Origin of the sequence: Saccharopolyspora elongata (assembly GCF_004348985.1) — a bacterium.
Classification (GTDB): Bacteria; Actinomycetota; Actinomycetes; order Mycobacteriales; family Pseudonocardiaceae; genus Saccharopolyspora; species Saccharopolyspora elongata.
Map to the genome: position 1 here is coordinate 1 of NZ_SMKW01000011.1, position 113,322 is coordinate 113,322.

103 protein-coding genes and 2 pseudogenes (1 of these 105 only partly in view) are annotated in these 113,322 nt (G+C 71.1%); 62 read left to right on the forward strand and 43 right to left on the reverse strand.

The annotated features are described in order from the left end of the window. Together E1288_RS48710 and E1288_RS10790 are read left to right on the forward strand one after the other, a co-directional pair. A pseudogene (locus E1288_RS48710) lies at positions 1-124 on the forward strand (ArsR family transcriptional regulator); the annotation flags it as partial. A 70-nt stretch (positions 125-194) separates the two neighbouring features. Next, the gene (locus tag E1288_RS10790) at positions 195-1,286 is read left to right on the forward strand and encodes a flavin-containing monooxygenase (RefSeq protein WP_132483874.1); all 1,092 of its coding nucleotides are present in this window, start codon (positions 195-197) and stop codon (positions 1,284-1,286) included. Positions 1,287-1,344: 58 nt separating this feature from the next. On the opposite strand, the gene E1288_RS10795 is transcribed toward E1288_RS10790, so the two are convergent. Both E1288_RS10795 and E1288_RS10800 read right to left on the reverse strand, forming a co-directional pair. After that, positions 1,345-1,548: a transposase gene (locus tag E1288_RS10795; RefSeq protein WP_132483876.1), complete on the reverse strand. Its 204-nt coding sequence runs from the start codon at positions 1,546-1,548 to the stop codon at positions 1,345-1,347. Between the two features lie 376 nt (positions 1,549-1,924). Beyond that, positions 1,925-3,418: an MFS transporter gene (locus tag E1288_RS10800; RefSeq protein WP_132483878.1), complete on the reverse strand. Its 1,494-nt coding sequence runs from the start codon at positions 3,416-3,418 to the stop codon at positions 1,925-1,927. Positions 3,419-3,484: 66 nt separating this feature from the next. Here E1288_RS10800 and E1288_RS10805 point away from each other — a divergent pair, with 66 nt between their 5' ends. From E1288_RS10805 to E1288_RS10820, 4 genes are all read left to right on the forward strand, one after another. Beyond that, the gene (locus E1288_RS10805; protein WP_132483880.1) at positions 3,485-4,033 is read left to right on the forward strand and encodes a TetR/AcrR family transcriptional regulator; all 549 of its coding nucleotides are present in this window, start codon (positions 3,485-3,487) and stop codon (positions 4,031-4,033) included. Between the two features lie 148 nt (positions 4,034-4,181). After that, the gene (eccB, locus tag E1288_RS10810) at positions 4,182-5,564 is read left to right on the forward strand and encodes a type VII secretion protein EccB (RefSeq protein ID WP_132483882.1); all 1,383 of its coding nucleotides are present in this window, start codon (positions 4,182-4,184) and stop codon (positions 5,562-5,564) included. Further along, positions 5,564-7,801 (forward strand): sensor histidine kinase, encoded by a 2,238-nt coding sequence (locus E1288_RS10815; protein WP_132483884.1) that lies wholly within the window; start codon positions 5,564-5,566, stop codon positions 7,799-7,801. Before eccB ends, E1288_RS10815 begins: the two co-directional genes overlap by 1 nt. A gap of 70 nt (positions 7,802-7,871) precedes the next feature. Next, entirely contained in the window at positions 7,872-8,510 is a 639-nt protein-coding gene (locus E1288_RS10820; RefSeq protein WP_132484124.1) for a DNA-binding response regulator, read from the forward strand. A gap of 140 nt (positions 8,511-8,650) precedes the next feature. Here the strand turns inward: E1288_RS10820 and E1288_RS10825 are convergent, their stop codons facing one another. Then, positions 8,651-9,814, reverse strand: a complete 1,164-nt coding sequence (locus E1288_RS10825) for a winged helix DNA-binding domain-containing protein (RefSeq protein WP_132483886.1) — start codon at positions 9,812-9,814, stop codon at positions 8,651-8,653. Between the two features lie 274 nt (positions 9,815-10,088). Here E1288_RS10825 and E1288_RS10830 point away from each other — a divergent pair, with 274 nt between their 5' ends. The 3 genes from E1288_RS10830 (at position 10,089) to E1288_RS10840 (ending at position 12,697) form a co-directional block, all read left to right on the forward strand. Continuing rightward, entirely contained in the window at positions 10,089-10,748 is a 660-nt protein-coding gene (locus E1288_RS10830; RefSeq protein WP_235883476.1) for a response regulator transcription factor, read from the forward strand. Between the two features lie 126 nt (positions 10,749-10,874). Beyond that, on the forward strand, positions 10,875-11,534 hold the full coding sequence (locus tag E1288_RS10835) for a sensor histidine kinase (RefSeq protein WP_132483888.1): 660 nt from the start codon (positions 10,875-10,877) through the stop codon (positions 11,532-11,534). Then, the gene (locus E1288_RS10840) at positions 11,531-12,697 is read left to right on the forward strand and encodes a S8 family serine peptidase (protein ID WP_132483890.1); all 1,167 of its coding nucleotides are present in this window, start codon (positions 11,531-11,533) and stop codon (positions 12,695-12,697) included. The genes E1288_RS10835 and E1288_RS10840 overlap by 4 nt, the downstream gene beginning before the upstream one ends. A gap of 213 nt (positions 12,698-12,910) precedes the next feature. On the opposite strand, the gene E1288_RS10845 is transcribed toward E1288_RS10840, so the two are convergent. Beyond that, on the reverse strand, positions 12,911-13,153 hold the full coding sequence (locus E1288_RS10845; protein ID WP_132483892.1) for a hypothetical protein: 243 nt from the start codon (positions 13,151-13,153) through the stop codon (positions 12,911-12,913). Positions 13,154-13,349: 196 nt separating this feature from the next. On the opposite strand from E1288_RS10845, the gene E1288_RS10850 reads away from it, so the two are divergent. Continuing rightward, positions 13,350-13,724, forward strand: coding sequence for a VOC family protein (locus E1288_RS10850; protein WP_132483894.1), 375 nt, complete (start codon positions 13,350-13,352; stop codon positions 13,722-13,724). Positions 13,725-13,852: 128 nt separating this feature from the next. On the opposite strand, the gene E1288_RS10855 is transcribed toward E1288_RS10850, so the two are convergent. The 8 genes from E1288_RS10855 to eccCa all read right to left on the reverse strand — a co-directional run bounded on the left by E1288_RS10855 (position 13,853) and on the right by eccCa (position 24,376). Then, positions 13,853-15,103 carry an alpha/beta hydrolase gene (locus E1288_RS10855; RefSeq protein WP_132483896.1) on the reverse strand — a complete coding sequence of 417 codons (1,251 nt, stop codon included), beginning with the start codon at positions 15,101-15,103 and terminating at the stop codon, positions 13,853-13,855. A gap of 35 nt (positions 15,104-15,138) precedes the next feature. Further along, a complete protein-coding gene (locus E1288_RS10860; protein WP_132483898.1) occupies positions 15,139-15,906 on the reverse strand; it encodes a transglycosylase SLT domain-containing protein in 768 nt (255 codons plus the stop codon). A 142-nt stretch (positions 15,907-16,048) separates the two neighbouring features. Beyond that, positions 16,049-17,272: a WXG100 family type VII secretion target gene (locus E1288_RS10865; protein ID WP_132483900.1), complete on the reverse strand. Its 1,224-nt coding sequence runs from the start codon at positions 17,270-17,272 to the stop codon at positions 16,049-16,051. A 5-nt stretch (positions 17,273-17,277) separates the two neighbouring features. Beyond that, positions 17,278-17,637: a hypothetical protein gene (locus E1288_RS10870; RefSeq protein ID WP_132483902.1), complete on the reverse strand. Its 360-nt coding sequence runs from the start codon at positions 17,635-17,637 to the stop codon at positions 17,278-17,280. A 421-nt stretch (positions 17,638-18,058) separates the two neighbouring features. Further along, the gene (locus tag E1288_RS10875) at positions 18,059-18,388 is read right to left on the reverse strand and encodes a hypothetical protein (protein WP_132483904.1); all 330 of its coding nucleotides are present in this window, start codon (positions 18,386-18,388) and stop codon (positions 18,059-18,061) included. 339 nt (positions 18,389-18,727) lie between these two features. Further along, positions 18,728-19,084 (reverse strand): WXG100 family type VII secretion target, encoded by a 357-nt coding sequence (locus E1288_RS10880; RefSeq protein ID WP_132484128.1) that lies wholly within the window; start codon positions 19,082-19,084, stop codon positions 18,728-18,730. Positions 19,085-19,124: 40 nt separating this feature from the next. Next, a complete protein-coding gene (locus E1288_RS10885) occupies positions 19,125-20,216 on the reverse strand; it encodes a zinc ribbon domain-containing protein (protein ID WP_207954292.1) in 1,092 nt (363 codons plus the stop codon). A 167-nt stretch (positions 20,217-20,383) separates the two neighbouring features. Next, complete coding sequence (gene eccCa / locus E1288_RS10890) at positions 20,384-24,376, reverse strand: type VII secretion protein EccCa (RefSeq protein WP_132483906.1); 3,993 nt, start codon at positions 24,374-24,376, stop codon at positions 20,384-20,386. Positions 24,377-24,508: 132 nt separating this feature from the next. On the opposite strand from eccCa, the gene E1288_RS10895 reads away from it, so the two are divergent. Genes E1288_RS10895 through eccD form a run of 3 tightly spaced genes read left to right on the forward strand, consistent with a single transcriptional unit; the run spans position 24,509 to position 26,824 of the window. Continuing rightward, positions 24,509-25,099: a hypothetical protein gene (locus E1288_RS10895; RefSeq protein ID WP_132483908.1), complete on the forward strand. Its 591-nt coding sequence runs from the start codon at positions 24,509-24,511 to the stop codon at positions 25,097-25,099. A 19-nt stretch (positions 25,100-25,118) separates the two neighbouring features. After that, the gene (locus E1288_RS10900) at positions 25,119-25,460 is read left to right on the forward strand and encodes a YbaB/EbfC family nucleoid-associated protein (protein WP_132483910.1); all 342 of its coding nucleotides are present in this window, start codon (positions 25,119-25,121) and stop codon (positions 25,458-25,460) included. Then, complete coding sequence (eccD, locus tag E1288_RS10905; RefSeq protein WP_132483912.1) at positions 25,460-26,824, forward strand: type VII secretion integral membrane protein EccD; 1,365 nt, start codon at positions 25,460-25,462, stop codon at positions 26,822-26,824. Before E1288_RS10900 ends, eccD begins: the two co-directional genes overlap by 1 nt. A gap of 198 nt (positions 26,825-27,022) precedes the next feature. Here eccD and E1288_RS10910 read toward each other — a convergent pair whose 3' ends face one another. Continuing rightward, positions 27,023-27,712: a response regulator gene (locus E1288_RS10910; protein WP_235883477.1), complete on the reverse strand. Its 690-nt coding sequence runs from the start codon at positions 27,710-27,712 to the stop codon at positions 27,023-27,025. Further along, positions 27,700-28,863, reverse strand: a complete 1,164-nt coding sequence (locus E1288_RS10915) for a sensor histidine kinase (protein WP_132483916.1) — start codon at positions 28,861-28,863, stop codon at positions 27,700-27,702. Before E1288_RS10915 ends, E1288_RS10910 begins: the two co-directional genes overlap by 13 nt. 318 nt (positions 28,864-29,181) lie before the next feature. On the opposite strand from E1288_RS10915, the gene E1288_RS10920 reads away from it, so the two are divergent. Further along, a complete protein-coding gene (locus tag E1288_RS10920; RefSeq protein ID WP_207954293.1) occupies positions 29,182-30,744 on the forward strand; it encodes an alpha/beta hydrolase in 1,563 nt (520 codons plus the stop codon). Positions 30,745-30,948: 204 nt separating this feature from the next. Then, positions 30,949-31,593: a hypothetical protein gene (locus E1288_RS10925; protein ID WP_132483918.1), complete on the forward strand. Its 645-nt coding sequence runs from the start codon at positions 30,949-30,951 to the stop codon at positions 31,591-31,593. A gap of 120 nt (positions 31,594-31,713) precedes the next feature. Here the strand turns inward: E1288_RS10925 and E1288_RS10930 are convergent, their stop codons facing one another. After that, positions 31,714-32,220: a DUF1579 family protein gene (locus E1288_RS10930; RefSeq protein ID WP_165968067.1), complete on the reverse strand. Its 507-nt coding sequence runs from the start codon at positions 32,218-32,220 to the stop codon at positions 31,714-31,716. 163 nt (positions 32,221-32,383) lie between these two features. Here E1288_RS10930 and E1288_RS10935 point away from each other — a divergent pair, with 163 nt between their 5' ends. Beyond that, positions 32,384-33,124, forward strand: a complete 741-nt coding sequence (locus E1288_RS10935; protein ID WP_235883478.1) for an SAM-dependent methyltransferase — start codon at positions 32,384-32,386, stop codon at positions 33,122-33,124. 16 nt (positions 33,125-33,140) lie between these two features. Here the strand turns inward: E1288_RS10935 and E1288_RS10940 are convergent, their stop codons facing one another. Further along, positions 33,141-34,277: a serine hydrolase domain-containing protein gene (locus E1288_RS10940; protein WP_132483924.1), complete on the reverse strand. Its 1,137-nt coding sequence runs from the start codon at positions 34,275-34,277 to the stop codon at positions 33,141-33,143. A 232-nt stretch (positions 34,278-34,509) separates the two neighbouring features. Between E1288_RS10940 and E1288_RS10945 the strand changes: the two genes are divergently transcribed. After that, on the forward strand, positions 34,510-35,730 hold the full coding sequence (locus E1288_RS10945; RefSeq protein ID WP_132483926.1) for an erythromycin esterase family protein: 1,221 nt from the start codon (positions 34,510-34,512) through the stop codon (positions 35,728-35,730). Positions 35,731-35,859: 129 nt separating this feature from the next. Next, complete coding sequence (locus tag E1288_RS10950; protein WP_132483928.1) at positions 35,860-36,414, forward strand: dihydrofolate reductase family protein; 555 nt, start codon at positions 35,860-35,862, stop codon at positions 36,412-36,414. 332 nt (positions 36,415-36,746) lie between these two features. Here E1288_RS10950 and E1288_RS10955 read toward each other — a convergent pair whose 3' ends face one another. The 3 genes from E1288_RS10955 to E1288_RS10965 form a co-directional block, all read right to left on the reverse strand. Beyond that, positions 36,747-37,868, reverse strand: coding sequence for an ROK family transcriptional regulator (locus tag E1288_RS10955; RefSeq protein WP_165968068.1), 1,122 nt, complete (start codon positions 37,866-37,868; stop codon positions 36,747-36,749). Between the two features lie 117 nt (positions 37,869-37,985). Beyond that, positions 37,986-40,670 (reverse strand): sugar-binding protein, encoded by a 2,685-nt coding sequence (locus E1288_RS10960; RefSeq protein ID WP_132483932.1) that lies wholly within the window; start codon positions 40,668-40,670, stop codon positions 37,986-37,988. Between the two features lie 440 nt (positions 40,671-41,110). Next, the gene (locus tag E1288_RS10965) at positions 41,111-42,541 is read right to left on the reverse strand and encodes a serine hydrolase domain-containing protein (RefSeq protein ID WP_132483934.1); all 1,431 of its coding nucleotides are present in this window, start codon (positions 42,539-42,541) and stop codon (positions 41,111-41,113) included. A 111-nt stretch (positions 42,542-42,652) separates the two neighbouring features. Here E1288_RS10965 and E1288_RS10970 point away from each other — a divergent pair, with 111 nt between their 5' ends. Then, the gene (locus tag E1288_RS10970) at positions 42,653-43,789 is read left to right on the forward strand and encodes a sensor histidine kinase (protein ID WP_132483936.1); all 1,137 of its coding nucleotides are present in this window, start codon (positions 42,653-42,655) and stop codon (positions 43,787-43,789) included. Next, positions 43,782-44,465, forward strand: coding sequence for a response regulator (locus E1288_RS10975; RefSeq protein ID WP_132483938.1), 684 nt, complete (start codon positions 43,782-43,784; stop codon positions 44,463-44,465). The genes E1288_RS10970 and E1288_RS10975 overlap by 8 nt, the downstream gene beginning before the upstream one ends. A 268-nt stretch (positions 44,466-44,733) precedes the next feature. Here the strand turns inward: E1288_RS10975 and E1288_RS10980 are convergent, their stop codons facing one another. The 4 genes from E1288_RS10980 to E1288_RS10995 form a co-directional block, all read right to left on the reverse strand. Next, positions 44,734-45,936: an MFS transporter gene (locus E1288_RS10980; protein WP_165968069.1), complete on the reverse strand. Its 1,203-nt coding sequence runs from the start codon at positions 45,934-45,936 to the stop codon at positions 44,734-44,736. A 202-nt stretch (positions 45,937-46,138) separates the two neighbouring features. Further along, complete coding sequence (locus E1288_RS10985; protein ID WP_132483942.1) at positions 46,139-47,725, reverse strand: alpha/beta hydrolase; 1,587 nt, start codon at positions 47,723-47,725, stop codon at positions 46,139-46,141. Continuing rightward, entirely contained in the window at positions 47,722-48,036 is a 315-nt protein-coding gene (locus tag E1288_RS10990; RefSeq protein ID WP_165968070.1) for a type VII secretion target, read from the reverse strand. The genes E1288_RS10985 and E1288_RS10990 overlap by 4 nt, the downstream gene beginning before the upstream one ends. A gap of 108 nt (positions 48,037-48,144) precedes the next feature. Continuing rightward, positions 48,145-49,164: a DNA-binding response regulator gene (locus tag E1288_RS10995; protein ID WP_132483946.1), complete on the reverse strand. Its 1,020-nt coding sequence runs from the start codon at positions 49,162-49,164 to the stop codon at positions 48,145-48,147. A 219-nt stretch (positions 49,165-49,383) separates the two neighbouring features. Here E1288_RS10995 and E1288_RS11000 point away from each other — a divergent pair, with 219 nt between their 5' ends. From E1288_RS11000 to E1288_RS11020, 5 genes are all read left to right on the forward strand, one after another. Next, a complete protein-coding gene (locus tag E1288_RS11000) occupies positions 49,384-49,980 on the forward strand; it encodes a TetR/AcrR family transcriptional regulator (protein ID WP_207954294.1) in 597 nt (198 codons plus the stop codon). Positions 49,981-50,018: 38 nt separating this feature from the next. Further along, the gene (locus tag E1288_RS11005; protein ID WP_132483948.1) at positions 50,019-50,474 is read left to right on the forward strand and encodes a PaaI family thioesterase; all 456 of its coding nucleotides are present in this window, start codon (positions 50,019-50,021) and stop codon (positions 50,472-50,474) included. 486 nt (positions 50,475-50,960) lie between these two features. Beyond that, positions 50,961-52,835 (forward strand): HSP90 family protein, encoded by a 1,875-nt coding sequence (locus E1288_RS11010; protein ID WP_132483950.1) that lies wholly within the window; start codon positions 50,961-50,963, stop codon positions 52,833-52,835. Next, positions 52,832-55,627, forward strand: a complete 2,796-nt coding sequence (locus E1288_RS11015) for a hypothetical protein (protein ID WP_132483952.1) — start codon at positions 52,832-52,834, stop codon at positions 55,625-55,627. Before E1288_RS11010 ends, E1288_RS11015 begins: the two co-directional genes overlap by 4 nt. 164 nt (positions 55,628-55,791) lie before the next feature. After that, positions 55,792-55,992, forward strand: a complete 201-nt coding sequence (locus E1288_RS11020) for a hypothetical protein (protein ID WP_132483954.1) — start codon at positions 55,792-55,794, stop codon at positions 55,990-55,992. 394 nt (positions 55,993-56,386) lie between these two features. Here E1288_RS11020 and E1288_RS11025 read toward each other — a convergent pair whose 3' ends face one another. Further along, entirely contained in the window at positions 56,387-56,968 is a 582-nt protein-coding gene (locus tag E1288_RS11025; protein ID WP_132483956.1) for a quercetin 2,3-dioxygenase, read from the reverse strand. Positions 56,969-57,149: 181 nt separating this feature from the next. On the opposite strand from E1288_RS11025, the gene E1288_RS11030 reads away from it, so the two are divergent. Beyond that, positions 57,150-57,515, forward strand: coding sequence for a MarR family winged helix-turn-helix transcriptional regulator (locus E1288_RS11030; RefSeq protein ID WP_235883494.1), 366 nt, complete (start codon positions 57,150-57,152; stop codon positions 57,513-57,515). A 485-nt stretch (positions 57,516-58,000) separates the two neighbouring features. On the opposite strand, the pseudogene E1288_RS11035 reads toward E1288_RS11030, so the two are convergent. Then, positions 58,001-58,708: pseudogene (locus E1288_RS11035) on the reverse strand (amidohydrolase family protein); the annotation flags it as partial. Between the two features lie 217 nt (positions 58,709-58,925). Continuing rightward, positions 58,926-59,741, reverse strand: a complete 816-nt coding sequence (locus E1288_RS11040; RefSeq protein ID WP_132483958.1) for a lipase family protein — start codon at positions 59,739-59,741, stop codon at positions 58,926-58,928. A 270-nt stretch (positions 59,742-60,011) separates the two neighbouring features. Here E1288_RS11040 and E1288_RS11045 point away from each other — a divergent pair, with 270 nt between their 5' ends. Then, complete coding sequence (locus tag E1288_RS11045) at positions 60,012-61,394, forward strand: DHA2 family efflux MFS transporter permease subunit (RefSeq protein WP_132483960.1); 1,383 nt, start codon at positions 60,012-60,014, stop codon at positions 61,392-61,394. Here the strand turns inward: E1288_RS11045 and E1288_RS11050 are convergent, their stop codons facing one another. Both E1288_RS11050 and E1288_RS11055 read right to left on the reverse strand, forming a co-directional pair. Further along, on the reverse strand, positions 61,395-61,775 hold the full coding sequence (locus E1288_RS11050) for a MerR family transcriptional regulator (protein WP_132483962.1): 381 nt from the start codon (positions 61,773-61,775) through the stop codon (positions 61,395-61,397). A gap of 96 nt (positions 61,776-61,871) precedes the next feature. Beyond that, complete coding sequence (locus tag E1288_RS11055) at positions 61,872-62,894, reverse strand: alpha/beta fold hydrolase (protein ID WP_132483964.1); 1,023 nt, start codon at positions 62,892-62,894, stop codon at positions 61,872-61,874. Between the two features lie 216 nt (positions 62,895-63,110). Between E1288_RS11055 and E1288_RS11060 the strand changes: the two genes are divergently transcribed. Next, a complete protein-coding gene (locus E1288_RS11060) occupies positions 63,111-63,467 on the forward strand; it encodes a hypothetical protein (RefSeq protein WP_132483966.1) in 357 nt (118 codons plus the stop codon). 13 nt (positions 63,468-63,480) lie between these two features. On the opposite strand, the gene E1288_RS11065 is transcribed toward E1288_RS11060, so the two are convergent. Continuing rightward, positions 63,481-63,789, reverse strand: coding sequence for a hypothetical protein (locus E1288_RS11065; RefSeq protein WP_132483968.1), 309 nt, complete (start codon positions 63,787-63,789; stop codon positions 63,481-63,483). 355 nt (positions 63,790-64,144) lie between these two features. Here E1288_RS11065 and E1288_RS49815 point away from each other — a divergent pair, with 355 nt between their 5' ends. Both E1288_RS49815 and E1288_RS11075 read left to right on the forward strand, forming a co-directional pair. Beyond that, positions 64,145-64,270 carry a hypothetical protein gene (locus E1288_RS49815; RefSeq protein ID WP_268951825.1) on the forward strand — a complete coding sequence of 42 codons (126 nt, stop codon included), beginning with the start codon at positions 64,145-64,147 and terminating at the stop codon, positions 64,268-64,270. Positions 64,271-64,437: 167 nt separating this feature from the next. After that, positions 64,438-65,979 (forward strand): PstS family phosphate ABC transporter substrate-binding protein, encoded by a 1,542-nt coding sequence (locus tag E1288_RS11075; protein ID WP_132483972.1) that lies wholly within the window; start codon positions 64,438-64,440, stop codon positions 65,977-65,979. 805 nt (positions 65,980-66,784) lie between these two features. Here the strand turns inward: E1288_RS11075 and E1288_RS11080 are convergent. Then, positions 66,785-68,059, reverse strand: a complete 1,275-nt coding sequence (locus tag E1288_RS11080) for a COG1470 family protein (protein ID WP_132483974.1) — start codon at positions 68,057-68,059, stop codon at positions 66,785-66,787. A 221-nt stretch (positions 68,060-68,280) separates the two neighbouring features. Here E1288_RS11080 and E1288_RS11085 point away from each other — a divergent pair, with 221 nt between their 5' ends. The 4 genes from E1288_RS11085 to E1288_RS11100 all read left to right on the forward strand — a co-directional run bounded on the left by E1288_RS11085 (position 68,281) and on the right by E1288_RS11100 (position 74,845). Continuing rightward, positions 68,281-68,904 (forward strand): helix-turn-helix transcriptional regulator, encoded by a 624-nt coding sequence (locus E1288_RS11085; RefSeq protein ID WP_132483976.1) that lies wholly within the window; start codon positions 68,281-68,283, stop codon positions 68,902-68,904. A gap of 133 nt (positions 68,905-69,037) precedes the next feature. Further along, entirely contained in the window at positions 69,038-72,100 is a 3,063-nt protein-coding gene (locus tag E1288_RS11090; protein ID WP_235883479.1) for a hypothetical protein, read from the forward strand. Positions 72,101-72,104: 4 nt separating this feature from the next. Next, positions 72,105-72,800: a DUF4255 domain-containing protein gene (locus E1288_RS11095; RefSeq protein ID WP_132483978.1), complete on the forward strand. Its 696-nt coding sequence runs from the start codon at positions 72,105-72,107 to the stop codon at positions 72,798-72,800. Beyond that, positions 72,797-74,845 (forward strand): ATP-binding protein, encoded by a 2,049-nt coding sequence (locus tag E1288_RS11100; RefSeq protein WP_132483980.1) that lies wholly within the window; start codon positions 72,797-72,799, stop codon positions 74,843-74,845. The genes E1288_RS11095 and E1288_RS11100 overlap by 4 nt, the downstream gene beginning before the upstream one ends. Before the next feature lie 10 nt (positions 74,846-74,855). On the opposite strand, the gene E1288_RS11105 is transcribed toward E1288_RS11100, so the two are convergent. Beyond that, complete coding sequence (locus E1288_RS11105; protein ID WP_132483982.1) at positions 74,856-75,230, reverse strand: hypothetical protein; 375 nt, start codon at positions 75,228-75,230, stop codon at positions 74,856-74,858. On the opposite strand from E1288_RS11105, the gene E1288_RS11110 reads away from it, so the two are divergent. The 13 genes from E1288_RS11110 to E1288_RS11165 all read left to right on the forward strand — a co-directional run bounded on the left by E1288_RS11110 (position 75,229) and on the right by E1288_RS11165 (position 87,642). Then, positions 75,229-76,743, forward strand: coding sequence for a phage tail sheath family protein (locus E1288_RS11110; protein WP_132483984.1), 1,515 nt, complete (start codon positions 75,229-75,231; stop codon positions 76,741-76,743). The two genes, E1288_RS11105 and E1288_RS11110, sit on opposite strands and share 2 nt — an antisense overlap. Before the next feature lie 30 nt (positions 76,744-76,773). Next, positions 76,774-77,214: a phage tail protein gene (locus E1288_RS11115; protein WP_132483986.1), complete on the forward strand. Its 441-nt coding sequence runs from the start codon at positions 76,774-76,776 to the stop codon at positions 77,212-77,214. Next, complete coding sequence (locus tag E1288_RS11120) at positions 77,211-77,675, forward strand: hypothetical protein (protein WP_132483988.1); 465 nt, start codon at positions 77,211-77,213, stop codon at positions 77,673-77,675. Before E1288_RS11115 ends, E1288_RS11120 begins: the two co-directional genes overlap by 4 nt. Then, a complete protein-coding gene (locus tag E1288_RS46855) occupies positions 77,672-77,830 on the forward strand; it encodes a DUF6760 family protein (protein WP_165968071.1) in 159 nt (52 codons plus the stop codon). Before E1288_RS11120 ends, E1288_RS46855 begins: the two co-directional genes overlap by 4 nt. Before the next feature lie 1,981 nt (positions 77,831-79,811). Further along, positions 79,812-80,381, forward strand: a complete 570-nt coding sequence (locus tag E1288_RS11125) for a hypothetical protein (protein WP_132483990.1) — start codon at positions 79,812-79,814, stop codon at positions 80,379-80,381. Positions 80,382-80,404: 23 nt separating this feature from the next. Next, positions 80,405-80,830, forward strand: coding sequence for a phage tail protein (locus E1288_RS11130; protein WP_132483992.1), 426 nt, complete (start codon positions 80,405-80,407; stop codon positions 80,828-80,830). Between the two features lie 13 nt (positions 80,831-80,843). Beyond that, a complete protein-coding gene (locus E1288_RS11135; protein WP_132483994.1) occupies positions 80,844-81,560 on the forward strand; it encodes a CIS tube protein in 717 nt (238 codons plus the stop codon). Continuing rightward, the gene (locus E1288_RS11140) at positions 81,560-83,359 is read left to right on the forward strand and encodes a VgrG-related protein (RefSeq protein WP_132483996.1); all 1,800 of its coding nucleotides are present in this window, start codon (positions 81,560-81,562) and stop codon (positions 83,357-83,359) included. Before E1288_RS11135 ends, E1288_RS11140 begins: the two co-directional genes overlap by 1 nt. Before the next feature lie 37 nt (positions 83,360-83,396). Continuing rightward, entirely contained in the window at positions 83,397-83,711 is a 315-nt protein-coding gene (locus E1288_RS11145) for a PAAR domain-containing protein (protein ID WP_132483998.1), read from the forward strand. Further along, the gene (locus E1288_RS11150) at positions 83,708-84,124 is read left to right on the forward strand and encodes a GPW/gp25 family protein (RefSeq protein WP_132484000.1); all 417 of its coding nucleotides are present in this window, start codon (positions 83,708-83,710) and stop codon (positions 84,122-84,124) included. The genes E1288_RS11145 and E1288_RS11150 overlap by 4 nt, the downstream gene beginning before the upstream one ends. Next, positions 84,124-86,097: a putative baseplate assembly protein gene (locus E1288_RS11155; protein ID WP_132484002.1), complete on the forward strand. Its 1,974-nt coding sequence runs from the start codon at positions 84,124-84,126 to the stop codon at positions 86,095-86,097. The genes E1288_RS11150 and E1288_RS11155 overlap by 1 nt, the downstream gene beginning before the upstream one ends. Beyond that, the gene (locus tag E1288_RS11160) at positions 86,094-86,654 is read left to right on the forward strand and encodes a phage tail protein (protein WP_132484004.1); all 561 of its coding nucleotides are present in this window, start codon (positions 86,094-86,096) and stop codon (positions 86,652-86,654) included. Before E1288_RS11155 ends, E1288_RS11160 begins: the two co-directional genes overlap by 4 nt. 4 nt (positions 86,655-86,658) lie before the next feature. Next, positions 86,659-87,642, forward strand: coding sequence for an NADase-type glycan-binding domain-containing protein (locus E1288_RS11165; protein WP_132484006.1), 984 nt, complete (start codon positions 86,659-86,661; stop codon positions 87,640-87,642). Between the two features lie 7 nt (positions 87,643-87,649). On the opposite strand, the gene E1288_RS11170 is transcribed toward E1288_RS11165, so the two are convergent. From E1288_RS11170 to E1288_RS11195, 6 genes are all read right to left on the reverse strand, one after another. Further along, positions 87,650-88,447, reverse strand: a complete 798-nt coding sequence (locus tag E1288_RS11170) for a thioesterase family protein (RefSeq protein WP_132484008.1) — start codon at positions 88,445-88,447, stop codon at positions 87,650-87,652. Between the two features lie 108 nt (positions 88,448-88,555). Beyond that, the gene (locus tag E1288_RS11175) at positions 88,556-89,071 is read right to left on the reverse strand and encodes a VOC family protein (protein WP_132484010.1); all 516 of its coding nucleotides are present in this window, start codon (positions 89,069-89,071) and stop codon (positions 88,556-88,558) included. Positions 89,072-89,170: 99 nt separating this feature from the next. Further along, complete coding sequence (locus E1288_RS11180) at positions 89,171-90,517, reverse strand: MFS transporter (RefSeq protein ID WP_132484012.1); 1,347 nt, start codon at positions 90,515-90,517, stop codon at positions 89,171-89,173. 102 nt (positions 90,518-90,619) lie between these two features. Beyond that, complete coding sequence (locus E1288_RS11185; RefSeq protein ID WP_132484014.1) at positions 90,620-91,357, reverse strand: SDR family NAD(P)-dependent oxidoreductase; 738 nt, start codon at positions 91,355-91,357, stop codon at positions 90,620-90,622. Next, positions 91,350-92,024 carry a GntR family transcriptional regulator gene (locus E1288_RS11190; RefSeq protein WP_132484016.1) on the reverse strand — a complete coding sequence of 225 codons (675 nt, stop codon included), beginning with the start codon at positions 92,022-92,024 and terminating at the stop codon, positions 91,350-91,352. The genes E1288_RS11185 and E1288_RS11190 overlap by 8 nt, the downstream gene beginning before the upstream one ends. 16 nt (positions 92,025-92,040) lie before the next feature. After that, on the reverse strand, positions 92,041-92,622 hold the full coding sequence (locus E1288_RS11195; RefSeq protein ID WP_235883480.1) for a VOC family protein: 582 nt from the start codon (positions 92,620-92,622) through the stop codon (positions 92,041-92,043). 377 nt (positions 92,623-92,999) lie between these two features. On the opposite strand from E1288_RS11195, the gene E1288_RS11200 reads away from it, so the two are divergent. The 5 genes from E1288_RS11200 (at position 93,000) to E1288_RS11220 (ending at position 100,138) form a co-directional block, all read left to right on the forward strand. Continuing rightward, the gene (locus E1288_RS11200; RefSeq protein ID WP_132484018.1) at positions 93,000-95,177 is read left to right on the forward strand and encodes an alpha-ketoacid dehydrogenase subunit alpha/beta; all 2,178 of its coding nucleotides are present in this window, start codon (positions 93,000-93,002) and stop codon (positions 95,175-95,177) included. 24 nt (positions 95,178-95,201) lie between these two features. Beyond that, positions 95,202-96,449, forward strand: coding sequence for a 2-oxo acid dehydrogenase subunit E2 (locus E1288_RS11205; protein WP_132484020.1), 1,248 nt, complete (start codon positions 95,202-95,204; stop codon positions 96,447-96,449). Positions 96,450-96,560: 111 nt separating this feature from the next. Then, positions 96,561-97,412 (forward strand): M20/M25/M40 family metallo-hydrolase, encoded by an 852-nt coding sequence (locus E1288_RS11210; protein WP_132484022.1) that lies wholly within the window; start codon positions 96,561-96,563, stop codon positions 97,410-97,412. Further along, positions 97,405-98,790: a M1 family metallopeptidase gene (locus E1288_RS11215; RefSeq protein WP_132484024.1), complete on the forward strand. Its 1,386-nt coding sequence runs from the start codon at positions 97,405-97,407 to the stop codon at positions 98,788-98,790. The genes E1288_RS11210 and E1288_RS11215 overlap by 8 nt, the downstream gene beginning before the upstream one ends. Positions 98,791-98,944: 154 nt before the next feature. Beyond that, positions 98,945-100,138, forward strand: a complete 1,194-nt coding sequence (locus tag E1288_RS11220; RefSeq protein WP_132484026.1) for an MFS transporter — start codon at positions 98,945-98,947, stop codon at positions 100,136-100,138. A 158-nt stretch (positions 100,139-100,296) separates the two neighbouring features. Here E1288_RS11220 and E1288_RS11225 read toward each other — a convergent pair whose 3' ends face one another. Then, a complete protein-coding gene (locus E1288_RS11225; RefSeq protein WP_132484028.1) occupies positions 100,297-100,578 on the reverse strand; it encodes a hypothetical protein in 282 nt (93 codons plus the stop codon). Positions 100,579-100,718: 140 nt separating this feature from the next. Here E1288_RS11225 and E1288_RS11230 point away from each other — a divergent pair, with 140 nt between their 5' ends. The 5 genes from E1288_RS11230 (at position 100,719) to E1288_RS11250 (ending at position 105,699) form a co-directional block, all read left to right on the forward strand. Further along, positions 100,719-101,585, forward strand: a complete 867-nt coding sequence (locus E1288_RS11230; protein ID WP_235883481.1) for a helix-turn-helix domain-containing protein — start codon at positions 100,719-100,721, stop codon at positions 101,583-101,585. An 18-nt stretch (positions 101,586-101,603) separates the two neighbouring features. Then, positions 101,604-101,795, forward strand: coding sequence for a DUF397 domain-containing protein (locus tag E1288_RS11235; protein WP_132484030.1), 192 nt, complete (start codon positions 101,604-101,606; stop codon positions 101,793-101,795). A gap of 214 nt (positions 101,796-102,009) precedes the next feature. Continuing rightward, positions 102,010-104,382 (forward strand): xanthine dehydrogenase family protein molybdopterin-binding subunit, encoded by a 2,373-nt coding sequence (locus E1288_RS11240; RefSeq protein WP_132484032.1) that lies wholly within the window; start codon positions 102,010-102,012, stop codon positions 104,380-104,382. Then, entirely contained in the window at positions 104,379-105,227 is an 849-nt protein-coding gene (locus E1288_RS11245; RefSeq protein ID WP_132484034.1) for an FAD binding domain-containing protein, read from the forward strand. Before E1288_RS11240 ends, E1288_RS11245 begins: the two co-directional genes overlap by 4 nt. Next, positions 105,220-105,699 (forward strand): (2Fe-2S)-binding protein, encoded by a 480-nt coding sequence (locus E1288_RS11250; RefSeq protein ID WP_132484036.1) that lies wholly within the window; start codon positions 105,220-105,222, stop codon positions 105,697-105,699. The genes E1288_RS11245 and E1288_RS11250 overlap by 8 nt, the downstream gene beginning before the upstream one ends. A 277-nt stretch (positions 105,700-105,976) precedes the next feature. On the opposite strand, the gene E1288_RS11255 is transcribed toward E1288_RS11250, so the two are convergent. Continuing rightward, on the reverse strand, positions 105,977-106,546 hold the full coding sequence (locus E1288_RS11255; protein ID WP_132484038.1) for a dienelactone hydrolase family protein: 570 nt from the start codon (positions 106,544-106,546) through the stop codon (positions 105,977-105,979). Positions 106,547-106,721: 175 nt separating this feature from the next. On the opposite strand from E1288_RS11255, the gene E1288_RS11260 reads away from it, so the two are divergent. The 3 genes from E1288_RS11260 to E1288_RS11270 all read left to right on the forward strand — a co-directional run bounded on the left by E1288_RS11260 (position 106,722) and on the right by E1288_RS11270 (position 109,891). Then, the gene (locus E1288_RS11260) at positions 106,722-107,639 is read left to right on the forward strand and encodes an AurF N-oxygenase family protein (RefSeq protein ID WP_132484040.1); all 918 of its coding nucleotides are present in this window, start codon (positions 106,722-106,724) and stop codon (positions 107,637-107,639) included. 4 nt (positions 107,640-107,643) lie between these two features. Next, positions 107,644-109,113: an FAD-dependent oxidoreductase gene (locus E1288_RS11265; RefSeq protein WP_132484042.1), complete on the forward strand. Its 1,470-nt coding sequence runs from the start codon at positions 107,644-107,646 to the stop codon at positions 109,111-109,113. A 112-nt stretch (positions 109,114-109,225) separates the two neighbouring features. Then, positions 109,226-109,891 carry a class I SAM-dependent methyltransferase gene (locus E1288_RS11270; protein ID WP_132484044.1) on the forward strand — a complete coding sequence of 222 codons (666 nt, stop codon included), beginning with the start codon at positions 109,226-109,228 and terminating at the stop codon, positions 109,889-109,891. Between the two features lie 13 nt (positions 109,892-109,904). Here the strand turns inward: E1288_RS11270 and E1288_RS11275 are convergent, their stop codons facing one another. Further along, positions 109,905-110,651: a LysR family transcriptional regulator substrate-binding protein gene (locus E1288_RS11275; RefSeq protein ID WP_132484046.1), complete on the reverse strand. Its 747-nt coding sequence runs from the start codon at positions 110,649-110,651 to the stop codon at positions 109,905-109,907. A 60-nt stretch (positions 110,652-110,711) separates the two neighbouring features. Here E1288_RS11275 and E1288_RS11280 point away from each other — a divergent pair, with 60 nt between their 5' ends. After that, on the forward strand, positions 110,712-111,104 hold the full coding sequence (locus E1288_RS11280) for a DUF5997 family protein (protein ID WP_132484048.1): 393 nt from the start codon (positions 110,712-110,714) through the stop codon (positions 111,102-111,104). A gap of 48 nt (positions 111,105-111,152) precedes the next feature. Here the strand turns inward: E1288_RS11280 and E1288_RS11285 are convergent, their stop codons facing one another. Further along, a complete protein-coding gene (locus tag E1288_RS11285; RefSeq protein WP_165968072.1) occupies positions 111,153-111,674 on the reverse strand; it encodes a DinB family protein in 522 nt (173 codons plus the stop codon). 207 nt (positions 111,675-111,881) lie between these two features. Here E1288_RS11285 and E1288_RS11290 point away from each other — a divergent pair, with 207 nt between their 5' ends. Then, positions 111,882-112,346 (forward strand): Lrp/AsnC family transcriptional regulator, encoded by a 465-nt coding sequence (locus tag E1288_RS11290; protein ID WP_235883482.1) that lies wholly within the window; start codon positions 111,882-111,884, stop codon positions 112,344-112,346. 50 nt (positions 112,347-112,396) lie between these two features. Here E1288_RS11290 and E1288_RS11295 read toward each other — a convergent pair whose 3' ends face one another. Both E1288_RS11295 and cynS read right to left on the reverse strand, forming a co-directional pair. Then, positions 112,397-112,894 (reverse strand): nucleoside deaminase, encoded by a 498-nt coding sequence (locus E1288_RS11295; protein WP_132484054.1) that lies wholly within the window; start codon positions 112,892-112,894, stop codon positions 112,397-112,399. A gap of 290 nt (positions 112,895-113,184) precedes the next feature. Beyond that, positions 113,185-113,322, reverse strand: the 3' portion of a protein-coding gene (gene cynS / locus E1288_RS11300; protein WP_132484056.1) for a cyanase. The gene runs 333 nt beyond the window's last position; the window shows 138 of its 471 coding nt (coding positions 334-471); the start codon falls outside the window, past its right edge — the gene reads right to left on this strand; the stop codon is at positions 113,185-113,187.

Below are 113,322 nucleotides of genomic sequence, written 5' to 3' on the forward strand. Positions count from 1 at the left end.
CCTCGCCCTGCACTACTCCGCCGGGTTCCGCACCGTCGGCATCCGCGAACGCATCGCCCAACACCACGGCGCCTGGCGCGACACCGTCTTCCTGGAACGCCGCCGCGCCTGCGACGACAACTAACCCGACACATCCCACACTCCCCTGACCCGTCACCCCGCACTGGGTGATGGGGCGTTGAAAGGTGCCCGACTTGAGTGACCACGACGTCATCGTCATCGGCGGCGGCCAGTCCGGCCTCGCCGCTGCCCACGCCCTCCGCTCCCGCGGCCTCCGCCCCGTTGTGCTGGAAGCCGGGCCCGAACCGGTCGGTTCCTGGCCGCACTACTACGACAGCCTCACCCTGTTCTCACCCGCGCGCTTCAGTGCGTTCCCAGGAGTGCCCTTCCCCGGTGATCCCGACCGCTACCCGCACCGCGACGAGGTCATCGACTACCTCCGCCGCTACGCCGCCACCCTCGACGCCGACATCCGCACCCACCACCACGTCCAGTCCGTGACCGCGATCGACGGCACCTACACCGTCCACACCGGACACAGCACGCACACCGCGCCTATCGTGATCGCCGCCAGCGGCGGATTCAGCCTCCCTCACCACCCGAACCTGCCCGGCCTCGACCGCTTCACCGGCACCGTCGTGCACACCGCCGACTACCGCGACCCCACCGCCTACACCGGCCAGCGCGTCGTCATCGTCGGCGGCGGCAACTCCGCGATCCAGATCGCCGTCGAACTCGCCGACCACGCCCATACGACCATCGCCAGCCGCACGCCCCTGCGCTTCGCCAACCCCACCCTGCTCGGCAAAGACCTGCACTGGTGGACCGCCACCACCCGACTCGACATCCTCCCGATCGGCCCCTGGCTACGCACCCCGCCCACCACACCGATCTCCGACAAAGGCGCCTACAAAGCGGCGATCGCCGCCGGCCGCCCCGACCGGCGCGAGATGTTCACCAGCCTCGACGACACCACCGTCACCTGGGCCGACGGCACCCGCGAAACCATCGACACCCTCATCCTCGCCACCGGCTACCACCCCGACGTCACCTACCTCCAAGACCTCGGCGCCCTCGACGCCACCGGCGCACCACGCCAGCGCCGCGGGATCTCCCACACCTGCCCCGGCCTCGGCTACGTCGGCCTGGAATGGCAAACCAGCTTCTCCTCCGCCACCCTCCGCGGCGTCACACGCGACGCCCACTACGTCGCCGACCACCTGATCAAACAAGCCCAGGGCGCGAAAACCCCGGCATCGTGCTGCTCAGCGCGTGCGCGGGCGTAGCAGGGCAATGGCGTGGCGTTGACGAAGGACACCGTTCGCCATCTCAGGCTCAGGCTGGTCATCGGTCATCGACCTTTTCTCCTTGCCGGAAGGCGGAATCGAGGGCAGCCGCGGCGGCCGGATTGACAGTTCCACGCCCCAGGTAGTGGTCCTGGGTCATCGACGGCCGGGCATGGCCCAGGACGTCGTCGAGCAGCGTGGCAGCCGTGCGGCGGAACGCGTGCGGCGTGACCCACCCGAGACCGATCTCTTCTCGGGTCACTCGCACGCAACCCGAGCTGCTGCCCGGCCTGCTGGCTGCCGAGGAGCTGCCCGAGGAGGTCAAGGCCCGCGCCATCGCCCGCTGCGTTCGAGCTGTACTAGGGCCGTTTCAGAACTGTGTGCAGGCACGTGTGGGATGCGGCCGTCTGGAACGCTGGGCGACGTTTTCGCGCGAAACCGGCGTTCCGCCCTCACGCGAGCGCCGGTTTCGCGCGAAAACGCCACCCGTGTCAGGCACCGGCGCGCCTTTGGGAGGAGCTTGCGCGGAGCCCTTTTTGGAGCGCCGCTTTGAGGCCGTGAGTGTTTTGTGTTGTTGTGGCAACACAAAACACTCACGGGCCCCGTCGTCGGCGGAACCGTTGAACTTTCGGTCGTCCTCAGCGGCGGGTGAGGACCCACCACGCTTGGACCGCCGCGTAGGCGAGGATCACCGCGCCGACCGCGCTGGTGATGTGCACGCCGAAGGTGAAGGCGTGCGCCGCCGACTCTCGCAGCGCGATGCCCTGCTCCACCGGCAGCTCTGCAGCCGCCGACAGCGCGCCGCCCAGCGTGTCCCGGACTGTGTCCACTATGGATTCCGGGACGCCCGCGACGTCGACGCGACCGCGGTAGGCCGCGGTCAGGACGCTGCCGAGGATCGCCGTGCCCATCGCGGCGCCCAGCTCGTAGCCGGTCTCCGAGATCGCCGAGGCCGCGCCCGCGTTCTCGGGGGCGACGCTGTCCATGATGGTGTCGTTGGTCGCCGTCTCGGTGATGCCTGCACCGAGGCCGACCACCATGAACGCCACGACCACCAGCCAGGTGCCGCCCTCCGCGGGCAGCAGCACCATCAGCAGGTAGCCGAGCGCGGTCGCCAGTATCGCCGCGCCCAGCAGCTCGGCCAGCCGGACCCGGCGGATCAGCCGGACCGCCACCAGCGACCCGAGGACCGACAGCGCGATGCCCGGCAGCAGCGCGAGGCCCGCGCGCAGCGGGCTCATGCCCAGCACGAGTTGCAGGTACTGGGTCATGAAGAACAGCCCGCCGACCATCACGAACACCGCCAGCAGGTTGCTGGTGACCGCGACGCTGAACCGCGGGTTGCGGAACAGGGCCAGGTCCAGCATCGGGGCGTCCAGCCTGCGCTGCCTGCGCACGAACGCGTACCCGGCGATCACCGCGACCGCCACCGCGGGCAGCGCCAGGGCGCCGCCGCCGGCGAACTCCTTGATGCCGAGGACCAGCGCCAGCATCGCCAGCAGCGACAGGCCCGCGCTGGCCAGGTCGTAGCGGCCGGGCGCCGGGTTGCGCGACTCCGGGATCACCAGCGGGCCGACGATCAGCAGCAGGACCATCACCGGCAGGTTGATCAGGAACACCGAGCCCCACCAGAAGTGCTCCAGCAGCAGCCCGCCGAGCAGCGGGCCGAAGGCGGAGCCGCCGGCGAAGGTCGCGGTCCAGGCCGCGATCGCGGTGGTCCGGGCGCGCGGGTCGGTGAAGATGTTGCGGATCAGCGACAGCGTCGAGGGCATCAGCGTCGCGCCTGCGATGCCGAGCAGCGCGCGGGCCGCGATGAGCAGCTCGGCGGTGGGCGCGAAGGCCGCCAGCGCGGAGGCGAGGCCGAAGCCGGTCGCGCCGATCAGCAGCAGCCTGCGGCGGCCGATCCGGTCGCCGAGCGTGCCCATCGTCACCAGCAGGCCGGCCAGCATCAGCGAGTAGATGTCGACGATCCACAGCAGTTGTCCGCCGGTGGGCCGCAGCTCCTCGCTGATGTGCGGGAGGGCGAAGCTCAACACCGTGTTGTCGACCGAGATCAACAAAACGGGGAGGAGGAGGGCGGCCAGCGCCGTCCACTGCTTGCGGGAAATCTGAGGCGAATTCAGCTTTAACATTCTCTACTCGTTTCGACTGTACCGTCTGGACGGTATAGTAACCGTCCGGACGGTACAGTGCCACCCATGGCAGCCACCAGCACCCGAGACCGCATCCTCGACGCGCTCCAGCGGATCCTGATCCGCCAGGGCACCGCGGCGGTGACCCTCGAATCGGTCGCCGCCGAGGCGGGCGTGTCCAAGGGCGGCCTGCTCTACCACTTCCGCTCCAAGCAGGCGATGCTCCAGGGGCTGACGCGGCGGATCGACGAGGACGCCGAGGCCGAATTCGCCCAGGCCACCCGAGAAGGCGTGGACGTCGTCCGGTACTTCCTGCAGACCTCGCTGCCCGAGTCGGACGAGGAGGCGGCGCTCTACTGGTCGGTCATCGCGGCCCTGCGCAGCGGCGAAGGTCTCACCGACGACGGCACCGAGGTGCTGGCCAACGTCTTCAACCGGTGGTCCGAACTGCTCACCGACTACATCGGCGACCCGGTGCTGGCCGAGACCGTCCGCCTGGTCGGCGACGGCCTCTACCTGAGCGCGCTGTCCGGCCTGCCGCGCCCCGACCCGGACCTGCTGCGCCGGGTCTTCGACCGGATCCTCGAACAGGTCGCGGCGACGCGCGGGGCCTGATCGCCGCCATTTCCGGGAAGAAACCTTTTCGGTATGTCGCCCGGAACTTGGCGAGTGTTACCCAGTTCGTATACAAAAGATCGTACCGCTGAGTAAGATCCACCCCGACAAATTTGGCTCGTCGGGAATTCCATGCGGGGGTCGCACGGTGTGGACGCAGCGGGATCAGATCCAGGCATACCGGTTCCTCCGCCGACGACTGGTATCCGCGCTCGTCTCCGCCGACGCCAACCATCCGGTCGCGCCCGCCAAGCGGGTCGTCCTCGGCACGGCGCTCGGCCTGGCGGTCGCGCTGCTGGTGGGTGCCGTGTTCGGCGTCATCGGCCTGCTCGCCCCGACGCGCGCGGAGGCGTGGCGCCAGGGCGGCCAGGTGATCATCGAGAAGGAGACCGGAACGCGGTTCGTCCTCGGGCAGGACGGCCTGCTGCACCCGGCGCTCAACTACGCCTCGGCGCGGCTGCTCGCGGGCGGCGACGGCGGCAAAACCGTGACGGTGTCCGCAAAATCGCTGACCGGCGCGCCCCGCGGCGCCGCGGTCGGCATCGCGGGCGCGCCGGATTCGCTGCCAGGCGGCGATCGCCTGCTGACCGGCGCCTGGACTGCCTGCACCCGCGTCGCACCCGGCCGGCCGAGCGGCGAGGCCCCGATCACCACCGTCCTGTTAGGACCGAGCGGCGCGGGCGCGGAACTCCGCGAGGGGCAGGCGCTGCTGGCCCGCCTGCCCTCCGGCGAACGCTTCCTGGTGACCGGCGGGCACCGGTACCGGCTGGGCGGTGAGCGTGCCGTGGTCGCGCTCGGCTACGCGGCGGCCGAGGAGGTCCCGGTGGCGCCCGCGTGGCTGAACACCCTTCCGGCGGGCCGGGATCTGGCCACCATCGCGGTGCCGGACGCGGGCAAGCCCGGCATCCGGGTCGGGTCCGAGACCCGACCGGTCGGGCAGGTGCTGGTGTCCGAGGTCGGTGAGTACTACCTGGTGCGGCGCGACGGCCTCGCCGTGATCACCGAGACCGAGGCGGACCTGCTGCTCGGCGCGCCGGAGAACACCGCCGCCTACCCCGGCGGGCGCCCGCACCGGGTGGAGGTCGCCACCGCCGACATCGGCGGCGTGCCGCGATCACCGGAACGCCAGGACGGCTACCCCGACCGGCGCCCGGAGCCCGTCAAGCCAGGCCGCGCGCCGACGGTGTGCGCCACCGGCGAGCGCGTCACGATCGGCCAGGCGCTTCCCCTGCGGGGCGGGGAAAAAGTCGTCCCCGTCACCGCGCCCACCCCGGACACCGCCGCGGAGGTGTACGTGCCGGGCGGGTCCGGCGCGGTCGTCGCCGAGGAACCGGCCCCGGGCGTGCCCGCCGGGGCGGTGTACCTGATCACCGACACGGGGATGAAGTACCCGATCCCGGGCGACGAGGCGGTTTCCGCGCTCGGCTACGGAAACCGGCCGACGCACGGCGTGCCCGCGTCGGTGCTCGCGCTGTTCCCGACCGGCGCCGTGCTCGACCCGGCACTGGCCGGGCAGGTGTTCCCGGGCTGATGGGATCGGCGGAACGCGGGCTCGTCCGGCTGGGACTCCGCTACGCCGTGTGGCTGCGCTTCGTCGTGATCGCCGTGGCGAGCGGGGCCTCGCTGGTGCTGGAGAACGAGCGGAAACCCGGCTGGGCCATCTTCATCGTCCTGGCGCTCAACGCGTGGAACGCGTGGTACGCCGCCCGGATGTCCCGCTCTGCCGCGCGCTGTCCGGTCGCCGTCGACGTGCTGGTGATGTGCGCGATCTGCCTCACCCAGGTCTGGACGACGCCCACCGCGCCCAGCCCGGAGGGCACCAGCTGGGTCCGGGTCGCCGCGGCGATCACCGTGGTCGCCTACCCCTGGCAGCTCGGCGCGGGGGCGCTGGGCGCGGCGACCGCCGTGATCACCGCCGCGCACCTGGCCGGGACGGCGCTCTCGCTGCCCGAGCACTGGCTGACGGCCGCGCCGATCCACCTGTGGATGTTCATGGAAGCCGGCCTGTCCTGGGGGCTCTACCTGCTGGTCCGGCGCGGCGCCCGGACCGCCGACCAGATCGTCGCCCGCGGCGAGCGGGTGCGCCGCCGGTCGGCGGTCGCCGAGGCGCGGCGCACCGACGAGCGCGAGCACCTCGCGGCCCTGCACGACACCGCGTCGGCCACGCTGCTGATGGTCGGCGCCGGGGTGGTGGCCGAACGGCAGATCTGGCTTGCGGAGCAGGCGAAACGGGACCTGGAGGTGCTCCGCGGCCGGTCCGAGGTGTCCGACGGCGAGGTCGATCTCGTCGGCATGCTGCGGGAAACCATCACCAGGACGCCGCTGCGGGTCCGGCTGACCGCGCCCGACGAGCTGGTGGTGCCCGCGGTGGAAGCGGCCGCCCTCTGCCACGGCACGCGGGAAGCGCTGACCAACGTCGTCCGGCACGCCGGGGTCGACCGGGCCGACGTGGCCGTCGCCCAGCACGGCGACAGCGTCGTCGTGGAGGTCGTGGACTCCGGACGCGGATTCGACCCGGGCCGGATCTCCGGCCACCGCTACGGCGTGACCGGCTCGCTCGTGGAGCGGATGCGCCGGACGGGCGGGAGCGCGCAGGTGATCAGCAGTCCCGGCGACGGAACCCGGGTGCGGATGACGTGCCCGCTCCGGGCCGCGGAGGACGCCGGGGGCGACGCCGAGATCATCGCCACGAAGTTCCAGCAGGGCATGCAGTGGGCCGTGGTGGTGATGAACCTCGTCATCCTGTGCCTGCTCGACCTGCCGAAGCTGCTGGCGAACCTGGACGGCTACCGCTTCGCGCCCACCCAGTTCCTCGCCTTCGCCGGGTTCCTCGCGGTGACCCTGGTCGTGCTGGTCAGCCTGCGCAGGCAGCGGCCGATCGGCCGATGGCGCTGGCCACTGCTGGCGCTGGTGTTCGCGTTGTCCGCGGCCGGGACCGCGTCGGTGCAGCCCGAGCACCTGCTCGGCTTCGCGCACTGGTCCGAAGGGGACGCCGGCTGGACGGTGGCGCTGCTCCTGCTCGACTGCCGGATCCCGACCTTCACCCTGACCCTCGTCGCCCAGTACGTGATGACCTTCGTGCAGGTCGGGCTCGCCGGGAACGCCGCGACCTCGTTCTCCGACGCGGTGAACGCGACCGTGCTGATCCTCAGCTACCAGACCGCGATGGGTTTGATCGCCGCGGTGCTGCGCGCGCTCGCGGTGTCCTCGGCCCGGGCAGCCAGGGAGGAGGAGCAGCTGCGGACCGCCGAAGAAGTGGCGCGGCAGCTGCACCAGGACCGCAAGAACCGCTACGCCGACCTGGAAGGCACGACCGTTCCGCTGCTCGACGGCCTCGGCGCGGGCGCCCTCGACCCGGGCGACGTGTCGGTCCGCCGGCGGTGCTCGGTGGAGGCGGCGAAGATGCGCCGCCTGTTCGCCGAGGACGCCTCCACCCCGGATCCGCTGCTGCACGAGCTCCGGGCCTGCATAGAACTGGCCGAGCGGCAAGGGGTTTCGGTGCGCTTCGCCGAGTACGGCAAGCGCCCGGCGATCCCCAAGGACGTGCGGCGCAAGCTCACCGAGCCCGCGGTCACCGCCCTGGCCACCGCCACCGGCACGGTGCGGGTGACGGTGGCCGGCTCCGGCGACGCCGTCACGGTCAGCCTCGTGGCCGCGGCCGTCGAACCGGTGCTCGCCGAACCCCGGTCCGACGGCGACGTGGTCACCACGACGGTGGTGGACGGCGGCCGGATCTGGATCGAGGCGAAGTGGAGCCTCCCGACATGACGTCCTCCCCCGCCCGCCGAGGCGGGATTCCCCGGAATGACACGACATCGAGCAGCGGAGGTTGGAGTTGATCACGGTCGTGGTGGTAGACGATCATCCCGCGGTGGTCGCCGGCGTGCGGGCCTGGTGCTCGTTGGCCGACCCGCCGATCAAGGTGCTCGATTCGGGCCCGGCGGTGTCGGTCGCGTGGCTGGATCCCGGTGCCACCGCCGACGTGGTGATCTTCGACCTGCAGCTGGACATCACCGGCCCCGCCTACGGCGACCTCAAGCGGCTGGTGGACGCCGGCCGCCCGGTGGTGATCTACAGCATGCGGGCCGACCGGGAAACCGTGTTGACCTGCCTGGACATCGGCGCCTTCACGTACCTGACGAAGGCGGAGGGCGAGGACCACCTGGTCGCCGCCGTGCAGGCCGCGGCGTCCAACACGCCGTACCTGCCGCCGTCGCTGTCCGGCGCGTTCGGCACCGACGACCGGCCGAACCGGCCCCGGCTGTCGCCCCGGGAGACCGAGGTGCTGCTGGAGTGGTTCCACTGCGAGTCGAAGGAAATGGTGGCGCGGCGGCTCAACCTGACGGTGCACCGGGTCAACTCCTGCCTGGAGCGGGTGCGCATCAAATACGCGAACGTCGGACGGGAGGCCCCGACCAAGGCCGCGCTGGTCGCCCGCGCGATCCAGGACGGCCTGGTGCGCGCCGACGAACTCTGATCCCCGTTGCGCTCCTGACGCCGGCAGGCCCGCGACCGGCGATTCCTGTCGGCATGCCCGGCCACCTTCCCCGATCGTGACCCGACCGGCGACGCGACCCGCTCATCACCAGCGAACTCACCGACCACGCCTGTCCCGGATTACGCCGTGCGGAGTTCCTTCTCCAGCGGTGTCGGGAAGGACGGGACCACAGGAGTGCCGTCCAGCCGGGGCTGCAGCCTGTCGGCGGCGTCCTGCACCGCACGGGCTGCCGCCGCCCCTCGGTCGACCAGCAGCCTGGTAACGATCTCCCCGTCCGGCCGCACAGCCCAGCCGCCGACGACCTCGCCACCCCACCAGATCGTCGGCCCGATGTTGCCGTTCCGGTCGAACAGGGGCCGGGAGTCCGCAGGCAGGTACCAGTCGCGTTCCTTCCAGCCCATCGGAGTCGGGTCGAGGGCGGGCAGCAGCGCAGCGGACGGGGCGGCAGGCTCGTCGGCCACGGCGTCGTCGGCCAGGACCAGCCCACAGCCGACGTCCACAGTGTCCAACGCGGCGAGGGCCTTCCTGGTGGCACCGAGCGTCCAGCCGGTCCACCACTGGACGTCGGCGACGGTGGCCGGGCCGAACCGCCGCAGGTACTGCTCGACCAGTCGGGCCTTGGCATCCGGCAGCCCGGGGATCCCCTGCGGCCACCAGTTCGACGCCGGTTCCCAGGTGTGCGCCCGGGACGTCCACGATCCGCGCGGCTCGCAGCGGACCATCCGTCCTTCGGCCGCCATCAACACCAGCACGTTCGTGGTGATGTTTCGTTTCACGTCCCACTTATTGCCAGACGTCGGCAGCAGCGCGGTCCGTAGCCGAGGCTCGTCGGCCGACAGCTGGGCTGCGGTAGCCGTACCGCGTTTCGCCAGCGCCCGTTCGACGGACGACTCCACCGACCGCAGCCACCCGTCTACATCGGCGGGCAGTTCCGGCTCGGTGGAAATGGTGGTGAGCTGCCGGACCAGCCGTTTGCGTTGCTGGCCGGCGATGTCCAGCGACGCGGCATGGTGCACGACCGAAACCAGATCGGCAGGCACCACGAACAGCGTCCGGCGCATCGCCAGCATCCGGACCAGCTTGCGGTCGCCGTACATCACCCTGGCGACGTCCTTGACCGACGCCGACGGGCAGCGGGCGAGCACCGACAGGAAGACGGTCGCTGGGTCGGTCGCGTGCAGAACCACGACGTCGGCCGCCGCCTGCTCCGGATCGCTCGCCGTCCCGCCGAGGTGATGGCGGGCGACCAACCGGGCCCGCCGCCCTTCGATGCCAAACCGCATGAGCCCATCGCTACCAGCCGACACCGACAACCACCGGACGCACCGCCATGAAACCTCCCGGTCGGATGCACTCATCATCTGGCCGCTTGCTGCATGACAGCGAGGTAGGCACCGACTCGTCCAGGTCGCACCCGACGTCTGGGTCGCCGACATGATCGGCCAGCACTGCATCAGGACCAGCCGCGGCCGCCCGGAAATGGGGTACGAACGGCCCCCACCGCGCGCGAGCGGACCTCGCTAACGTCCTCCGCGGAGATCCAATCGGGAGGAATCGGTGGAGACCAAGCGGATTCGAGTCGGGGTGGTGGAGGACCACCCGCTGTACCGCGCGGCGGTGGCCCGGATGCTCGCCGACGCGCCGGACATCGAAGTGGACGCGGTCGCCGAATCGGTCGCGCAGTTCGCGGCCCGCAGCCGGTGCGCCGGGAGCATCGTCGTGCTGGACCTCGGGTTGCCCGGGGTGCGGGGCGCGGCGGCCGTCATGGAACTCGTGCGCCGCGGCCACCCGGTGCTGGTCGTCTCGGCGATGGCCGACCGCACCGAGGTGGTCGGCGCGATGCTGGCCGGGGCCCGGGGCTTCCTCGGCAAGGACGCCGAGGGCGAGGAGATCCTGGCCGCGATCCGGGAGATCGCGGCCGGGCGCAGCCACGTCGCCCCGAAGCTGGCGGCGGTCGTGCTGGACACCTCGCGGGAGCGCAACGCCGGCGCGCGCATCGAGCTCTCGCACCGCGAGGCCGAGGTGCTCAGCAGGCTCGCCGCCGGCGAACGCGACCAGGACATCGCGATGGGCCTGCGCATCAGCATCCGCACGGTCCGTTCCTACTTGGACCGGATCAGGGACAAGACGGGACTGCGGCGGCGTCCCGCGCTCACCGCTTACGCGATCGAGAACGGCTTTGTGACCTGCCCGGCGCCCGACCGGATGCCGGCCTGAGAACTCGTCCGGAACGTGGTGGCGCGGCGACTTCGAAGCGGCGCAGCCGCACGGCCCGCCTGCGCAACTCGCACCGCCACGCAAGGTGAGCCTGGAAACAGGCCCTGACGTCGGGAGAAGCGCGTGATGATCCTCGCGTCCACGATCTGCTTGATGGCGATGCTGACCGTCAGCGTCCGCCTCGCGCACCACGCCGGGTACCGGCGCGGGCGAAGGCGGGAGCGGGCCGTCATGAACCGGTACCTGCACGACACCGTCCTGCCGACGCTGGAGGCGCTGGCGCTGGCCGCCCCGTCGGATGCGGCCGCCGCGCCGGCCAGGCTCGCCGAGCTGCGCCAGGCCGCCAAGGAGCAGGCCGCGTTGGTGCGGCGGGACATGATGGCCCGCACCGAGGCTGGGCGCGCGCGGCTGGAAACCGATCTGGTGGCGCTGGCGGCGGATCTGGCGCGCCACCGGCTGCACACCGAACTGATCCGGGAGGACGTGGACGACACGCTCCCGGCCCATCGGCGCACCGCGATGCGCGACGCCGTCCGGGAAGCGCTGCGGAACACGCAGAAGCACAGCGGAACCGATCGCGCCGTCGTGCGCGTCGAGGAGCGCGACCGCGGAATCGCGGTGGTCGTCCGCGATCACGGGTCCGGCTTCGACACGGCGGGCAGGGACGCCGGATTCGGCATCAGGGAGTCGATTTCCGCCAGGATGGCGGAGGTCGGCGGCTCCGCCCGCGTCGAATCACGCCCCGGCTGGGGAACCCAGGTCACGCTGTGGGTTCCGCAGTCATGACGCGGGGGGCATCGCTGGCCGCGGCGGTCTGCGCGGCGCTCGGGGCCGACCTGCTCATCGGCGCGCCGCCCGCCTCCGCGCAGTGCGCCGCTCCCGCCGGTGTGTACCGGGAGGCGATGGGGTGGGCGCAGCGGCTCACCGACGCATCGGGGACCTGGCCGATCGCCGACGGAACCGGGCAGCTGCTCGCGGTCGTCGGCACCGGGATCGACGCGGACAACGACCAGTTCGGGCCGGGACAGGTGGTGCCGGGCTCCGATCTCGGGGACTGCGACGGGCGCGGCACCTTCGCCGCGGGCATCGTCGGGGCGCGGCCCGACCCGGCGACGGCCTTCGCGGGCATGGCGCCGGGCGCCCGCCTGCTCGGGATCCGGTACACCGAAACCCGCTCCGGCGGCGGCGATCCCGCCCCGGACGCGCTGGCCGGCGCGATCCGGCGGGCCGTGGACGCGGGCGCCACGGTGATCCTGGTCGCCGTGCCGGCGCCGCGCACGAGCCCGGCGCTGGAGGACGCGGTGCGGGATGCCCTGGCCGGCAACGCGCTGGTCGTGTCGCCTGCGGTGGGCAACGAGCCCGGGACGCGGTCCTACCCGACCGGCCTGCCCGGCGTCGTGGCGGTCGGCGCGCTCGACCCGTCCGGCGCGGCGGTGCAGGACGAATCGGGTCCGCACCTCTCGATCGCCGCCCCGGGCGCGGACCTGTCCGGCCTCTCGGCCGGGGCCCGCGGCGGGCTCGGGCACCGCTGGGGCGTGGACGGTCCGGCGTTCTCGGCGGCGTACGTCGCGGGCGCGGCGGTGCTGGTGCGCTCCTACCGGCCGGGACTGAGCCCCGAGCAGGTCTCCGAGCGGCTCGCCCGGACCGCCAGCCACCCGCCGAACGGGCACGACCCCCGGCTGGGGTGGGGCGTGCTGAACGTCGGGGCCGCCGTGGCCGCGGAGCTGCCCGAGGATCCTTCCGCGCTTCAGCTCCCGAACGCCCCGGCGCCGCCGGTGGCGACCGTGCGTCCGGCCGCGGGCCCGGCGCCGCTGCCCGACCACGAGCCGCTACCGGGTTGGCTCGCGCTGCTGGGCGTCGCCGCCGCCGCTCTCGCCGTCGTCGCGCGCGCGACCATCCGGCTCGGCAAGGCCCGCGGCTGGCGCCCGGGCTCCCGACGCTCCCCCTGAGCGGAGTTCCGCCGACTTGGCCGCCAGAAACCGATCGGCTCGATGTTTTCGCTGGTCACGGGCCGTGAGTCTTTTTGGCTGCGATAGCGACCTGAAAGACTCACGGGCGTTGACCTGCCCAAACGAACCTTCGGTGCCATGGCGAAGACCCATTTGTCGCCCTACGACCTAGGGGGCGGCAAGCGCCCCGGGCGCTCGTGATCGAGCGGGGGCTCACTCGTCTTGGTCTTGGTGTGCCTCTTCGCGGGGTAAGGGCCACCCGTGGAACGGCGGCTCCGCAGTCCCATCGAGCAAGGCCGCGAGGTCGCGGCGCAGTTCCTTCTCGGTGTCGTACGCGACGATCACCTCGTCATGCCCCGGCACGCGGAAGGTGACTCGCCAGGTGCCGGTGGGGGCCCGTTCGATCCGCATCAGAAGTTCGCGCCCCGCCCCCCAGCGGATGACTGTCCCGTTCACGGCGTGCCGCTCCCCTGCTCGTACGGGCTTCACGGTATGCGTCGTGACGGTCGCGCAGTAGAGTCCTTCGCCTGGGGAGGGCCGGGCGAACGCCCGTTCCAGGGCCGGAGTGATGCTCCCTCCAGCCCGACCACGTCGTGCACGGCTGTCGAGCGCTCGAGGCGCGATGTCGTTGCCCCGGGGCACAATGCGGGGCATGTCCCAGTCATCTCCGCACCGGCACCACGCCATCGACTACGTGGAGCTCACGGTCACCGATCTCGAAGCCGCCAAGCGCTTCTACTCCGAAGCGTTCGGCTGGCGGTTCAACGACTACGGCCCGGCTTACGCCGGCATCCGGGCCTCGCAGGACGAATCCGCACCCGAGGTCGGCGGCCTGCGCACCGACCAGGAGGTGCGAGCGGGCGGGCCGCTGGTGCTGCTCTACTCGACCGACCTGGACCGGTCCGCGGAGGCGGTGCGCAACGCCGGCGGCCGGGTGGTGAACGGGCCGTACGAGTTCCCCGGCGGGCGCCGGTTCCACTTCACCGACCCGAGCGGGAACGAACTCGGCGTCTGGGCGGAGGCGTAGCCGGGGTCGTGAGCGGCAGTGGTCGCTCGAACGACGACGAGCGCGATGGGAAGTGGAACGGCCGCTGAGCGACGGGGGGGTTGCGCTCAGCGGCCGGGTTCGTGGGCCGGTCCACAGTGGTCAGGCGATCACAGCGCGGACTGCCTTTCCCTGATGGCGCCGTGGACGACGTCGTTCATGTCCCGCCAGGACGGCGAGCCCGGGTCCAGGACGCTGCTGTGCGAGGACACGTCCGGGACGAACCAGCCGTCCGAGTCGTGGCTGGACGGCAGCGGCGTGACGCCGGGGAAGTCGTCCGGGTCGGGCCCGTGGGCGCGGCCCTGCGCCCACTGGATCGGGTCGTGCTCCAGCGTGACCGAGTACCGGGCCGTCGGGTACGGGTTGGTCAGCTCCGTCACGCCCTCGCCCATCCCCGCCGAGGCCACGTGGATCACGTTGTCCGCGCGCATGCCCGCCGCGTCGGCCAAGCCGACGATCGCCCCGCCGTAGCTGTGCCCGATCACGGTGACCTGGGCGCCCTCCCCCAGCCTCGGGCGCAGGTCGTTGTTGACGAACTCCGCCAGCCGCGGCGCCATCTCCCGCGACGGGCCCGCGGAGCTCGCCTCGGGCAGGCCCTGCGGGAAGTCGCCGTTCATCCACAGCACCGATGCCGTCCGGCCGGTCGGGTCGGCGCCGGCGAAGCTGCCCACCCGGTCCGCGTAGCGCGGGAAGTCCTCCAGCCCGGTGTTCATACCGGGCACCAGGACGGCCACCGACTGGGTGTCGGAGTCGAGCCGGCCGATCAGGCCCACGATCCGCCCGTCCCCCGCCGGGTCGAACTCGATGATCTGCGTGTTGCTGTTGAGGATCTCGTCGTACGCCGCGATCTTCTCGCGGAGGTGCCGGATCTCCGCCTCGCGGTCCCCCGGGCCCGGCCTGGCCTCCAACTCCTTCAGTTCCGCGCCGGCCACCGTCCGCGCGGCCTCGATCTGGGCCCGGTTGGCGGCGTTCAGGTCGGCGACCGAGCCACCGGAGGGACCGTCGGCCAGCTCCGGGACGACCAGGTCCGGGTTCAGCCGCCGGATCTTGGCGGCCTGCTCGGCGTCCCAGCGGCGCACCGCGACGTTCGACGCCGTGATCCCGTCGATGATCCCGGTCAGCCTGCTGGACGCGGCTTGCAGGCCGCGCTCGTTCAGCTGGATGTTGCCGGAATGGCCGGCCTGGGCCGCCTGCGAGCCCGACACGTTCGCGAACGCGGACGTCACCAGCGTGCGCGCGGTGAGGTTGCGGCGGGCTTCACCGAGCACCGCCACCTGGTCGGGCAACGCCTGCGCAGCGGTGTCGAGCGCGGCGTGGTTCACCGCGAACCGCGCCACCGAGGTCTGCTCGGAACGGTCCATTCTCCTGGCTCCTCACGGGAAATCCGGACGACCGCTCAGGTCCTGAGGGTCGGCGGGGTGATGTCGTCGAGCAGGGCGTGCTGCGCCTGCTGGGCGCGGGTGGCGCGCTCGTCGTGCTGCCGGATCAGCCGCGCCGCCCAATCGAGGTCGTCGCGGAACTTCTGGTCGCGGTCCAGGGCCTTGCTGGTGGCCTCGGAGCTGCTGGTGATGTTCGACCGGTGCGCGCCCGCCGCCGCGGCCGATGCCTGCACCCGGCCGAAGGCGTCCTGCGACGCGGCGCCGTGCCGCAGCGCCTGCGAGGTGTTCAGCAGCGGATTCCTGGTCCCCTCGACGAGTTTCGCCACCGCGTCGAAGAACTTCGGGACCTCGGCGCGGAAACCTTCCGGGTTGCTGGCGGACGAGCCGGTGCTCGCCGAGTTCTGCGCGCCGCGCTGCCGGACCGCATCCCGCGCCCGGCCGAGGAACTCCCGGTACTGGCCGCCGGTGTAGGTCGACCACTGGTCCCACCCGTGCGCCTGGAAGATCGCGTGGGCGTTGCGCGCGTTCGTCGCCGGGTCGGCGTTCGCCGCCTCGTTGCGGTGCCGCTGGTCGAATGCGTTGCCGTGACCGGGATTCACCGACCGGATCTGCCACAGCCCGACCGACGGGCCGTACACCTCGTTCTGCAGGGACACATCGCCGATCGCCCCGGGGTTCCCGCGCGACTCCGCGAGCGCGACGGCGACCGCGATCCGCAGGTCCTCGCCGGTGAAGCCGGCGTTCGCGGCGTGCTCCGCGATCTGCTGGTCGGTGAGCGTTGGCATTGCCCTCTCCTCTTGCGGTGGTTCGGGTTCGCAGGCTCTCGGCCAACGAGGCCAGCACGGAGCCGTGTATCGGCCGGGAATCCCGCGGTCCGGACGGCGTCCGAGAGACCGCCACCCGCAAGCGCGTTGAAGAAACTCCCCGTCAGAACGAGCGCTGGTCCGGTGGTTCGGCGCCGAGGACGGAGGGGGTGATGACCGAGGACTCGCCCCAGACCTCCTCGGTTTCCACCAGCCACGGCGGGATGCGGCGCGCCCCGGACATGTCCTGTCCTCCCGGCGCGAACGGCATCATCGGCATCATCGGCATGCCGCCGGCGCCGCTGCCCGCCGCGTTGACCGCTCCCGCCGCGGCGCCCAGCACCCCCGCGGCTCCCATCGCGTTCGGCGCCGCAGCGACGCCGCTCAGCCCGGCCGCCGCCGTCGGGGCGGGCACGGCCGCTCCGCCGCCGAGCGACGCCCCTCCGCCGAGTCCGGGCATCGCGCCGCGCGGCATGCCGATCGGCTTGGCTTCGTCCTTCTCCTCGTTCGCGGGGTCTTTCGGCTTCCCCCACTCCGGCACCTTCGGCGGCCGGAAGCCGCCGAGCCGTCCCATGCCCGCGGCCGACGCCGCGGCCAGCCCAGCGGTGAACATGTTGCCGAACAGCGGCGTGCGCGGTTCCGCGCCGGGCTCGGGCTGCTGCCCGGGCTCGGGTTCCCCTGCCCCGCCGCCGGATCCGTCGTGGCCACCGGTGCCGCCGTCCGCCCCGCCGCCTTCCCCTTCGCCGGGCACCGGCGCGCCCGGCACCTCGGTCTGGTCCGCCAGCGGCATCCCCTGGTCCGCCGCGCGGTACTGGCCGCCGAGCTCGGTCATCACGGCGATCGCCTTGGCGTGCGCGGCATCCGCGGCCGCCGTCGCCTGCTGGTGCTCCTGCACCGCCTTCGCCGCATCGGCCTGCCGCTGCCGCAGCTGGGCCACGGCCGCCGGCGAGGCCGACTGGTCGACCTCCAGCGGAGTGGTGGCCAGCTGCGCGGTCTCCGCGGGCAGCGCCGCGACCTCGACCGCGGGCGGCATCTCGGTGCGGGCCTTCGCCAGCGCGTCGGCCGAGTCGTGCACCCGGTCGCGGATGGCGAACGCCGCGTCGCCGATCCGGCGGAGCCCGCCGGAAAGGTCGTTGATCATCACCCGGTACTGCTCGGAAGCGCCGCCCCGCCACTGGTCCTGGAACTTCGCGAGCTTGGCCTCCAGGTTGCCGGCCTGCTCGTGCAGCGCGGCGCCGACACTGTCCCAGGAGTCCGCGGCCGGACGCACCGATGAGTCGTCGCCTCGTTGCAGCATCGCGAAGAGCTGCGCATGGCTGTAGGCCGAGAAGTTCGTCGGTTCCCGCATCCCGCTCACGCCTTCCCCACGCCGGGCAGGCCGACCGACTGCACGGCCGCGCCGAGCCCGGACAGCGATGCGGTGACCTGGTCGTCGTGCTGCTCGTACGCGGAGAGCACGGTGCCGGTGATCTTCTCGGCGAAGTCGATCGCCTCCCGGGCCCGGCTCACCAGGCTGCGCATCTCCGCCATCGCCAGGAAGTGGTTCTCCCACAGCGAATGGGCCTCGCCGAACTCGCCGAGCCGCAGCTCGCGCTCGGTGAGCGAGTCGAGCTGCCCGGCCGGCCGGTCCATCCCGGACAGCTGGGTGGCGAGTTCACCGGCGAACTCCACCAGCGACCGCAGGTGGACCGCGAACGACTCGTTGCTGGACATGGACATCCCTTTCCGCACATCGATGCGACCGCGCACTGCCGACGTCGCCCCGCTCCGGGATCGCGCACTCGCCTCTCCCACGACCCCGGAGCGGGGCCCTGCCCGCCCGAAAGCTGTTCTCCAAGCGGCGTAGCCGCTTGCGGTGCGGGACTCAGCTCGCACCGCCGCCGGGTTCTCCGGCTGAGCGCGCCCTTCTGGGCGACTCGGCGAGGCCAGTCCCCGACGCCGCGCAACTCAGGGGTCGTTTCAGAACGGCTTCGCCTGGCTCGTCCCGGAGGTGCCCGGTGTCTGACAGGCGGTGGCGGTTTCGCGCGAAACCGCCACCGAGCCCCACGCGGACGCCGGTTTCGCGCGAAACCGGCGCCCTGCAACACAGACGGCCACGTCCCGCACATGCCCGCGCGCCAATCTGGAACGACCCTCAAGCGCCCTGCTGGAACTTGCCGGCCAGGGCCGAGTCCAGGGCCGCGCCGTCCATCGCCGAACGGCTCAGCAGCGAGCCGAGGTTGTTGATGATCTGCGTCATCTCGCCCAGCGCACCGCGGAGGTTGGCCTCGGCGGTCCGCGCGTCGGAACCCGACTGGCTGCCGGACTGGTACCACGTTTCCCGCACCGGGCCCAGCGCGGTGTCCAGCTCCCCGAGCGCGTTGCCGATCGCACCGGAGTACCGCACCAGCGCGCCGCCCGCGTTGTCCACCGCGCCGAAGTTCATCGCGACGGTGTCACTCGACGGTCCACCTGCGTAGATCATGTCTGCTGCTTCCTACTCGTTGTCGATAGCTGTTCGAGTAGGATGTCTCGCTCTCCGCCGTGCCAACGGCACGGCTGGAGTCCAGGCTGGGCAGTCTCAGCCGATCGGCCACCATTCCGCAACCTGCGGCGATGGCTACGCTTCGCTCCTTCTCCAGGGAACCCCGCACGAACGGTGACGCACCGGCCGAGGCCGATACGTGTGATCCCTGAGTCTGAAACGGACCGCTACCGGGAACCTCCCGACACCTGACATCCTAGTCGGTCTTTTCAGCCTTGATCAAATGCGGTCAAGAAAACCGCAACTAGTCTAAAATTTCCCCGGACTGGTCCGTGCGCGTCAGCCGTTGAGGCCGGCGATGATGCCGCCCGAGTGCACGGCCGCGGTCGTCTGGTTGATCTGCGCGCTCTGCTGCTCGGAGAAGCCCGCGTGCTGGTTCATGACCTCGTTGAACTTCGTCGCGATGACCGTCAACGCGTTCTGCGCCCGCTGGATCTTGTCGTTGAGCAGCATCTTGTTCTGGTCGAAGGCCAGCCGGGCCGCGCCGTTGAAGTTCTGCGTCGCGCCGACCAGACCCTCCACCTCCGCGTTGAGCTTGGCCATCATCTCGCGGATCCGCGTAGCCGTGTCGTCGAAGTCGCCGGCCGCCTTGGTCATGATCGCCCGATCGACGACGACACCCTGGGGTGTGCTCATGTCTGTAGCCTGCTTCCTTCCTATTGATCGAAATTGGTCTTCAGTTGGATATTTCGCTCTCCGCCCACAACGTAAGCTGGAGTCCTGGATCGGCAGTCTGATCCGGTCGGCGATCAGTCCGTTGCTGCACGATGCGTTTCACCCTTTGGTATGGGGTGCGCGGGGTGATGTCGGGATCACCCACTCGATGTAGAACGTTGATCGCTGCCGCGTGGTCTGCCTGCCACACCACCCCGCACCGTGTGCAGTGAAGCCGCTCCCCTTTGCGTTGCCCGAGAACGCCGCAGCAGGGGGCGACTTGTGCGGTGTAGGCCGCGTTGACCAGCGTGAGCGCAGAACCTCTGCGCTCCGACACGCTCGCGAGCGCCTCGGCGGTGACTCCCTTGGTCCACGCCGCCAAGCGCCGGTTGACGTTCCGGCCACGCCGAACGCGGCCGGTGAACGTTCTAGTGAGGTCTTCAGCCGCGATCAACGCTGCCTTGTCGACAACAGCATGCACCGCACGAAACGTCGTGGTACGCACTGTCTGTTGCCATCGGGACGAACGCCGATCCCGTTTGACGGTCCCTAGGTTGTTGCCGACGATCCGGTCTGCTTTGGCGTGATCACCGGCTTCGCGGGCTTTCTCCGCGACCGACCGGATCTTCGCCCGCCGCGCGTTCTTGACCTTCCGGTAGTCCGACTCGCAGGTCAGCAGCGCACCGAGTTCGGTGCCGTGGTGCTGACCGTCGGAGTCGGTGAGGACTTTGAGTGCGGTGTACATCCGCTTCCGCTCTGCCTGATCCAAGGTCCGCTGGTGGATGGCCTTGCGTACGGCTACTTTCGCCGCAGCCCGGTTCGCGGCGATATCCGCGACCGCATCCCGAACCGTCTCCTTCCACGCATTGGCCAACACACCGAAGGCCTCAGCGGTGCCGTCGGCCATCCACTGGTCGCGAATCGCGCGATCGGAGACGCCTGCTCCATTGACCGAACCGTAGCGCTGCCACACCTCACCACGGACCCGCCCCAACCGGCGAGCCTGCTCGGCCAACTGCGCGAACTTCCCTGCGTTAAGGCCCTGCGAGTACGCAATTCTGGTCACCTTCACAAGGCCACCCAGGAGGAGTATTGCGGCCTCGATCGACCACACTGGACAGTGACATCCCTCTCTAGTCCCGATCGCCGCACAGTGCTGACCGAACGGCCTATCTTCTGCGTGAGGTCGTCTTTGCCGAGCACGCCGACCATTATGGCCAACCGCGATCAAAGGTGAACGAGAGACATGCACTAGATCCCACCTCCTTTCGCCACCAGACATTAGCGACGTTCGGCGCGGTCGCCCACGGCAGAACTCACGTCGTCGCCGACGGCACTTTTGCCCGCATCGAACGGAGTCCAGGCCACCTGGACCAGTTCGTGCCCGGCGCGGCGGCGCACCAGGACCCCGCGCCCGGGCGGTTGCTTGCGCGGCCGGACGTCGCCGAGCAGGGCGCCTTCGTCCCGGCTGCCCGACATCACCAGGCCCGGCGAGCCGAGCTCCCTGATGCGCTGGATCACCGGGTCGAACATGGCGCGCGCCGCGCCGCCGCTGCCGCGCGCGAGCACCAGGTGCAGGCCGATGTCACGGGCGTGCGGCAGGAGGTCCAGCAGCGGCAGCAGCGGGTGCGAGACCTTGCCCGGCGAGGCGACGAGCTCGTAGTCGTCGATGAGCAGGAACAGTTCGCGGCCCTGCCACCAGTCGCGGCGGCGGAGCTGTTCGGGCGTGATGTCCGGTCCCGGCAGGCGTTCTCGCATGGCCTGGGAGACCTGGGCGACGACGTCGTCGAGGACCGGCTCGGAACCGGCGTAGCTGAGCAGGTGCTCCTCGGCGACCGCGCCGAGGAGGCCGCGCCGGTAGTCCACCGCGATGATCCGCGCCTCGGCCGGCGTGTAGCGGTCGGCGATTCCGTGCGCGATGGTGCGCAGCAGCGCGGTTTTCCCGCTCTCCACGTCGGCGAACGCGATGAAGTGCGGTTCCTTGCCGAAGTCGAGGAACACCGGCCGGAGGTCGGATTCCGCCACGCCCAGCGGGATCGCGCGGCCGGGCGGCGCGCCGAGCCGGTCGACGGTGATCTCGCGTGGCAGCAGTCGCACGCGCGGTGCGGGTGGGCCCGGCCAGGCCCGGGAGACTCGGGCGACGAGATCGGCGGTGCCCGTGCCGAGTGTCTCGGCGCGCTGGTCACCGTCCACTCTGGGCAGTGCACCCAGCATGTGGAGGCGTTCCGGGGTGATGCCCCGGCCGGGCGCTCCGGCGGGCACGTTCTGCGCGGCGCGGCGATCGATCATCGAGTCGCTCGGGTCGCCGAGCCGCAGTTCGACGCGGGTGCCCATGCTGTCGCGCAATGGCGTCGGCATGCTCAGCCACCAGGTGGTGGAGATGATCACGTGGATGCCGAAGCCGAGCCCGCGGGTGGCGAGCTTGACCAGCGAGTCTTCCAGGGAGGAGAACTCCTGGCGCACCGTCGCCCAGTCGTCGACGACGACGAAGACGTCGCCGAATTCGCGTTGTCCGCCGGTGCTTTCGGTGAATTCAGCGCGGCGCTGCCGGAAGGTCTGGATGGAATCGATGCCGTTCTCGGCGAAGAACGCCTCCCGCTGCTCCAGCAGGGTCGTGGCCTCCGCGACGATGCGCCGGCAGCGCTCCTCGTCCCGCCGCAGGGCGTGGCCGCTGACGTGCGGCAGCCCGGCGATCGAGCCGAGCGCGCCGCCGCCCATGTCCAGCAGGAAGAACTGCACCTCCTCCGGGGTGTGGGTGAGGGCGAGCGAGGCGATGACGCCGCGCAGGAAGGTGCTCTTGCCGCTCTGCGGCGCGCCGATGAGCAGGAGGTTGCCCGCCGCGCCGGAGAAGTCCACCCACAGCTGGTCGCGGCGCTGTTCGAAGGGTTTGTCCACTGTGGCCACCGGGACGGCCAGGTTCGCGTTCCAGCCCCGGGGGCGCAGGCCGCGCTCCGGGTCGAGCTCCAGCGGCGGCAGGAGCTGGTCGAGGGTCGGCGGCTCGTCCAGCGGCGGGAGCCAGATCGGGTGCGCGGCCGGGCCCTTGCCGATGAGCCTGGACACCATCGCGCCCATGATCGTCTCGCCGGTGCTCTCCCCCTGCTCCGGCGCCGCGGGTGGCTCGGGCACCGGTTCCGGATCCACGATCTTGTTCAGCCCGAACGGGATCACCCGTCGTCCCGGAGCCAGCGCCGGGGCCGAACCTGCCGCCCGGGGCGCGAGTTCCCCGGAGACGTAGGCCGCCTTGAGCCGCCGCAGCGTGTCGGTGTCGCTCTTCAGGTAGGCCGAGCCCGGCACGGCGGGCAGGTGGTAGGCGTCGGGCACGCCGAGCACGGTCCGGCTCTCCGACGCTGAGAACGTGCGCAGCCCGATCCGGTAGGACAGGTGCGCGTCCAGCCCGCGCAGACGGCCCTCCTCCAGCCGCTGCGACGCCAGCAGCAGGTGCACCGACAGGCTCCGGCCGAGCCTGCCGATCATCACGAACAGGTCGATGAACTCCGGCCTGCTGGACAGCAGTTCGCTGAACTCGTCGATGATCACCAGCAGCGCGGGCAGCGGCGCGAGGTCGGCGCCGGATTCGCGGGCCTGCTCGTAATCCCGCACCGACGCGTAATTGCCCGCGGCGCGCAGCAACTCCTGGCGGCGCACCAGTTCCCCGTTGATCGCGTCGGCCATCCGGTCGACGAGGGCCAGGTCGTCGGAGAGGTTGGTGATCACCGCGCAGGTGTGCGGCAGTTCGCTCATCCCGGCGAACGTCGCCCCGCCCTTGAAGTCGATCAGCGCCAGGTTCACCGCCTCCGACGAGTGCGTCACGGCGAGCCCGGTGACCAGGGTGCGCAGCAGCTCGCTCTTGCCGGAGCCGGTCGCGCCGATCACCAGCCCGTGCGGGCCCATCCCGCCCTCGGCGGACTCCTTGATGTCCAGTTCCACCGGCAGCCCGTCGGGATCGAGCCCGAGCGGGACGCGCAGCCGCTCGCGGGTGGTGCGGGTGCGCCAGGTGACCGCCGGGTCGGTGTCGCGCGGATCGCCGATGCCGAGCAGGTCGGCGAGCCCGAAGGTGGTGGACATCGGCGTCTCGGCGCCGGCGGTGCCCGGTGAGTGCCACGGGGCCATCGACCTGGCCAGCGTCTCGGCGGCGGTGGCGCTCAACCGGTCCGGCTCGCCGATGTAGCGGAAGCCGACCTCGTCGTCGCGGCCGACCAGCATGCCCACGAAACCGTCGGAGACGTGCAGGAACAGGGCGTTCGCCCGCGATTCGGCGGGCGGCAGCTCGGACAGCTCGATCACGGTGACGCCCTGCCGCTCGGCATCTGGCGGCACCCGGCCGCCGTCGGCGATCACCACGACGTGCGGCCGGTCGGCGTCGCCCTGCCTGCCGAACGCCGCGCGCTCGCCGAAGTCGTCGCCGAGCAGCTCCGCGAGCGCGCCCATGTCACCGGCCGCCAGCCGGGCCGGTCCCGCCGCGTCGGGATCGCTGTCGTCTTGGGCGTGCGGCAGCCACTTCACCCAGTCCCAGTCGGCCCACCGCCGCGGCCCCAGGCACAGGCCGATCCGCAGGTCGTTCGGGGACTGGAAGGTGACGGCCTGGGCGAGCACCGCGCGCACCAGCTCGATGACCTCGTCGCGCTGCCCGCTGACGCCGATCCGGGCGTAGCCGCGCAGCGCGATGGCCACCGGCAGGTCGGCCACCGTCGAGTAGGTGCGGATGAAATGCCGCAGCGCGGTGGAGGAAACCGGGTCGAGGTCCTCCAGCGGCGCGGTCTGCGGGGCGCGCAGCGGGGTGGCCAGCTGCTGGGGCCCGCGGCCGATGCGCACCTGCCCGAAGTGCGGGTCGCGCCTGCGCCGCTCCCAGCGCCGCGTGGTCGGCACGAGGGTCCACAGGTCCTCCGGTTCGGGCTGGGCGAACAGCAGCGCGGCGCGCTGCGCCTCGGCGGTTTCGCGCACCTGCTTGCGCAGCCCGGCGAGGTAGCGCTGGTAGTCGCGGCGCTCCTCGTTGATCTTCGCCTTGGTGGACTGCCGCCCGCCGGCCAGCGACATCGTGATCATGCCGATCATCACGACCAGGAACAGGCCGCCGAAGAGGTAGGTCATCGGGCCGCCGGATCGTCCGATGTAGACGAACGACATGGCGCCCATGCCCAGCATCATCGGCACCATGAACAGCAGCTGCATCCAGGACTGGCCGCCCTTGACCAGGCTGGGCGGCGCCTGCAGCACGATCTCGCCGGTGTGCTGCTCCGGCGCGCGCCCCGGGCGCAGCGCTGGTTGGGTCCGCATCGGTTCTACTCCCCGGGCTCGGAACGCGTGCCGGTCCCGAGTGTGGTCATCTCCGCCGCTGCGCAGGTGGGTACTTTTGCCGTCCACCTGAGATCCCGGCGGACCTACGCTCGCGGGGAATGGAGGTGCGGGATGGACACCAGTCAGGTCACCGCGATCATCAGGGCGGGGCTGTCGTTGCTGGCCCAGACGATCAGCGACGTCACCGGCGACCCGGGAGAGCTGCGGTCCAAGGCGCGGGACTGCGCGGTGTGCGCCGAGCAGGTGGGGGCCGCCGCGTCGGCGACCGGGCGGATCGTGACCCAGCTGGGCGAGACCTGGAACGGCCGGGGCTACGACGCCTGCCGGCAGACGTCCGACAACTTCGTCGACCAGCTCAACAACGCCCTGAAAGTGGCGCTGGAGAAGGAAAGCCAGCGGCTCACCGCCGCCTCGGACGCGCTGGTGAAGGCGCGCAACACCGCGCAGGCGCAGAAGAAGGGCTTCTTCGAGACGGCGATGGACATCGTGCAGCGGATGATGGATGCCATCAGGGCGGCGCACTCGATGTCCTCGCCGTGGCGCGAGGCGGCCATCGCGCTGGCCATCATGAACGCGGTCGTGCAGGCGCTCCAGGCGAAGTCCCAGGCCGAGGCGGACGCCGAGCAGACCAGGAACGAGCTCAGCCAGACACTGTCCACCTTGTTCGCCGACAGCGGCGCACCCGCCGCGGTGGCCGCCTGAACCGAACGGGACATCGCCGATGAACGCGCTGCACGCCCACCAGGGCCAGGACGACCCGCCGGAGCTCGCCGAGCTGATGCGCCGGTTGCAGGACCAGCAGGCGGAGATCGACCGGGCCCGGCAGGACGTCGACGCCACCCTCGTCTCCGGCTGCTCCCGGGACAACGAGGTGACCGTCACCGTGCGGGGAACCGGCCGGTTCACCGAGGTCTCGATCGACCCCGAGGCGCTGCGCCGGTACGACGCCCGCGATATCGGTGCGATCGTGGTGGAAGCCGCCAACGACGCGCTGGACCGGCTGGCGCAGCACGCGGCGCAGCGGCTCGCGCCGGCGCTCGACGCCGCCGACGAGTGGCCGTGATGTCCACTCCGCGCCGGGTGACCGTGGTGGCCCCGGGCTCCAGGATCGATGTCGCGCTGCCGTTGGAGTGCACGGTGGCGGAGCTGATCCCGCAGCTCGTCCGGCTCACCGGGGTGCCGAGCCGCCCGGAGCAGCACCCCGGCTGGGTGCTCGCCCGCATCGGCGGCTCGGCGCTGGCGCCCGGCCTCACGGTGTCGGCGACCCTGGTGCAGGACGGCGAGATCCTCTGCCTGAATCCCCGCCCGAGGCAGGAAATCCCGCTGGTCTTCGATGACACCGTCGACGCGATCGCCGGTGCCGCGCAGACCCGTTCCGGGCCGTGGCGGCCGAGGGCCGGGCGGATCCTGAGCCTCTTCGCCGCCGTGGCGTTGTTCGTCGGTGCCACCGTTTTCGCGGCCGCGGCGCTGGCCGGCGGCCCGGCGGCGCCGATCGGGTGCGCGGTGATCGCCGTGGCGCTGGCGGTCGCGGGCGGCGCCCTGTCCCGGGCCCGGGGCGACCTGGATTCCGGCAGCGCGACCGCGGGTGCCGGCGTGGTCGCGGCGCTGCTGGCGGGGATCACGGCCCTGCCGCCGCACCTGCCCTGGCCGTTCGAGGTGGGATCGTTCGCCGCGGGCCTGGGCGCGGTGGCGCTGTACGCGACGGCGGCGGCGATGCTGGTCCACCGGTTCACCGTGTTCGCGCCGATCGTCGCGGCCTCGGCGCTAGGCGCGCTGATTACCGCGAGCGTGCCGCTGTTCGACCTGCCGGGCACCTCGGTCGCGGCGGTCTCGGTGGCGTTGACGGCCGCGCTCACCGCCGCCGCACCGATGATCGCGCTGCGCCTGGCCAAGCTGCCGATGCCCAGGGTGCCCGCGGACATGGACTCGTTCCGCGCCGACGAACAACCCACGCTCGACTCGTCCGTGCTCGGCCCTACGACGACCGCGACCGACGTCCTCACCGGCCTGGTCACGGCGCTCGGCCTGGTGACGGCCGGAGGCTGCCTCGTGCTGCTCGGCGACCCGTCGCCGTGGGCGGCGGTGCTGGTGGCGCTCGCGGCCACCGCATGGCTGCTGCGCTCGCGCTCCTACGCGGGCACCGCTCAGCGAGTCGCGGTGATCGTCATCGGCCTGTTCCTGCTGATCGGCCTGAGCGCGCGCCTGCTGTCCACACTGGACTACTACTGGACGCTCGCGGTCGCCGCGTTCGCCGTCGTGGCGGGAGCGGGCTGCCTGCACTACGCCGCGCGGAACCCGGCGAGCCTGCCGTCCCCGCTCCGCGCCCGCTGGCTGGACATCCTCGAATACCTGGTGCTGATCGCGCTGATCCCCACGGCGGCAGCGGTCCTGGACCTCTACAACACGATCCGCGACGCGGTCGGCTGAACCGCCTGGCCAACCACGTTCCGGCGGCCGTCCGCCGTAGTCCCGCAATTTCAATGGAAATCGAAGGTCCGATTTCCATTGAAATTGCGGGACGGCGGTTGAACGCATGGTGAGCATGTCGTAAGAGGGGGATTGCTCCTCCTCCACGGGCCTGCCGGGTGCAGTGTCGCCGGTCCCCCGGCCGAAGCCGGACCACGCTCACCGACCTTGCGGGTCGAGGTCGGCGTCGTGCACGAGCAGGGCGACCTGCACGCGGTTGTTGAGGTCCAGCTTGGTGAAGATGGCCGATACGTGGGTCTTGACCGTCGCCAGGCCGAGGTGGTGGCGCGCGGCGATCTCGGAGTTCGACCGCCCGGCGCCGATCTCGATCGCGACGGTGCGTTCCCGGTCGGCGAGCAGGTCGAGCCGCCGGCGTGCCGCGTCGCGACGGGTGTCCTGTTCGGACCCGGCGACGCGGTCGATGAGCCGTCGGGTCACTTCCGGTGAGAGCACCGGACGTCCTTGTGCCGCGTGCCGGATCGCGACGACGAGCTCGTCCGGCGGGGTGTCCTTGAGCAGGAATCCGGCTGCCCCGGCCCGCAGGGCGCGCAGCACGTGCGCGTCGGCGTCGAACGTGGTGAGCACGACGACCTGCGGAGCCTGCGGGCGGCGGCGGAGCGTCTCGGTCGCGGCGAGCCCGTCCGTGCCGGGCATCCGGATGTCCATCAGCACGACGTCCGGTGCGTGGCGGTCGGCCAGCTCCACCGCCTCCGCGCCGTCGCCCGCCTCGGCGACCACCCGCAGGTCGGGGGCGCCGCGCAGCATCATGGTCAGCCCGAAGCGGACGATCGGGTCGTCGTCCACGACCAGCACGTCGACGGTCGGTGCGGGATCAGTCACGCCGGCCACGGTAGCCGCATCCCGACCCGCCATCCGCCGGAACCGGTCGGCCCGTGGTCGAGCCGGCCGCCGACGAGCGCGGCCCGCTCGGCCAGCCCGCGCAGCCCTTCCCCGGAGCCGGCGGGTTGCGCGGAGGGCGTGGACTGCCGCTCGTTGACGATCTCGGCCGCCAGGTGGTCGCCGGGCTCACCGGTGATCCGGACGACGACCGGCGCGCCGGGCGCGTGCTTGCGGGCGTTGATCAGGCCTTCCTGCACGAGCCGGTAGAGCGTGCGGCCCACCGTCGCGGGGACGGCCCGCCCGCCGGTCGTCACCGCGGAGTCGTCCCGCAGCTCGACCGGAGTACCGGCACGCTCGGCCTCGTCGATCAGCTCGACGACGTCCTCGACGCCCGGCAGCGGGAGTTCGCCCACCGGGGCGCGCAGCACGCCGATCACCTCGCGCAGGTCCTGCAGGGCACGATGCGCGTTCTCCCGGACCACCTCCGAGGCACGGGCGACCTCCTCGGGCGAGGCACCGCGGTGGTAGGCCAGCGCGCCCGCGTGGACGCTGAGAATCGACAGCCGGTGGCCGAGAACGTCGTGCATCTCCCGCGCGAGCGTCTCCCGTGCCTCGTGCTGGGAGCGCTCTGCCCGCAACCGGGCCTCGACCTCGGCCGCGGCGGCCCGTTCGCGCAACGATGCGATGAGCTGCCGCCGACTGCGGACCAGCAGGCCCCATGCGACGACCGCGACGTGCACGGTGACGATGAAGGCGAGGATGACCGACAGCGGCGTCGCCGGCTCCGGCCGCAGCACCAGGTAGACCCCGATCGAGAGCACGCTGCCCATGGCCAGCACCGCAGTGGCCCTCGCCGAGCGGTGGACGGCCACGGTGAACAGCGCGATGAGCGCGGCAGCGGAAATCGACTCGGAGAACGTGACCGGCACGATCAGGGCGACGGCGAGCACCACCGGGTAGCGGCGCCGCCACCACAGCGCGAGGCATCCGAGCACACCGGCGACGTGGTCCAGGTGCAGCACCCACAGCGGCACCGTTCCCGGGTCCTCCCACCGGTACGCAGCCACGTAGAACCCGGCCAAGGCCGCGATCACGATGAACCCGCCGTCCGCGATCCGGTCCCGGACCGCCCCTCGCCGCGTGCCTGCTGTGTCGTCCATCGCGGCCAGCCTAGGCAAGCCTGCACGTCACCACCTCCTCCCGAAGGACGAGGCCCGCTCCGACTTCGGTCAGGCGATCCGAGCCCTTCGATCGATCCGCACCTCCGGGCGGCCGCCCTACCGTCCACGGCATGTCCCGAATGCCGCCGTCGCCTACCGGATCCCACCGCTGCTGCAGCGGCACGAGGCCGCGCTCAGCCCCGTCGTGCAGGGGTGTTGGCCCTGGCCGGAATCCGTGGGGTGACTGGGATTGCTGGTTTCGCCACGGCGGCACGGTCCACTGTGGCGCCGACATCTACCTGCCTCCGAGGAGTCATCGTGTTTCGTGTTCGCTCGACGCTCGTCGCCCTGGGTGCGGCGTCGCTGGTCCTCATCGGCGCCTGCGCCGCACCGGCGCCGTTCGAGACGAGATCGGGGCCGCCTGGCTCGGCGCCGGCGGGAGAACTGGCGGAGTTCTACGACCAGCAGGTCGCGTTCGAGCGGTGCGCGCCATACGCGACGACGGCGCTCGACGAGAAGCTCTTCGCCGACGACCGCTACGACTGCGCGCGCGTCCAGGTCCCCGTGGACTACGCCGACCCGGACGGGCCGCGCGGGGAAGTCGCCCTGCTGCGGGTCAAGGCGCGCGGGGAGAAGATCGGGTCACTGCTGGTCAACCCGGGCGGCCCCGGTGGCTCGGGGATGAACTTCGTCGCGCTGCTGGGGCCGCTGTGGGCTGCGGGGCCGGTGGGGGAACGGTTCGACGTGATCGGGTTCGATCCCCGGGGCGTGGGCGCCTCCACCCCGCGGGTGGACTGCTACACCGACGCCGAATACGAGCGCGGTGAAGGCTTCTCGGGCGCGCTCGTGCCGGACGTCGCCGACGAGCAGGAGGCCCGGATGGTGGCGCAGCGCTGCGCGGAGGGCTCCGGTGGTCCGCAAGCGCTGGCCAGTTTCGGCACCAGCAACGTCGTACGGGACATGGACGTGCTGCGCGCGACGCTGGGTGACGAGAAGCTGTCCTACCTCGGCATCAGCTACGGGACCCAGCTGGGCGCGGTGTACGCCGAGGCGTTCCCGCAGAACGTGCGCGCGATGGCACTCGACAGCGCCATCGACCCCGACCTCACCGCCACCGAGTTCAACTTCGCGCAGATGACGGGATTCCAGAAGGCCTTCGAGCGGTACGCCGCGGACTGCGCCACCAGTGCCGACTGTCCACTGGGCACCGACCCGGTCCGGGCGACCGAGGCGTTCCAAGCCATCGCGCGGCCCCTGCTGGAGCACCCCGCACCCACCGCGGACGGTCGCGGTCTGACCTACGACGACGTCATGAACGCGGTGACGAGCGCCTTGTACGCCCAGTCGCTGTGGCCGAAGCTCACCGAAGGACTCGCCGAGCTGGCCGCCGGACGCGGTGACGTGCTGCAGGCGCAGCGCGACAGCGCCTTCGGGCGTGGCCCCGACGGCCGGTACAACAATTCCGGCGACGCGGCATACGCGATCCGGTGCATGGATTTGCCGCGTCGCACCCCTGCGGAGCAGACCGAATTGGCCCGGCAGATCCGCGCAGCCGCCCCGTTCACGGACTCCGGTCGGCCGGTGCGGGAATCACACCACGAGTGCGAGGCCTGGCCGCAGCCGCCGACCTTGCCGCAGCCGTGGGTCACCGGCCCGGTCGGACTGCCGCCCACGCTGACGATCTCCATCACCGGCGACCCGGCCACCCCGTACGAGGGCGGCATCAACCTGGCCCGCGTGCTGGGCGGGAGCCTGCTGACCGTGGAGGGCGCCCAGCACGGCATCGCGCTGTTGGGGCAGAGCGAGTGCGTCGACGGCCTCGTCGCCGACTACCTGATCGACCTGCAGACCCCGCCCGACGACGCCCGCTGCACCGCGTAGCCGATGCGTCGGCAGACCGGGACCCCGGCGGCGGTGGACTCCCCGCGCCGGTCCCGGTGCCCGGCCCGGCGGCTGGAGGAACTCGGTGGCTCGAAGTGCCGGCACGGCTCCGGATCACCGTTCGCGCTCATCGGTCGTCGATGTGGATGGAAATGGCGGGGCGAGCGCTTCGCGCCGTAGCGGGCGCACCCCTGAGGAGGAAACATGTTCAAGAGGTACCGGCGGCGCTGGCAGCTCGCCAAGGTCAAGCCCGGCGACGGGAGCACACTCCAGGAGTACCGCATCTGGCAGTTGTTCTCCCGTTCGCTGTTCGTCCTCGAACTCCCCCACCATTCGGGGAGCAGTCACGTCTTCGAGGTCGACGTGCGGCACATGGCAGACAGCACGACCAAGAAGAGCCCGGCCGCGCTCTACCGCGACGGTGTTCAGGTCTACCGCGCCAACCTTCCTGTGGCGTTCCCGGTGCCCGGCGGGGTCATCGAGGTCGCCACCAGCCAGTACGGGCTGAAACGCATGCACTACGTCACCGAAGACGGCGGCGAACACACGCTGCGCCCTCACCCTCGCTCGCAAGAAGGACTGCGAGCCAGGTTCGACCATCGGTTCCCCCGCACGAGCGCCTTCATCGGCGCAGCAGCCATCGCCATACTCCTCACCGGACTCGCCGTCAGCCTTTCCCTTGCGGTAGAAGGGCTCACCCGGATCCCTGTCATCGCCCAGCACACCGGCACGTTCACCTCGCCGATTCACCTCCCGCAGTGGGCGAAAATCGCCCTACCCGTCGCAGGGGCCATCGCCGCTACCGAACGCGCCCTGAGACTCCGAAAAACCTGGCTGGTAGGCGGATGAGCGCTGAGCACGTGCGCGCACCTGGCCCGGCTCGCCATGATCTTGGTTGACGGTAGGTCATCCTGAAAGCAGAGCTCGTCCTCGCGCACGCCGTCCCCGAAGAGCCGTACGGCCGCAACCTCAGTCGACCTTGATGAGGGTGACCTTCATGGACGGCTGGTAGGTCGTTCCGTCGTCGGTGCGCTCGTGCAGGACGGTCTGGACGCGGTGGTCGGCGCTGAACTCCACCGTGGCACGGGTGGTTTCGCCCCGGTAGGTCCACGTGTCGCCGCACGCGACCAGACTGCTGACGACCACGTTTCCGCCGCTGTCGAAGAAGTGCGACGTGTAGGCGCCGCTCGCCTCGTCGTAGCCGATGATCTCGGTTCCGCCCACGCCGGTCTCACCGATGCGCCCGTACGCCGTGTGGAGGAGGAAGAAACCGCCAGGAGCCCACTCGTACACGTCGGAGGTCGTGATCGCCGGCCCGGGAGTTCCGTCATCGTTGATCACATGGCCTTCGTTGATCCACCTGCCCACCCAAGCTCCGAGCGCGTCGTGCTGCGGGCCGCGCGTCCGCCCCGGCCCGTCGGCGTGCTCCGCGCCCCGGTTGACCGCCACCACTCGCGGTGTCGTCTGCTCAGCCATGTCTGCTCCTTTCGGCGGGGGGATTTCCCCAGTCGGCAGCCTGCCCGAACGGGCCCTCCCGGCGAGTGGGCCGTGGTATTTTCCCCGCGATCTGCAACAGGGGGTACTGCGGAATGGCACACGAGTCCGTCGAGATCGACACATCCGTGCCGCCTCGGCGCGGATGTGGAACTACTGGCTCGGTGGCAAGGACAACTACGCCGTCGACCGCGCGGCCGGCGACGATTTCCGGGCCCTGTTCCCCGGAATCGACTTCGCGGCTCGCGCCGGGCGGTCGTTCTTGGCGCGCGCCGTGCGGCATCTGGTCGTCGAGGCCGGGGTGCGCCAGTTCCTGGACATCGGCACGGGCCTGCCCACCGCCGACAACACCCACGAGATCGCGCAGCGGCACGCCCCCGAATGCCGGATCGTCTACGTCGACAACGATCCGCTGGTGCTGGCCCACGCCCGGGCGCTGCTGACCGGCACCGCCGAGGGCGCCACCGACTACATCCACGCCGACATCCGCGACCCGGAGACCATCCTGGCGTGCGCCGCCGACACGCTGGACCTGGACCGGCCGGTCGCGCTGGTGCTGTTCGGCATCCTGGGCCTGATCCCGGACGAGGACGACCCGTGGTCCCTGGTGCACCGGCTGCTGGGGGCGCTGCCGCCGGGCAGCTACCTCGCGCTGTTCGACAGCCCGGACACCGATCCGGGGCTGCTGGCCGCCCGCCGCAAGCAGGCCGACGCCGGAGCGATCCCCTACCACAGCCGGAGCCCCGAGCAGATCGCCGCGTACTTCCGCGACCTGGAGCTCCTCGAACCGGGGCTGGTGCCCTGCACCCGCTGGCGCCCCGACGAGCCACCGGTCGATTCCCCGGCCGACCTGTCCACGCTCGGCGGCATCGGCCGCAAACCCTGACCGTCCGGCGGGGGCGTCAGCACGCGTACCGCCAGAAGTCCCGCATCCACTCGGGCGGGACCGGGCCGTCCATCGCGACCTGGGCGTACAGGATTGCTACTGCGCCCGTGGACGGGACGATGTGCGCCGAGGTCCCGGTCCCGCCGACCCAGCCGTAGCGCCCCGGCACGTTCCACGGGTCGATGGCCGCGATGTCGACCGAGCCGCCGAAGCCCCAGCCCTGGCCTTCCAGGAACACCTCGCCGGTCTCGCGCTGGGCCGCGGTGGTGTGATCGGTGGTCATCATGCGCACCGAATCGTCCGACAGCAGCCGACGGCCGTCGCCGGTGGTGCCGCCGGCCAGCAGCATCCGGCCGAAGGCCAGCCAGTCGTCGACGGTCCCGACCAGCCCGCCGGAACCCAGCGGGAAAGCGGGCGGGGTGCTCCACTGCCCGTCGGGACCGTCGGCGAGCTCCAGCCCGGCGGGGCCGCTTCGGTAGTAGCTGGTGAACCGCGCCCGCTTCTCGGCAGGCACCACGAACCCGGAGTCGGCCATGCCCAGCGGCGCGAACACCCGCTCCGCCAGGAAGTCCGGCAGCGAACGGCCGGAGACGCGGGCGATCAGCACGCCCTGCAGGGCCGAGCAGGTGTCGTACAGCCATGCCTCGCCGGGCTGGTGCAGCAGCGGAACCCGGGACAGCTCGGCCATCCACTCGTCCGTCGCCGGGAAGCTCTGCGGCTCGCGACCGTCCCGCTGCACCGAGAACAGGCGCTGGACCGCAGGCAGCTCGAAGTCGGAGGCGAAGCCATAGCCCGCCGTGGAGCTGAGCAGGTCGAACACCGTGATCGGCCGGGCCGCCGGCACCACGTCGTCCACCTCGCTGCCGGGCGTCCGGACGACGGATGGCTCGGCCAGTTCCGGCAGCCACTCCCGGACCGGTTCGTGCAGCCCGATCCGCCCCTCCTCGACCAGCATCAGCACCGCCGCGGCGACGACGGTCTTGGTGACCGAGGCGATGCGGAAGATCGAGTCCCGCGCCATCGGAGCACCGCCGACGGCGAGGGAGCCGACGGCGGCCACCTCGACCCGGTCGCCGCGAGCCACGAGGCCCACCGCCCCCGGCACCGATCCATCGTCGACATGCTTCCGCAGGATGCCGTGCAGGTCTGGCATCGATCCACCTTCCGCGTTGAGACCCACTAGGTAGACGACCGACGCCACCGGAACTCATCGGTCGGGCGACCATCCGATGCGGATCGCACTGCCGCCGGAGCAGCATGGAGGCGCCGCACCCGGCGATCACATCAAAACGGGATTCTCGGCGCCGCATTCCCTGTCATCCTCGCTGAGGTCACTGCTCCGATCGTTGTCGAAGAACGCACGGATCATCCGGAGGTCACCGACCGTGCCCGCACAGTCCATCCGCGACATCGTGAACCCGCTGCTCACCCTCGATCCCGGCACGAGCGACAACTCCGACTTCGAGATCTTGCGTGATCTCGTCGGCGAGGCCCGTGTGGTGTGCCTCGGGGAGAGCGCGCACTTCGTCTCCGAGTTCGTCCGGTTGCGCGACCGAATCATGCGTTATCTGGTTCGCGAGCTCGGGTTCTCCGCGTTCGTACTGGAGTCCGGTCTGCCGGAAGGCCTGGCGGTTGACGAGTGGGTGCGCGGCGGACCCGGCAGCCTCGCGACGATTGCCCGCCGCGGGATCACCTATGCCTTCGGCCGGTGCGAGGAAATGCATGCCCAGCTGCAGTGGATGCGCGACTGGAACGCCACCCACAGCCATCAAGTGGGGTTCTACGGCATGGACGTGCCCGGCTGGTGCGCCAATCCAGCAGCCGGGGTGGCCGCCTGCCTGAACCGGCTGTCCCCACAGCCCGGGGACCGGGAGCTGCTGACCGCCGCCGATCTCGGCGACCCCACGCGCGCGGCCTCCGCGGACGGATCGGACACGCCCGACGTCCCTGCAGAGCTCTCTCGTGGCATCACCGAGCTAGTGGCACGAGCGACTGCAGCAGACGACGAGATCGCACTCCGGTGCGCCCACGGAGCCCAGCGCGTGGTCGAGTTCCTCCAGCACGGGCTCTACCCGGAGCCGGGGCGCAACCTGCGCAACGAGGTCATGGCCGACAATCTCCACTGGATCCTCGGCCGCGAGGAGCGGGTGATCGTCGGCGCCCACAACGTCCACCTGCAACGCACCCCCTCCTTCGACGGCACCGAACCCATCGGAAGCCTGTTGGCCCCCGTCCTGGGCCAAGAACTCGTCGTTATCGGCACCACCCGCGGCGCCGGGATCGTGCCCGGCCTCGACCTCGACGCCACCCCCGCCCGGCGCTACGCCACCCCGGCTGGTGAATTCACCGCACCCTCCCGCACCCTCGATGCACTGCTGGACACCGTCGGCCTCCCACACCACCTCGTGGACTTGCGCCACGCGCCACCGGAACTCCTTGCCGGGACCACAGCCATGTCCGGACAGGCCCAGCTGATCGACCTCGACCCCAAGCAAGCCTTCGACGCCGTCGTGCACATCCACCAGATCACCCCGGCCCACGGGGCAACCGACCAGGAGAGCGACGAACCGCTCGACCAGCTCGGCCAGGCTCCGACCAACGAATAGGTGCTCGGCGAATACATGACGTCGCCGGTCCGGAGATGAGCTCCCGGGCGGCCGGGTGTCTGTACGGTTGGGCCACCGGCAGGTCGCGGTCCGGAGCGCATGCCACCACCGAGATGGAAAGAGACCGACATGGGCGAGATCCACGTGCACGAGTTCGTCAGCCTGGACGGCGTGTTCGAGAGCCCGAGCTGGACGGCCGAGTACGGCTTCACCGAGGGGATGGGCCGGGCGATCGGCGGCCTGACCGAGGCCAGCGGCGCGATCCTGTTGGGGCGCACCACCTTCGAGATGTTCGCCCCGGCCTGGTCCGGGCGCACCGCCGAGGACGACCCGGGGGCGCCGTTCTTCAACGACACCCCGAAGCACGTGGTGTCGTCGACCCTGACCACGGCCGACATCTGGAAGAACTCGACGGTGTTCGGGCCTTACGACCCGCAGGCGATCCAGAAGCTGAAGAACGACGTCGACGGCAACATCTACATCAGCGGAAGCGGCCGGCTGGTGCGCGCCCTGCTGGCCGACGGCCTGGTCGACGGTCTGCACCTGCTGGTCTACCCGCTCGTCCTCGGTTCCGGGGAGAAGCTGTTCCCGGAAGGCACCCCGCGCCTCCCGCTGAGCCTGACCGGCCAGGAAGTGTTCGAGAACGGCGTGGTCCACCTGACCTACGGCCCCGCGAAGTCCTGAGCGCCGGCAAGGTCCCGTGGGCACTCCGCACTGCCACGACCAACGCGAAGCACCCGCGGGACCAATCTCGCCGAGACACCAGCAGCGGCACCGAAATCCCCCAAGTTCAGGCAAAACCAGAAACCCTGAGGCCGGAACCCACCGCCCGCGAGCACGGAAGATCCCAATTTCAGGCAAAATCGGAGACCTCCACACCGGACTGCACTGGTCGCCTGGCATAGAAGTTTCCAATTTTAGGCAAAATCGGGAAGCTTCGCGCCACCGTGCGCTGATAGCCCGGGGGCGGACGTTTCCGATTTTAGGCAAATTCGGGCGCGCTCCCCGGTGGGCGGTCAGTCGCGGAGGGCTCCGGTGTCGATCACCAGGTCTCGGATTCGTTCGAGCGCGCCCTGGGTGACCGCGCGGTCGCCGAGTTCCGCGAAGCGGACGTCCGGGCAGGCCGGCACGCGCCGGCCCAGTTCGGACCGGATGCCGACCAGGCCGGGCTCGCCGAGCTCGGTGGCCGCGCCGCCGACCAGCACCAGCGCCGGGTCGACGGCCAGCGACAGCACCACCGCCAGGTGGGTCCACGCCGCGACCACCTCGTCCAGCCTGCCCCGGTCGGCGAGCGCCCGCACCGGTTCCGCGGTGCCGATCTCGTCGGCCAGCCCGCCCAGCCCGTAGCGCTGCTCCACTGTGGACTCCCGGGCCTGCTCGCGCAGGGGCAGGAGGCCGATCTCGCCGCTGGCGCCGTGCGCGCCCGGCAGCACGCGCCCGCCGAGCATGATGCTCGCCCCGATGAACCGTCCGATGTAGAGCAGCACCACGTCGTCGGCGCCGCGGGCCGCGCCGTGCACCCGTTCGCCGGTGAGCATCAGGTTGACGTCGTTGTCCACCAGCACGCAGTCGCCGAACCCGCCCGCGAGCACTTCGCCCAGCGCCTCCGGGCCGGTCCAGCCCAGGTCCGGCGCGGTGCCGACGACCCCGGTGCCCGGCGCCACCACGCCCGGCACCGCGACCGCCACGCCGCACACGTCGGAGGCGGCCAAACCGTTCGCGCGGCACAGCGCGCCCAGCTCGTCGACCAGCCATTCCGGCTCCATCCGGTCGCCCTCGTAAGTGGCGTGCCGGTGCGCCACCACGGTGCCCGTGAGGTCGGCCAGCGCCAGCTCCGCCCGGCCGCGGGCGAGCCGGGCGAGCAGCACCCAGCGGCTTCGCGGCCGGATCGCCAGCAGCACCGGGCGCCGGCCGCCGGTGGAGCCGGCCGCGCCGATCTCGTGCACCGCTTCGTCCGCCAGCAGGTCCCGGACCAGCCTGGTGATCACAGGCTGGCTGATCCCGGTCAGCTCGGCCAGGTCGGTGCGGGACAGCGGGCGCTCGCGCAGCTGCCGGAGCACCGCCGCGCGGCCGTCCCGCCGCCCGCGCGGGGTCTTGCCTGGTGAGGTCCGCCGATCCTCGGCGAGCGTTCTGGTCACGGGCCGCCTCGACTTTCTTTCTGTCGAAATGAAAGTCTAGCCCGCGCCACCGCCAGATCCAAGGCCACACGGGCCTGGTGAGCGGCCCTGCCGGACGGGACCGGCAGGGCCGCCGCATCAGCCCTCGACGGGCGCGGTGCGGGCGAGCGTGGCGCCATCCGACTCGTAGGACAGCAGCACGCGATCAGCCGCGCCGACGGGCAGCCGCACCGTGGTCGCGCCCTTCGGCAGCTCGCGGCTCACCTGCCCGGTGACCTGCTCGCCGTCCCAGCCGAACAGCCGGACCACGCCCGCGACGTTCGCGGCGAGCTCGACGTCCACTGTCGTCGCGTCCACCCGGCGCACCGAGCGGATCTGCACCGCGTCCGCGGCCAGGCCCGGCGCCCCGGACAGCGGAACTCCGTCCACACTGGACTGCAGGATGCTCAGCGGTGAATCCACGCTCCGGGCCGCGGTGTCCGGCAGCACCGGCTCCTTCGGCCGGGCGGCCGGCGGCTGGTAGCCGGGCAGCTCGGCCAGGCCCCAGCGGTAGGGGTCGCCGCGCACGCCCTTCCAGGTCGACCAGCCGACCCGGGTCTGCGTGGTCTTGTCCTGGGTGTCCGAGTCGTAGATCAGCACGTTCAGGCCCATGCGCGCCGGGTCGACAGCGTCCGGCAGCACAGAGAACGGGATCTTCGCCTCGACCGAGTAGCCGCCGTAGGGCTCGGCGAGCTTCGACGCCACCTGCATGCCGGGCGCGGTCTCCTGCCCCGGGCCCTGGTGGTTGTCCGCGTCCCGCTCGAAGCACGGCGGGTTGCCGTGCTCGGGATCGTTGGTGATCGGGAAGATCCCGGACTTGAACGCGGTGGCGGTGTTCTCCGACCTGCCCCCGGGGTCGATGGTGATCTCCACCGAATCCGTGCGGCGGTGCCGCTTGCAGTCGTTCGGCTCGATGACGGTGCCGAGGACGTCGTCGGTCACGTGCACCAGCACGTACAGCGCGTCGTCGGTGAAGGTCACCTTCGCGGTCCCGGAGATGTCGTCCGCCGGGGCCGGCGTTCCTTCCCACAGCGAGGACAGGTCCAGCTCCGGGCCGGTGTACTCGCCGTCGCCCGCCACGCCGTCGACGGCCGGGGCGGACTGCGCCTTCGGGATCGTGGCCACCGGGACCAGCTCCAGCGCCGCCGCCTCGGTTCCGGTCCCGCGCGTCGACGTGGTGTCGATGGTGATCGGGTAGTCGCCGTCGTTGGGAGCGCGGTTGGACGTGGGCAGGTTCGGATCGGTGTTGGTCACCTCGAAGGTCACCGAACCGGCGGCGCCGGGCGCCAGGGCCGAGTACTCCTTCGCCGCGGCGTCCGCGCGGAAACCGTCGGGCAGGTTCAGCCGCACCGTGCCGCTTTCCGGGGTCTCGCCGTGGTTGACGAGGTCGACCCGCACCGAGCGGGACTGCCCGCTGCCCAGCGTCAGTACCGGCTTGTTCAGGCTGTCCAGCTGCGGCGCGCCGATGCTTCCGGCCCAGTCCCGGAACTGGCCGACCTGCGCCAGCGGCTCGATGGTGCCGCGCACCGCGGGCACGACCCGCACCACGCGCGAGGAAACCCCGCTGGCGTGGTCGGCGGTGTCCAGCCTCGCCGCCAGCCTGGAGCGCGTGTTCGGCGCGGCGTCCGCCGGCGGCACCACGGTGAAGCGGACCGCCTTCTCGCGACCCGGCGGCACCGTGCCGAGCTCGCCCGAGCCGGTGATCTGCCATCCTTCCGGCACATCCAGCCGCACCCGACCCTGCGGGATGGCGCGGCCAGCGGCCTTGGCACGGACCGTCACCTCGAACGGCGCGCCCGGCACGACGTCGAAGCGGTCGGCCTCGACCACGAGCTCCGTGCCCGCCGGCAATCCACCCGAGCCGGGCAGCACTGCGCCGTCCAGCGCGGCGGTGACCCCGGCGGCGTCCGGGCCGTAGGGCGCGCGGCTGTCGATCTCGGTGAACCAGTCGCAGCCGATCTTCGCGGGATCCGTCGGCGCGGGCGGGTTGCTCGCCCAGCCCTGGGTGCGGTACTCCCACTCCGCTTCGCGTTCCACTGTGGACCAAGGCTTCCCGCTGTTGGCGGCGGAAGGATGCCCCGCCCACACGCCGAGCACCCGGTCGGTGGGCTCCGCCGGGCGGTAGCCGGTCGTCTCGCACTCCGGCCCGGGGTCCGCGGTGCCCCGCGCGCCCGCCTGGAAGATCCGCCCCACCCGCCAGGGGTTCAGGTCCTCACGCGAGATCTGCTCCGGGAACGCCGCCGGGTCACCGGCTTTCAGGTACGCCTCGACGGCCAGCCGCGCCGCCTGCTGGTGGTTGCCGTGGTTCCCCGGCGTCGGCGACGGGTCCATGGTGACGATCACCTTGGGCTTGGTCGCGCGAACGACCCGCACGATCCGGGAGAGGGTGTCCTCGTGGTCCCAGACCTGCTCGGTCAGCGGCGCGCTGACCGTGTAGAAGAAGTCGAGCTTGTCCAGGTTGTAGACGTGTCCGACGCCGGCCTTGCCGACCGCGCGCCGTTCTTCGCCCTCCCGGATCAGGCCCAGCGGCGGGCCTTCTTCGAAGCCGACGGCATTGCCCCCGCCCTCTCCTCGGGTCGTCGTGATGACACCGGCCTTGACCCCGTGCTGCTCGCTCCACTGGCCGAGCGTGGACAGCGTGCCTGCCTCGTCGTCGGGGTGCGCGCCGATGAACAGCACGTCGAGTTCGACCGGGTCGGCCGGGCGCGGCACAGCGTCCGCGACCGCTCCTGAACCGAAGGCGAACACCGCGACCGCGGCAGCGATCGCCGGATACTTCCGCATTCTTCCTCCACGAAAAGTGGGACGAGATAAAAAGGAACTCCCGCGCCGGAAACAATCTCCCACAACAGAAACAAAGTTCCCCGAAAGGCCCCGACCACGCGCTTTTCGGCCGGCTTCGACCGCATCACCACATCCTCGGGACCGGGGGATCGAGGAATGCTAGGAAGAAGAAAAAGGGAAAGTCAACAGGCGACCGGAAATCGCGGGCCGCTTCCTCGATGCGCCGGCGGGGGGCAACGGCACGCGCCACGCCCTTGCCCCCGTCGGCAGCTCCACCCGGGATGGTTCTCGGCGACCGGTCATCGCGATGACGGCGAAATGCGGCTCCGCGCCGTCGTAAGGGGCACGGTGAGATCGCCCAGGACGTCGACGTCGGCGAATCCGGCATCGTTCAGCCCGCCGATCAAGTCCCTACGAATGTCCACGAGGGACACTTGAAATCACCTGCCGCGAGCGGCCTGCGCGAAGCGCATGATCCGCACCGAGAGCACCACGAGGCTTCCGGCGGCCGCAGTCGCGAGCAGCAGCATGAACGTCGGGTACAGGTACGGCACCTGGATCCAGGCGACGTCCCGGCCGCGGTAGAGCGCGCTGACGACCCGGTCGACGAACACGAAGACTAGCAATGGAATCGCCAGCGGCAGCAGGCGGAGTGCGGCGCGAACCGCGCTCGACCGCTTCGCCGCCCACCGCCGCGAACGCAGCACACCGCGGATCGCGAGCAGCGCGGCGCCCGCGGTCAGCACCAGGAACACGATGTCGGCCACCACGAGCGGATCGCCGGTCACCGGCGCGGGGGTGCCCTCCACCAGGGCAATGAGCCGATCCGCGATCGCCTTGGCGTCGCCGTGGGCGAGCCCGGTGTTGGCCATGACCGCGATCCCGTACCCGGAAGCCGGCAGCAACGCCTGGTATGCGGTGGCGGTGAACAGGTCGCCGCTGTGCGCGATGACCGGAGCTCCCGAGCCGGTCGTGCCCACCGACCAGCCGAGGGCGTAATCGCCGGAGACCTCCGACGACGGGGTGTGCGTGGCGGCGATGGCCGAGGCCGTGGCGATGGTCGCCCCGCCGGGCCCGCGGCCCCCGTTGTTCTGCGTGATCAGCCAGGCGGACATGTCGTGCGCGGAGCTGAGCACGCCGCCGGAACCGTTGCCGAAGGCGGGCGGTTCCGGCACCGCGACGGCCGAACCGAGCACCTTCAGATGCCCGTGCGCGCTCGGCGGCAGCTCGTCGGCCGTGTCGATCGTGCGACTGTCCGTCATGCCCAGCGGCGCGAAGACGTGCTCCTGGAGGTAGCCGTCGAAGGGCTGCCCGGCGACCACCTCGACCAGCCGGGCGGCGACCTGGAAGTTGGGGTTGTGGTACTCCCACCGGGTTCCGGGCTCGGCGGCCAGCTCCGCCGAGTTCATCCCGGCCACCGCCGCGCGCAGCGAATCCGGTTGCGGCCGGCTGAAGGGCGGATAGGTCGAGTCGGAGAGCCCCGAGGTCTGGTCCAGCAGTTGGCGCACGGTGATGCGACCCGCGCGCGGGTCGGCCGTGGTGAATTCCGGCAGGTAGCTGCGCACCGGCTCGTCGAGGCCCACCCGGCCCGCCTCCGCCAGCTGCACCACGGCCAGCGCGGTGATCGACTTGCTCACCGAGGCCACGGCCATCGTCGTGTGCTCCGTGACCGGCTCGCCCGCCGGGGTGCGGCCGTACCCGGCGGCCCGCACCACTTCGTCGCCGCGGGTGACGGCGACGGCCGCGCCCGGCAGGCCGCTGTCCCGGAGGTATTCCTCCACGACGGAGTCGATGTCGGCGGCGCCGATCGGCGGCGCGAACGCGGCGGCGACGGCGAACGCGCCGGATGCGATGAGTGCTTTGGTGATCACGCCGAGCAGTGTCGGCCGCGGATCGTCGTGTCCACATCGGACCAGGGGCCGAATCGCGGGATCGGACCGTGGTCCGATGTGGGGGCGTTCTCCTGCGGATATGGTCGTCGCGTGATCGCTCCTGGGACCGCCGCATCGCGACGACTGGTCGCGCTCGATGCCGTGGTGGCGGCCGGGCTCGTGCTCGTGGCGGCGCTGCGCGCGCCCGGTGCCGCGCCCTTCGAATGGGCACTGGCGGTCGTGCTGTGCGCGCCGCTGGTGGTGCGCAGGCGCTGGTCGCGAGCGGTTCTCGGTGTCGTGCTCGTCGCGGGCATGACCGCGATCGCCACTGGGACCGCGAACGACGTCGTGGTCCTGGCGATCGCCTTCGCCCTCTACCCGGTCGGGCTGTCCAGCCCGGCACTCCCCTCGTGGGTGTCCCTGGCGGTTGCGCTGGCCGGGGTCGCGGTCGCCGGGCTGGCGGTGGTCCTGGTCCCGGGCCTGCCGCTCGTCGCGGTGCCGGAGAACGCGGAGTCCTTCGCGACCACTCCGGTGAGCGTGTTCGGTTACATCGCGGTCGTTCTGACCGGCACCTGGGTGCTCGCGCGGACCGTACGAGCGCGTCGCGGCCAAGCCGCCCAGCTCGCCGAGCTCCGCGCCCGGCAGGCGGCGGTCGAGGAAAGGCTGCGCATCGCCAGGGACGTGCACGACGTCGTCGGGCACAACCTCAGCCTGATCGCGATGAAAGCGGCGGTCGCCAACCACCTGGTGGACAGCCACCCCGAAGAGGGCCGGGCCGCGCTCGCGACCATCGAGCGGGTCAGCCGCGGCGCGCTGGCCGACGTCCGCGCCGTCCTCGGCGCGCTGCGCGATCCGGCCGAGGCACCGCCGGATTCCGGATTCGACGGCCTGGTCGCCAACGTCCGGGCCACCGGTGTCGCGGTCGAGTTCGACGACTCCGACCTGGCGGACGTGCCGATGGCGGTGCGGGCGTCGGCGTACCGCATCGCGCAGGAAGCGCTCACGAACGTGCTTCGCCACGCCAGGGCGACCAGCTGCCGGCTCGGCCTCAGCACCGAAGCCGGTGTCCTGACCGTGTCCGTCGTCGACGACGGGACGCCGCCCGAGCGGCCGGGGCCGCCCGGGCAGGGCATGCTTGGGATGCGCGAACGAGTCGCGTTGCACGGCGGGACGATCGACATCGGCCCCGAGCCCGGCGGCGGGTTCGCGGTGCGCGCCCGGCTTCCGTTCGAGGTGGCCGATGGGTGAGCAGCTGCGCGTGCTCCTGGCGGACGACGAAGCGCTGTTCCGGAGCACCCTCCGCCTGCTGATCGACGCCACCCCGGGGATGGTCGTGGTGGGCGAGGCGGCCACCGGATCCGCCGCCGTGGAACTGGCAGCGGAACGGGCGGCCGACGTCGTCGTGATGGACGTCCGGATGCCCGAGCTGGACGGGATCGACGCCACCGCGCGGATCACCGCGCTGCCGCAGGCGCCGAGGGTGCTGGTCCTCACCACGTTCGACCTCGACGACTACGTGTACCGGGCGCTGCACGCCGGCGCCGGCGGCTTCCTGCTCAAGGACATCCGGCCCAACCAGCTGCTCGACGCGATCCGGGTGATCGCCGCCGGCGAAGCGCTGCTCGCCCCGAGCGTCACCCGGCGCCTGATCGCCGAGTTCACCCGCGGCCCGGCACCGCAGGCCCGGCCCCGCCGCGAGCTCAGCGGGATCACGCAGCGGGAGCTGGAGGTGCTGGCGCTGATCACGCGCGGGCTGTCCAACACTGAGATCGAGCAGCACCTGCACCTCAGCCGCAGCACGGTCAAGACGCACATCGGACGGTTGATGACCAAGCTGGCCGCGCGGGACCGGGCCCAGCTGGTGATCGCCGGCTACGAGTCCGGCCTGGCCGACCGGCGCTGGGACGGCCGCAATTTCCATTGAAATCGAAGGTTCGATTTCAATGAGGTTTTTCCAACCTCGTTTTGCGTGGCGGTGCGGGTGGCGGAACCTCAGAGGCTCCCTGGTCTGTGGGTGCCCTGACTTATGTATGTCCAATACACGGCGTCAGGGCCGTCCTCGCCAGGAAGCCTCTGAGAACCCGCGGCGGTGCAGGTGTCGTAGGTGGGTTATGCGCCTGCGGCGCATGCGGCATCCCATCGACGTGCAGCTTTGCGATCCGCGGCTGCGGGCCGACCAGGATGAAAAAGGCTCAATGGAAATTGCGGATCAATCGGGGAAGGGCCATCAGGGCCGACGCCGCCGCGGTGGCGGTGGCCAGCACGAACGCGGACCGGGCGGAGGCCACGTCGAGCAGCGTCCCGGCCAGCGCCGAACCGATCGCGTTGCCGACCCCGAACGAGGTGATCATCCAGGCGTGCGCCTCGGTCAGCGTCCCGTCCGGCGCCATCCGGGCGATGAGCGCGAAAGCCGACGCCAGGACGGCGGGCAGCGCGCATCCGCTGAGGAAGGCCAGCGGGAACATCAGCGCGATGCCGGGCGTGAGCACCAGCGGCAGGTAGCCCGCGGCGAGCAACGCCAGCAGCACGAGCAGCCGGCGGTCTTCGCGGTGCGCCGCGCGCACGGCGGTGTACCCGATCCCGCCCGCCAGCGCTCCCGCCGCGTTCAGCGCGATCAGCCAGCCCGCGTGGGCGGAACTTCCCTCCGCCTCGGCGTATCCGGTGATGCCGACGGTGAAAACGCCGATCGTGGCCCCCACGCAGACCAGCACCGCGAAGAGCCTGAGCACTCCCGCACCGCGCAGCGGCCCGGCCCAGTGGCGTTCCACCCTCGTGCCGCGCCACGCCCGGGCCGGACGGGCGGTCGCGAACCAGGCCGCACCGGAAAAGCCCAGCACCGCGGCGGAAACCAAGCCTGCGGCGGGGCCCGCGACGGCGATCGCGCCGAGCACCACCAGCGGGCCGGTGACGAAGATGAGCTCCTGGGTCGCCGCATCCAGGGAGAACGCTGCTCGGACGTTCCGCTCGCCGACCACCACGTGCTCCCACAGCACCCGCAAGCACGGTTCGAGCTGCGGAGTCGCCGCGCCGGCGACGACGGCCGCGATCGCGCCGATCGCCGGGCTGCGCACCGGATCCGCGAAGGCCAGCACCAGGAGCGCGGCGGCCGACACCGACGCGCTCACCAACAGCGCCGGGGCCTGGCGCGTCCGGTCGATCAGCCTGCCCATCACCGGCCCGCACACCGCGGCGCTCGCCGCGTAGAGCGCGATCAGGAAGCCCGCCAAGCGGTAGTCGCCGCCGCCGTCGCGAACGGTGAGCAGGATCGCCAGCGGCGCCATGCCGGTCGGCAGCCGACCGATCAGCGACGCCGACAGCAGCCGCGGAACATGCCGAGAACGCAGCACCGCACCGACCGGAGTCCGCCCGCTGCTCAACGTCTGATCGGCGTTCACAGCGCACCACCGACCGGAATCCCGCGCACGCCGCACGACGACGCCTCGACCGCCACGCCCCTGGAACCCGGCCCGCTGCTCGCCGGCAGAGTTGCTCGCTTCAGCGACACCCACCGACTGCATCGGGTTCCCTGCTCGTCCGCTGGACGAGCTGGTCCGCGCGAAGGAGGTGGAATACGGTCACCGCACTCGGTCAGGTAGCTCATTCGACCACGTCGTCCTGTTCTCCAGTCACGATCTTCTTGATGTTCTCGTAGCTCGTCGTGCCCGCGTCGAGATAGTCCGAGTGTCCATTGGTCGGCTGGTTCTTGCCTTGGGCGTCGGTGGACAGTTCCGTCGCGCCGTCGAGCTCTCCGGTGCGGAAGAGGCTTCCCATGGCTTCGACGATGTCGTTGTTGAAGTCGGACTTGCCGTGCAGGGAGACGGTCGCGTCCGCGCTGAGGGTGTAGACCGAGCCGGCGGGCACCTTGAGCTCCGACACGTGGTCGACGACGTGCCCGGGGCTGCCGAACAGGACGGTGTGGTCCACACCGGTCCCCTCGTTCTTCAGCGCCGCCTCCGTGGTCACGGCCCCGTAGGAGTGGCCGAGCGCGGTCAGGTGCGGGTCGTGGTCCCGGGAGGCGTTGATGCCCTGGAAGAAGCGGGCGAGGTCGGTGGCGCCGCCTTCGGCCTGGCCGTTGCCGAGCGTCTCCGGCATGTTCGGCGAGTCGTACCCGATCCAGGTCACGCCGGCCACCGACTTGCCTTCGTCGTGCAGCCGGGTCATCTCGCCCTGCTTCAGCTCCAGGGTGTCGCCGCCGACCGTCGAGTTCATCCCGGGGATCTGCACCGCGACGTGGTCGGCCGTGTCGACGTTGCCCGTGGCGACGGCGGCCTTCGGCCACTCCTCCGACATGTCCAGCAGCAGGAGCTGTCGGTCGCCCTGCGCGAGCTGCTTGTCGATCGCGTGGATCGCCGCCATCTTCTTCTCCGCGTCGGTGTAGACCCACGGCGTGGAGAACTCGTCGGTGAGGGTGCCGTCGAGTTCCTTCTGCACCGAGGCGCGGAGTGCTTTGAGCCTGGCCCGGTTCGCCTGGTCGCGGAACGCGGCGGGCACTCCGTCGAGGTTCCCGATCCAGGCCGGGTGGTTCTTGAGCACGGCCTTCTTGTCCGCGTCCGACAACGATTCCCACCACGCAGCGTTCGCGCCGGGCTTGCCGTTGGGCGGTGGCGTGATCGGCAGGTCGCCCGCCTTCGTCCCGGTTTGCGCGGCCTGCTGCAAGGTTCCGCCGGGCCTCAGCTTGTCGCCGCGGGCGGTGCCGAGCACTTTCGCGAGCTCGGCATCGATGTCGCCACCGCGCCGCACCAGCTCCCGGACCCGCTCGACCAGTTCGAGCTGCACGGCCCGCCGCTCCGCTTTGACCACGTCGAGCTCGCCGGCCGGCACGTTCCTCGGCGGGTCCGTGTCGTTGACCGCGCCGCCGTCGGTGATGGTGAAGCCGTTGGACTTCGCCAGGTTCTCCGTTTCCGCCAGGGATTTCCGCAGCGCCTCGACGGAATCGGCGGCGTCCGCGGCCGCCGTCCGGACCGCGGCGACTTCGGCGGTGAGCTGCCGAACGGAGGCGGCGATCCTGTCGTGGGCGGGAGCCGCCGCATCCGCGGCCGCCCCTCGCCAGCTCGCCGGGGGCTTGCAGCCGGTGACCTCGTCGTCGAGCGCGACCAACGCGTCGCGGTGCTTGAGCAGCGTCCGCACCGCCTCGTCCAGTGCAGCGGGTTCCCACTTCCGGATGGTGCCGATCGTGATGCTCATCCGAGACCTCCGAAGGCCGAAAGCCGGATCGCGGTGAACTCCTCGGCGACGCTGTTGTCGCCCTTCAGGTATTGGGCGGCGCACGCGTCCAGGTTCTGCCCGTAGTCGCCGGCCGCCCGCGCCCACTGCTCGATCTCGGCATTCCAGTCCCCCGCCAGCGCCGCAGCCGCCGAGGACGCTGCTGCACCGGGCAAGGCGCGAGCGATCTGCTCCGGGCCCGTCCGCAACGCGACTCCTCGCACCTGCTCCGCTGCGGAACTCGCCTGCCCGGCCGCTTTCCGCAGCTCGTCCGGGCGGATCGTGAACGACATCGCCTGCACCTCCGTCACTTTCGTGGTGGTCGTGCAGGTGGGACGGCGGTGCCGGGTGGTCTCGATCCGTCCGCGTGCGGCCATGTCCGCTGCCGGACAGGCACCGCCTCACAGCCGGTCGAGTTCGGAACCGTCGAGCCAGCCGAGCTTGGCCGCGCGGAAGGCGAGCTGGATGCGGCCGGACACCCCGGCGACCTCGTACAGGTCCGCGATCATCCGGCGCACCGTGCGGGTGGAAACGCTGAAGCGGCGCGCGACCGCCTCGTCCTTGCTGCCGTTGACGACCATCACCAGCAGCTGGTGCTGGGCCGTCGTCAGCGGCCCGATGGCAGGCTCGGGCCCGGCCTCGCCGAGCGGCGCGGCCGCCCGCCAGCACCGGCCGAACAGGTCCGCGGCGGCGGCCACCGCGCCGGGAGTCCGCACCAGCATGCTCCCGCGGTCGTGGTCGGCGATGTCGAGGGCGGTCACCACGTACTCGTGGTCGACGATGATCGTCCAGACCGGCAGCGTCGGGCTCATCCGGATCTCCACGCCGGCCTGCTGCATCCGCCGCGCGCCTTCGACCAGCGGCGTCAGGTAGTTGATGCTGTCCAGCATGATCACCCGCAGCCGGACGCCGCGTTCGGCCAGCGAGACCGCCAGCTGCACGACCGGGCGGTAGTCCGTCGAATCCGGCACGCCGGGAGCCGGCCCGGACGCCGCCAGCACCAGCACGTCCTCTCGCGCGGTCGCCGCGATGCGCTCCAGGCAGCTGAAGGCCGCGGCGGGCCCGCGGTTGAGCTCGACCTCGGGCGAGCCCACGGCGATTCCCTGCGGCTGCAGTGCCGAAAGTTCCTCCACCGTCGCCGCAGCAAGCTCCACGCGTTGCTCCTCGGCGCGCAGCGCCACCCGGGCGCGGGCGAGCAGCGGCCCGAAGGCGATGTTGGGGTGAACCGCGCGGATCGAGCCGGTGCCGTCGTCGTACTCCTCCACCAGCCCGCTCGCCCGGAGCTCGGCGAGCGCGGTGGTCACCTCGTCGGGCGCCAGGCCGAGTCGGGAACCGACAACTCCGGGCTCGGCAGCGGATCCGGTCAGCAGCAGCCGGTAGATCTGCTCTCCCGGCTCGCTGATGCCCAGGCCCTGCAGCATAAGAATCCCCAGCCGTCGCCCCGCCCCAGAACAAGATCGGGATCATACCGGCAGGCCCGAACCCCCTCGGGGACGCCGCCGTTCACCCGTTTGCATGTACTATGTCACCTGTCATAAATTACCGAACGGAAGTTTCTTCGACCTGCGGGAGGCGCTCGGCATGCCCAACAGCCCGTCCACCGCGGGCGCCGCTCCGGCGGTCGCCGGGACGGTGGCCGCGTGAGCCCGCGCCGGAGCGACAGCCGTGAGCGGATGCTCACCAGCACCGAGGCGCTGTTGCGGGAGCACGGGGCCACCGCCACCACCATCGACCGGGTCCTCGCGCACAGCGGCGCCCCTCGCGGCTCGGTCTACCACCACTTCCCCGGCGGGCGGACGCAGCTCATCGACGAGGCGGTGACGCTCGCCGGCGAGTCCATCACCGGCCTGATCGAGACCGCCGCGCAGGCCGACGATCCCGTGGTGGTGATCGACGCCTTCTTCGCGCTGTGGCGCGACCGGATCGTGGCCAGCGACTTCCGGGCCGGCTGCCCGATCGTGGCGGTGGCCGTGGAGACCAACGACGACGCGCCGCAGCTCGCGAGCTCGGCGGGCGCGGTCTTCGCCCGCTGGCAGGAGGCGCTGGCCGCCTTGTTCCGCCGGCACGGCCTGTCCGAAGAACGCGGGAAGCGGCTGGCCGCCTTCGTCATCGCCGCCGCCGAAGGCGCGGTGGTCATGTGCAAGGCCGAGAAGAGCGCCGCGCCGATGGAAGCGGCCGCGGTCGAGATCCACGAACTGCTGGCCCGCACCCTGCAGGAGACCACCGGCCGGTCCTGAGGAACGGCCCGATCATCAGCAACAGCAAGGAGCTTCCCGTGTCCACCGCAGACCTCGCCACCATGTCCGGCCTCGAACTGATGCGCTGGGTGCAGTCCGAGCGCACCGACGACATACCGTCCATCGGCCGGCTGCTCGGCATGCGGTTCGACGAGGTGGAACACGGCCGGATCGTCATCTCACTGGAAACGCGCCCGGACTTCGCCAACCCGCTGGGCACCGTCCACGGCGGCATCGCGGCCACCCTGCTCGACTCGGCGATGGCCTGCGCGGTGCACACCACGCTCCCGGCCGGCGTCGGGTACACCACCCTCGAACTCAAGGTGAACTACATCCGCGCCGCGCGCACCGACGGACGCACGCTCACCGCCGAGGGCAACGTCATCCACGCCGGCCGCAGCACGGCGACGGCAGAGGGAAAAGTGCTTGACGAGCACGGGAAGCTGATGGCGCACGCCACGACGACCTGCCTGATCCTCCAGCCCGCCGGCTGACCGCCCGGATCGCACGAGTCCGGTGTGGATTTCGTGACCATTCCCCGGACGGAAGGTGAACTGTTCGTGCTCGATTTCGCCGTCCGCACAGGACGATCCTGACGCACCGTCGCAGCAGTCCGAAGAGGACTCCGCGAAATCCGATGCCAGCGCGGCGAGTGCCGTCCGCGCCTCGACCTCTTCCCGGTCACCGGTTCCGCTGTGGGTATTTCTGCCTACACCGCAAGGATTCCGGACGGCCGAATGGCCCAGATCACCACCGCCGGTCGCGACCGAGCGTCGAATCGTCGGTGGCAGGTGGTATATCTGAACCGCGCGAGGCCGGCGGGGATGCGAAGCGGCCCAGCGCATCGGCTTTCCCTCCCGCCAACGGAGACTCGGCCGCGATCGGGCTGCCGCACGCGCCCCGATCGCAACCTCCGGCACGGTCCCGCCGCCCGAACCCGCGCCCCCACCAGCGGGCGCACCGCGAAAGGAAGTTCCGCCATGCCCACCACCGCACCCGAGCCCGGGAACCCGGCGGAGCAGGTACCCGCGCGCCCGTTCCAGGTGGACCTGCGAGGTGTGGTGGACCTGCTCAGCAGGCACATCTACTCGAGCCCGCAGGTGTTCCTGCGGGAGCTGCTGCAGAACGGGCGCGACGCGATCGAGGCCCGCCGGCGGCTGGACCCGGCGGCCCCCGAGGGGCGGATGCGGATCACGCCAGCCGCCGCGGGCCGGCCCGACTTCACCTTCACCGACAACGGGATCGGGCTGACCCCGGCCGAGGCCACCGACCTGCTCGCCACCGTGGGCCGCTCCTCGAAGCGCGACGAGGTGCTGAACCTGCGCCGGGAGGACTACCTGGGCCAGTTCGGCATCGGCCTGCTCTCCTGCTTCATGGTGTCCGACCACATCACCGTGCTCAGCCGGTCCGCGCGCGGCGGCCGCGCCATCGAGTGGGTCGGGCGCGCGGAGGGCACCTTCCACATCCGCGAGCTGCCCGAGGACCAGACCGACGCGCTGCCGATCGGCACCACGGTGCGCCTGACCCCGCGGCCGGACGAGGCCGAGATGCTGTCGGCAGCCCGGGTTCGCGCCCTGGCCGCCCGGTTCGGCCAGTACCTGCCGCACCCGGTGGAGGTCGCCGCCCCGGACGGCACCCGGGACACCCTCACCCGCGCGCCGGTGTTCCTGGACCCGCACGCCCACCCCGAGCAGGTGCTGGAGCTCGGCACCGAGATCGTCGGCGCGAAGCCGCTCGCCGCGTTCCCGGTCGAGGCGCCCGGCACGGGTACCCGGGGCGTGGCGTTCGTGCTGCCGTACGCGCCGCCGCCCGGCGGGAACCAGGCGAACCGCGTCTACCTGGGCCGGATGCTGCTGAGCGAGCGGGTGGACGACCTGCTGCCCGACTGGGGTTTCTTCGTGCGGTGCGTGCTGGACACGACCGACCTGAAGCCGACGGCGTCCCGGGAATCGTTCGTGGGCGGCGACGACCTGGAGCACACCCGCACGGAGCTGGGCGCCCAGCTGCGCCGGTGGCTGCTCGGCACGGCCCGCACCGACCCGCACCTGTTCGGCCAGGTGATGGGCGTGCACCAGCAGGGCATGAAGGCGCTGGCCGTGCACGACGCCGACCTGGCCCGGATCCTGTTCTCCTGGCTCACGGTCGAGACCAGCGCGGGCACCATGAAGGTCACCGACTACGCCGCCCTCACGCCCCGGGTGCGCTACACCGAGACCGTCGACGAGTTCCGCCAGATCGCGGCCGTGATCCCGGCGGACGCGCCCATCGTGAACGCTGGGTACGCCTTCGACGCCGACCTGCTGCGGCAGCTGGTGGAGCTCACCCCGGGCCTGGCGCTCGAGCGGGTCAGCGTCACCGCCGAGCTGGACAACCTCAACCCGCCACCGCTGGCGGACCGGGAATCCGTTGTCGCGCTGGAGGATCGCGCCACCGCGGTGCTCGCGGACTCCGGCGCTGAGGCGGCGGTGCGCATGTTCGCGCCGGTGGACCTGCCCGCGCTGTACGTGGCGGATCCGGAGGTGCTGCGGCACATCGAGCGCTCCAAGGCCACCGACGTCGCCCCCACCCTGTGGGCCGGCCTGGTCTCCGACGCGGACGCGTTCATGGCCAAGCACGCGGCGGTGCGGGGCGCGGACGCGACGGCCCGGCTGTGCCTGAACTGGTCCAACCCGCTGGTCCGGCAGCTCGCGGACGTCCGCGACGAGGCGGTGTTCTCCCGCTCGGTGCAACTGGTCTACCTGCAGGCGATGCTCGCCGGCCACCGTCCGCTGTCCGCCCGCGATCGCCGTCTGCTCACGACGACGATGACCGATCTCGTCCACCTGTCCATCGGATTCGAAAGCGACCTGGCATGAGCGACGCCGCCAAGACCATCACCGACCTGCTCGACGAGGCCGACCAGACGCCGTACGGCGCGCCGGAGCGCGCGCTGCTCGACCAGGCCATCGCGCTGGCCGAGGAGGCCGGGCACGAGGAACTCGCCTACGCGGCGCGGATGCGCCTGGTGACCTCGGCGAAGATGACCGGCGACACCGACGGTATGCTCGCCGCCTTCGCCTGGTGCCTGGGCAAGTTCGACTCGGACCCGGTCCGGTTCCCCTCGGAGCTCACCGGCGCCGCCGATTCCTGGGACCTGCTCTGGTACTTCAAGTGGATGGCCTCCACGGTGACCGGCAGCCTGCAGTTCTCCTCGACGCAGCTGGAGGCAGTGCTCGCCGATATGGACCGCCGCTACACCGAAGCCGGCGTCGGCCGCTCCGGCGTGGTGCAGTCGCTGTTCTCCTCGTCCGTGGAGACGGGGCGGCTGGCGGACGCCGAGCGGTTCCGCCTGGAGCTGGAAGCCCTGCCCAGGGACGAATACTCGCACTGCGAGGCCTGCGCGCGCAGCGAGTTCGCGGACTACCAGCAGACCATCGGCGACGACGCGGCTGCCGTGGCGCTGTTCGACGAGATCCAGGAGCAGCAGCTCAGCTGCGGCGAAGAGCCGGAGGGCAACGAGGCCGATTCGCTGCTGCCGCTGCTGAGGCTGGGACGCGGCGAGGACGCCGCCGCCGCGCACATGCGCGGCTACCGGGCCGCGCGCGGCAACCCGGACAACATCGCGATGATCGCCCGGCACTGGGTCTTCTGCGCGGTCACGGGCAACGAGGCACGCGGATTGGCGCTGCTGGAGCGGCACATCCGCGACCTGATGGTGGACCCGATGAACGACCGGCAGAAGTTCGCCGGGTCGTGCGCCGCGGCCGTGCTGCTGGACGCGGTCACCCGGGCCGGCCAGGGTTCGACGCCGGTGCGGCACTCCGACGACCCGGTGCTGGCGCCGCTGCTGGGCGACCACGCCGGCCCGTGGACGGCGGCGGACCTGGCCGCCACGTTCTGGGCGGCGGCCGACCGGCTGGCGGCGGCGTTCGACGCCCGCAACGGCAACGACTTCCACGGCCGGCAGGTGGCCCGGTCCCGGGCGCTCGCCGACGAGCGCTACGACGTGCCGCTGGAGTCGAGCACCTACACGCCGGTCGTGGCGGCCGAGGTCACCACGACCGAACCGACCACGGCCGAGGACTGGCTACGGCGGGCCGGTGAGCGCGCCGCGACCGGAGATCACGACGGGGTCATGGACGCCGTCGAGCGCGCTCTCGCCGCGGGTGGGCAGGAGGTCGCCGCGGACGCCTACCGCGTCGCGGTGCAATCCCTGGTCGCGACGGATCAGCACGAACAGGCCGCAAAGGCGCTCGCCGACCGCGGGAAGGCGCTGCGAGAGCTCGGCCGGGATGACTACGCCGACGTCGAGGACCAGGTCGGCCTCGCCCTGTACGGCACCGCGACCGCGGCCGACCTGCCCGCGTTCGATGCCGCGATCGAGGACGCCCGCGCCCGCGCCGGCCGGGACGTCCTGGCCGACCTGCTCGCGACCCGGGCGGACGTGCTCGGCACCGAAGAGCGGGTCGACGAAGCACTGCGCGACGCGCAGGAAGCGGCGGCCCTGCTCGTGCCGGTGGCGGAGCCGACCATCGCAGAGCGGCAGCTGCGCAACCACGCCGTGCTGCACCGCACGTTCCTGCTGATGATGGCGCAGCGGTTCGAGGAGGCCACGGGTTCCATCGACGACCTGCTCCGCGACGCCGGGATCGGCAGGCAGACCCGCCAGGTCGGGCTGCGGATGAAGGCGCAGGCGCTGGCCACCCGGGGCCGGCTCGACGAGGCCCTGCAGGCGGCCGAGGAGGCGCTGTCCCTGCAGGTGGCCATCGGCGGTGCCCGGCTGGTGCTCAACGCCGCAGGCCTGAGCGCGCAACTGCTTTCGGACCTGGGCCGCGACGCCGAGGCCGCGGCCCGCATGCGGTTCGCGCTGCGGCAGGCCGAGTCCGCCGGGGTCACCGGCGCCTTCGCCGAGAAGTTCCGGCTCGGGCAGTACCTGACCTGGTCGGACCAGGCCGACGAAGCGATCGAGGTGATCGACGAGGTCTACCGCGGCGAGTCCGAGTCCGGGGCGCCGCCGGCCGCGCTCGGCGAGACCATGCTGGGCCTGGGCGTCGCGGCCCTGCGCGGCAACCAGCCGGGCGTCGCCTACGGCGCGTTCCAGCGGGGGCTCGGGCACGCCGTCGAGGCCGAGCACCTGCCGCTGCAGGTGGGCCTGGCGACGCAGCTGGCGCGGATGCTGGTGCAGTTCCGCGACGACGAGGCCATCGAGGTGATCGACGCCGTGCTGGAGCGGGCTCGCGCCGCCGGGGACGGCCAGTCGGCGCTGCGGATGCTCAACGAGCGCGGGCTGGCCAAGGCGAACCTGGGCGACGAGTCGGCCATCGCGGACTTCGACGCGGTGATCGCCGAGGCGAACGCCGCGGGCGAGGCGTGGCTCGCGGCCGACGCCACCGACTCCAAGGCGCGCGAGCTCGCCGGTGCGGAGCGCCACGACGAGGCGGTCCGGTGCGCCTTGGCGGCGGCGGACGGGTACGCCGCGAGCGGCGACGCGAACGCGGGCGCGAACAGCGAGTTCCTGGCCGCTCAGATCCTGCGCGACCAGGGTCGCGCGGACGAGGCGCTCGCCTGCTACACCTCGGCCATCGAGCGGGCCGAGGCGCCCGCCCTGGTCGAGCGCCTGACCGAACAGCGGGCGGAGTACCTCGCGGAACTGGGCCGGAGCGAGTGATCCACCGGTGCCGGGGCGGACGGCCGTCCCGGCACCATCTCTGTCCACATTGAACGGTTGCGGCCGGAACCGGCCTGCGCCGAGAGGAATGCGCCGAACGCGGTCCTGCTCAGCCCGTGGGACCACCGGCCGAGGTGATCGGGGTCATGAGGATCATCGCGTCGATGATGCTGCTGCCCGGCTTCGTGCCGACGGTGCTCTACATCAAGGCAGGCTCGACCGCGGCGGCCGTCGGCGATGACGTGGTGTTCGCCCGGCTGAACGAGTGGATGGCCGGTCGACCAGATGCAGCCGGGCAAGATCCTGCAGGTGCGCTTCCTGCCCTCGGACGAAACCATTTCGTGGTCATCAGCGCCCTCAACTGACCGCCACGAACCGGTTGCGATCCGCTATCGGGCGCCTAACTCGGGAACACATCGATTGCAGACTGCAATCAGACCGTGGAGGCGACGAATGGGCGACATCGAACCGCACCGTGCTGGGCGGCCGGGACTAGCAAGGCTCGCCCGGCACCTGACAGGCGGGCGATTTTACGCGAAATCGCCACCCCGCCCTCACACGGACCACTGATTTCGCGCGAAATCGACGCAGTGCACCCATCATGAGCGATCATGCTCGTTGAGGCTCCGGGCAAAGTAGCCCCGAAGGCGCCCGGCGCCTGACCGGCCGGCGGTTTCGCGCGAAAGCGCCAACCCACCCTCACGCGGACGCCGTTTTCGCGCGAAAACGACGCCAGCACACATCAGGGCTCGACCATGCTTACCGCTGGTCCTGAGCGCGGAAACTCGGTGTGCGCCAGCGGTGTTCCGGGAGGAACCGGACGTCGTACTCCCGAGGAACGGTCGCGAACTTGCCCGGCTCCGGCACCGCGGGCGTGCGCGGGAGACCGAGTTCTTCCGTCGGGACGCCCAGGTTCTCGAAGAACCGCTCGAAGGTGCCGCCGGGACCGGCCGCCACCCCGACGATCTGACTGTGGTGGCGCTCGATCCGGTAGGCGTGCGGGCAGTTCTTCGGCACGAAGCCGAAATCGCCCGCGCCGAGCAGCTTCTCGTACTGCTCGCCTGCAGTGTCCTCGACGAAGAGCCGGACCGCGCCGGCCGTGACGTAGAAGACCTCGTAGGTCTCCGCGTGGGAATGCGCCGGGATCGTGTCGCCCTTCGCGCCCTCGCAGGTGAAGAAGTTGAAGGTGCCCTCGGTCTGCTCGCCGCCGGCGTAGATGGTGATCAGGTCGCCGAACAGGTGCGCGCGGTCGCCCATCCCCTTCTCGACGAAGTACGGCCTTCCCGGCTCGGGCGGGAGGTGCGAGCGGGAGCGGTAGGGCGTGGCGAACTCCATCGTCATGCGATTCCTCCTGGGAGCGACTACTTTGTCAGGCTACCTGACGTTTTGTCGCGGGCGAAGGCGGCTGGGTATGCTCGGGGCCCGCTACCGCACCCCAGGAACCATGACGGCACCACCACCGAACCTCCCCCAGCTGCTCACCGACGCCAAGCGCTGGTTCGACGACGCGCTGCTGAGCAGCATGCAGGCGGCGGGCGAACGCCCGGTGACCGTCGCCCAGGCCGCGGTCTTCGCGAACCTGGACGCGGGCGGGACCTCGATCTCCGAGCTCGCCCGCCGGATCGGCACCACCCGGCAGTCCGTCCACCAGGCGGTGCACGGACTGATCGGCATGGGCCTGCTGAAGCAGGTCCCCGACCCGACGTCCGCGCGCAGCCGCCTGGTCCGCACCACCCCGGCGGGGGCCCGCGCCCACGAGCGCGCCCTGCGAATGATCGCGACCATCGAAGGCATCCTGGCCGAACGGATCGGCGCCGACGCGGTCAACGCACTGCGCGACGGTCTCGACCGCGACTGGGGCGATCCACCACTGGTCCAGGACCGCTGACGGCAAGCACCGCCGCCGCAGGACTCACCGGCAGCCTTGGAGTGAACGGACCGTTCGTCCCAGTAGGCGAGGTGAACAGGCCGTTCACTCGATCCACCCAACGAACCGCGCACGACCAAGTTCGGAGCGAACGGACCGTTCGTCCCGATAGACGGAGCGAACAGGCCGTTCGCTTCAGGTTGGCGGAGGTGGCTGGCGGAGGTCTGGTCGGGGCCGCGGGCGGCCGTGGGCCCCGTGGTCGCGCCGATCGTCTCGCTCGGCGACGCCGGAGCAGTGCCCGGTCGATCACGATGTGCGCCGCGACGACGCTCGCCGCGGCCATCGCCTGGATCGGGGTGCGCCCGGAGCTGCGACCCGCGGCGCCAGCCCGCAGCACCGTCGCACAGCATCCATAGTGGACTCAGCGCCGCTGGTGCACCCGGCGTCCGGCGAACCACGTCTCCCGCACTGTGGTGGCGGCGATCTCGGTCACCGGCACGGCGAACGGGTTCCCCCGCGTCCTGGAACGCGGTCACGCCGAAGGAATGCAGGATTTCCACGGCCCGCCGCGAAGCGAGCCGGTGCTGCTCCGCCGTGGGAGCCGCCGAATCGCGCACCGCGTGTGCCAACGCGATGCCCGCGGTCTCCAGCAACAACCCGGTCGGCTCGCCGGTGACGGGATCGCGCACGATCACGCTGCCGTCCGGATCGGGTGTCGTGGCACTGATGCCGGCCACCTGCAAGGCCCGCGAGTTCGCCCAGCGGTTGTGGTGGCTGTCGTCGGACAGCATCACGGGCCTGCCGCCCGCGGCCTCGTCGAGCGCCCGGCGCGCCGCCTCCCTCGAAAGCTCCTCGACGAGGTGCGAGCCCCACGAGCCGCCGATCACCCACTCGTCGGGACCGAGCCCACGGGCCCGCTCGGCGACCGAGGCGAGCACCCCGGATAAATTCGCGGTGGCGTCCACGGACAGCTCGAAGAGATCGGCCATCCCGGCCAGCGAGTGGTGGTTGTGCACGTCGACGAGGCCCGGCGTCACGAACGCCCCGCCCAGGTCGACGACGGTGGTGCCGGGACCGCGGTGCCGCGCCACCTCGTCGCCACCGCCGACCGCGAGCACCCGTCCGCCCGCGATCGCCAGGTCGGTCGCCCACGGCCGAGATGGGTCCACTGTGTACAGTTCTGCTCCGGCCAGGATCAGCTCGGCGACGGGCATGGGCGATCTCCTCCGCGGCGTCCGGCGTCGAAACCCGGTCAGCTGCAACCTAAGCGAGGACGGCGACGCGAGTCACCCGCCATAGGTGGGCGATCTGCGCAAATCCTGACCGGTTCACCCGAAACCGTCGTGAGTGCTGACTCCGGTTCTTATCGGGACCAGCACTCACGAAGAACGCCCGCACCTGCGGGCAGGTGCGGGCGTTCTCGGGGCCGGCTCAGAGGTTCTTCTGGATCAGCTCGACGTACCGGTCGATCATGTGGTCGCGGATCCCGTCGGCGGCGGGCGCGAACGCGTCGCCGGTGAACCCCTTGACCTTGTCGGTCAATCCGGCGGTGAAGGTGATCTTCTCGTGCAGCTTCCCGCCTTTGTCGAAGTACCGGACGTCCTCGACGTGGTGGAACACCGGCTCCGGCGGGAGCTGCGGGACGACGTCGTTGTTGTTGACGAACCGGAACACCCGCTCGGCGAGCGCCTGGTTGTACGGAGTGGCCAGCACGCGGTCGCAGGTGCGCGGCTGCCCGAAGGTGTAGACGCCGTCCGGGAGCAGCTGCGGGTCTTCGAAGAAGATCCGCGCGGAGGCGAGCATGGCCAGCGCGCCACCCAGGCTGTGCCCGGTGAACCACAGGCTCTGGTCGTTGTCCCGGATTCGCTGGACCGCGTCCCGCACCTGCGGGTAGATCGAGTCCAGCGCGCGGCTGAAGCCCAGGTGCACGAGCCCCTTGCCGGCGGGACCGGGGGCGGCCAGCGTGTTGGTGTCGGTCAGCCAGTCCTTGATCTTCTTGGGCTCGGTGCCCCGGAAGGCGACGACGACCATTTGGTCGCTGCCCGCCACGAAGGCCTGCGTGTCCTCGATGGGGAACGACCCGTCGAGCTCGGCGTGGAAGTACTCGCACCGGTCGAAGCCCCACTCCCGCGTGGTCTCCCGGATCGTCGCCTCGTCGTCGTAGGCGAGCTTCGCCGCCTTGGCCAGCCAGTACGCGTGCTGCAGCCGGTAGCCGGTCACCGCGTGGTCGAATTCGAGCACCGTCATCGTTGGCCTCCATGAGAAGTCGCAGTTCTCGCCGGGTCGGCGCCGGGGCGCCAAGCGCGACTATGGCAAGGGATGGCGGCGCTCATGTGCCTGGTCACTGGAAGGGATGGCCCCTGTGGCCCGGTTCAGCGACACGTCCGGAAAAGCCCGAAAGTACGACGCATTCGCGGGCCCGGGCTTGCACTCAACCTGGGTTGAGCCAGCATGCTGCCCTCCGCTGCCCGAAGGTGTGCCGGCGGCATCGGTTCTTCCAGCAGGAGAAGGGAAAACATGCACGCGCAGTCCTCGCCGCCGAAGGTCGCCGCGCCCGCTGTGGTGCTCGCGCTGGCCTGCGCCGGCTCGTTCGTGGTCGTCCTCGACGCCACGATCGTGTCCGTCGCGCTGCCCGCCATTCGCGCGGAACTGGCGTTCGGTCCGGCCGCGCTGTCCTGGGTGGTCAACGCCTACACGCTGGTCTTCGCCGGATTCCTGCTGCTCGGCGGGCGGTTGGCGGATCTCTTTGGGCAGCGCGCGATGTTCGTGCTGGGCATGGTCCTGTTCACGGCCGCCCGGCTGGCGGGCGGGCTGGCCGGGTCGGCCGAGCAGCTGCTCGTCGCGCGGGCGGCGCAGGGCCTCGGCGGGGCGCTGCTGATGCCGGTGACGCTGTCCCTGCTGACCACGACCTTCACCGAGCCCGGCAGGCGGGCCCGCGCGCTGGGCACCTGGAGCGCCGTGGGCGCGGTCGGGGCCGCGTCCGGCCCGGTCATCGGCGGCGTGCTGACGCAGTGGGCCGGGTGGCGCTGGGTGTTCTTCGTCAGCGTCCCTGTCGGCGTGCTGGCCGTCGCGGCCGCCGTCGCGGTGCTGCCGGGCCGGGCGGCCGCCGGAGCCCGGGCCCGGCTCGACGTGATCGGCGCTGTGCTGGCGACGGCGGGCTTGGGCGCGCTGCTGTACGCGGTGATGCAGCCCTCCGTCCAGGATGCCCTGCCGCCGCTGTTCGGCGGCCTCGCACTGCTCGGGATTTTCCTGCTGCACCAGGCGAAGTGGGCGGCGGATCCGTTGCTGCCGCTGGAGGTGTTCCGGCTGCGTTCGGTCAGCAGCGGGAACCTGGTGATGTTCTTGCTGGGCCTGGGGTTCTTCGCCAGTCCCGTGCTGCTGTCGCTGTACTTGCAGGACGTGCACGGCTATTCGCCGCTGCAAGCAGGCCTCGCCTACCTGCCGATCGGATTCGCGATGTTCTGCGGCGCGCAGACCGCCGGAGCACTATCGGTGCGGCTGGGCGAACGCCACGCGGCCGTGCTGTGCTGCCTGCTCGGCGGCGCCGGTTTCGCCGGGGTGGCAGCGCAGATCGGCGTGCAAGCCTCGTACCTCTCGTCGGTGCTGCTGCCGGGATTCCTGCTGGGGTTCGGGACCGCCGCCGCGTTCACCCCGATCACCATCTCCGCCACCGGCGGCGTGCCGCCCCGCCACAACGGCCTCGCGGCCGGGCTCCTCAACACCGTCCGGCAGACCAGCGGCGCGATCGGGCTGGCGGCGCTGACCGCGCTGACGGCCGCCATCGCGTGGGAACCGGGTGCGGAAGCGCTCGCGCACGGCTACGCGGTCGCGTTCACCGCTTCCGCCGCATGCCTGGCGGTCGCGGCGGGCGTCGCGGCGCTGGCCATGCCGCGCCGCTGATCACGGCAGGTCGACGGCGGCGCGGAAGCGCGGGCACCGGTCGGGGCCGGACTCGTGCCGGCAGCCGAGCAAGTGGTTCAGGTACGCCCGCGCCGCTTCCAGCGCCGCCTGCTGCCGCTCGATCTCCGCGATCCGGGCGGGAACGGTGTCCTGCCAACCGGATTCCGCGTCGAGCATGGCCGCGATCTCGTCGATGCTCATCAGCCCGGTCGTGCGCCACAGCTTGATCAGCGCGATCCGGTAGAGCTGGTCGGCGTCGTAGCAGCGCTGCCCGCCCCGCCGCTGCGGGCTGATCAGGCCGCGCCGTTCCCAGTAGTGCAAGGTCGAGATCGCCAGCTCGAAGTGGTCTGCGACCACCCGGATCGGGGTCAGGGAGCTCACTGCGCTGATTCTATCCGGCACCGAACGGCATCCGCCCCTGGTCGGTTCGCAGTTTCAATTGAAACTGCGAACAGCACCGTCCACTTCAGACGGTGACTAGAACGGGGCTTCCCGGTCGAGCAGCTCCTTGAGCGCGTCGTCGATGAACGCGGTGTCCACCGGGTTGAGGCCGCCGCCGGCGAAGTGCCCCCAGGCACCGGGGATGACCCGCAGCTCCGCCCCGGGGATGCGGGCCTGCTCCCACTCGTTGTCCTCCGGCGGGAAGTACAGGTCCTGCTCGCCGGGCATGATGATCGTCATCGCCCGGATGCCCGCGAGCGCATCCTCGACACCGGCGTATCCGGGGGTGCCGCCGAGGTCCGCGTGCTGCCAGGTCCACAACATGGTCAGCAGGTTGTTCGCGTCCCGCTTGAGGAACAGGCCTTCCCAGAACCCGACCAGGAAGTCCTCCAGCGAGCCGTAGCCCAGCGGCTCCCGCGAGTAGATCTGCTCGCGGTAGAACTGCTGGCAGAAACCCCATCCCGCGTAGACCCGGGCCATCGCCCGCAGCCCGGTCACCGGCTGCTCCCGGTACCAGCCGTGGTGCCACTGCGCGTCCGCGGTGAGCGCGGCCTTGACGCCTTCGAGGAAGACGAAGTTGTGCAGGCTGGTCTTCGCCGAGCCGCAGAACGGCAGGATGCGCCGCACCATCTCCGGGTAGCTCAGCGCCCACTGGTAGGTCTGGCCGGCGCCCATGGACCACCCGGTGACCAGCTCCAGCCGTTCGATGCCGAACCGCTCGGTCACCAGGCGGTGCTGGAGGCGGACGTTGTCGTGCATCGTCACCTCCGGGAACCGCGCCCGGTCGTGCGGTTCCGGGGTGTTGCTGGGCGACGACGACAGGCCGTTGCCCAGCATGTTCGGGATGATCACGAAGTACCGCGAGGGGTCGAGGGCCATGCCTTCGCCGATGAGCCATTCGTTGTCGTAGTGCTGCCCCGAGTACCAGGTCGGGTAGACGATCGCGTTGTCCTTGGCGGCGTTGAGCTCGCCGTAGGTCTTGTACGCCAGCTTCGCGTCGCGCAGCGTGGCCCCGCGCTGCAGCCGGACGTCGCCGAGGTCGAACACTTCGTAGTCCATCGCGGCCTCCTCGTCACCCAGGGTGGTCCCCGCCGGGCGGTTCGAGCGGGCACGGAGGTCGTCCGGCGGGCTGCCCACCAATGTAGGTCCGCTCGCCGGAGGCGCCCGGCCGCGCACGATCCGCGACCTCCGTGCGTCCCCCAGAAGGGCGGCAGCGGCCGACGCGCCATCCGACCTGCCACGCGGCCGCGCGAACTTCGCGAAGGATGCCGGTTCGTGACCGGAATCGACGAAGCCCTGCAGCTCTACCCGGAGCTGGCGGTCCTGCTCGGGCTGTCCCTGTGGACCTTCTGGAGCCTGAGCGGCGCGGCCGGGCGCCGGGAGTGGCTGTTCGGGGTGCTGAACTGGCCGGAGCACAGCGACGCGCTGTGGATCGCCGATCGCCACGAGGCCCTCGCGGTCCGGCTGCTCGTCGACTCGCCGGACCGGCGCGGTGGGGTCGTCTGGCGGCATTCGGGCACCTTGGCCGCCACCGTCGAGGCCCTGCGCAGCCTCCCCGCGCCCGGCGAACCCGGCGCTCCGCACCGGGTCATCCAGTCCGGGCCGTTCTGGCCGTCGCTCGACCTCCGCTGACCCCGCGCCGCAGTCATCGGACCCGCGGCCGCGCGGAGTCGAACGCCTGCCTGGCCCGGTCACGACGTTCCAGGTCGGCGAAGAACCGGACCATGCCGGCCTGCCCGCGCAGGCTGGCGGCCAGCTCGCGCCGGTCGCACTCCTCGGTCGGCCGGCCCGCGAGGACGTCCCGGGTGGCCCGGTCCAGCTCGTCCGCCAGCCGCTCCAGCAGGGCGGCCCGTTCGGCGTGGTCGTGGGTGGTAGCGCAGCGCCGCAGCAGATCCCGCATGGGCAATGCGGTGGTCCGCGGATACATCGAGAAGGGCACGTCCGCAGCTGTCATGCGCTCTCTCCCTGATGTTCGGTGTAAGGCCGAGTACTACCGCATCCACCATGCCCGGGCAGCGCGCCCGCAGCCCGCCACCGGTGCTCCGGAGGCACCCGCAGAACGCATTCCCCCAGCGTGCCAAGGTCCAGCCACCCGACCGAGCGGACTTTGCCCAACGGCGCACGACGAACTCGGATCCCGGTCGGGACCTCTCCCGGGACCGCCGTGCGGGGGTTGCGCAGATCCAGCCGCGAGTGCCGGCGGATCCGAGGAGCGGGCATGTCACGAATCACCGGGAAACGGCGTCCGGACCGGAAGCGCGCGGAAGACGTGCTTCGGCACGGCATTGAAGGGCGCTCCGGGTACCGACATGATCGGCGTGCTCCAACTCGGCGCGGCCAAGCAGAAGGTCGACGACGCGAAGAACGCCCTGAACGCCGCCGCCGACCGGCACGGGTTCGCGAGCTGCGGCAGCGCCATCGACTGGCGGTACTGACCCCGGCCGATCGCGCGCGCCCTGGGGGTGCGTGCGATCGGAGGTCGATCACGATGCGGAACGAGCGGTGAATTACGGGGAAATTGGCCGGTAAGTGAGGCCGGACGCCTCCGCGGGCTCACTACGTTGACGATCTCGGTTCGTTGCCTGTGCCTGCGGAGGCGGTCGTGGACGGATTTCCCTGGGAACTGGCGCTCGCCATCGTCGGTGCGCTGGTCCCCATCATCGCCTTCCTGTGGGAATTCGCGTTCGTCGGCCGCAAGCGGCTCGGCTACCGGGTGCAGATGGACACCACGCCCACCGATGTCAACGCCCTCTACGCGGGCGCGTGGCGGCGGCTGGAGCGGGCCGACGGCGGGCGGTTGGTCGACCCGTCGTTCGTCCTGCTGCGCATCGAGAACACCGGCACCACCAACATCGCCGAGGGCGACTACGGCTTCCCCGAGGACACCTCCGTGGGCATCCGCGTCAGGTTCCCCGGCCGCCGGGTCGCCGGCGTCGTCGTCACCGAGCTCAGCGACCCGTCGCTGGCGACGTACTTCGACGCCAAGGCGCCGGGGCTGGGCATGTCGGACGTCGAGGAGGCCGACCGGACGGTCGGGCTCGTCGAGCTGCCCAAGGTCAAGCTGAACAGCTCCGCGCACTACAAGGTCCTGGTCGTCCTGGAACGCGCGGGGGACGACGGCGGCGGGATCCCGGATCCCGAGGTCGTCGGCACCATCAGCGGCGGCGTGGGCAGCGGGAAGGTGCACGAGACCAAGAGCCAGACCGGAACGCCCCGCTGGGTCGTGGCGCTGGTGTGCTTCCTGCTGATGGTCAGCCTCGTCGAGCCGTTCATCATCGACCTCACCAAGAATGAGGCCCGCCTGGACTGCGCCGCCGGGGACCTCACCATCACGGGCTCGACGGCCTTCGAACCCGTGCTGCGGGAGGCCGCCGCCGAGTACGCGAAGTCCTGCCCGGGGGCCAACTTCAAGTGGGAGATGCGCAGCAGCGCCCAGGGCCTCGAGCTGCTCAACAGCACGCGATCGCCCGAGGTGCTGGCGTTCTCCGACGGCCCCAAGGGCGACCGGCTGCCGGAGCTGTTGCCGCAGCCCGTGGCGTTCCTGCTGTTCACGATCGTCATCAACCCGGACGCCGGCGTCCAGGACCTCAAGCCGGCGCAGATCCGGGACGTCTTCAGCGGCCGGGTCGCCAACTGGCGGGACGTGGGCGGCAACGACGTGCCGGTGCGCATCGTCGACCGGGAAGCCCTGTCGGGCACCCGCGCCACCCTGGAGGAGCGGCTCCTCGGCGGGGATGTGGAGCCCGGCGAGAACTCCGACGACTGCGTGGAGCCCAGGAACGAGAGCCTGCGCGGCAGCGTCCTCCGCTGCCGTCGCACCGAGACCCGCAGCCTGCTGGACACCGTGGCCGACACCCCCGGAGCCATCGGCTACAGCGAGCTCCGGGCCGCCGAGAACCGCCGAGCGGAGCTGCGCGAGGTCCGCATCGACGGCCACGAAGCCAGCCTGGAAGCGGCCGACCACGGCGCCTATCCGTTCTGGCAGACGGAGTACGCCTACACCTTCGGCGAACCCGCGCCGACCTCCCTGGCCGCCAGCTTCCGGCGCTACCTGACGAACCAGGTGGGCAGCGACATCATCCGCTCCTACGGCAACCGCCCGTGCGTGGAACTGGCGAACCCGGTGCTGTGCCGCCCCGAGTGACCCACCCCGTCAGCCCGCCGGTGACGGGATTCGTCCAGCGGCACGTGCTCGTCCAAGGCTCCCGGGTTCGATTCCGCCCGCGCACCAGGAGGATTCTCATCGTCGACGCCCCGGTCGGAGCGTCGCGCGATTCGGCGAGCCCTCGCCGGTCTTGGTACGCCGATGCCGCCGATCGGGCGTTTTTCGCGTGGATTCGCAACCATTTGGCGACCCCCGGAAACGAAGTGTGAAATGCGTTAAGAATTAATGAAGTCGCTTCGCGGAGGTGTGCCCCCGGGGCAGCTCATCGCGGAATTCCGCTCCGGGACCGAGCGGATCCGCGATTTCCACAGGCGGCGAAATTCACGCTTCCCATTGCGATTTCGCGCTCATATGAGCAATTGCGGCGGACGGCGGACCACCTCTTGCGCCGTTCGCTTCCGATCCACTGTGGACTCCTAGGTGGACCATCACACCGATGCCGCATTGCGTTCGCGCTCAAGAGATTGTCCAGGACTTCACCGAACCGCCCTGCCCGGCATCCGACGTGGGAATACCGGGCGGGCGATCCGCACGACCCGAACTCGGAACACGTCTCCCGACTACTACTGAACGGCCCACCTCATCACCCCCCGGATGGCCGATCAGCCGCACCCCGGAAACCACACCTCCCACCGAAACCGGGAAGGCCACGGCGTTTTCTCGCATATCGACCTTCGTGGTTTTCCGCACAGTTTCGTGGTTTCCTGGCGGAACAGCGCTATGAGTTGATGGGCGAACGGGCATGCTAGGGGAGCAGATGCCGAATAGCGATTACTGGGGCGGATCATCGAGGCGCGTCGCGGAGCACACCGCTGACGTTGAGCAGTTCCACGCACCGCCCTGCCTGCTGACCGGACGGCGGCGTGCCCGGCCGGGCGCAGCGCACGGTCGCGGTGACGTCCTCGTCGGCCGGGATCTCGATCGGCGTCACCCAGTGGTAGTCCTGGTTCCGGAAGGTCTCCAGCGCGATCGTGGTGATCGTCCGGTCGCCGAAGCGGATGGTGAGCAGGCCCTCGTCGCCCTGGTAGTTGGCCAGCACGAGGTCGGTCACGAAGAAGACCTTGCCCTCCGGGACCTGTGCGGAACGCGAGAGGTTGGCGCCGGGGTTGGTGACCACCTCGATGGTCATCGAATGCTGCCCGCCGTTGCCGAGCGGAACTCCCGGAACGTCCGGCGGCGGAGGCGGGGGCGGCGGTTGCTGCCCGGTATCCGGGGGCTTGGGCGGTTCGGCGGGTGGCGGCGGCACGAGTTCGCCGTTCTGCGCCATCTGCTTCGCCTCCTCCCTGGCGGCCTCCCGCGCCGCGCTCCGCAGCGCCGGGCCCACCATGAAGAGCCAGGCCAGCAACAGGGCCAGCAGCAACGCCAGCAGGGTGAGCAGCCATCGCGGCAGCAGCGGGAGCTGGACCAGCTCGCCGTCCAGCTCCTCCGGCTGCGGCGGCTCCCCCTCCAGCACCTCCGCCTCGGTGGCGGCCGTGATCAGGAATCGGTGGCTGGTCGGCTTGCCGAACCAGATGAGTCTGCTCGACCGCGCGCGCAGCCGGACCTCGGTCCGCTCACCGGGTTCGAGCGCGGGGCGTTCCGACTCGAACCGGAAGTTCAGCTGCTCGGCCGGATCGGTCGCCGACAGCGGTATCGCCGCGGCCGTGTTGCCCCGGTTGTGCAGTTCCACCTCGTACCGGCCGGTCCGCCAGGCGCGGCGTCGCTGCGGGACGAGCGCGGCCTTGAGCCGGTGGAACGGGGTGATGATCACCGTCGTCTCGGGCACGGTGACCAGGTCGGGCCGCTCCACGGGCACCACCCGCACGGCCAGCGGCACCTCGCCGGCCCGCACCTCCGGCGACCGGGGCGGGCGCAGGTGCAGGGTCACCACGTCCTGGGTTCCCGGGTAGAGCGACAGCCGCGTCGGTTCCACCGTCGTCCAGGCGGCGCATTCGCCGACCACCTCGAACTCGTACGCCTCGACGATCTCGGTGTCGTTGCGCACGGTGAGGGTCGTGGTCGCCTCCCCGCCCGGATTCACCACCACCGTGGCGCTTTCGAGTTCGGCAAAAGGGCTCACCTGAGAAAAGCTAGGCGGCCCGAGCGGTTTCGAGCAGGGCGGCGAGGGCAGTGCGGGGGCAAGGCGGCTGCCCGCGGCAACGGCGCCGCGCTGCCCTCGCGAACGGCGGTCCAGCGCCGCAGGCCTGATCCGGCACCACCGGAGTTCGCCCGGCGGCGGGCATCGAGCAGGTCTCACCGAGAACACGCAGCGACAGGACCCGGTTCTAGGGAGAGGACACGATGACGAGAGTCCCGGTGGCGGTCTACGCAGGGGATCCCATTCTGGAGTTCGGTGTCACCCAGCAGTTGCGCCCGCGCCCCGAGGTGGAAGTGCTGAAACCGAGCGAAGAAGCCCGGGCCGAGGTGTCGCTGGTCGTGATCGACCGGCTGGACGACGCGGCCGGGCAGCTGCTCCGCCGGCTGCAGCGGACGTCGTCGGTGCGCACCGGCCTCATCGTCAGCGAGTTCGAGCAGGACTCGCTGCAAACCACCATCGAATGCGGGGTGGCGGCCGTCCTGCGCCGCCGCGAAGCGGACCAGGACCGCATGGTCGGGCTGATCACGGCGCTGGTCCGCGGCGAGGGCATGCTGCCCGGCGACATGCTCGGCCGCCTGCTCGACCACGTCGGGAAGCTCCAGCGCAGCGCCGCCGCCGCGGTGCGGCCGATCCTGTCGACGCTGAACACGCGCGAGGTGGAGGTTCTCCGCCTGATCGCCGACGGCTTAGACACCAGGGAGATCGCCGTCAAGATGTCCTACTCCGAGCGCACCGTGAAGAACATCCTCCAGGAGGTCACCACGCGCCTGCAGTTGCGCAACCGGGCGCACGCCGTCGGTTACGTCATGCGGCACGGCCTGATCTGACCCGCCGCACCCCCGGGCGTTGCCCGAAAGTGCCAGAGCCCTGCCCGCTCGCCTGCCTGTCGGGATCTGGGGGCAGGGCCGGGTGCCGGGACAGGATGCGGGGGGTATCGGTCGCCTGCGGTGGAGGTCAACCGTGATCGGCAACGTGCCAGGATTCCGGCGCGGCTCGACCCGTTTCGGGATCGCCCTGGTCGGCGTCGTGCTGCTGCTGGACGGGCTGATCAGCGTTCCGACCACCGCGGCGCAGGCGCCGCCCCGGCCGGCCGCCGAGCAGCCGCCGGCCCGCATCGCCTATTCGGGCACCGAGCACCGCAGCCTGGGCGTCACGACCACCGGGCTGCCCGGGCAGACCTCGACGCAGCCGCTGCTGGCCGAATCCCCGCAGCACTTCGACCGGGACGTGTCCTCGCGCGACGGGCTGCTGGTGTTCACCAGCCTGCGCGACGAGTCCAAGCCGCAGGTGTACCTGCGGGGCGCCGATGGCGAGGTGCGGCGGCTCACCCGGGGCCGCGATGCCGCGAATCCGCAGCTCTCGCCGGATCTGCAGTGGGTGGCGTTCGACTCGGCCGAGACGTCGGGGCAGAGGACGCAGCGCGACATCTGGCTGGTGCGCGTCGACGGCACCGATGCTCATCGGCTCGCCGAGACCGCCGACAACGACACGCATCCCACCTTCTCGCCGGACGGCTCCCGCATCGCCTACGCCTGCGATGCCGGCGGCCGGTGGCAGATCTTCGACCAGGCCTCCGGCGGGGGTTCCCTGCGGCGGCTGACCGACGAGCCGTCCGGCAGCGCGTTCCAGCCCTCGTGGAACCCGGTCGACGACGACGGGCACCGGGACCGGATCGCCTACACCTTCGACCGGGACGGCAACCTCGGCGACGCCTCCGATCAGAGCGTGCGCGTGCTCCGGGGCACCGGGACCGGCACGCCGCTGCTGCAAGACGGCTGGCAAAGCCGGGAGCCCAGCTGGCTGCCGAACGGCGACGGGTTGCTGTTCGTCAGCCCCAACCTGCAGCAGGTCGGGGGCGGCTACGCCACCGCGGCCGACGGCATCGACCGGGTCTACCGGGCCGACACCACGACGCTGCCCGCGCCCGCGCCCCGGCAGATGCTGGAGGAGGACCGGCTGGTCGACTCCCCCACCTGGCTCTCCAACGGGATCACCGGGCGCCTCGTGGTGGCCCGCACGACCGCGGAACTCCGGAACACCGCGATGCTGCAGGACATCCGGCAGGACGGATCGGATCCGCGAAGCCTGGGCGTCGACGTGCTCACCGAGGACCCCAAGGCGCTCGTCGACTCCAGGAAGCTCTTCGAACCGGACCCGGGCTTCGACCCGTGGACGCAGCGGCAGAGCTATTCCCCGGACGGCAGCAAGATCGCGGTCAGCCGGTTCGAGACCGTCGGCGGGCAGCGCGTCCAGCGGATCTGGATCGTCGGCTCCGACGGCTCCGATCCCCGGCTGCTGCCCATCGCCGACCGCAGGTCCGGCGACTGGGAGACCGACGCCGCGTGGTCGCCGGACGGCACGAAGATGGCCGTGGCCCGCAGGTCGCCCGGGGCGATGGGAGAAGGGCGCGGCCGGAGCCGGATCGTCGTCGTGAACGTCGCCACCGGCGAGGTCACCGGGCGCCTGCAGGGCGCGAACGCGGAGGAGGACGACACCCAGCCCGCGTTCTCGCCGGACGGCAAGCAGTTCGCGTTCAGCCGGGGCAGGGTCGCCGACACGGACAAGCGGAAGAACCACATCTGGATCGCCCGCGCCGAAGGCCTCGACCGGCAACGCGACCTGAGCGAGCTCGTCTGCCTGTGCGACGTGGTCGACGACAGCCCGGCGTTCTCACCGGACGGGCGCAGCATCGTGTTCAACCGCGAGCCAGACGGGCTGTACCGGATGTACCTGGCCGACGATCGCTGCGAGGTGTTGCTGCCGAAGGGGCTGTCGAGCTGCGCGGACCGGCCCGACGGCGGGGACACCGGGCCGTTCCAGCCCCGGGACGCCAGCCTGTCGCCGGGCGGCGAGCAGATCGTGCTGTCCAAGCGCCCGGTCAAGGACTTCAACCCGCCGGAGCACCTGGCGGTCCTGGACACGGCGAAGGGGCAGCTGGACCCGATCACCGGCCGGCTCCCCGGGCGGCAGAAGGAACCGACCTGGCAGGCGACCATCGACCTGGCGCTGACCGCTCCCCCGTCGTCGGCCACCGTCGAGGTCGGGTCGTCGGTGCCGGTCACCGCCACCGTGCGCAACAACGGCCCGGCCGCCGCACCGGGCACGAAGGTGATCCTCGACGTGCCGGACGGGCTGCGGCTGCAACGGCTCCGGGCGCAAGCGGGCAGCTGCGACGCCGAGCAGGCGCGATGCGATCTCGACGTGGTGCAGCCGGGGAAGTCCATCCAGGTCACCGCGGAACTCGTCGGCGTGACCGCCGGGAACCACCGGCTCCGCTGGACGGCGGGCAGCTCGATGCAGGACGCCCGCCCCGACGACAACACCGCGACGACGGTCGTGCCGGTGGTACCGGTGCCGCCGGATCCCCCGCCACCGCCGGACGCCAATCCCGCCGTGGCGGTGGGAGCACAGCCGAATCCGTCCTATGTGGGCGGTCGGACCGAGGTGACCTACACCGTGCGCAACACCGCTGACGGCACGGCGACGGGCCTGACCTTGGACATTGTGTTGCCGCCCGGCGTCCCGGTGATCAGCCTGCCGCCGGACTGCTCTGCCGTGCGGTGCGCCGTGCCGGACCTGCCTCCCGGCGGAGTCGTCACCAAGCAGGTGGTGCTGGCGCCGAACGCGGCGCTGGAGTCGGTGATCAGCGCAACGCTGCGGACCACCGGGACGGACGCCAACCCGGCCGACAACGCCGCGACCGCCCCGTACCGCGTGCTGCAGCCCCGGATCGTCGCGGTGCCGAACATCGGCGAACCCGGCTTCGTGACGTCCGTCCGGGGCATCGACTTCCCGCCGGGAGCGCCGGTGCAGCTGCTGTGGACGCCCGGCATCACCGCCGCCGCGGCGCCGACGCTGCCCGGCCCGGACGGCAGGTTCGCCGCGCAGCTGCTGATCCTGCCCAAGGACCAGACCGGGCCGCGCACCATCACCGCGTCCGGCCCGGGATTCGGCCCCGTCACGACGCAGTTCCTGGTGGTGGAGCCCACGATCGCGCCGCCGGGCCTGGTCGGGAGGAGGTGATCGGGTGATCCACGAGGTGGACGAGGGCCTGCGCCTGCTGCTGGCCGATGGAGGCGTGCCGGGCTCGGGCGTGGAGCTCGCCTTCGACCCGCCCACGACGGACTGGGCGGCGAAGCGCAACTCGCCCACGGTCAGCGTCTTCCTCTACGACATCAGGGAGGAACCGGACCTCCGGCGCGCGGGCGCGTTCGAGCAGTACGACGACGACGGGAAGACGATCGGCTGGCAGAGCCCGCCGCACTGGTTCCAGCTCTCCTACCTGGTGACGGCGTGGACGAACCGCCCGCAGGACGAGCACCGGCTGCTCTCCGACGTGCTGCGCTGCCTGGTGCGCCACGACGCGCTGGCGCCGCAGTGGCTGACCGGGACGCTGGCCGAGCTCGGGCTGACGGTGTCGTTCGAGGCCGGCGGGACGATGGCGGAGGGCCGGTCGGCCTCCGACGTGTGGTCGGCGCTCGGCGGGCAGCTCAAGCCGTCGATCAACCTGCGGGTGACGGCGCCGCTGGCCGGCGAGCGGATCCCGGCCGGGCCGCCGGTCACCGAAGGCGTTGTCCTGCACGCGGAAAGCTCGGGTGATCCGGTGAACGAGTCCGCCCGGCGGTTGCGCTACGAGGGACCGACCACGGCGGAAGGCGCCGGCTTCGCCCCGGCCCGGCCGCGCCCGGAGCCGAAGCGGCGGCGGCGGGGCACGATCTCGTGACCGGGCCGGACCTGGACTACCTCTGGGCCCGCCTCGGCCTGATCGAGCGGCGCGTCCGCGAGGTCGTGGCGACGCGGCGGGCCGCCGACCCGCAACCGGACGATCCCTACCGCGGGCTCTACGTCACCCCGGACGACGTCGACCGCATCCTCGCCTCCCCGGCGAAGTCCTGGGCCGCGACCCGCGACGACGATCCCGCGGCCGCCGAGCTCGACTCGCTCGCGGCGGCCGTGCCCGAACCCGGGCCGAGGTTGCTGCGCCTCGCCGAGGATTTCGGCCTCGCGACGCTGGATCTGGAGCTCCTGCTGGTGGCGATGGCGCCCGATGTCGACGTCCGCTTCGAACCGCTCTACGGCTACCTCAACGACGACGTGACCCGGCGGCGGCCGACCACCGGGCTGGCGCTGGAACTGTGCGGGGTGCCCGCGGCGGGCGACGGGCGGTTCCGGTTCGCCTCGGGCGCGCCGCTGGTCGTCGGTGGCCTGCTGGAGGTGCAGGAGCCGGAGCGGCCGGCGCTGTCGCGGACGCTGCGGGTTCCCGACCGCGTCGTGGCGCACCTGCTCGGCAACGACGACATCGACCCCCACATCGCGCGCCTTGCTCACTTCGCCCATGCCGATCCGCGCTCGCCCGACGTGCTGGCCAAGCGGATCGGCTCGGCGCTGGACAGCGGGATCCGGCTCGTCCACCTCACCGGGGCGGAGGGCGCGCTGCAGGTCGCGACGGACGCCCTGGCGGTCAGCGGTCGTCGCGCGCTCGTCCTGGACGCCGCGGAGCTGGCCGGTGAGCCGGAGCCGCTGCCCGTCCTGCCCGCGCTGGTGCGGGAAGCTCGGCTGCACCGCGCCGGGATCGTGTTCGGGCCGCTGGAGGCGTTGGAACGCGAGCAGGCCCGGTTGCTGCGGGCGATCGTCGCGTCGGCGGCGGGAGTTCCGCTGTTCCTGCACGGTTCCCGCAGCTGGGATCCGGCCTGGTCGCGGCAGGCTCCGGTGTCGATCCGCGTCGCGGCCCCGAAACCGGAGCAGCGGGCGCGGACCTGGCGGCAGGCCCTCGCGGCGGCCGGTGACGCCGCAGCGGTGCCCGAAAGCGCGCTCGTCGATGCCCTCACCGGCTACCGGTTGGACGCCGACCAGGCCGGCCGGGCGGCATCGGTGGCGGCTCAGCTCGCCGCGCTCGACGCCCGCCCAGTGGATCTTGAGGATCTGCGGGCGGGCGTGCGCGCCCAGAACGGCGCGGGCCTGGAACGCCTCGCCTGGCGCATCACGCCGGCGGTGCACTGGGAGGACCTGGTGCTGCCCGAGCCGACCCACCGCCACCTGGCAGAACTGGCGATGCGCGCCCGGCATCGGGACCTCGTCCTCGGCGACTGGCGGATGCGTCCCGGCGGCGGCCGCGGGCGCGGCGTGATCGCGTTGTTCGCGGGCGAATCCGGCACCGGCAAGACCATGTCGGCGGAAGTGGTCGCGGCCGATCTCGGGATGGACCTCTACGTGGTGGATCTGTCCACAGTGGTCGACAAGTACGTCGGCGAGACGGAGAAGAACCTGGAGCGGATCTTCACCGAGGCGGTCGGCGTGAACGGGGTGCTGCTGTTCGACGAGGCGGACGCCATCTTCGGCAAGCGCTCCCAGGTCAAGGACGCCCACGACCGCTACGCCAACGTCGAGTCGGCATTCCTGTTGCAGCGCATGGAAACCTTCGACGGCATCGCGATCCTGACGACGAACCTGCGGGCGAACCTGGACGAAGCGTTCACCCGCCGCCTGGACGTGATCGCCGACTTCCCGATGCCGGGCCCGGAGCAGCGCCAAGCCCTCTGGGACCGCTGCCTCGGAGACGCGATCCCCAGGGCGGAAGACCTGGACCTGGCGTTCTGCGCGGAGCGCTTCGAGCTCGCGGGAGGCTCGATCCGCTCCTGCGCCATCACGGCGGCCTACTTGGCGGCGGAAGCCGACAGGCCGGTGGGCATGGACGAGCTGATCACGGCGGTGCGCCAGGAGTATGGAAAGCTCGGGCGACTGGTGCTGGAATCGGAGTTCGGGCAGTAGGCGCTGAGGCTCACGGTGTGTGGTCGTTGACGTCGGTGTTGTACTCCCCCTGCAAATTTATGCCGAGCACCTTGCTCAGCTTCGCCACTTCTGCCGAGATCACTCGGTTCTTTCCCCGACCGAGCCTGCTGTGCTGCCAGTCGCAGTCGTTCGAGCCCCCGAGTCGGCTCCGGAGGACCGAATTGGCCCCACCGGGAAATGCCCGGAAGGGCACATCTCGGGGCAGAACCCCGCGCACGCCGACCGGCATGTCCCGGGAAGGCAGGGCCTGGTTGCCCGGGAAGGCAGTCGTGTTGCCCTCGGTGGGGGTCGGGCGGACCTGTTCGCGCGCGTCGCCGGGCGCGAGGCTCTGGGCACGCCACACCTCAGACGAAGGAGCGAACATGCCGTCGTACCTGTCCCCTGGCGTGTACGTCGAGGAGGTCCAGAACGGGGCCAGACCGATCGAAGGGGTCGGGACCGCCGTCGCCGCTTTCGTCGGCTTCGCACCTCAGGGGCCGTTCCACCAGCCGACGCTGGTGACGAACTGGAGCCAGTACGTGCAGACCTTCGGCGGCTTCGACGATGGCTACCTCGCACACGCCGTCTACGGCTACTTCGCCAACGGCGGCGGCACCGCCTACGTCGTCCGCATCGGCGGGCCCGCTGCGGCGCCCGACGCAGCCCCGGCGACGCCCGTGGAACTCGGCGGCCTGCGGGTCTCGGCGCTGCCCGGTGCGGGCGCCGACATCACCGTCGAGGTCGCCGACGCCGAGGGCGAGAACCCGCCGGAGGACCGGTTCCGGCTGCTGGTCGGCCAGGGCGGCAAGGTCGTGGAGACCTACGACGTCTCGACCAAGAAGAACGTCAAGAGCTACGTGGTCACCCAGGTCCGCGAGCGGTCCAAGCTCATCGAGGTCGCCGAGCGGTCCAGCGCGGCGCTGGCCAGGCCGGAGAACCAGTCGGTCACGATCGCCGCGACGCCGCCGCGCGAGTCGAAACCGGCCACTGTGGACGCCCAGGAGTACGTCGGGGACCTCGCCGCGCGCACCGGCTTCGGCGGGCTGGAGACCATCGACGAGATCACCATGGTCGCCGTCCCCGACCTGATGAGCGCCCACCAGCGCGGCCTGATCGACGCCGAAGGCGTGAAGACCGTGCAGCTCGCGGCGATCTCGCACTGCGAGCAGATGGGCGACCGCGTCGCGGTGCTCGACGCTCCCCCGGGCCTCAACGCCCAGCAGGTGCGGAACTGGCGGATGGACCAGGCGGGCTACGACTCGCGGTACGCGACGCTGTACTACCCGTGGATCAAGGTCTTCGACCCCGCCAGCGGGCGCAACACGCTGGTCCCGCCGAGCGGCCACATCGCCGGCGTGTGGGCGCGCAGCGACGCCGAGCGCGGCGTGCACAAGGCCCCGGCGAACGAGGTCATCCGCGGCGCGGTGGACCTGGAGATCAACCTGAGCAAGGGCGAGCAGGACCTGCTCAACCCGATCGGCGTGAACTGCGTCCGCGCGTTCCCCGGTCGCGGCATCCGCATCTGGGGCGCCCGGACGCTGTCCTCGGACCCCGCCTGGCGCTACCTCAACGTCCGCCGGCTGTTCAACTACCTGGAGGAGTCGATCCTGATCGGCACCCAGTGGGTGGTCTTCGAGCCGAACGACGACCGGTTGTGGTCGAGCATCCGGCGAAACATCTCCGCGTTCCTGCACGAGGCCTGGCGCGACGGCGCGTTGTTCGGGCGCACCGCCGAGGAGGCGTTCTTCGTCAAGTGCGACCGGGAGAACAACCCGCAGGAGTCGATCGACCTGGGGCAGGTCGTGTGCGACATCGGCGTCGCCCCGGTCAAGCCCGCCGAGTTCGTGATCTTCCGGCTCTCCCAGTTCTCGGACAGCACCAGCCTGCTCAGCGAATAGCCCAACAGCACGGAAGGCGGCGGATAAGCCATGGCACAGGGCGACAGTCTCGCCACGCACCGGTTCGGTGTGCAACTCGGTGGCATCACGGTGGAATCGGTCAAGGAGATCAGCGGCCTGACCGTCGAGCAGGACGTGATCGAGACCCAGCAGGTCACGCCGACCGGCGAGCGGATCAACAAGAAGCAGCCCGGCGGTCAGAAGGGCGGCGAGGTGACGATCACCCGCGGCATGGACCAGAGCGCCGAGTTCACCGACTGGATCAAGAAGACGCTGCTGGACGGAAACGTCGAGGTCGCGCGGGAGAACCTGACGATCGAGATCCAGGACTCCAAGGGCGAGACGGTGCGGCGGATGCAGCTCTTCGACGCCTGGGTCAGCAAGTGGGAGGGCCCGTCGCTCACCGCGGGCGAGTCCCAGGCGGCGACGGAGAAGGCCACCATCACGTTCGAGCGGATCGAGGTCGAATGAGGCGACGCATCGCGTCGCTCGGCGAGCTCGACGAGGTCGCGGGCAAGGGACAGGCGGCGGACACCCGCCCGGCCCCGGCCGAGCAGGCGACACAGCACGACGAGTTCGAGTTCGAACTCCCCCGCGGCTACGTGCACTCCGACGGCACCGTGCACAAGCACGGCCGGATGCGGCTGGCCACCGCGAAGGACGAGCTCCGGCCGCTGATCGACGTGCGGGTCAAGGAGAACCCGGCCTACCTCAGCGTGGTGCTGCTCAGCCAGGTGATCACCCGGCTCGGCGGCCTCACCGAGGTGCACACGAGCCTGGTGGAGAACATGTACGCCACCGACATCGCGTTCCTGCAGGACTTCTACCGGCGGATCAACAGCGAGGGGCACACCAGGGCGGGGGTCACCTGCCCGTCCTGCGGCACGGCGTTCGAGGTCGACCTCGCCGGTGGGCGCCTGGGGGAATCGTGACGTACGCGGTCGACCGGCTGCACGAGGAGGTCGCGTACGTCGCCTACCACTTCCACTGGCCGCGCGAGGAGATCCTCGAACTCGACCACCACGAACGACGGCGTTGGGTCCGCGAGATCGCGCGCATCAACACCAGGGTGAACGAAGGCGGGTGACCGGGTGAGCCTGTGGGACCTCTTCCGCCGTCGTCGCGGCGGCGCGCGGCGCGAGGACGGCTCGACGCGACCTGCCACCACAGCGCCCGGCTGGGACGGCGGGTGGCGGCGGACCGCCGCCAATCCCGGCGTGATCCAGCGTGCCGGGATCGGCGTGACCGCGGCCATGCGGTTCCGGGAATCCGTGACCTCGTTCCAGGCCCACGGCGTGATGACCGGGCTCGGGCACAGCCTCCGGGCAGGCGCGCCGTCCGGTCTCGTGCACGGCCTGCTCCGCCCGGCTGCCGGCGTTCCCGTGCAGCGCTCGGCGGCCGAGGCGCCGCTGGACCACTCCCCGGCATCCGTTGCCCCGGCGGAATCCCCTGTCGCGGGAGGGACTGCTGCTTCGGTGCGGGCACGGCGGCTCTCTCCGCCGCTGACCGTGGCCCGGCTGGCGACGCCGCTCGCGCCGCGGCCCTTGCGCGCGGTGGGGCCGCGCCCGAGTACCACGCCCGACCAATCATCCATAGTGGATGGTTTACATCCAGGCGACAGGACGGCTGTTGCGCCGGAACCGGTCGTGCAGCGCCAGGTTTCACCGGCCAAGCCCGACGCCGCGGCGCGATCAGGTCCTGGCGAACCGTTGCGCGCCCTTCCGCCCAGCGCTGTGGTCTTCCCCGACGCGGACCGCGCGCAGGACCAGCCCCCGGAGGCCGCCGAGTCGGCATTGCCGCTGGCGAGCACCGACCCGGCGCCATCCCGCACCGGCGAGCATCGTGCGGTCCAGCGGGTCACGAAGACCTCCGCGCGTGATGCTCGGGGAAGCCAGTCCCCGCCCCGGGTTCGCCCCCGGTTGGGCATCGGAGCGCCGATCGCCCAGATCCCGCCCTCCGCGACACCTGCCGGAACGACCAGCGCCGAAAACCGCCCGACGCCCGCCGAGTCGGCGGCACCGCCCGTTGACTCTCCTGTTGTGCAACGGAAACCGGCCAGCGCGGCGACCGGAGCTGAGGCTTCCGCAAGCCCGGAGAGCGGCTCTCCAGCGACGGTTCGCCCCGACTCCTCGGACCCGGTTGAGCCGCAGCGAATCACGCCTACATCGCAGCCGCGCAATGCGCCAGGGGAAGCGGGTCCCATGGTTCAGCGGCTCGCCGTGACGCCGACATCGCCGCCAGAGCCCGAAGCCCGCAACGCGCAACCGCCGACGAGCGGCTCCGAAGCCCCGCCGCAACCAGCCCTTGCCGAGCCGGACAACGCGGCCGAGAGCTCGCACGAACGAGCCGGAACCCCACCGCGAACTGCATCGGCAGACGCTCGGGTCGCGCCGCTGATCCACGAGTCCGCGGAATCCGCGGTGGTGCAGCGGCTTGCGCACGCTGTTTCCCCCGGCGAAGCGTCAGAACGGCCCGAACCCGTCGACGCGCACTCGCCCGAACTCGTCGTCCCGCGCTCAGCCCGAGACGCGACCCCGGCCAACCTCACCCAAGCGGTGGCCCGGAACCAGGAGGCCCCCAATTTTAGGCAAAATCAGGACGCTCCCAATTTTAGGCAAAATCGGGAGGTTTCCAATTTTAGGCAAAATCGGACGGCTCCGAACCCTGGCCTTCCGGTCGGGGATGCCGAGGCAGAACCCGGGCCAGGTCCAGTGGTCCAGCGCTCCGTCCGGGGTCAGCGCCAGGGGCCTGCCACGGTCACGCCTGGAGCCGGGGATCTGACGGCACGGCTTCACTCACCGGAAGGCGATGCGCCGACCGCACTCCCCCTGACCGGGGTTTCCCCCGCTCCGGGCTCCGATGCAGCCGCCGCTGTCGTCCAACGCCAGGTTGGGGCATCCGAATCCTCGCCCCCGAACAGCCCGACGACGCAGGCCGGGACCCACGAATCCGTCCAGCGCATCCTGCCGCTGCTGTCGGCGCGGCCGCTGACCGCGCGAATCGGGCAGGACCCGGGCGTCGGCGCGGCGCGGAGCCCTCAGCAACCCGCCGCACGACCGGTGGCACCGGTGCGCTGGAACCACGCCGACCCGGCAACGCCGTCCGGGATCACTCCGCCGCGGCCCGTGCCGAGCACGCCGGTGCAGCGAGCCCGGATCTCGGCCGCTCCCCCGGCATCCAGCACTCCGGTACAGCTCGCCCCGCTCCCGCCACCACCCGGCGGTGAAGCCCTGCCGCGCGCTGCGGTGACACACCAGGCCGCTGAAACTCCGCACGACATCGGCCCGGGCGCACACGAAGTCCTGCCGGTGTCCCGATCGGCGGCTCCAACCGTGCAGCGCACAGCCCCGGTCGATCAGCCCGCGGAGCGGCAGAAGACCGTTGCGCCGAAACCGGTCGCCGCGTCGAGCCCGATTCCCGGTGTCCCGGCGGGAGTTCCGGTCACGGTGGTCCAGCGCAAACCCGAGCCGGCCGCCACCGGCGAGCAGGACGCCGCCCCGGCCGGGGTGGGCGGCTCCGGCGGGCAGGACATCGACGAGCTCGCTCGTCGCCTGATCGAGCCGGTGGGACGGCTGCTGCGCGCCGAGTTCCGCCACGGCAGGGAACGAATCGGGCGGCTGCACGACCGCCGCCGCTAGCACGTTCGGAAGGAGTGTTGCCGGTGCCTCAGGAGATCTTCGCGTCCAGCGTGTTCTTCCGGCTGGTCATCGGGGGCAACGACCTGGGCAGGTTCAACACCTGCTCCGGGCTCGGCGCCCAGGTCGAGGTGGAGCAGTTCGCCGAGGGCGGCAACAACGGCTTCACCTGGCAGCTGCCCACCCGGATCACCTGGACCAACATCACGCTGACCCGCCCGGTCACCAGCGACACCACCAAGATCTCGCGGTGGCTCGGGCAGATCATCCAGCGCGCCGAGCGCAAGAACGGCGAGATCGTCGCGCTGAAGCCGGATCTCACGCCCATCGCCCGGTGGCAGGTGGTCGGCATCATCCCGGTCAGCTGGCAGGGCCCGTCCTTCGACCCGTCCAACGCGCAGGCCGCGGTGGAGACGCTGGAAATCGCCCACCTGGGCCTGCAACCGTCGTGAGAGGAGGGGCCGGATGGCCGCCGCACCGGGCAACAACCTCGCCCGCGCCCAGCTGCTGATCATGGAGCCACCAGCGAAGGTCGGCGCGAAACCGGGCGCGACGATCAAGCGGGTCCGGTTCCAGTTCAACCCGAACAAGCTCGCGCTGACCAAGAGCACCGAGTGGCGGCGCAAGCCGTCCCGCATGGCACCCGACGCGGCGTTGCCCGAATTCGTCGGCAGCGGCCCGCGTTCCCTCTCCCTCGAAGTGTTCCTGGACGCCACCGACAAGCACGACGGCTCGGTGGAGAAGAAGATCGAGGACCTGATGGTGGCCTGCGTCCCGACGCCGAAGAGCCTGGCCAGCAAGAAGCCCGCGAGCCCGTGGGTACGGTTCGAGTGGGGCACGGCCAGGACGACGTCTTTCAACGGTGTGCTGTCGAGCTTCTCGGTCGACTACTCGCTGTTCGACGTCGACGGGAAGCCGCTGCGGGCGACCTGTTCGCTGGGCATCGAAGAGGCCAGCGTCGACACCCCGGGCCAGAACCCGACCTCGGGCTCCGAGAACACCCGCCGCACGCACCGGGTCGTCGCCGGCGACAGCCTGCCGCAGCTCGCCTGGCACGAGTACGGCGACGCGACGGCGTGGCGGATCATCGCCGAGGCCAACGAGATCGACGACCCCATGATCCTGGTGCCCGGCGCCGAACTGCTGGTACCCGCCTTCGACGACGGACAGGACGGTGCGTGATGGGCGGAAAAGAGGGCGGGCGTTCCGTCGCCGCCGATCCGATCGTGGCCACGCCCGGCCCGCTCCCCCCGGCCTGGCAGGAACAGCTCACCAGCTGCGTGGTCGACGAGAACGTCGGCCTGCCCGACGCGGCCCTGCTGACCTTCCGGGATCCCAACCACGAGCTGCTGACCGCGACCGGCATCACCATCGGCTCGCCGCTGACGGTGTCGGTCGCCACCACCGGCAGCCAGGCGCCGAAGCGCCTGTTCACCGGCGAGGTCACCGGCCTGGAGCTGGACACCGACGGCACCGGCTCGTTCACCGTGGTGCGGGCTATGAGCAAGGCGCACCGGCTGATGCGGGGCCGGAAGGTCACGGCGTTCCGCAACATGACCGCCGCCGCGATCGTGCGGAAGGTCGCGACGGGCGCGGGTCTGCGGGCCGGCCGCATCGACGCCAAGCCGATCACCTACACCCAGCTCTCCCAGGCGAACGTGTCGGACTGGGAGTTCCTCCAGAACCTGGCGCAGGAACACGGCGTCAACGTGCGGGTCGACGAGAAAGGGCGGCTGGACTTCGCCGCGCTCAAACCGGCCGCCAGCGCTCCCTCGCCCACCACCCCGGCGACCAAGAGCCCGTTCGTCCTGGAATACGGCCGGAACCTGATGGCGCTGCGCGCGGCGCTCACGGCCGTGGACCAGGTCGACAAGGTCGAGGTGCGCGGCTGGAACGTGGCCACCAAACGTCCTTTGATAGCCGAGGAGAACGCGACCAGGAGCACGACCGTGCGGCCGGGGCTCACCGCGGCGGAGGCGACCGGCAAATTCGGCAAGGGCGCCCGGATGCGCGTCACCGACACGCCCTACGGCACGCAGGCCGAGGCCACGGCGGCGGCACGCGCGCTCGCGGCGTCGATGAGCGCGGGGCTCGGCGAGATCGAAGCGGTCGCGGAGGGCAACCCGGAATTGCGCGCGGGGGTGCCGGTCGCGCTCGGCAACGTCGGGCCCAAGTTCTCCGGGCGGTTCACCGCGACGGCGGTGCACCACGTGCTGGAGCCCGGGAACGGCTACCGCACCACGGTGCTGGTCAGCACCTCCCCCGACCGGTCGCTGACCGGGCTGGTCACCGGCGCCAACGCGCCGGACCGGGGCCCGCGCATCCCGGGCGTGGCCACCGGGATCGTCACCGACATCAAGGAGGCCGGCGGGGCCCAGCGGGGCTGGGTGAAGCTGAAGTTCCCGTGGCTCGACGACGACTACGTGACCGACTGGGTCCGCACCGTGCAGCTCGGCGGGCAGGGCGGTGGCGGCGTGTTCAGCCCCGATGTCAACGACGAGGTGCTGGTCGGCTTCGAGCAGGGCTGCCTCGACAAGCCCTACGTGCTCGGCGGGCTCTACAACGGCCGGGACAACCCGTCGCCGCACGACCTGCCGCTGGTCGACCGCACCACCGGCAAGGTCAACCGGCGTTCCCTGGTGTCGCGCAAGGGACATCGGCTCGAACTCATCGACTCCACCACCGGTGCGCCGGGGATCCGGCTCACCAGCGGCAACAAGCGGCTGGACATCCGGATGGACGAGAAGCGGCGGACGATCGACATCACGGTGTCCGCTGTCGGCGGCCGGCGGGCGCTGAGCACGGTGTCGCTGACCGACCGCGGGATCACGCTCGACGCCGGTACCGGCGACATCACCCTGACCGGCAAGTCGGTGTCGATCGACGCGAAGACGTCGGTCTCGATCAACGGCCGGACCAACGTGGGAATCGACGGCGGCGCGATCGCCACGTTGCGCGGCCGCATGGTCCACATCAACTGATCAGACCGATTCCGCGAGCTGACAAGGAGTTCCCGCGATGCCACCCGCAGCCCGGATGGGCGATCCCACCTCCCACGGAGGCACCATCGGCCAGCCTCCCGCGGCCGCCGCCCTCAAGGTGGCCACCGTGCTCATCGGCGGCAAACCCGCGGCGGTGACGGGAAGTCAGCACGTGTGCCCGCTGCTGCCGCACACCGTGCTGGGCGCGGGGAACGTGCTCATGCCGAGCCCGCCTCGCTCCGGTGTGGTGCTCATCGGCGGCTTGCCCGCCGCGCGGATGAACGACAAGACCACCTGCGGCGCGACCGTGGTCATCGGGGCGCCGAACGTGCTGATCGGGGGCCCGCTGTGAGCGAGCGCTTCATCGGCCGCGGCTGGGCCTTCCCGATGCGGGTCGGGGCGACCGGCGGCATCGCGATGGTCGAGCGGGAGCAGGAGATCGAGGAGGCGATCCGACTCGTGCTGGGCACCGCGCCGGGCGAGCGCCCGATGCGCCCGGAATTCGGCTGCGGCATCCACGAGTACGTGTTCGCCCCGAGCGACGGCGCCACCGCCGGGCGCATCGCACAGGAGGTGCGCAGCGCGCTGCGACGCTGGGAACCCAGGATCGACGTGACCGACGTGGTCGTCGCGTTCGACACCGTCGAGGAAGGCGTGCTGTACATCGACGTGCACTACACGCTGCGCGCCACCAACGACCGCAGGAACCTCGTCTTCCCCTTCTACACGATCCCGCACAGCGCGGCGGAGGAGGACGCGGACTGATGGCCCTGCCCCTGCCGAACCTGGACGACCGCCGCTTCCAAGAACTCGTCGACGAGGCCAAGCGCTACGTGCAGCAGCGCGCCCCGGAGTGGACCGACCACAACGTCTCCGATCCGGGCGTGACCCTCATCGAGACGTTCGCGCACATGGTGGACCAGCTCATCTACCGGCTGAACCGGGTGCCGGAGAAGAACTACCTGGCGTTCCTCGACCTGCTCGGCGTCCGCCTGTTCCCGCCGGCGGCGGCGCGGGCCGACGTGACCTTCTGGCTTTCGGCCGCCCAGCCGGAAACCGTGCTCCTCCCGCTGGGCACCGAGGTCGCCACCGCGCGTTCGGAGACCGAGGAGGCGGTCGTCTTCGCCACCACCGACGAACTGCCCATCGTGCCCTGTGAGCTGACGACGCTCGTCACGATCTCGGCCGCCGGGGCGCAGCAGAACCACACCGGCGACCTCGACGCGGGCAAGGACGTGCCGTGCTTCCAGGCGGAACCGGCCGTCGACGACGCCATGCTGTTCGGCCTCAGCAACGCCGTCCCGCGCTGCGTGGTCGCGGTGCGGCTGGACAGCCAGGTCGAAGGCATCGGCGTCGATCCCCGGCAGCCGCCGCTGGTGTGGGAGTCGTGGGACGGGGTGCGCTGGACGGAGTGCGCGGTCTTCGACGACACCACCGGCGGCCTCAACCGGCCCGGCGAGGTGGTGCTGCAGGTGCCCGCCGGGCACGCCCTGTCGTCGGTGGCGGGCGTCCGGGCGGGCTGGTTGCGCTGCCGCGTCGTGGCCCCGGAACGGAACCAGCCGTTCTACTCCGAGTCGCCGACCGTCCGGGTGGCGGAGGCGTTCACCATCGGCGGCACCACGACCGTCGAGCACGCCGAGACCGTCACCGACGTCGCGCTGGGCCTCTCCGAAGGCGTGCCGGGCCAGCGGTTCCGGCTCGACCGGGCGCCGGTGCTCACCGACGCGGAGCCGATCGTGGTGCAGGTCGCCGCGGACGACGGCTGGCAGGACTGGCACGTCGTGGAGCACTTCGGCAACTCCGGCCCCGCCGACCGGCACGTCACGCTCGACGCGACGAACGGCGAGTTCCTCTTCCCGCCCGCCGTGCGCGCGCCGGACAGCACCTTGCGCCGGTTCGGGGCGGTGCCGCCCAAGGGCGCGCACATCAGGGTGCCGAAGTACCGCACCGGCGGCGGTCGATCGGGCAACGTGGCGCGCGGCGCGATCTCGGTGCTGCGCAGCTCGGTGCCCTACGTGGCCGATGTCGAGAACCGCGAGGCCGCCGGCGGCGGCGTCGACGGGGAGACCGTGTCGGAGGCGAAAGTGCGCGCGCCGCACCAACTTCGGGTGCAGGAGCGGGCCGTCACCGCCGCGGATTACGAGCAGATCGCGTGGCAGGCTGCGCCGGCCGCGGCCCGGATCCGCTGCCTGCCCGCGGGCGCGGAGCACGAGCCGGGCGCGGCCCGCGTGCTGGTCGTGCCGAACGCCGTGGCCGACGCGGGCGACCAGCTGCGCTTCGAGCAGCTGATCCCCTCGTCGCAGCTGCTCGCCGCGATCGCCGCCCGGCTCGACGAGCACCGGCTGCTGGGCACCCGCCTGGTCGTGGAGCCGCCGTTCTACCAGGGCATCACCGTCGTGGCGCGGATGCGTTCCGCGGAAGCCGACGTGAACCGGGTGAACCGGGACGCCGTCGCCGCGCTCTACCGGTACCTCAACCCGCTGCGCGGTGGCGCCGACGGCACCGGCTGGCCGTTCGGGCGACCGGTCCAGGTCGGCGAGGTCTTCGCCGTGCTCCAGCAGGTCGAGGGCGTCGAGCTGATCGACGAGATCCGGCTGTTCCCGGCCGATCCGATCACCGGGCAGCGGGGCACGCCGGTGGATCGCGTCGAGCTGGCCGATCACGCGCTGGTCTTCTCCCACCAGCACCAGGTGCTGGTGGGTTCCGGGGATCCGGCGGAAGGCCCGGGCCCGCGATGAGCCGCCGCGCGGTACCCGACCTGCCCAGCCGCTACCCGCTCGGCGACCTGCTGCCCGCGCTGTACGCCGGGGACGACTTCGCCCAGCGGTTCACCGCCGGCCTGGACTCGGTCCTCGCCCCGATCCTGTCCACTATGGACAACATCGCGGGCTACTTCGACCCGCGCGTGGCGCCGGAGGACTTCGTGTCCTGGCTGGCCGGCTGGGTCTCGGTGGAACTCGACCCGGCGTGGCCGCCCCCGCTGCGGCGGGCGGTGGTGATGCGCGCCGTCGAGCTGCACCGCCGCAACGGCACCGTGCGGGGGCTCGTGGACCGGCTTTGGCTGTGCGCCGGGGTGCACGCGCGGGTGCTCGACGGCCCGGGCGCGGTGTGGTCGACCCGGCCGGGCACCGCGCTGCCCGGCAACGCGATCACCCGGGCCGTGGTCCAGGTCTGGCCGGGCCGCTCGGCGGTGGACCGCAAGCAGGTCGACGCGGTGGTCGAGGCGGCCTGCCCGATCCACCTCACCTGCACCGTCGAGGTCCTGCCGGGGCCGCCACAACGGGAAGGGGTATGACCCGATGCGCTCCTGTTCGACGTGCGGCGCCCAAGTCGCCCGCGGCGAGGACTTCTGCACCACCTGCGGCGCCTACCTGGGCTGGGACAAGGGCACCGAACCCGAACCACTCGCCCCGGACCCGTCCGCCCCAGATCCGTCAGCGCCGACGGCACGCATCCCGGTCCCGCCGCCTCCTATCCCGGCGGCACCCGAGCCACCTGCGGAACCGGTCGCCGAGCCGGAGCAACCGGCCGCCGTGCAACCGGCGAAGCCCGTCGCGCCACGGCCCGAGCCGAACGCGCCGGTCGCGGAGCCCGCTCCCGAGGGCCCGCCGTGCGGCGCGTGCGGCGCCCCCAACCCGCCCGAACGGCGGTTCTGCATCCGCTGCGCCGCGCCGCTCGCCCCGGATTCCGAAGCGCCGCAATCGAATCGCGCACGCCGGCGGCGGCGCCGGATCGATCGTGGCAAGGTGTGGCGGCGGCTCGTCGTCCTCGCCGTGCTGATCGCCCTGGTGATCGGCGGCGTCCTGTTCTACCCGACCGGCCGGGAGATCGTCGAGGACGTGCTCGACAAGACCTTCGGGGCGGCGCCGATCGGACCGGTGAGCTCCAGCGCCAGCGGCGAGATGCCCGACCACCCGCGCGGCAAGGCCGTGGACGGGCTCAGGGACGTGTACTGGGGAACCGAGCGGCCCGGGGAATGGGCCGAGTTCAACTTCGATCACCCGTTCCGGCTGGTGGGCGTGCTGGTGAGCACCGGGCCGTCGCGGAAGGACGAGGAGTTCCGCAGCCAGGCCCGGCCCGCCCGGCTGGAGATCACCGCCACCAGCTCCGGCGGCCGGACCCGCACCGAGACCGTCGACGTGCCCGACAGCCCGACCCCGTACGAGGTCCGCATCAAGACCAGCGACGTGGTCAGGGTCCGGGTGCACATCAAGACGGTGACCGGCCTGACCGAGGGCAAGCACATCGCACTGGGCGAGATCGAGTTCTTCGGGCGCAAGTGACCCCCGGCTACTGCTCCAGGGGACGGACGGTGAGGCTCTGCTGCGCGGTCCCGATCGGGCCCCGGACGTCGTGCAGGACCGTGCTGGTGAGGCCCTGGCCGCGGCCGCCGAAGACGACGGTGGTGTCCAGCCCGGTCCAGCGGCCTTCCGGCTGTCGGTAGAGGTGGATCGACAGGTCGACGTTGGGGAACATCCACTTGGTCGGCTCCTGCCGCACGGCGATGCCGTTGGCCGTGTCGACGAGCGCCACGTAGGACGCCACCGGGCCGACCGGTTCGCCGGCCACCAGGTCGGTCCGGGTGGACACCCATGCCGCGTTGCGCCCGGGCCGAGGCGTGCCGGCGGGCCGGGTGTCCAGCGACGCGATGAAGCCGCCCGGCCACAGGGAGTTCATCGGCCAGGGCGCCAGCGACTCGGGGTCCGGCAGCGGATCGGGTTCGCCCCCGGCGACCGCGCTGGTGTCCAGCTCCGCCAGGAACCACGCGCGGGCCCGGACCACGGGGCGCCCGGCGATGATCGCGGTGGCCTCCACCAGCTCGATGGTGCGGCCCGGCCGGGTCGTCTCCACCTGGATCTCGAACTCGTCGAGCGCGATCTTGCCCAGGATGTCGAAGCTGACGCGGCTGATCAGCAGCTCGGGGCGGCCGGCCCGCGCGCGTTCGATCGCGTGGACGAGGATCCCGCCCACCGGGCTGAAGTGCTGCTCGTCGTTGCGCCACGCGCCGCTGGCGTGAGCGGTCGGCTTGAAGCGGTGCGCGTCGAGCCGCTCGAAGTAGCTGGGCGTGCTCTCGGGTGCCTCGGGCAACGCGGTTCTCTCCCCACTCGTGGCCGGCGCGACGGTCAGGACTACAGGATATGGACCGGATGGCCTAACGAGCGGTGAGGATCGCCACAGCCGCCGCGAGCACAGCGGTCAGTTCGCGAGGTCTTCGCTCGGCCGCCGGCGCTTCGGGACCTCGATCGCCTCGACGATCACGCCGACGGTGTCCTGGGTGTCGAAGTAGGCGAATCCGCCGTCGCCGTCGAGGCCGTAGCCCCGCCCGGACTGCAACAGCGGGATGCCGCCGGCCCGGAAGTCCTCGATCGCACCGGCGATCGAGTCGACGTGGAAACCGAGGTGGTGCAGCCCGTGGCCGTGCTCTTGGAGCCATTCGTGGTAGATGCTCGGCCCGCGCAGCGGCTCGATCAGTTCCACCTGCGGTCCGGTGCCGGCCAGGGCGACCCGCATCGAGAACCCGGCCGCAGCGCCCCGGTAGGTGAGGTCCCGCACCGTCCCGGGCCCGTAGGTGTAGACGAGCCAGTCGTCTTCGCCGAGCAGCGTGCCCCAGGTTCGCATCCCGGCGCGCAGGTCCGGCACCAGGATGCCCACCTGCGCGACCGGCCGGGACCGCAAGCTCGGCGGCAGGAGTTCCTTCCGCGCTGGATCCATGTTCTCGGTTCTCCTCTTCGGGTTGGTGGACGGACCGCGTCCTGATTGGACAGATCGCGGGCGCGGGAACCCCGGATGCCCGTGGCGGGAGCCGCTCGCTCAGGAGGCCGCGACGCGTTCGGGTTGCGACTCTCCGGCACGGACGCCGGCGGTCTCGTGCAGCCGCCACGCGGACAGGAACGTCACCAGCCCCATCAGGACCAGGAACACCGAAACCGAGGCAGAGGTGCCGGTCGTGGCGAACAGCGTCGTCATGAGGAACGGCGTGCCACCGCTGACCACGATCGCGCCCAACTGGTAGGCCAGGGACGCGCCGGAATAGCGGATCCGCGGTGGGAACAGCTCCGCGAGGTACGCGGCGAGCGGACCGTAGGTCAGGGCGGAGCCGATCAGGCCGACCGTGGTGGCGACCGCGATCAGCGGCAGCGATGCGGTGTCGACCAGCCAGAAGAACGGGAATCCCCAGAGCGCGACCAAGCCGGAACCGGCGAGGATCAGCGGCCGGCGGCCGAACCGGTCCGACAGCGCACCGCTGATCAGGATCGCGAACACCATCACACCGGTCGCCACCAGCGAGATCATCAGCAACGGCGTCCGGGCCACGCCGAGGGTTCGGGTCGCGTAGTCCAGCAGGCCCGAGATGCACGCGTAGAAGATGGCGTTGGTGGCGAACAGCAGACCGGTGCCGAGCAGCACGATCCGCTTGTGGTTGCGCAGCACCTCCGACAGCGGCGCCTGCTCGACCGCCGCGGAGTTGGCCTTGCGCTGCTGCTCGAGCTGCCGGTAGACGGGGCCGTCCTCGACCTTGAGCTGGATGTAGAGCACCACCGGTGCCAGCACTGCGCTGGCCAGGAACGGGATGCGCCAGCCCCACGAGGTGAACGCCTCGGTGCTGGTGGCGGCGGTGACGGCCAGGAACACCACGTTGCCCAGGATCACGCCCAGCGGCACGCCCATCTGCCCGAACGTGCCGGCGAAGCCGCGGCGCTTGGGATCGGCGTTCTCCGTCAGCAGCAGCACGATCCCGCCCCACTGGCCGCCGACGGCGATGCCCTGCAGGAAGCGCAGCACCACCAGCGCGATCGGCGCCAGTACGCCGATGGCGCTGCTGGTGGGCAGCAGACCGATGAGGAACGTCGCCGATCCCATCATCATCAGGCAGATCACGACGGCCCGTTTCCGGCCCACCTTGTCGCCCAGGTTGCCGAAGATCAGCCCGCCGATCGGGCGCGCGACGAAGCCTGCCCAGAACGTCGCGAACGACAGCAGCACTCCCACCAGGGGCGAAGCGCCGGGGAAGAACAGCGGCCCGAACACCAGCGCCGCCGCGGTTGCGTAGATGAAGAAGTCGTACCACTCGATCGAACTGGCGATCAGGCCGGCGGCCATCAGCCGGCGGCCGGCTCTGGGATCGAGTGCCTCGGTCGTTGCGGCGTTCTGCGCCATGGTCGGTCACCTCGTTGTGAGTTAAGGGAGAACTGCTTCGGAGCGCGTCGGAGTAGCACCGCGTCCGGTGGTCGCGGTGTCGTCGGGTGAGTCGTTGCCCGATCAGGCCATGTGCAGGCCGCCGTTGACGTGGATGACCTCGCCCTGCACGAAAGCGGCGGCGGAACCGCACAGGAAGGCCACCACGGAGGCGACCTCGCCGGGCTTGCCGAGCCGGCCCATCGGAGTGGCCGAGATCAGGTCCCCGCCCTTGGCGGCGACGAGGTCGTTCGTCATCGGCGTTTCGATGATCCCGGGCGAAACCACGTTGATCCGCGCGCGGTCGCCCAGTTCCCAGGCCAGGCTCCGGGAGAAGGACAGCAGCGCGCCCTTGGTGGCGGCGTAGTGGGCGTGCCGCGCGCTGCCGCGGTGCCCGGCGACGGAGGCGATGGGCACGATCGAGCCGCCGTGGTTGAGGTGCGGCAGGGCCGCGCGGACGAGGAAGAAGACGCCGTCGAGGTTGATCGACACGACGCGGTGCCACTGCTCGTCGGTCATCTCGGCGACCGGCTGCTCGGGGTAGATCCCGGCGGCGGGAACCAGGTGGTCGATGCCGCCGAACCGCTCGACCGCGAGCCGGACGAACTCGTCGTTGGCGGCGGAGGAAGCGGCGTCGAGCACGAAGGTGGCGGTGCGGGCACCGGTTGGATCCAGCGTCGCCGCCAGCTCGTGCAGGGCTTCCCCGTCGAGATCGCCGAGCACGAGGTTCGCGCCCGCGTCGAAGAACTGCCGGGCGATCTCGCGGGCGATGGAACCGCCCGCCCCGGAGAGCACCAGCGTTTTTCCTTGGAAATCAGTCATGTTCGTCCTCGGCGAAGAGTTCTGGGTGCTTGGCCAGTTCCAGGCGGGTGCGCCGGATGTGGCCGGTGAGGAAGCGCTCGGCGTCGACGGTGTCGGCGCGCTTGACCGCTTCGATGATGAGCCGGTGCTCGAAGTTGATGAGCTGGTTCCCCGCCGAGTCGATGACCCGCGCGTAGGCGCGCCGGTAGTGCTGGGTGGTGTTCCAGAAGCGGTGCACCATCGCGGTGAGCTCGCGGTTGCCGCATCCGGCGTAGGTCGCCAGGTGCAGTTCGCGGTCCAGCAGCAGGAACCGGTCGACGTCGGTGTTGTCCTCGATCTCGTCCTGGATCCGCTCCATGCGGGCGATGTCGCCGGCGGTGAGGTTCGGGACGCTCTCGCTGAGCGCGAGCGGTTCGATGCGTTCGCGGATCTTGTAGATCCCCTCGCACTCGTTCATGTCCAGTTTGGACACCCAGGCGCCGGTGTTGGACTTCAGCACCGCCAGGCCTTCGGCGGCCAGGATCCGCAGCGCCTCGCGGACCGGCAACCGGCTGGCGCCGAGCCGGGCGGCCACGTCCTCCTGCCGGATCCGCGCGCCGGGCGCCAGTTCCCCGCTGAGGATCATGCTCCGCAGGTGCTCGGCGACCCGCTGGCTCGCCACCGTCGACGCCGTTGCCTTCTCGGACACCATCTCTCCTAGTGCTCTAGCCCGGTACTACCCGCTGAGGTTGCCACAGGAGGACAGGGGCGTTTTCCTCGTAGGCCTTTCCGTCCGGGTAGGACACCAGCTCCAGCTGCATGCCCCACGGCGTCAAGAAGTACACCCACCGCTGGCCCGCGCTGGCGCCGGAGCTGGTCGTCGGCTCGCCCAGCACGCGGACGCCGTGGCCGCGCAGGTGCTCGACGGCCGCATCGAGGTCGGTGACGTAGAAGGCCAGGTGGTGGCCGCCGACGTCGCTGTTGCGCGGCTGGGCCGTGCGCTGGTCCGGCGCTTCGTACTCGAAGATCTCGAAGTTGGGTCCGTTGGCACACCGGAAGAACCGCAGTTCCCGCATCACCGCGCGGGGATGCACGTCCAGGTGCTCGGCCATCCAGTCGCCGTCGGAGCGGAACGGGCCCAGGGAGTACACCAGCTCGCAGCCGATCACGTCCACGAAGAACCTGGTGGCCTCTTCCAGGTCGGGCACCGTGAATCCGACGTGCTCCACACCGGCCAGGCCGGGCAGCCCGCCGGGGCGCGGTCCGGGCATCGCGACCATCACCTCCACATCGAGGGGAACGACCATTGGATCCAATGGCGAAGTTGCGACAAGTTTCAGCCAGCTCCACCGACCTGTCAATACGCAGTTTCAGAGGGCGCTTCAGCGCGAGGACCGGGCACGTGCGAGCCACGACGACCTGAACCACAAGTGTTCCGATTTCACGCGAAATCGCCACCGACACCCGGGCCCGGGCGCCTTCGGGGCGGCCTTTCCCGGAGCCCTGCTGAAACGACCCCTCAGGCAGGGCTTGAACCACGCGCTCGCCGACTCGGGACTTGAAAATGGATCCAATCGATGTCACCGTTGGATCCATCTTCCGCCCGCCGCGCCGATAGCCGCGGCCGGCGCCCCGCCATCCCTGAAGGACGCCCGGCCCCCGCCGGGTCGCACAGGAGAGTGCCATGCCTGAACACCGCAAGCTGACCGCGTCATCGCCGTGGATCGAGGTGACCACCACCGAGCAGGACTGGAAGGCCGCCGACCCGCAGTTGCTGCGGTCGATGTTCGCCCAGACGCTGCTGATCCGGGCCTTCGAGGAGTACGTCCTCGAACTCGCCGGCCAGGGCCTGATCCACGGCCCGGCGCACTCCAGCATCGGGCAGGAAGGCGGGGCCGTCGGCTCGATCCTGCCGCTGACCAGCAGCGACTTCGTCAACGGATCGCACCGCGGGCACCACCAGTTCCTGGCCAAGGCGCTCGGCCACGTCGCGCCGGAGGGCATCGACCCGCGGCAGCCGGCCGACCCGGCGGTCGCCGAGGTGCTGTCCCGCAGCCTGGCGGAGATCTGCGGACTGTCGCGCGGCTTCTGCCGCGGCCGCGGCGGCTCGATGCACCTGCAGTGGAAGGAAGCCGGGGCGATGGGCACCAACGCCATCGTCGGCGGCGGCGTCCCGCAGGCGGCCGGGTTCGCGTGGGCGGCCAAGCAGGCCGGGACCGACGCGGTGTCGGTGACCTACTTCGGCGACGGGGCGGTCAACATCGGCTCGGTGCTGGAGACCATGAACCTCGCCGCGGCGTGGCGGCTGCCGGTGTGCTTCTTCATCGAGAACAACCGGTACGCGGTATCCACCCACGTCGACGAGGTGACCGCCGAGCCACGCCTGTCGGCGCGCGGCCTCGGGTTCAACATCCCGAGCTGGCGGGTCGATGGGATGGATCCGCTGGCCGTGCACCTCGCCATGACCGAGGCCGTGGCGCACATGCGCTCCGGCGCGGGCCCCACCATCGTCGAGGCCGACGTCTACCGCTACTTCCACCAGAACGGGCCGTTCCCGGGCAGCGCGTTCGGCTACCGCACCAAGGCGGAGGAGCAGGAGTGGCGGGCCCGCGACCCGCTGGCCCGGCTCGCCGAGCGGCTGGTGGCGCGCGGCATCCTCGGCGCCGACGACGTCGAGGCCGCCACCGAGCGGGCCAAGCGGCTGATGGCGTCGATCGGCGACGAGATCCTCGAAGCCGACCCGCAGGGCAAGCCCGGCCAGCGGCGGATCAAGCCCGGCGAATGGCCGGACCCGGCGTTCCGGGACGTCGGGGTGCGCGGTGACCTCGGCGAGTTCACCGGCGCCCGCACCGCCGACCGCGACACCTTCACCGGCCGCACCGCCCGGCGCAAGTTCATCGATGTGGTCTCCGAGGTGATGCGCCGGCGCATGGACGTCGACCCGGTGGTGGTCCTCGGCGAGGACGTGCACCGGCTCAAGGGCGGCACCAACGGGGCCACGCGAGGCTTGGCCGAGGCGCACCCGGACCGGGTGCTCGGCACGCCGATCAGCGAGAACGCCTTCACCGGCCTCGCAGGCGGCATCGCCCTCGACGGGCGTTACACGCCGGTCGTCGAGCTGATGTACGCCGACTTCATGTGGGTGGCGGCCGACCAGATCTTCAACCAGATCGGCAAGGCGCGGCACATGTTCGGCGGCGACAGCGACGTCCCGCTCGTGCTGCGCAGCAAGGTCGCGATGGGCACCGGCTACGGCTCGCAGCACTCGATGGATCCCGCCGGGATCTTCGCCACCGCGCCCGGCTGGCGCATCGTCGCCCCCTCCACGCCGTTCGACTACGTGGGACTGATGAACAGCGCCCTGCGGTGCAAGGACCCGGTGGTGGTGATCGAGCACGTCGACCTCTACGGCTCGGTCGGCGAGGGCCCCGTCGACGACTTCGACTACTGCCTGCCGGTCGGCAAGGCCGTGGTCCGCCGCACCGGCTCGGACATCACCGTGCTGACCTACCTGGCGATGACCGGGTACGCCCTCGACGCGGTCGAGCGGCTGGGCACCGTCGACGCCGAGGTCATCGACCTGCGCTGGCTGGACCGGGCCAGCATCGACTGGGAGACCATCGGCGCCAGCATCCGCAAGACGAACAACGTGCTCATCGCCGAGCAGGGCCCGCTCGGCACCTCCTACGGCTCGTGGCTCGCCGACGAGATCCAGCGCCGCTTCTTCGACTGGCTCGACCAGCCGGTGCAGCGGGTGCACGGCGCGGAGGCCTCGCCGAGCATCAGCAAGGTACTCGAACGCGCCGCCATCGCGCAGACCGACGAAATCGTCGACCGGCTCAAGAACATCACCGGCCGCTGACCCGAGGCACCCAGGAGGTAAAACATGGCCGAGCTTCTCCGCGTGCCCGAGGTGGCCGCCGACACTGCGGAAGTCGTGCTGTCGACCTGGCAGCTCACCGAGGGCGCCGCGTTCGCCGAGGGCGACGCGCTCGTCGCGGTCGAGACCGACAAGGCCGAGGTCGAGATCAGCGCTGATTCCGCAGGAGTGCTGCTGAAGACCCTGTACGAGCCCGGTACCGAGGTCGCCGTCGGGGCCCCGATCGCGGTGCTCGGCGCCGACGGCGAGCACGTCGCGGACGTCGATGCCCTGCTGGCCGAGCTGGGCGTCGCGGTCGCGCGGCCGGCGGAAACCAAGCAGGTGGTTCGGCGGGAGATCCCGGAATCCCGGCCTGCACAGGCACAATCCGCCGACCGCGGCGGCCGGATCTTCGCGAGCCCGCTGGCCCGGCGGCAGGCCAGGGAAGCGGGTCTGGACCTGGTCGAGCTGACCGGCACCGGCCCGGGCGGCCGGATCGTGCGCCGCGACATCGAGGCCGCCATCGCCGCACGACGGCAGGAGCCGCCGGAAACCTCGCCGCAGGCCGAATCCTCGCAGCCCACACCGCATTCCGATGCGTACGAGGACGTTCCGCACAGCCGGATGCGCAGGGCGATCGCGGCCCGGCTCACCGAGAGCAAGCAGACCACCCCGCACTTCTACCTGCGGGCCCGAATCCAGGTCGAAGCGCTGCTGGCACTGCGCGAGCAGGTCAACTCGACCGGCCCGGTGCGGGTCTCGGTCAACGACCTGCTGATCAAGGCGGTCGCCAAGGCGCATGCCGCGGTGCCGGAGATGAACGCGATCTGGCTGCCCGACGCCATCCGCCGATTCCACCACGTCGACGTCTCCGTCGCCGTCGCGACCGGCGGCGGGCTGGTGACGCCCGTGCTGCGCGGGGTCGAGGACATGCCGGTCTCGGCGATCGCCGGGCGGATGCGCGAGTACGTCGACAGGGCCAAGAACGGCGGGCTCCGCCCCGAGGAGCTGCAGGGCGGTTCGATCACGATCTCCAACCTGGGCATGTTCGGGGTGGCGGAGTTCGACGCCATCATCAACCCGCCGCAGGCGGCGATCCTGGCCGTCGGCGCCGTCCGGGAAGAAGCGGTGGTCCGCGACGGCCAAGTGGTACCGGCCAAGGTGATCGACGTGGTGCTGTCGGTCGACCACCGGCCCGCGGACGGCGCCCTGGCGGCCAAGTGGCTCGACGCGTTCACCAAGACCGTCGAAAACCCCCTGCAGATCCTGGTCTGATCGACGCCTTCCGGGGCCGGCCGATGAGCAGGCCCCGGAAATGGTTCCCCGAAAGGGAATCTCATTCGATCACAACAGGTTCTTGACAGCTCGTCCCTACCATTCCGGCACATGAGATCACGCACCCTGGCGGCCGTGCTCGCGGCGAGCGCCGCGCTGACCTGGGCACCCGCCGCGCACGCCGCCGAAACCCCCGTCGTGTCCACCGCCGACGTCCTGCCGCACCTGCAGGAGTTCCAGCGGATCGCGGATCGCAACGGCGGCAACCGGGCGCACGGCACCCGCGGGTACCAGGAATCCCTGGACTACGTGAAGGAACGGCTCGACGAAGCGGGTTTCCGGACCTCCGTCGAGGAGTTCGAGCACGACGGGGCCAAGGGCTACAACCTGATCGCGGACTGGCCGGGCGGCGACGAGGACCAGGTGGTGCTCCTGGGCGCCCACCTCGACAGCGTGCCCGCCGGCCCGGGGATCAGCGACAACGCCACGGGTTCGGCCGCGATCCTGGCCACCGCGCTGGCCGTGAGCGAGGCGAACCCGGCCCCGGCCAAGCACCTCCGGTTCGCCTGGTGGGGCGCGGAGGAACCCGGGCTGATCGGCTCCGCGAAGTACGTGGCGGCGCGCCCGCCCGAGGAGCTGGCGAAGATCGCGGTGTACCTCAACTTCGACATGACCGGCTCCAAGGGCGACCGGCAGTGGCTGGTGATCCACGCGGGCGCGCCCGCGACCGACGTGTTCGAACGCCACTTCGCTGACCAGGGCATCCCGACATTCGACATCGGCGTAGGCGGCTCGGACCACGAGTCCTTCGACGCGGCCGGGGTGCCGGTGTCCGGGTTCACCAACGGCATCGGCGCGTGCATCCACGACGCCTGCGACACGATCGACAACGTCGATCCGGAAGCCGAGGTCATCAGCACGAACGCCATCATCCAGGCGGTCTGGAGCGTGGCCGGTGCGTAACCGACTCCTCGTGACGGGCGCCGTCGCCGGCGTCCTGGTGCTGGGCATCGCGACCGCGTCGGCCCAGCCCGGCAGCGGTGGCCTGGGCGACCCGTACTTCCCGGCCGACGGGAACTCCGGCTACGACGTGACCCGCTACGACGTCGGCATCAGCTACGACCCGGCCAGGCCGGGCTACCTGGAAGGCGACACCACGGTGACCGCGACTGCGAGCGCGGAGCTGGACGGCTTTCACCTCGACCTGTCCGGATTTCAGGTCACCGAGGTGTCCGTCGACGGCGTCGCCGCGAAGTCGTTCGGCCGCGCGGGCGAGCACGAGCTGGTGATCACCCCCGCCAGCCCTATCGCCGCGGGTGCTTCGTTCGCCGTGCGCGTCCGGTACTCCGGGCTGCCGGGCGGTGGCGGCTGGCACACGTTCCCCAACGGCGGCGCCAACGCGTTGGGCGAGCCGCATTCGGCCACGTCGTGGTACCCGGCCAACGACCACCCGTCCGACAAGGCCGCGTTCCACCTGACGGCCACCGTCCCCGAGGGCTGGACGGTGATCGGCAACGGGCTGCCTGGCGAGACCACCACCGCCGACGGCAAGGCGACCTTCCGGTGGCACGAGGACCAGCCGATCGCGACCTACCTCACGACGGTCGCGATCGACAAGTTCACCGTGCGCACGTCCAAGCTCTCCGACGGCACGCCGGTCATCAACGCCTACTCCCCCGGCACGCAGATCGACCCGGCCACCGAGGAGCAATACGTCGAGATCATGGACGTGCTGGCCGAGAAATTCGGGAAGTACCCGTTCTCCTCGGCGGGCAGCATCGTGCTCGGCCAGAGCTCGGGGGAGAACCCGGGCGCACTGGAAACCCAGACCCGGCCGACGTACTTCGGCTCCGTTTTCGACTTCTCGCTGCTGCACGAGAACACCCACCAGTGGTTCGGCGACAACGTGTCGTTCACCGACTGGCGCGACGGCTGCATAGCCGAATGCGTCGCCCAGTACTCCGTCCAGCTGTGGCAGGAGCACAACGGCGTCGACATAGACAAGTCGTTCTATGAATCCACTGTGGAGGAAGCGAGGAACGATCCGGATTTCTGGTCGGTGAAGCTGTACGACCCGGGCCCGGAGAACCCGCTGCACCAAGCCCTGTACGACAAGGGCTCGCTGATGGTGCACGCGCTGCGCCGGAGCATCGGCGACGAGGCGTTCTTCGGCACCCTCCGGCAGTGGCAGGCCAGGTACGCGGGCGGCAACGCCTCCTGGCCACAGTTCGAGGAGCTGGCGGCGGAAGTGTCCGGAAAGGACCTCGACGGCTTCTTCGAAGCTTGGGCGCACAGTACGACGATCCCGCCTGACCAGTACCTCTACCCGGCAGGCCGCTGACCGCCGAGCCTGCCGGCCGACAGCGGCACCGGTTTCTATCACACCTGTGATAGTGTGCGGCAATGCCAGCTCGGATCGACCTCGGACAGCGCAGCGAGGACGTCATCGAGGCGGCTTTCCGCAGGCATTGTTGTACTGCAAAGGGAGATCAGTTGTGCCCGCGTGGCTGTTCGCACTACTAGCAGCGGCTTTCGTCTTCTACACCGATGATTACGTGATCGCGGGCGTTCTGCCGGAGATCGCGCGAGATCTGGGTGTCAGCGAGGCTCACGCCGGACAGCTGGTGACCGTCTTCTCCCTCACCGTCGCTCTCGTCGCGCCGATCGCCGGAGTCACCCTGGCCCGGGTGTCCCGCCGGTACCTGTTCACCGTCTCGTTCGTGATCTTCGTCGTGGCGAACCTCTTGGCGGCCACGACGACCAGCTTCGGCCTGCTGGTGGCCCTGCGCGTCGTGGCGGCGATCGCGGCGGCGGCGTCCACCCCGGCGGTGTTCGCCTACGCCGCCGAGCGAGCCCCGGAAAGCCACATCGGCAGGTACGTCGCAGTCGTGGCGCTCGGCGTCACGGGCTCGATCGCGGCCGGCGTCCCGATCGGTACCTGGATCGGCGGTCATTGGGGCTGGCGAACGACATTCGTCTCGATGGCGGTGGCCGGAGCCGCGGCGCTGGCATTCTTGCTCGCAACCCTCCCTCGCGAGCGCGGCGAGGCCGGCGACGTGCCGAGCATCCCCGAACAGTTGCGCGCCCTCGCCAGCGCGCCGGTATCGCTCGGGCTCATGGCGAACTGCGCGCTCATGACCGGATCGATGATGATGTTCACCTACACGGCCCCCTACCTCGACGCGGTGAGCGAGGCCGACGTCGATCAGCGCGCACTCGCGTTCAGCTCCTCCGGGGTGGCCGGCATCGTCTGCATCTGGGCAGGCGGAAAGGCCACCGACCGGTGGGGTTCGGACCGCACGCTGGTCGCCGGGATCAGCACCTTCACCGGCATCATGGTGCTCTTGGGCGTGCTCTGGTTCGCCCGCCCCGTACCGTTTTCCGTCCTCCTCGTGGTGGGGACGATCTGGGGCGGCATGGCCTTCTGGAATTCCCCGGCGATTCAAGCGCGCCTCCACCTGCTCGCCGGACCGGCCGCACCGCAGGCATTGGCGCTCAACACGTCGGGCACGTACCTCGGAGTCTCGTTGGGCGGAGCCATCGGAGGCTTGACCCTGAGCAGCCTGGGGGCCGGACTGCTGCCGGCCGTCGCGGCAGTCCTCGGACTGAGCGCATTGGCGCTGCTGGCGCTCGCGATCGGCGCCGCGAAGAAAACGCCGAGCGGTGCGGCAACTGCAACGGAACGCTGAACCCCGCAACGGCGCGGGCCTCGACGTTCACGCCATGCCGGACCTGACGCCGTGGGTGCGCCACGTGCAGCACTTCCCGCTACCCGGCAGGCCGCTGACCGGCGCGCGGGGCCGTGAGTCTTTGGGGCGCCACAGACTCACGGCCCACGCCCGCCCCTTCAGAGCCAGACGAGGCGGAGGTCTCGGATCAACGAGAAGCATTCCAGCGCGCCTTCGGCGGAGTCGGAGTTGCCGGTCCAGCCGTGCGGGCTGACGAACACCGCGCCCGGACCGTCGGCGCCGGGAGCACGGCGAAAGTCCAGGCCCCACAGGTAGATCCGCGCGTCGGTGACCCCATCACCATCGCGCGCGACTTCGCACAACGCGAACTTCCTCGGCTGGTGAGCCCCGGCCAGGTCCTCCAGCACTGCCGGAAGCTCGTCCTCATCCCAAGGGCCCAACGAAAAACGCCGCTCCAACATCCCGACTCCCATCTGCCGATCAACCTGCAAGAAGGTTAGCGAGAAACTTGCTCGTTAACAGTCGCTGATCCAGGTGATCGATCTTCCGGTAACCGATTTGGGTGCAGCGGGGTGCCAAGATGAGCAGCATGGCGATGTCCCCGGACCCGAAGGTGCTCAAGATCCAGATCGGGATCGAGTTGCGCCGCTTGCGTGAGAACGCAGGTCACACAGCAGCCGAAGCAGCAGAGGCCCTGGGCGGCGCGGTACCCAAGATCAGCAAGATCGAGAACGGCAAACAGGCCGCCACACCAGAAGAAGTCGAGAAGCTGGCCGACCTCTACGGCACACCAGCGAAACGCCGGAAGTACTTGGCGAACCTTGCGGCACAGGTCCCGAAACGCAGCCGTCGCCGGACCATGTACCGCGACGCCGTACCGGACTGGGTTCAACGATTCTTCGCCCTGGAATCCGAAGCCACCGAGATGAAGATCTACGAAGTAGAGCTCATCACCGGGCTCTTCCAGATCGAGGACTACGCACGGGCCACGCTGCTCGCATGGGAGCCTGCGGCCGACCCACGGCTCGTGGAAAGCCACGTCAAAACCCGGATGGAACGTCAGGCCGTGCTCGCGCGGACTGACCCGGCGCTCGATCTGCATGTCGTGCTCAGCGAGTCAGCATTGCACCGCGTGCAGGGCAGCCAAGACGTGATGGCGCGACAACTCAACCACCTGCTTGAAGTCTCAGAGCTGCCGAACGTCCGGCTCCAGGTCCTGCCGTTCGACGCCAATCGCATCGCCGTCACTTCATCGGCAGCATTGATGCATCTCTCCGACCAGCAACTTTCGACGGTGTACCTGGAGGACTTCCTCGGCGCCACCTATCTGTGGGAGCCGGAGGAATACACTCGGTACAGCGTCATCTTCGAGCGACTGAGCAACGCTGCACTGCCTGTCCCGAAGACCCGACAACTCATTGCTCGCGTGCTCAAGAAGTACCGGTGACCACCGGGAGGAACAACGATGTCGGCCTTAGCTCTTGAGAATGCCGCTTGGCGCAAATCCAGCTATAGCCAGGGCAACGGCGGCGTGTGCGTCGAGGTTGCTGTTCAGCCGGCTGTCGTCGGTGTTCGGGACTCGAAGGATCCCGATGGCCCGGTGCTCGTCTTCGATTCCGGCTCCTTCGCGCGGTTCCTCGGCACCTTGAAGGGTTAGGCACGCAGAATTGCCCGGTCAGAGCTCGTGAGTGGTTTGGAGTGCTATGGCGCTCCAAACCACTCACGACCCGTGACCTGCGGATAGCTCTGCCCGAAGGCTCCAGAGCCAACTTCCGGAGGATTGCGCGCGTGCCGGGGCTGCCGCACGCTACCCGAGGGATCGCCGCCGCCACCGCGCTGGGCCGCGGCGCACTCGGTGGCTAGGAGGGCTGATGGTGCAACCGGAGCAGAGCATGCGGCCGACGCTGCTCGGCGTCCGGGTTCCCCGCATCGAGGACGACCGCCTGGTCACCGGGCGCGGCCGGTACATCGCCGACGTCGTCCTGCCCGGCATGGTCGAGGCGGCGTTCGTCCGCAGCGACGTTCCGCACGCGCAGGTGCGCGGCGTCGACACTGCGGCCGCGCTGGATTCCCCTGGGGTGCACGCGGCGTTCTCCGGCGCGGACCTCGACGTTCGCGCCGTTCCGGACCTGATGCCGTGGGTGCGGGGTGTGCAGCACTATCCGCTGGCGCGCGACCGGGTGCGCTTCGTCGGCTGCCCGCTGGCGGTGGTCGTCGCCGACGACCGCTACCTCGCCGAAGACGCCGCCGAACTCGTCGACGCCGACCTCGAACCGCTGCCCACCGTCGACACCGCCGAGGACGCCCTCGCCGAGGACGCGCCGCTGCTCTACCCGGAATGGGGCGATAACCTCCTGCTGTCGATGCCCGCCCCGGAGAACCCGGCCGTGGACGAGGCGTTCGACCGGCTGCGCACGATCAGCGGCACCTACACCACGCACCGCCACGCGGCCGTGCCCATGGAACCCCGCGGCGTCGTTGCCGAGTACCGCGACGACCGGCTGACGGTGTGGACCTCCACCCAGGCCGCCTTCATCGTGCGCTCGATGCTCTCCCAGGTGCTGGGCCTGCCGGAACGCGACATCCGGGTGATCACGCCCGACGTCGGCGGCGGATTCGGGCAGAAGAACGAGGTCTACCCCGAGGACTACGTGATCCCGTGGCTGGCGATGCGGCTGCGCCGCCCGGTGCGCTGGCTCGAAGACCGCCACGAGCACCTGATCACCGCCTGCCACGCCCGCGACATGCGCATCGAGCTGTCCGCCGCGGTCCGCGACGACGGCACCATCGCGGCGCTGCGCGGCCGGGTCCGCACCGATCTGGGTTCCGGCGAGGTGTTCCCCGGCGGGTTCGGCCCCAGCCTGGTCGCCGTCGGTTCGCTGTGCGGGCCGTACCGGATTCCGCACCAGTGCGTGGCGGTGCAGGGCGTGGTCACCAACAAGACGCCGCTCGGCGCCTACCGCGGTTTCGGCATGCCGGAGGGCACCTTCGCCATCGAGCGGCTGGTCGACAAGATCGGGCGCGAGCTGGGCATCGATCCGGTCGAGCTGCGCCGCCGGATGATCCTCGAGCCGCACGAGCTCCCCTACGAGACCGCCGCCGGTGCCCGGCTGGACTCCGGCAGCCACCGCGCGGCCTTCGACCGCGCCGTCGAGATCGGCGAGCGGCTGCTGGCCGCCGAACGGGAACGAGCCGAGCCCGGCACGCACCTCGGCGTCGGCTACGCCACCTACATCGAAGGCGTTGCCGCCAGCGCGTTCTCGATCACCGGCACCTTCAGCGGGCAGGACTCCGCGGACGTGCGCTTCGACGCCGACGGCGGCGTCACCGCGGCGGTCGGCATCTCGGCCATGGGCCAGGGCGCGCACACCACGGTGGCCACCCTCGTCGCCGAGGAGCTCGCCCTGCCGATCGAGCAAGTGCGGGTGGTGATGGGCGACACCGACACCGCCCCGTTCGGCCTGGGCAGCTGGGCCAGCCGCGGCGCCGTCGTCGCCGGCGGCGCGATCGCGCAGGCCGCCGAAGTGTTGCGGCGCAAGGGAACCGAGATCGCCGCGCACCTGCTGGAAGCCGCGCCGGAAGACCTGGAGCTCGCCGACGGCGGATTCCAGGTGCGCGGCAGCCCCGGCAGCTCGGTGCCCTGGGAGCGGGTGGCGCGGGTGGCGCTGACCCGCACCTTCGAGCTGCCGCCAGGCGTAGCGCCCGGGCTCGACGCGCGCGCGAGCTACGAGCCGCCCGGGATGGACCACGTGCCGCGTCCCGACGGGAAGATGAACGCCTCGACCACGTACACCAATGCCGCGCACGCCGCGGTCGTCGCGGTCGATCCCGCCACCGGCGAGGTGCAGGTGGTGCGGTACGCGGTCGTGCACGACTGCGGGCGCGTGATCAACCCGCTGACCGTCGCCGGGCAGATCCACGGCGGCGTCGCGCAGGGCATCGGCGGCACGCTCTACGAGCAGCTGCCCTACGAGGACGGCCAGCCGCTGGCCACCACGTTCATGGAGTACCTGCTGCCCACCGCATGCGAGATCCCGGACATCGCAACCGAGGAGTTGTGCAGCCCGGCACCCGAAACCCCGTTCGGGATCAAGGGCGTCGGCGAGGCGGGCATCATCGGCCCGCCGGCCGCGATCGTGCGCGCCGTCGAGCACGCCCTGGAACCGCTCGGGGTGGCCGACATCGACACCACGCCGCTGACGCCATCGGTGGTGCGGCGGCTGATCGAGGAGGCCGCGTCGTGAAGCCGCCACCATTCGACTACGTCCGCCCCGACAGCCTCGGCGAAGCGGTGCGGCTGCTCGCCGCTGACGAGGACGCGAAGGCCCTCGCCGGCGGGCAGAGCCTGATGCCGATGATGAACTTCCGGCTCGCCCGCCCGAGCATCCTGGTCGACATCGGACGCCTGCCGGAGCTGAGCGAGCTGCGCCGCGAGGACGGCGTGCTGGTCATCGGGGCGGGCGTACGGCAGCGGGCCGCCGAGACCTCGCCGCTGGTGCGGCAGGCCTGCCCGCTGCTCGGTCAGGCACTGCGCCACGTCGGCCATCACCAGATCCGCTCCCGCGGCACCATCGGCGGCTCCCTGGCGCACGCGGACCCGGCGGCGGAGCTGTGCGCGGCAGCGTGCGCCCTGGACGCCGAGGTCGTGGTGACGGGCACCGGCGGCCGACGCACCGTGCCCGCCGCCGAGCTGTTCGTCGCGCCCTACCAGACCTCGCTAGCCGCCGACGAGATCCTCACCGAGGTGCGGGTGCCGATCCGCGACGCCCGCCACGGCTTCGCCGAGATCGCCCGGCGGGCCGGGGATTTCGCCCTCGCAGGCGTGGCCGCGGTCCTGGAGTTCGACGGCGGCACCGTGACCCGCGCGCGACTGGCCGGTCTCGGCATCGGCGGCACGGTGAGGAGGCTGCCCGAGGCTGAAAAGGTCCTGCGCGGGCGGGCGCTCGACGCCGATGCGATCGGTGCCGCAGCAGGCGCCGCCGCCGACTCCGCCACGCCGCCCGACGACCTCCACGCCGATCGGGAAACCCGCCGCGCCGCACTGCGCGCGGCAGCACAGCGAGCTCTGGAGCAGGTGGCGCATGACTGACGTCCCGGCCGCGAACCGCGAGATCGCGCTCACCGTCAACGGTCGCGAGGTCCGCCGCCTCGTGCCGGTGCGCCGCCTGCTGGTGGACTTCCTGCGCGACGACCTCGGCCACACCGGCACCCACGCCGGCTGCGAGCACGGCATCTGCGGCGCGTGCACGGTCCTCATCGACGGCGAGCCCGCGCGTTCCTGCATCACGCTGACCGTGCAGGCCGAGGGCACCGAGGTGACCACGGTGGAAGGCCTCACCCCCGACGGGGGCTTGAGCCCGATGCAGCAGGCATTCAAGGACTGCCACGGCCTCCAATGCGGTTTCTGCACGCCAGGATTCATCGCGACGCTGTCCGCCGCCGATCCCGGCGAGCACCCCGACGACGAAGCCATCCGCGAACTGCTGTCCGGGAACCTGTGCCGCTGCACCGGCTACCAGCACATCGTCGACGCCGTCAACAAGGCCTGGGGCCGGGACTAGAGCTCGTAATAGGGGCTGTTTGAGAACTCGTTTGCGTAGTGGTGGCTCCTCGTTGGCTGGTGTGAGGTGAACGGCCCGTTCGTCCCGATAGGCGAGGTGAACAGGCCGTTCGCTTCACCTACCTGACGCCGGTGGGCACCAGCTGGTGTGAGGTGAACGGCCCGTTCGTCCCGATAGGCGAGGTGAACAGGCCGTTCGCTTCACCGCATTGAAGGCACAAGCCGCCCTACCACGACCCCACACCACCACATCCCAAACAGGCTCATAACAGCCCGGCTCAGAGCGATTCGAGGAACGCGAGCGCGACCGACCACGCCTCCGTGGTGGCCTCCGCGTCGTAGTCCGGCAGGTCCGGATCGGTGAACAGGTGCCCGGCGCCCGGGTACTGGAAGATCTCGACGTCCGCCCCGGCCCGCCGCATCTGCAGATACCAGGAGTTCAGCCAGTCGGCCGTCTCGAACGGGTCGGGGTCGGCGACGTGCAGCTGCACGGGCAGGTCGTCGACGGCCGCGTTCTCGGCGATGTCCGAGGTGCCGTGCAGGAGCAGCAGGCCGCGGGCCTTCTCGTCGGCCAGCGCGAGGTTCTGCGAGATGGCCGCGCCCAACGACAACCCGGCGTACACCAGCCCCTTGTCGCTGTGCGGGGCCGCCGCCTGCACGGCGCGGCGCAGCAGCTCGTCCCGGCCGATCTCCTCCGTGATGCGCATGCCGTCCTCGACCGTCTCCGCGGTCCGGCCGTCGAACAGGTCGGGGACGTGCACCTCGTGACCGGCCACGCGCAGCCGCTCGGCGGCGGCTTGCACGGCGGGCCGCAGGCCGAACGCGGAATGAAGCAACAGGATGTCCACGGGGACATCCAATCAGCCCGCCGCACCCAGGGCCCGGGACGGGCACCGGCGCCGAATCATTGCAATAGTCATTGACACAGTCGTCGATGTCATCGATCCTGGTACCTGTTACTCGCGTTAGCAGGTATCGCCGGGTAACGCGAGACCACCGCCGCCACCGTCGCAGGGAGCGCCCATGACCGGCAGCATCGCCCGGGACCACGGAACGCCGCCGCAGTCCGACCGCGCCGATTTCGCGGACCGGCTGCTGCGCTCCTCGGAGATCCTCTCCTACGACCCGGTCCAGAAGGTGGACTGGGAGACGCCGCTGGACACGAGCTACCACGGCACGAGCCCCGAGTGGAGCACGCTCTACGGCACCTCCTACTGGAAGGAGATGACGCCGGAGCAGCAGCGCGAGCTGACGCGCCAGGAGGCCGCGTCGGTGGCGAGCACCGGCATCTGGTTCGAAATGATCCTGCAGCAGATGGTGCTGCGGGACTTCTACGCGAAGGACCCGACCGATCCCGCCTTCCAGTGGGCGCTGACCGAAATCGCCGACGAGTGCCGGCACTCGATCATGTTCGCGCGCGGCGCCGCGAAGCTGCGCGCCCCGGCGTACCGGCCGACGCGGTTGGTGGTGGAGCTCGGCCGCGTGTTCAAGACCGTCGCCTTCGGCGAGGCCGCCTACGCGGCGATCCTGGTCGCCGAGGAGGTCCTGGACGTCATGCAGCGGGACTGGATGCGCGACGAGCGGGTCGTGCCGTTCGTCCGGACGGTGAACAACATCCACGTCGTCGAGGAATCGCGGCACATGAAGTTCGCCCGCGAGGAGACCAAGACCCGGCTGGAGGGCGCGGGCCGGCTGCGGCGGCAGATCACCGCGGTCGTGGTGGCCGGCGCGTCGTACTTCATCGTCACCAGCATGTGGAACCGCAAGGTGTACGAGAACGCCGGGCTCGACCCGAAGCGGGCCATCCGCGAGGCGAAGGCGAACGAGCACCACAAGTCGATGCTGCGCTCCAGCTGCGCCGGCCTGATGGAGTTCCTCAGCTCCGCCGGGCTGCTCACCAAGGCGTCGCACTGGTTCTACAAGCGCGCGAACCTGATCTGAGCCCATGGCGTACGCGATCACCCAGACCTGCTGCAACGACGCGACCTGCGTGAAGGTCTGCCCGGTCAACTGCATCCACCCGACGCCGGACGAGCCGGACTTCGGCACCACCGAGATGCTCTACATCGACCCCGCCTCCTGCATCGACTGCGGCGCCTGCGCCGATGCCTGCCCGGTCGAGGCGATCTTCCCGGTGGAGCACCTGACCGCGCCGCTGCAGGCGTACGCCGAGGTCAACGCCGCCTACTACGCGGGCGCGGAGCCCACGGCGGAGACTGCCGATCCGGCGCCGAACTTCCACCGCTGGGGGCCGCCGGTGTTCGGCCGCGCCATCCCCAGCGACTTCGCGCCGCTGGACGTCGCGGTCGTGGGCACCGGCCCCGCGGGCATGTACGCGGTGGAGGACCTGCTCCTGCGCACCAATTCCCGGGTCACGCTGATCGACCGGCTGCCCGTCGCGGGCGGGCTCGTGCGCTACGGCGTCGCGCCCGACCACCCGTCGACGAAGAAGATCGGCGAGACCTTCAGCCGCTTCCACACCCACCCGCGGCTGCGGCTGCGCCTGGGCGTCGAGGTCGGCAGGGACGTCACCGCTGCCGAGCTCGCCGCCCGGCACGACGCGGTGATCTACGCCGTCGGCGCCTCCTCGGCGCGCCGGCTCGGCATTCCCGGCGAGGACCTGCCCGGCAGCGTCGCCGCCACCACCCTCGTGGGCTGGTACAACGGGCACCCGGACGTCCCGGCCGACGCGATCGACCTCTCGGCGGAGCGGGTGGTCGTGGTGGGCAACGGCAATGTCGCGCTCGACGTGGCCAGGATCCTGACCGCGGATCCGGTGGCCTTGGAAGGCACCACCATCTCCCCCGCCGCGCTGGCGCAGCTCCGGTCGAGCAAGGTCCGCGAGGTCGTGCTCCTCGGCCGCCGCGGCCCCGAATCCGCCGCGTACACGACGCCGGAGCTGCTCGCGCTCACCCAGCTCGACGACGTCGAACTCGTCGTGGACGGCCACGACGCGCAGATCGGGGCGGCCATCGAGACGGCACCCGCCGGCGGCAAGGCGAGCCTGCTCCGGGGCCTCGCGCGCGAGGCCGTCGACTGGTCCGCGCCTCCCCGGCACGGGCGCCGCCGCATCGTGCTCCGCTTCCACTCCGCGCCGGTGGAGATCAGCGGCGACACGCAGGTGCGCGCGCTCCGCGTTACCGGCCGCGCCGACGAGGTGGAGATCACCGCTGGCCAGGTGGTGCGGGCGATCGGTTACCGGGGCACGGAACTGCCCGGCCTGCCCTTCGACGAGGACACCGGCACCGTCCCGCACGCGGACGGCCGGGTGGACGGACGGCCGGGGACCTACGTCGTGGGCTGGATCAAGCGCGGCCCCACCGGCGGCATCGGCGCCAACCGGACGTGCGCCCGGGAAACGGTCGACGCACTGCTCGACGACGCCATCGCCGGCCGCCTCCCGGCATCGCGCTGAGGCGGCCTCGCCGGACCCGCGGCAGGGGTTTGCCCCACCCCGCCGCGGGTCCGGCGAACTCCCGGGACTCGTAGAATCCGAGGGCAACGGTAGTCGCGAAGGCGAAGCAGCGATGTCCTCGAATCTGGGATCGTCCCAGCAGCAGCACTGGCAGGCGGCCTACCGGGACCATCCCCACATGTACGGGGACGCGCCCTCGGAACCCGCGCGCTACGCCGCCGAGCTGTTCCGCACCCGCGGCGCGCGTTCCGTGCTCGAACTCGGCGCCGGTCACGGGCGCGACGCCAGGCACTTCGCCCGCGCCGGTTTCACCGTGCACGCCACCGATTTCAGCCCCGTCGGCCTGCAGCAGCTGGCCCAGGACGCCGAGCGGGACGGGCTCGCCGAGCGGATCACCACCGCCGTCCACGATGCGCGCGAGCCGCTGCCGCTACCCGACGAGAGCGTGGACGCCGTGTTCGCGCACATGTTGCTGTGCATGGCTTTGTCCACAGCGGACATTCGCGCGCTCGTCGGCGAGATCGGGCGGGTCCTGCGACCCGGCGGCACGCTCGTCTACACCGTCCGCCACACCGGCGACGCGCACTGGGGCGCCGGAATCTCGCACGGCGACGACATCTACGAGCACGGCGGTTTCGCGGTGCACTTCTTCGGGCGGGCCCTCGTGGACGACCTCGCCGCCGGCTGGCGCCTCGACGGGGTCCACGCGTTCGAAGAGGGCGAACTGCCCCGCCGACTGTGGCGCGTCACCCAGACCCGCCCGTCGAGTCCTCAGTAGACGGATCAGGCGCTTACGAGCGGCGGCGAGGTTTCCCTCGCTTGGGAGCGCCGGAACGCGGCTGCCGGTTGCCACCGGCCGGCTTGCGGGCGGCGGCCTTCTTGCCGTCGCCTTCGGGACGCTTGCGCTTCGCCTGCGCCGGGGCCGGTGGGCGTCCGCGCGTGCTGTTGACGGTCCGCCCGCGGACGATCCCGATGAACTGCTCCATCAGGTCGGTGGTCTCGTCCTCCAGCCACGACAGCGCGACCCGCGACTGCGGCACGTCGACGATCGGCCGGTAGGTGAGGTCCCGGCGGTGGTGCAGCCGGGCGAGCGACTGCGGGACGACGAGCAGGCCCACGCCGGCGGCCACCAGCTGGATGGCGTCCGCGGTCGTGGCCGGGCGCTCGATCGCCGGGCGGCCGGGCGGCCGCTCCCAGTCGAGGGTGTCGTCGAGCGGGTGCAGCACGAGCTCGTCGGCGAGGTCGTCGACGGACACCTCTTCGGCCGTGGTCACGACGTGGTCCTTCGGGACCACGACCACCGTCGTCTCGGTGTAGAGCGGGATCGCGTGCAGGCCCTCCCGGTCCGTCGGCAACCGGAGGAGGACCGCGTCGGCGTCACCGGCCCGCACCAGGCCGGCGGCTTCGGCGGCGGTCACCTGCACGAGGTGCAGCGGGACCTCGGGCGACCGCTCGTGCCAGGTCCGCGCCCACTTGCCGGGCGTCACCCCCGGCACGTATGCGAGCGTGAACGAGGGTTGTCCGTCCGAGCCTGTCACGTGGCCAGGCTACCGGGCGTCGTCGCAGGTAGTGCGCACCCGGTCGATACCCTTGAGGGCATGACGTCGCAGAAGACTCCCCAGACGATGAAGCCCGCGACCGCGGCGAAGAAGCTGAACGTGTACCTCGAGGCCACCCCCGCGGAGTTCCAGGAGGGTGTCGTCTCGCGCGACGAGTTGAACGCCCTGCAGACCAGCCCGCCGGAGTGGCTGCGCGAGCTGCGGCGCGACGGCCCCCACCCGCGGCAGGTCGTCGCGGCGAAGCTGGGCGTCTCCATCGGCGGCCTCGCGCGCGGCGGGGTCACCGAGGCGCTCACCACGGAGCAGATCGAGACGTTGAAGGCGGACAACCCCGAGTGGCTCCAGCAGGAGCGCGCCACCCAGGCGGATGTCCGCAAGGAGACGGCGCGCATCAAGGAGAAGGCGGCCGAACGCCGCCAACGGCGTCCCTGACGCCGACCACCGGCGCCGCCGGCGGGGTCGGGCGGCGCCTCCGCGGTCTCACCAGCCGCGGGCACCGTCCCACTGCTCGCGCAGGAGGTCCGCGTGGCCCGCGTGGCGGGCGGTGTCCAGGGCGACGTGGCAGAGCGCCCAGCGGAGCGTGTAGTCGTCGGCCGTCTGGGCGCCGGTGCTGTCCAGTTCCAGATCGTCGATGATGCGGTCGCTGTCCCGGCACGCTTCGCGGTAGCGGGCCAGCAGATCGGGCAGGGACTCGTCGGCGGACGTGATCCAGTCGCCGTCGGGGTTCTGCGGGTCGAACGGCATCGGCACGTCCCGGCCGCCGAGGACGACCTGGAACCAGTGCTGTTCCACGGTGGTCAGGTGCTTGACGATGCCCGCCAGCGAGGTGTTCGAACGCGTCGGGTTGTACCGGGCGCCGTCTTCGGAGAGCCCGGCCACCTTGCCCAGGATGGTGTTGCGGCCGAACTCCAGCCAGGCCTGGAGCATTTCCTTCTCCCCGAGCCCGTGCTTCGGGATCCGACGCTGCGGAGCGTCTGCGCAAACCGGAACGTGCTGCGCCATGTGCGTCTCATCTCTGCTTGCCTGCAACGGGAAAACCGAGCGCGGGTCGGCGGCGGACGAACGGCGCGGATCACGATCGCCTCCCAGAGTTCGTCGCACCAGACCGCACTCGACCGACATTTTCGAATGTCGGTGACGCTCACAGCTTATGATCACAAGCTAGAGTCTGTCCATGGCATTGGAATCAAAGGAAGCCAAGGGGTGAAGGTGGCGGAAGAACCGGACGCGGTCGACCACGCGCTGCTGGCCGAACTCCAGGAGGACGGCCGGATGACGCACGCCGAGCTGGGGCGCCGGGTGGGGCTGAGCGCACCCGCGGTGGCCGAGCGGCTGCGCCGGCTGGAGCGGCTCGGCGTGATCACCGGCTATGCCGTCCGGCTGAACCCCGCGAAGCTGGGCTTCCACGTCGTCGCGTTCATCCGGCTGGCCGCGTTCGGCACCGAGCCCGCCGAGGGCTCGATCGACCGGCTGACGGAGATCCCGGAAGTCCTGGAGTCGCATCACGTCGTCGGCGACGACTGCTGGATCTTCAAGGTGGCGGTGCCGGATGTCGGCCGCCTGGAGGAGATCCTCGGGTCGATGACCGCGCTGGGCCGGACGACCACCTCGATCGTGCTGTCCTCCCCGGTGACCGGGAACAAGCTCCCGATCTCCGGCGAACCCGCCGGCTGACCGGGCAGGACACCGGCTCGGCCGGCCCGGAGCCGGGCCGGCCGACGCGATCACGCGGTCGGGGCTCCGGCGACGCGGCGCTCCCCGCCGTTGCGCGCCTGCCATTCCCGGTAGACGTCGACGGCGGCGTCGCGGGGGTGGTAGGTCATCGGCAGGCGGCGCTCGTCCCAGTCCCTGGCGAACTCGCCGTAGAAGGTGGTGAGCTCGAAGTACTTCCGGTCGTCCACGTAGTGCGGCTCGTAGTCGTCGCGGGTGGTGAGGAAGACCACCTCGTCGGGGCTGCAGTAGTACAGCGAGCCCAGGCACATCGGGCACGGGTGCGCCAGGACGTAGATGGTGGCGCCGGTGAGGTGCTCGGTACCGAGCTTCGTGCAGGCCTCGCGGATGGCGAGGATCTCGGCGTGGGCGGTGGGGTCGCCGGTCTGGGCCACCTTGTTGGGGCTTTCCGCGACGATCTGGCCGTCCTTGACGATCACCGTCGCGAACGGGCGGCCGCCCTCGGCGACGTTCTGCCGCGCGAGGTCGATGGTGCGCTGTGCGAAGTCCACAGGATTCCTTCCTCCGGTTGCGCTGAGCGTTTTTCATCCTGGTCGGCCTGCAGTCGCGGGCCGCAAAGCTGCACGTCGACGGGATATCGCATGCGCCACAGGCGCATAACCCACCCACGACACCTGCACCGCCGCGGGTTCTCAGGGGCTTCCTGGCGAGGACGGCCCCTCCGCCGCGTATTGGACATACATCAGGAGGGGCACCCACAGACCAGGAAGCCTCTGAGGTTCCGCCACCCGCACCGCCACCCAAAACGAGGCTGGAAAAACCTCACTGGTTCGGGTCCGCCTCAGAAGGGCTTGGTCGGCAGGTACTTGCCGTCGAGGGTGATCACGGCGCGCTCGCCGCCCTCGGGGTCGGCGACCTTCTTGACGTCCAGCCGGAAGTTGATGGCGCTGATGATGCCGTCGCCGAACTGCTCGTGGAC

What these genes read in the sequence shown, in the direction of transcription:
- E1288_RS10990 (WP_165968070.1), bottom strand. Translation starts at nt 48,036, where the DNA reads ATGTCGTTCACGATCCGCCCGGACGAGCTGCGGAAAGCGGCCGGGCAG.
- E1288_RS10800 (WP_132483878.1), bottom strand. Translation starts at nt 3,418, where the DNA reads ATGTTAAAGCTGAATTCGCCTCAGATTTCCCGCAAGCAGTGGACGGCG.
- E1288_RS10835 (WP_132483888.1), top strand. Translation starts at nt 10,875, where the DNA reads ATGATCCTCGCGTCCACGATCTGCTTGATGGCGATGCTGACCGTCAGC.
- E1288_RS11260 (WP_132484040.1), top strand. Translation starts at nt 106,722, where the DNA reads ATGACCGGCAGCATCGCCCGGGACCACGGAACGCCGCCGCAGTCCGAC.
- E1288_RS11230 (WP_235883481.1), top strand. Translation starts at nt 100,719, where the DNA reads ATGAGCAGCATGGCGATGTCCCCGGACCCGAAGGTGCTCAAGATCCAG.
- E1288_RS11280 (WP_132484048.1), top strand. Translation starts at nt 110,712, where the DNA reads ATGACGTCGCAGAAGACTCCCCAGACGATGAAGCCCGCGACCGCGGCG.
- E1288_RS11015 (WP_132483952.1), top strand. Translation starts at nt 52,832, where the DNA reads ATGAGCGACGCCGCCAAGACCATCACCGACCTGCTCGACGAGGCCGAC.
- E1288_RS49815 (WP_268951825.1), top strand. Translation starts at nt 64,145, where the DNA reads ATGATCGGCGTGCTCCAACTCGGCGCGGCCAAGCAGAAGGTCGACGAC.
- E1288_RS11165 (WP_132484006.1), top strand. Translation starts at nt 86,659, where the DNA reads ATGCGCTCCTGTTCGACGTGCGGCGCCCAAGTCGCCCGCGGCGAGGAC.
- E1288_RS10860 (WP_132483898.1), bottom strand. Translation starts at nt 15,906, where the DNA reads ATGCCAACGCTCACCGACCAGCAGATCGCGGAGCACGCCGCGAACGCC.
- E1288_RS10805 (WP_132483880.1), top strand. Translation starts at nt 3,485, where the DNA reads ATGGCAGCCACCAGCACCCGAGACCGCATCCTCGACGCGCTCCAGCGG.
- E1288_RS11120 (WP_132483988.1), top strand. Translation starts at nt 77,211, where the DNA reads ATGAGGCGACGCATCGCGTCGCTCGGCGAGCTCGACGAGGTCGCGGGC.
- E1288_RS10900 (WP_132483910.1), top strand. Translation starts at nt 25,119, where the DNA reads ATGAACGCGCTGCACGCCCACCAGGGCCAGGACGACCCGCCGGAGCTC.
- E1288_RS11195 (WP_235883480.1), bottom strand. Translation starts at nt 92,622, where the DNA reads ATGGTCGTTCCCCTCGATGTGGAGGTGATGGTCGCGATGCCCGGACCG.
- E1288_RS11250 (WP_132484036.1), top strand. Translation starts at nt 105,220, where the DNA reads ATGACTGACGTCCCGGCCGCGAACCGCGAGATCGCGCTCACCGTCAAC.
- E1288_RS10855 (WP_132483896.1), bottom strand. Translation starts at nt 15,103, where the DNA reads ATGGACCGTTCCGAGCAGACCTCGGTGGCGCGGTTCGCGGTGAACCAC.
- E1288_RS11040 (WP_132483958.1), bottom strand. Translation starts at nt 59,741, where the DNA reads ATGACGGTGCTCGAATTCGACCACGCGGTGACCGGCTACCGGCTGCAG.
- E1288_RS11235 (WP_132484030.1), top strand. Translation starts at nt 101,604, where the DNA reads ATGTCGGCCTTAGCTCTTGAGAATGCCGCTTGGCGCAAATCCAGCTAT.
- E1288_RS10875 (WP_132483904.1), bottom strand. Translation starts at nt 18,388, where the DNA reads ATGATCTACGCAGGTGGACCGTCGAGTGACACCGTCGCGATGAACTTC.
- E1288_RS10985 (WP_132483942.1), bottom strand. Translation starts at nt 47,725, where the DNA reads ATGAGCATCACGATCGGCACCATCCGGAAGTGGGAACCCGCTGCACTG.
- E1288_RS10850 (WP_132483894.1), top strand. Translation starts at nt 13,350, where the DNA reads ATGTCCCAGTCATCTCCGCACCGGCACCACGCCATCGACTACGTGGAG.
- eccD (WP_132483912.1), top strand. Translation starts at nt 25,460, where the DNA reads ATGTCCACTCCGCGCCGGGTGACCGTGGTGGCCCCGGGCTCCAGGATC.
- E1288_RS11140 (WP_132483996.1), top strand. Translation starts at nt 81,560, where the DNA reads ATGGGCGGAAAAGAGGGCGGGCGTTCCGTCGCCGCCGATCCGATCGTG.
- E1288_RS10865 (WP_132483900.1), bottom strand. Translation starts at nt 17,272, where the DNA reads ATGCGGGAACCGACGAACTTCTCGGCCTACAGCCATGCGCAGCTCTTC.
- E1288_RS11065 (WP_132483968.1), bottom strand. Translation starts at nt 63,789, where the DNA reads ATGACAGCTGCGGACGTGCCCTTCTCGATGTATCCGCGGACCACCGCA.
- E1288_RS11110 (WP_132483984.1), top strand. Translation starts at nt 75,229, where the DNA reads ATGCCGTCGTACCTGTCCCCTGGCGTGTACGTCGAGGAGGTCCAGAAC.
- E1288_RS10880 (WP_132484128.1), bottom strand. Translation starts at nt 19,084, where the DNA reads ATGAGCACACCCCAGGGTGTCGTCGTCGATCGGGCGATCATGACCAAG.
- E1288_RS11265 (WP_132484042.1), top strand. Translation starts at nt 107,644, where the DNA reads ATGGCGTACGCGATCACCCAGACCTGCTGCAACGACGCGACCTGCGTG.
- E1288_RS11135 (WP_132483994.1), top strand. Translation starts at nt 80,844, where the DNA reads ATGGCCGCCGCACCGGGCAACAACCTCGCCCGCGCCCAGCTGCTGATC.
- E1288_RS11285 (WP_165968072.1), bottom strand. Translation starts at nt 111,674, where the DNA reads ATGGCGCAGCACGTTCCGGTTTGCGCAGACGCTCCGCAGCGTCGGATC.
- E1288_RS10950 (WP_132483928.1), top strand. Translation starts at nt 35,860, where the DNA reads ATGGGCGAGATCCACGTGCACGAGTTCGTCAGCCTGGACGGCGTGTTC.
- E1288_RS11105 (WP_132483982.1), bottom strand. Translation starts at nt 75,230, where the DNA reads ATGTTCGCTCCTTCGTCTGAGGTGTGGCGTGCCCAGAGCCTCGCGCCC.
- E1288_RS10995 (WP_132483946.1), bottom strand. Translation starts at nt 49,164, where the DNA reads ATGCTGCAGGGCCTGGGCATCAGCGAGCCGGGAGAGCAGATCTACCGG.
- E1288_RS10960 (WP_132483932.1), bottom strand. Translation starts at nt 40,670, where the DNA reads ATGCGGAAGTATCCGGCGATCGCTGCCGCGGTCGCGGTGTTCGCCTTC.
- E1288_RS11085 (WP_132483976.1), top strand. Translation starts at nt 68,281, where the DNA reads ATGACGAGAGTCCCGGTGGCGGTCTACGCAGGGGATCCCATTCTGGAG.
- E1288_RS10930 (WP_165968067.1), bottom strand. Translation starts at nt 32,220, where the DNA reads ATGGCTGAGCAGACGACACCGCGAGTGGTGGCGGTCAACCGGGGCGCG.
- E1288_RS10825 (WP_132483886.1), bottom strand. Translation starts at nt 9,814, where the DNA reads ATGCGGTTTGGCATCGAAGGGCGGCGGGCCCGGTTGGTCGCCCGCCAT.
- E1288_RS11010 (WP_132483950.1), top strand. Translation starts at nt 50,961, where the DNA reads ATGCCCACCACCGCACCCGAGCCCGGGAACCCGGCGGAGCAGGTACCC.
- E1288_RS10870 (WP_132483902.1), bottom strand. Translation starts at nt 17,637, where the DNA reads ATGTCCAGCAACGAGTCGTTCGCGGTCCACCTGCGGTCGCTGGTGGAG.
- E1288_RS10925 (WP_132483918.1), top strand. Translation starts at nt 30,949, where the DNA reads ATGTTCAAGAGGTACCGGCGGCGCTGGCAGCTCGCCAAGGTCAAGCCC.
- E1288_RS11025 (WP_132483956.1), bottom strand. Translation starts at nt 56,968, where the DNA reads ATGACGATGGAGTTCGCCACGCCCTACCGCTCCCGCTCGCACCTCCCG.
- E1288_RS10815 (WP_132483884.1), top strand. Translation starts at nt 5,564, where the DNA reads ATGGGATCGGCGGAACGCGGGCTCGTCCGGCTGGGACTCCGCTACGCC.
- E1288_RS11155 (WP_132484002.1), top strand. Translation starts at nt 84,124, where the DNA reads ATGGCCCTGCCCCTGCCGAACCTGGACGACCGCCGCTTCCAAGAACTC.
- E1288_RS10840 (WP_132483890.1), top strand. Translation starts at nt 11,531, where the DNA reads ATGACGCGGGGGGCATCGCTGGCCGCGGCGGTCTGCGCGGCGCTCGGG.
- E1288_RS10895 (WP_132483908.1), top strand. Translation starts at nt 24,509, where the DNA reads ATGGACACCAGTCAGGTCACCGCGATCATCAGGGCGGGGCTGTCGTTG.
- E1288_RS11180 (WP_132484012.1), bottom strand. Translation starts at nt 90,517, where the DNA reads ATGGCGCAGAACGCCGCAACGACCGAGGCACTCGATCCCAGAGCCGGC.
- eccCa (WP_132483906.1), bottom strand. Translation starts at nt 24,376, where the DNA reads ATGCGGACCCAACCAGCGCTGCGCCCGGGGCGCGCGCCGGAGCAGCAC.
- E1288_RS11240 (WP_132484032.1), top strand. Translation starts at nt 102,010, where the DNA reads ATGGTGCAACCGGAGCAGAGCATGCGGCCGACGCTGCTCGGCGTCCGG.
- E1288_RS11115 (WP_132483986.1), top strand. Translation starts at nt 76,774, where the DNA reads ATGGCACAGGGCGACAGTCTCGCCACGCACCGGTTCGGTGTGCAACTC.
- E1288_RS11160 (WP_132484004.1), top strand. Translation starts at nt 86,094, where the DNA reads ATGAGCCGCCGCGCGGTACCCGACCTGCCCAGCCGCTACCCGCTCGGC.
- E1288_RS11030 (WP_235883494.1), top strand. Translation starts at nt 57,150, where the DNA reads ATGCAGGCGGCGGGCGAACGCCCGGTGACCGTCGCCCAGGCCGCGGTC.
- E1288_RS10940 (WP_132483924.1), bottom strand. Translation starts at nt 34,277, where the DNA reads ATGCCAGACCTGCACGGCATCCTGCGGAAGCATGTCGACGATGGATCG.
- E1288_RS10975 (WP_132483938.1), top strand. Translation starts at nt 43,782, where the DNA reads ATGGGTGAGCAGCTGCGCGTGCTCCTGGCGGACGACGAAGCGCTGTTC.
- E1288_RS11200 (WP_132484018.1), top strand. Translation starts at nt 93,000, where the DNA reads ATGCCTGAACACCGCAAGCTGACCGCGTCATCGCCGTGGATCGAGGTG.
- E1288_RS11055 (WP_132483964.1), bottom strand. Translation starts at nt 62,894, where the DNA reads ATGGACTACGAAGTGTTCGACCTCGGCGACGTCCGGCTGCAGCGCGGG.
- E1288_RS11145 (WP_132483998.1), top strand. Translation starts at nt 83,397, where the DNA reads ATGCCACCCGCAGCCCGGATGGGCGATCCCACCTCCCACGGAGGCACC.
- E1288_RS10915 (WP_132483916.1), bottom strand. Translation starts at nt 28,863, where the DNA reads ATGGACGACACAGCAGGCACGCGGCGAGGGGCGGTCCGGGACCGGATC.
- E1288_RS11045 (WP_132483960.1), top strand. Translation starts at nt 60,012, where the DNA reads ATGCACGCGCAGTCCTCGCCGCCGAAGGTCGCCGCGCCCGCTGTGGTG.
- E1288_RS11205 (WP_132484020.1), top strand. Translation starts at nt 95,202, where the DNA reads ATGGCCGAGCTTCTCCGCGTGCCCGAGGTGGCCGCCGACACTGCGGAA.
- E1288_RS11210 (WP_132484022.1), top strand. Translation starts at nt 96,561, where the DNA reads ATGAGATCACGCACCCTGGCGGCCGTGCTCGCGGCGAGCGCCGCGCTG.
- E1288_RS11175 (WP_132484010.1), bottom strand. Translation starts at nt 89,071, where the DNA reads ATGGATCCAGCGCGGAAGGAACTCCTGCCGCCGAGCTTGCGGTCCCGG.
- E1288_RS10935 (WP_235883478.1), top strand. Translation starts at nt 32,384, where the DNA reads ATGTGGAACTACTGGCTCGGTGGCAAGGACAACTACGCCGTCGACCGC.
- E1288_RS11020 (WP_132483954.1), top strand. Translation starts at nt 55,792, where the DNA reads ATGATGCTGCTGCCCGGCTTCGTGCCGACGGTGCTCTACATCAAGGCA.
- E1288_RS11270 (WP_132484044.1), top strand. Translation starts at nt 109,226, where the DNA reads ATGTCCTCGAATCTGGGATCGTCCCAGCAGCAGCACTGGCAGGCGGCC.
- E1288_RS11185 (WP_132484014.1), bottom strand. Translation starts at nt 91,357, where the DNA reads ATGACTGATTTCCAAGGAAAAACGCTGGTGCTCTCCGGGGCGGGCGGT.